The 113,347-nt window shown below is 28.5% G+C and carries 94 protein-coding genes, 2 pseudogenes and 1 other annotated feature; of the genes and pseudogenes, 71 read left to right on the top strand and 25 right to left on the bottom strand.

All coding sequences use genetic code 11. The features are described from left to right. The 8 genes and pseudogenes from NNC19_RS08080 to NNC19_RS08045 all read right to left on the bottom strand — a co-directional run. Nucleotides 1–208, bottom strand: a pseudogene (locus tag NNC19_RS08080) (IS701 family transposase); the annotation flags it as partial. Nucleotides 209–423: 215 nt separating this feature from the next. Further along, a complete protein-coding gene (locus NNC19_RS08075; RefSeq protein ID WP_310938120.1) occupies nt 424–837 on the bottom strand; it encodes a hypothetical protein in 414 nt (137 codons plus the stop codon). Nucleotides 838–859: 22 nt separating this feature from the next. Further along, on the bottom strand, nt 860–2,476 hold the full coding sequence (locus NNC19_RS08070; protein WP_310938119.1) for an Mbeg1-like protein: 1,617 nt from the start codon (nt 2,474–2,476) through the stop codon (nt 860–862). Between the two features lie 7 nt (nt 2,477–2,483). After that, nucleotides 2,484–3,185, bottom strand: a complete 702-nt coding sequence (locus NNC19_RS08065; RefSeq protein ID WP_310938118.1) for a hypothetical protein — start codon at nt 3,183–3,185, stop codon at nt 2,484–2,486. A gap of 31 nt (nt 3,186–3,216) precedes the next feature. After that, nucleotides 3,217–3,558, bottom strand: a complete 342-nt coding sequence (locus NNC19_RS08060) for a hypothetical protein (protein ID WP_310938117.1) — start codon at nt 3,556–3,558, stop codon at nt 3,217–3,219. Nucleotides 3,559–3,573: 15 nt separating this feature from the next. Continuing rightward, entirely contained in the window at nt 3,574–3,873 is a 300-nt protein-coding gene (locus tag NNC19_RS08055; RefSeq protein ID WP_310938116.1) for a hypothetical protein, read from the bottom strand. Between the two features lie 113 nt (nt 3,874–3,986). Further along, complete coding sequence (locus NNC19_RS08050) at nt 3,987–4,286, bottom strand: WXG100 family type VII secretion target (RefSeq protein ID WP_310938115.1); 300 nt, start codon at nt 4,284–4,286, stop codon at nt 3,987–3,989. Between the two features lie 292 nt (nt 4,287–4,578). Then, on the bottom strand, nt 4,579–7,062 hold the full coding sequence (locus NNC19_RS08045; protein ID WP_310938114.1) for a cohesin domain-containing protein: 2,484 nt from the start codon (nt 7,060–7,062) through the stop codon (nt 4,579–4,581). A 142-nt stretch (nt 7,063–7,204) separates the two neighbouring features. On the opposite strand from NNC19_RS08045, the gene NNC19_RS08040 reads away from it, so the two are divergent. The 15 genes from NNC19_RS08040 (at nt 7,205) to NNC19_RS07970 (ending at nt 30,610) form a co-directional block, all read left to right on the top strand. Continuing rightward, entirely contained in the window at nt 7,205–8,683 is a 1,479-nt protein-coding gene (locus NNC19_RS08040; RefSeq protein ID WP_310938113.1) for a transglutaminase domain-containing protein, read from the top strand. Nucleotides 8,684–8,781: 98 nt separating this feature from the next. Next, nucleotides 8,782–10,065: a transglutaminase domain-containing protein gene (locus NNC19_RS08035; protein WP_310938112.1), complete on the top strand. Its 1,284-nt coding sequence runs from the start codon at nt 8,782–8,784 to the stop codon at nt 10,063–10,065. Nucleotides 10,066–10,094: 29 nt separating this feature from the next. After that, on the top strand, nt 10,095–12,026 hold the full coding sequence (locus NNC19_RS08030; RefSeq protein ID WP_310938111.1) for a glucosaminidase domain-containing protein: 1,932 nt from the start codon (nt 10,095–10,097) through the stop codon (nt 12,024–12,026). 116 nt (nt 12,027–12,142) lie between these two features. After that, nucleotides 12,143–14,074, top strand: a complete 1,932-nt coding sequence (locus NNC19_RS08025) for a glucosaminidase domain-containing protein (RefSeq protein ID WP_310938110.1) — start codon at nt 12,143–12,145, stop codon at nt 14,072–14,074. A 101-nt stretch (nt 14,075–14,175) separates the two neighbouring features. Then, nucleotides 14,176–15,150, top strand: coding sequence for a hypothetical protein (locus NNC19_RS08020; RefSeq protein ID WP_310938109.1), 975 nt, complete (start codon nt 14,176–14,178; stop codon nt 15,148–15,150). Between the two features lie 1,012 nt (nt 15,151–16,162). After that, nucleotides 16,163–17,074 carry a hypothetical protein gene (locus NNC19_RS08015; RefSeq protein WP_310938108.1) on the top strand — a complete coding sequence of 304 codons (912 nt, stop codon included), beginning with the start codon at nt 16,163–16,165 and terminating at the stop codon, nt 17,072–17,074. A gap of 128 nt (nt 17,075–17,202) precedes the next feature. Beyond that, on the top strand, nt 17,203–17,652 hold the full coding sequence (locus tag NNC19_RS08010; protein ID WP_310938107.1) for a DUF5085 family protein: 450 nt from the start codon (nt 17,203–17,205) through the stop codon (nt 17,650–17,652). A 2-nt stretch (nt 17,653–17,654) separates the two neighbouring features. After that, complete coding sequence (locus tag NNC19_RS08005) at nt 17,655–18,122, top strand: DUF5085 family protein (protein WP_310938106.1); 468 nt, start codon at nt 17,655–17,657, stop codon at nt 18,120–18,122. A gap of 184 nt (nt 18,123–18,306) precedes the next feature. Continuing rightward, nucleotides 18,307–20,283: a hypothetical protein gene (locus NNC19_RS08000; protein WP_310938105.1), complete on the top strand. Its 1,977-nt coding sequence runs from the start codon at nt 18,307–18,309 to the stop codon at nt 20,281–20,283. 563 nt (nt 20,284–20,846) lie between these two features. Next, complete coding sequence (locus tag NNC19_RS07995; protein WP_310938104.1) at nt 20,847–21,911, top strand: FHA domain-containing protein; 1,065 nt, start codon at nt 20,847–20,849, stop codon at nt 21,909–21,911. 17 nt (nt 21,912–21,928) lie between these two features. Continuing rightward, the gene (locus tag NNC19_RS07990) at nt 21,929–22,696 is read left to right on the top strand and encodes a serine/threonine-protein phosphatase (RefSeq protein ID WP_310938103.1); all 768 of its coding nucleotides are present in this window, start codon (nt 21,929–21,931) and stop codon (nt 22,694–22,696) included. 20 nt (nt 22,697–22,716) lie between these two features. Further along, nucleotides 22,717–24,648: a protein kinase domain-containing protein gene (locus NNC19_RS07985; protein ID WP_310938102.1), complete on the top strand. Its 1,932-nt coding sequence runs from the start codon at nt 22,717–22,719 to the stop codon at nt 24,646–24,648. Between the two features lie 15 nt (nt 24,649–24,663). Next, nucleotides 24,664–25,530: a hypothetical protein gene (locus tag NNC19_RS07980; RefSeq protein WP_310938101.1), complete on the top strand. Its 867-nt coding sequence runs from the start codon at nt 24,664–24,666 to the stop codon at nt 25,528–25,530. Between the two features lie 24 nt (nt 25,531–25,554). Continuing rightward, nucleotides 25,555–29,532 (top strand): hypothetical protein, encoded by a 3,978-nt coding sequence (locus NNC19_RS07975; RefSeq protein WP_310938100.1) that lies wholly within the window; start codon nt 25,555–25,557, stop codon nt 29,530–29,532. Nucleotides 29,533–29,701: 169 nt separating this feature from the next. Beyond that, nucleotides 29,702–30,610: an LCP family protein gene (locus NNC19_RS07970; RefSeq protein WP_310938099.1), complete on the top strand. Its 909-nt coding sequence runs from the start codon at nt 29,702–29,704 to the stop codon at nt 30,608–30,610. 71 nt (nt 30,611–30,681) lie between these two features. On the opposite strand, the gene NNC19_RS07965 is transcribed toward NNC19_RS07970, so the two are convergent. Both NNC19_RS07965 and NNC19_RS07960 read right to left on the bottom strand, forming a co-directional pair. Continuing rightward, nucleotides 30,682–32,457 carry a methyl-accepting chemotaxis protein gene (locus NNC19_RS07965; RefSeq protein ID WP_310938098.1) on the bottom strand — a complete coding sequence of 592 codons (1,776 nt, stop codon included), beginning with the start codon at nt 32,455–32,457 and terminating at the stop codon, nt 30,682–30,684. A 235-nt stretch (nt 32,458–32,692) separates the two neighbouring features. Next, entirely contained in the window at nt 32,693–33,520 is an 828-nt protein-coding gene (locus NNC19_RS07960) for a Cof-type HAD-IIB family hydrolase (RefSeq protein ID WP_310938097.1), read from the bottom strand. 238 nt (nt 33,521–33,758) lie between these two features. Here NNC19_RS07960 and NNC19_RS07955 point away from each other — a divergent pair, with 238 nt between their 5' ends. The 19 genes from NNC19_RS07955 to galU all read left to right on the top strand — a co-directional run bounded on the left by NNC19_RS07955 (nt 33,759) and on the right by galU (nt 58,405). Continuing rightward, the gene (locus tag NNC19_RS07955; RefSeq protein ID WP_310938096.1) at nt 33,759–34,277 is read left to right on the top strand and encodes a VanZ family protein; all 519 of its coding nucleotides are present in this window, start codon (nt 33,759–33,761) and stop codon (nt 34,275–34,277) included. 190 nt (nt 34,278–34,467) lie between these two features. Then, a complete protein-coding gene (gene rfbC / locus NNC19_RS07950; RefSeq protein WP_310938095.1) occupies nt 34,468–35,040 on the top strand; it encodes a dTDP-4-dehydrorhamnose 3,5-epimerase in 573 nt (190 codons plus the stop codon). A 4-nt stretch (nt 35,041–35,044) separates the two neighbouring features. Beyond that, nucleotides 35,045–36,097 (top strand): dTDP-glucose 4,6-dehydratase, encoded by a 1,053-nt coding sequence (rfbB, locus tag NNC19_RS07945; RefSeq protein WP_310938094.1) that lies wholly within the window; start codon nt 35,045–35,047, stop codon nt 36,095–36,097. Between the two features lie 89 nt (nt 36,098–36,186). After that, nucleotides 36,187–37,143 (top strand): glycosyltransferase family 2 protein, encoded by a 957-nt coding sequence (locus NNC19_RS07940; protein ID WP_310938093.1) that lies wholly within the window; start codon nt 36,187–36,189, stop codon nt 37,141–37,143. 3 nt (nt 37,144–37,146) lie between these two features. Continuing rightward, the gene (locus NNC19_RS07935) at nt 37,147–38,544 is read left to right on the top strand and encodes an undecaprenyl-phosphate glucose phosphotransferase (protein ID WP_310938092.1); all 1,398 of its coding nucleotides are present in this window, start codon (nt 37,147–37,149) and stop codon (nt 38,542–38,544) included. 18 nt (nt 38,545–38,562) lie between these two features. Next, nucleotides 38,563–39,954, top strand: a complete 1,392-nt coding sequence (locus NNC19_RS07930; RefSeq protein ID WP_310938091.1) for an ABC transporter permease — start codon at nt 38,563–38,565, stop codon at nt 39,952–39,954. 13 nt (nt 39,955–39,967) lie between these two features. After that, nucleotides 39,968–41,221 carry an ABC transporter ATP-binding protein gene (locus NNC19_RS07925; RefSeq protein WP_310938090.1) on the top strand — a complete coding sequence of 418 codons (1,254 nt, stop codon included), beginning with the start codon at nt 39,968–39,970 and terminating at the stop codon, nt 41,219–41,221. Next, nucleotides 41,218–42,549 (top strand): class I SAM-dependent methyltransferase, encoded by a 1,332-nt coding sequence (locus tag NNC19_RS07920; protein WP_310938089.1) that lies wholly within the window; start codon nt 41,218–41,220, stop codon nt 42,547–42,549. Before NNC19_RS07925 ends, NNC19_RS07920 begins: the two co-directional genes overlap by 4 nt. 27 nt (nt 42,550–42,576) lie before the next feature. Beyond that, nucleotides 42,577–44,703, top strand: a complete 2,127-nt coding sequence (locus NNC19_RS07915; RefSeq protein ID WP_310938088.1) for a glycosyltransferase family 2 protein — start codon at nt 42,577–42,579, stop codon at nt 44,701–44,703. A 6-nt stretch (nt 44,704–44,709) separates the two neighbouring features. Further along, nucleotides 44,710–45,624, top strand: coding sequence for a glycosyltransferase (locus NNC19_RS07910; protein WP_310938087.1), 915 nt, complete (start codon nt 44,710–44,712; stop codon nt 45,622–45,624). 39 nt (nt 45,625–45,663) lie between these two features. Next, nucleotides 45,664–47,745, top strand: a complete 2,082-nt coding sequence (locus tag NNC19_RS07905; protein ID WP_310938086.1) for a hypothetical protein — start codon at nt 45,664–45,666, stop codon at nt 47,743–47,745. A 119-nt stretch (nt 47,746–47,864) separates the two neighbouring features. Then, entirely contained in the window at nt 47,865–48,749 is an 885-nt protein-coding gene (gene rfbA, locus NNC19_RS07900; RefSeq protein ID WP_310938085.1) for a glucose-1-phosphate thymidylyltransferase RfbA, read from the top strand. Between the two features lie 20 nt (nt 48,750–48,769). After that, complete coding sequence (gene rfbD, locus NNC19_RS07895; protein WP_310938084.1) at nt 48,770–49,663, top strand: dTDP-4-dehydrorhamnose reductase; 894 nt, start codon at nt 48,770–48,772, stop codon at nt 49,661–49,663. Nucleotides 49,664–49,931: 268 nt separating this feature from the next. Further along, nucleotides 49,932–51,815 carry a DUF2142 domain-containing protein gene (locus tag NNC19_RS07890; RefSeq protein ID WP_310938083.1) on the top strand — a complete coding sequence of 628 codons (1,884 nt, stop codon included), beginning with the start codon at nt 49,932–49,934 and terminating at the stop codon, nt 51,813–51,815. A gap of 634 nt (nt 51,816–52,449) precedes the next feature. Further along, the gene (locus NNC19_RS07880; RefSeq protein WP_396136402.1) at nt 52,450–55,650 is read left to right on the top strand and encodes an N-acetylmuramoyl-L-alanine amidase; all 3,201 of its coding nucleotides are present in this window, start codon (nt 52,450–52,452) and stop codon (nt 55,648–55,650) included. 178 nt (nt 55,651–55,828) lie between these two features. Then, the gene (locus tag NNC19_RS07875; protein ID WP_310938082.1) at nt 55,829–56,536 is read left to right on the top strand and encodes a glycosyltransferase family 2 protein; all 708 of its coding nucleotides are present in this window, start codon (nt 55,829–55,831) and stop codon (nt 56,534–56,536) included. Nucleotides 56,537–56,629: 93 nt separating this feature from the next. Then, nucleotides 56,630–57,001: a DUF2304 domain-containing protein gene (locus tag NNC19_RS07870; RefSeq protein WP_310938081.1), complete on the top strand. Its 372-nt coding sequence runs from the start codon at nt 56,630–56,632 to the stop codon at nt 56,999–57,001. A gap of 16 nt (nt 57,002–57,017) precedes the next feature. After that, on the top strand, nt 57,018–57,374 hold the full coding sequence (locus NNC19_RS07865; RefSeq protein WP_310938080.1) for an EamA family transporter: 357 nt from the start codon (nt 57,018–57,020) through the stop codon (nt 57,372–57,374). Nucleotides 57,375–57,535: 161 nt separating this feature from the next. After that, nucleotides 57,536–58,405 (top strand): UTP--glucose-1-phosphate uridylyltransferase GalU, encoded by an 870-nt coding sequence (galU, locus tag NNC19_RS07860; RefSeq protein WP_310938079.1) that lies wholly within the window; start codon nt 57,536–57,538, stop codon nt 58,403–58,405. Nucleotides 58,406–58,436: 31 nt separating this feature from the next. Here the strand turns inward: galU and NNC19_RS07855 are convergent, their stop codons facing one another. The 3 genes from NNC19_RS07855 to NNC19_RS07845 form a co-directional block, all read right to left on the bottom strand. Further along, on the bottom strand, nt 58,437–59,669 hold the full coding sequence (locus NNC19_RS07855) for an O-antigen ligase family protein (protein WP_310938078.1): 1,233 nt from the start codon (nt 59,667–59,669) through the stop codon (nt 58,437–58,439). A gap of 175 nt (nt 59,670–59,844) precedes the next feature. Further along, a complete protein-coding gene (trpS, locus tag NNC19_RS07850) occupies nt 59,845–60,858 on the bottom strand; it encodes a tryptophan--tRNA ligase (RefSeq protein ID WP_310938077.1) in 1,014 nt (337 codons plus the stop codon). 106 nt (nt 60,859–60,964) lie between these two features. Next, nucleotides 60,965–61,120, bottom strand: coding sequence for a hypothetical protein (locus NNC19_RS07845; protein WP_310938076.1), 156 nt, complete (start codon nt 61,118–61,120; stop codon nt 60,965–60,967). 147 nt (nt 61,121–61,267) lie between these two features. Here NNC19_RS07845 and NNC19_RS07840 point away from each other — a divergent pair, with 147 nt between their 5' ends. Further along, nucleotides 61,268–61,831, top strand: coding sequence for an ECF transporter S component (locus NNC19_RS07840; RefSeq protein WP_396136403.1), 564 nt, complete (start codon nt 61,268–61,270; stop codon nt 61,829–61,831). Nucleotides 61,832–61,907: 76 nt separating this feature from the next. On the opposite strand, the gene NNC19_RS07835 is transcribed toward NNC19_RS07840, so the two are convergent. Next, the gene (locus NNC19_RS07835) at nt 61,908–62,069 is read right to left on the bottom strand and encodes a zinc-ribbon domain-containing protein (RefSeq protein WP_310938074.1); all 162 of its coding nucleotides are present in this window, start codon (nt 62,067–62,069) and stop codon (nt 61,908–61,910) included. A gap of 147 nt (nt 62,070–62,216) precedes the next feature. Further along, nucleotides 62,217–63,302, bottom strand: a complete 1,086-nt coding sequence (locus NNC19_RS07830) for an endospore germination permease (RefSeq protein WP_310938073.1) — start codon at nt 63,300–63,302, stop codon at nt 62,217–62,219. Between the two features lie 116 nt (nt 63,303–63,418). Here NNC19_RS07830 and NNC19_RS07825 point away from each other — a divergent pair, with 116 nt between their 5' ends. From NNC19_RS07825 to NNC19_RS07790, 8 genes are all read left to right on the top strand, one after another. Then, nucleotides 63,419–64,840 (top strand): spore germination protein, encoded by a 1,422-nt coding sequence (locus NNC19_RS07825; protein WP_310938072.1) that lies wholly within the window; start codon nt 63,419–63,421, stop codon nt 64,838–64,840. Beyond that, nucleotides 64,821–65,939 carry a Ger(x)C family spore germination protein gene (locus NNC19_RS07820; RefSeq protein ID WP_310938071.1) on the top strand — a complete coding sequence of 373 codons (1,119 nt, stop codon included), beginning with the start codon at nt 64,821–64,823 and terminating at the stop codon, nt 65,937–65,939. The genes NNC19_RS07825 and NNC19_RS07820 overlap by 20 nt, the downstream gene beginning before the upstream one ends. 132 nt (nt 65,940–66,071) lie before the next feature. Next, complete coding sequence (locus NNC19_RS07815) at nt 66,072–67,145, top strand: sensor domain-containing diguanylate cyclase (protein WP_310938070.1); 1,074 nt, start codon at nt 66,072–66,074, stop codon at nt 67,143–67,145. Nucleotides 67,146–67,366: 221 nt separating this feature from the next. Further along, on the top strand, nt 67,367–67,777 hold the full coding sequence (locus tag NNC19_RS07810) for a hypothetical protein (RefSeq protein WP_310938069.1): 411 nt from the start codon (nt 67,367–67,369) through the stop codon (nt 67,775–67,777). Between the two features lie 171 nt (nt 67,778–67,948). Further along, nucleotides 67,949–69,169 carry a tyrosine--tRNA ligase gene (gene tyrS / locus NNC19_RS07805; protein ID WP_310938068.1) on the top strand — a complete coding sequence of 407 codons (1,221 nt, stop codon included), beginning with the start codon at nt 67,949–67,951 and terminating at the stop codon, nt 69,167–69,169. A 137-nt stretch (nt 69,170–69,306) separates the two neighbouring features. Continuing rightward, a complete protein-coding gene (locus tag NNC19_RS07800; RefSeq protein ID WP_310938067.1) occupies nt 69,307–71,274 on the top strand; it encodes a hypothetical protein in 1,968 nt (655 codons plus the stop codon). A 67-nt stretch (nt 71,275–71,341) separates the two neighbouring features. Then, nucleotides 71,342–71,605 carry an EscU/YscU/HrcU family type III secretion system export apparatus switch protein gene (locus NNC19_RS07795; protein ID WP_310938066.1) on the top strand — a complete coding sequence of 88 codons (264 nt, stop codon included), beginning with the start codon at nt 71,342–71,344 and terminating at the stop codon, nt 71,603–71,605. A gap of 8 nt (nt 71,606–71,613) precedes the next feature. Further along, the gene (locus NNC19_RS07790) at nt 71,614–72,306 is read left to right on the top strand and encodes a metallophosphoesterase (RefSeq protein ID WP_310938065.1); all 693 of its coding nucleotides are present in this window, start codon (nt 71,614–71,616) and stop codon (nt 72,304–72,306) included. Between the two features lie 85 nt (nt 72,307–72,391). On the opposite strand, the gene NNC19_RS07785 is transcribed toward NNC19_RS07790, so the two are convergent. Continuing rightward, nucleotides 72,392–73,360, bottom strand: coding sequence for a methyl-accepting chemotaxis protein (locus tag NNC19_RS07785; protein ID WP_310938064.1), 969 nt, complete (start codon nt 73,358–73,360; stop codon nt 72,392–72,394). Nucleotides 73,361–73,442: 82 nt separating this feature from the next. Beyond that, entirely contained in the window at nt 73,443–74,117 is a 675-nt protein-coding gene (locus NNC19_RS07780; protein ID WP_310938063.1) for a DUF2225 domain-containing protein, read from the bottom strand. A 121-nt stretch (nt 74,118–74,238) separates the two neighbouring features. Here NNC19_RS07780 and NNC19_RS07775 point away from each other — a divergent pair, with 121 nt between their 5' ends. From NNC19_RS07775 to NNC19_RS07730, 10 genes are all read left to right on the top strand, one after another. Then, on the top strand, nt 74,239–75,033 hold the full coding sequence (locus tag NNC19_RS07775; RefSeq protein ID WP_310938062.1) for a GTP pyrophosphokinase family protein: 795 nt from the start codon (nt 74,239–74,241) through the stop codon (nt 75,031–75,033). 117 nt (nt 75,034–75,150) lie between these two features. Then, entirely contained in the window at nt 75,151–75,930 is a 780-nt protein-coding gene (locus tag NNC19_RS07770) for a hypothetical protein (RefSeq protein ID WP_310938061.1), read from the top strand. Nucleotides 75,931–75,944: 14 nt separating this feature from the next. Next, nucleotides 75,945–77,024 carry an ATP-binding protein gene (locus tag NNC19_RS07765; protein WP_310938060.1) on the top strand — a complete coding sequence of 360 codons (1,080 nt, stop codon included), beginning with the start codon at nt 75,945–75,947 and terminating at the stop codon, nt 77,022–77,024. An 8-nt stretch (nt 77,025–77,032) separates the two neighbouring features. Beyond that, on the top strand, nt 77,033–78,367 hold the full coding sequence (locus tag NNC19_RS07760; protein ID WP_310938059.1) for a VWA-like domain-containing protein: 1,335 nt from the start codon (nt 77,033–77,035) through the stop codon (nt 78,365–78,367). Between the two features lie 155 nt (nt 78,368–78,522). Further along, nucleotides 78,523–79,590, top strand: coding sequence for a leucine-rich repeat protein (locus NNC19_RS07755; RefSeq protein ID WP_310938058.1), 1,068 nt, complete (start codon nt 78,523–78,525; stop codon nt 79,588–79,590). Nucleotides 79,591–79,712: 122 nt separating this feature from the next. Next, the gene (locus NNC19_RS07750) at nt 79,713–80,540 is read left to right on the top strand and encodes a MerR family transcriptional regulator (protein WP_310938057.1); all 828 of its coding nucleotides are present in this window, start codon (nt 79,713–79,715) and stop codon (nt 80,538–80,540) included. A gap of 111 nt (nt 80,541–80,651) precedes the next feature. After that, a complete protein-coding gene (locus tag NNC19_RS07745) occupies nt 80,652–82,145 on the top strand; it encodes a UbiD family decarboxylase (protein ID WP_310938056.1) in 1,494 nt (497 codons plus the stop codon). A 33-nt stretch (nt 82,146–82,178) separates the two neighbouring features. Next, nucleotides 82,179–82,910: a DUF554 domain-containing protein gene (locus tag NNC19_RS07740; RefSeq protein ID WP_310938122.1), complete on the top strand. Its 732-nt coding sequence runs from the start codon at nt 82,179–82,181 to the stop codon at nt 82,908–82,910. 113 nt (nt 82,911–83,023) lie between these two features. Then, on the top strand, nt 83,024–83,614 hold the full coding sequence (locus NNC19_RS07735; RefSeq protein WP_310938055.1) for a UbiX family flavin prenyltransferase: 591 nt from the start codon (nt 83,024–83,026) through the stop codon (nt 83,612–83,614). A gap of 17 nt (nt 83,615–83,631) precedes the next feature. Further along, entirely contained in the window at nt 83,632–84,003 is a 372-nt protein-coding gene (locus tag NNC19_RS07730) for a proteasome assembly chaperone 4 family protein (RefSeq protein WP_310938054.1), read from the top strand. Between the two features lie 43 nt (nt 84,004–84,046). Here the strand turns inward: NNC19_RS07730 and NNC19_RS07725 are convergent, their stop codons facing one another. Further along, nucleotides 84,047–84,922, bottom strand: coding sequence for a LysR family transcriptional regulator (locus tag NNC19_RS07725; protein ID WP_310938053.1), 876 nt, complete (start codon nt 84,920–84,922; stop codon nt 84,047–84,049). A 189-nt stretch (nt 84,923–85,111) separates the two neighbouring features. On the opposite strand from NNC19_RS07725, the gene NNC19_RS07720 reads away from it, so the two are divergent. Then, nucleotides 85,112–86,647 carry a subtype B tannase gene (locus NNC19_RS07720; protein ID WP_310938052.1) on the top strand — a complete coding sequence of 512 codons (1,536 nt, stop codon included), beginning with the start codon at nt 85,112–85,114 and terminating at the stop codon, nt 86,645–86,647. Nucleotides 86,648–86,770: 123 nt separating this feature from the next. Here NNC19_RS07720 and NNC19_RS07715 read toward each other — a convergent pair whose 3' ends face one another. Continuing rightward, a complete protein-coding gene (locus tag NNC19_RS07715) occupies nt 86,771–87,100 on the bottom strand; it encodes a HesB-like protein (protein ID WP_310938051.1) in 330 nt (109 codons plus the stop codon). Between the two features lie 190 nt (nt 87,101–87,290). On the opposite strand from NNC19_RS07715, the gene NNC19_RS07710 reads away from it, so the two are divergent. Then, nucleotides 87,291–88,043 (top strand): rRNA adenine N-6-methyltransferase family protein, encoded by a 753-nt coding sequence (locus NNC19_RS07710; RefSeq protein WP_310938050.1) that lies wholly within the window; start codon nt 87,291–87,293, stop codon nt 88,041–88,043. 70 nt (nt 88,044–88,113) lie between these two features. On the opposite strand, the gene leuS is transcribed toward NNC19_RS07710, so the two are convergent. From leuS to NNC19_RS07695, 3 genes are all read right to left on the bottom strand, one after another. Next, on the bottom strand, nt 88,114–90,561 hold the full coding sequence (gene leuS / locus NNC19_RS07705; RefSeq protein WP_310938049.1) for a leucine--tRNA ligase: 2,448 nt from the start codon (nt 90,559–90,561) through the stop codon (nt 88,114–88,116). Between the two features lie 52 nt (nt 90,562–90,613). Then, nucleotides 90,614–90,819: a binding site (T-box leader), on the bottom strand. Nucleotides 90,820–90,867: 48 nt separating this feature from the next. After that, nucleotides 90,868–91,410 (bottom strand): sigma-70 family RNA polymerase sigma factor, encoded by a 543-nt coding sequence (locus NNC19_RS07700; RefSeq protein WP_310938048.1) that lies wholly within the window; start codon nt 91,408–91,410, stop codon nt 90,868–90,870. Between the two features lie 12 nt (nt 91,411–91,422). Continuing rightward, nucleotides 91,423–92,178, bottom strand: coding sequence for a hypothetical protein (locus NNC19_RS07695; protein ID WP_310938047.1), 756 nt, complete (start codon nt 92,176–92,178; stop codon nt 91,423–91,425). Nucleotides 92,179–92,456: 278 nt separating this feature from the next. Here NNC19_RS07695 and NNC19_RS07690 point away from each other — a divergent pair, with 278 nt between their 5' ends. Next, nucleotides 92,457–93,395 carry a polysaccharide deacetylase family protein gene (locus NNC19_RS07690; RefSeq protein WP_310938046.1) on the top strand — a complete coding sequence of 313 codons (939 nt, stop codon included), beginning with the start codon at nt 92,457–92,459 and terminating at the stop codon, nt 93,393–93,395. Nucleotides 93,396–93,447: 52 nt separating this feature from the next. Here the strand turns inward: NNC19_RS07690 and NNC19_RS07685 are convergent, their stop codons facing one another. Then, nucleotides 93,448–94,782: an amino acid permease gene (locus tag NNC19_RS07685; protein ID WP_310938045.1), complete on the bottom strand. Its 1,335-nt coding sequence runs from the start codon at nt 94,780–94,782 to the stop codon at nt 93,448–93,450. 308 nt (nt 94,783–95,090) lie between these two features. Here NNC19_RS07685 and NNC19_RS07680 point away from each other — a divergent pair, with 308 nt between their 5' ends. Together NNC19_RS07680 and NNC19_RS07675 are read left to right on the top strand one after the other, a co-directional pair. Further along, nucleotides 95,091–95,633: an NADH peroxidase gene (locus NNC19_RS07680; RefSeq protein WP_310938044.1), complete on the top strand. Its 543-nt coding sequence runs from the start codon at nt 95,091–95,093 to the stop codon at nt 95,631–95,633. A gap of 424 nt (nt 95,634–96,057) precedes the next feature. After that, entirely contained in the window at nt 96,058–97,320 is a 1,263-nt protein-coding gene (locus tag NNC19_RS07675) for an NlpC/P60 family protein (RefSeq protein ID WP_310938043.1), read from the top strand. A gap of 88 nt (nt 97,321–97,408) precedes the next feature. Here NNC19_RS07675 and NNC19_RS07670 read toward each other — a convergent pair whose 3' ends face one another. Beyond that, nucleotides 97,409–98,353 carry an alpha/beta hydrolase gene (locus tag NNC19_RS07670; protein WP_310938042.1) on the bottom strand — a complete coding sequence of 315 codons (945 nt, stop codon included), beginning with the start codon at nt 98,351–98,353 and terminating at the stop codon, nt 97,409–97,411. Nucleotides 98,354–98,507: 154 nt separating this feature from the next. Between NNC19_RS07670 and cls the strand changes: the two genes are divergently transcribed. From cls to NNC19_RS07615, 11 genes and pseudogenes are all read left to right on the top strand, one after another. After that, a complete protein-coding gene (cls, locus tag NNC19_RS07665) occupies nt 98,508–99,941 on the top strand; it encodes a cardiolipin synthase (protein ID WP_310938121.1) in 1,434 nt (477 codons plus the stop codon). 334 nt (nt 99,942–100,275) lie between these two features. Next, nucleotides 100,276–101,289, top strand: a complete 1,014-nt coding sequence (aroF, locus tag NNC19_RS07660) for a 3-deoxy-7-phosphoheptulonate synthase (RefSeq protein WP_310938041.1) — start codon at nt 100,276–100,278, stop codon at nt 101,287–101,289. 18 nt (nt 101,290–101,307) lie between these two features. Next, complete coding sequence (gene aroB / locus NNC19_RS07655; RefSeq protein ID WP_310938040.1) at nt 101,308–102,372, top strand: 3-dehydroquinate synthase; 1,065 nt, start codon at nt 101,308–101,310, stop codon at nt 102,370–102,372. After that, nucleotides 102,372–103,673 carry a 3-phosphoshikimate 1-carboxyvinyltransferase gene (gene aroA, locus NNC19_RS07650; protein WP_310938039.1) on the top strand — a complete coding sequence of 434 codons (1,302 nt, stop codon included), beginning with the start codon at nt 102,372–102,374 and terminating at the stop codon, nt 103,671–103,673. Before aroB ends, aroA begins: the two co-directional genes overlap by 1 nt. Continuing rightward, nucleotides 103,651–104,745 carry a chorismate synthase gene (aroC, locus tag NNC19_RS07645; protein ID WP_310938038.1) on the top strand — a complete coding sequence of 365 codons (1,095 nt, stop codon included), beginning with the start codon at nt 103,651–103,653 and terminating at the stop codon, nt 104,743–104,745. Before aroA ends, aroC begins: the two co-directional genes overlap by 23 nt. Then, entirely contained in the window at nt 104,733–105,872 is a 1,140-nt protein-coding gene (gene pheA / locus NNC19_RS07640; RefSeq protein ID WP_310938037.1) for a prephenate dehydratase, read from the top strand. The genes aroC and pheA overlap by 13 nt, the downstream gene beginning before the upstream one ends. An 11-nt stretch (nt 105,873–105,883) precedes the next feature. Continuing rightward, the gene (gene aroE, locus NNC19_RS07635; protein WP_310938036.1) at nt 105,884–106,693 is read left to right on the top strand and encodes a shikimate dehydrogenase; all 810 of its coding nucleotides are present in this window, start codon (nt 105,884–105,886) and stop codon (nt 106,691–106,693) included. 14 nt (nt 106,694–106,707) lie between these two features. Then, nucleotides 106,708–107,229: a shikimate kinase gene (locus NNC19_RS07630; protein ID WP_310938035.1), complete on the top strand. Its 522-nt coding sequence runs from the start codon at nt 106,708–106,710 to the stop codon at nt 107,227–107,229. 74 nt (nt 107,230–107,303) lie between these two features. Further along, nucleotides 107,304–108,317 (top strand): 3-deoxy-7-phosphoheptulonate synthase, encoded by a 1,014-nt coding sequence (aroF, locus tag NNC19_RS07625; RefSeq protein WP_310938034.1) that lies wholly within the window; start codon nt 107,304–107,306, stop codon nt 108,315–108,317. Between the two features lie 9 nt (nt 108,318–108,326). Continuing rightward, complete coding sequence (locus NNC19_RS07620; RefSeq protein WP_310938033.1) at nt 108,327–109,160, top strand: prephenate dehydrogenase; 834 nt, start codon at nt 108,327–108,329, stop codon at nt 109,158–109,160. A gap of 426 nt (nt 109,161–109,586) precedes the next feature. Continuing rightward, nucleotides 109,587–109,943: pseudogene (locus tag NNC19_RS07615) on the top strand (C40 family peptidase); the annotation flags it as partial. A 1,103-nt stretch (nt 109,944–111,046) separates the two neighbouring features. On the opposite strand, the gene NNC19_RS07610 reads toward NNC19_RS07615, so the two are convergent. After that, a complete protein-coding gene (locus tag NNC19_RS07610; protein ID WP_310938032.1) occupies nt 111,047–111,580 on the bottom strand; it encodes a CYTH domain-containing protein in 534 nt (177 codons plus the stop codon). Nucleotides 111,581–111,771: 191 nt separating this feature from the next. Between NNC19_RS07610 and deoD the strand changes: the two genes are divergently transcribed. Continuing rightward, on the top strand, nt 111,772–112,476 hold the full coding sequence (gene deoD, locus NNC19_RS07605; protein ID WP_310938031.1) for a purine-nucleoside phosphorylase: 705 nt from the start codon (nt 111,772–111,774) through the stop codon (nt 112,474–112,476). Between the two features lie 12 nt (nt 112,477–112,488). Next, complete coding sequence (srtB, locus tag NNC19_RS07600) at nt 112,489–113,250, top strand: class B sortase (RefSeq protein WP_310938030.1); 762 nt, start codon at nt 112,489–112,491, stop codon at nt 113,248–113,250. Nucleotides 113,251–113,347 lie beyond the last annotated feature (97 nt).

Genomic DNA, 113,347 nt, shown 5'->3' with positions numbered 1-113,347 from the left:
AAAATTTACCAAAGGTAGTTCTATGACAATCGGCAAAGCTTAACAGGACGATATCAGTTACGGTTCCTTTATAGCCCTTTTGTATAGCCCCTTTTATAAATTGCTCAATATGCCTTAATACAGGTTTTGAAAAGTATAAGAAAAATCCAAATTCAAATAAAAATTGCTTTATTGGTGATTTTTCTGTTAAAATACTTTTGTGAGACATATAATTCACTCCTGTTGTTAAGATTTTTCAGCAAATTAATTTATACAACAAAATGTGAAGTTTGTCTCTATTTTTTTATAAAATTTTTTAACTGTAAATATATGTTATGATATTTTCTCAACTATAGTTTCATAAAAATGGTACACTAAATAAATCTACTGATTAAAGTGAATTTTTATACAAATCTATATACACTCCCGTATAAAAAAATATTGTTATATGTTACTTAACTCATAATGTAGGTTATTAATTTGGGTTTCATAAGATTGCATTTCTTGCTTTAATTTGCTTATTTCTAACTCTATATTAGATGTTTTTTTTGCTAAAATAATTTCTATGTCCTCAACTTTATTTATAACACTGTTGAATTGGTTTCCATTTAGCATATCATTCATTTTAAGATAATGCGACTGTGCTATATTTACCTTTGATCCAAAACCTTGTATTTTAGCTAGATTTTGTTTTCTATAGTGCATACTATAGTTGAAATTTTCTTTGCAACTTCTATATTTATGTCTAAATTCATGTATATAATCTAGCTGTTTTTCTAATTTTTCTATTTTTTCTTCTAAATCAACTTTATGGTTTTTATATAAATTTAAATTTTTTAATATGTCTTCACTAATCATCATTGTCTCCTATTCTTTTTCTTTATCTAACTTCTATTTTTCTAGTATCAATGCCTTCAGACAATCTATCTAAGTTTCTTTTTATATCTTTTAATTTTTCACAGTGTTGATTTATTTGACTAGCAGATTCACAATCAATATTCTTTACTTGTTGAAAAATATTATCTATTTCAGTTAAACTAGTACCATTAATATCTATTAATTTTTTATAGTATGTATTTATATCATCATGATACTCCTCTATATTTAATTTACCTTGAGAATCTTCAATTCTATACCATACATCCCATTTTGTGAAATTAAAAAAACTCTCATCTTCGACTTCTTTTACTAGACTCTTTAATTCGTCTTGTACTTCTTTTGAAAAATCTCTTATTTTCCCTTCAAGGGCTTTAGTTGATGGTTCTATATTATCTCTTATTAGAGTTGAACTTAAACAAGGAAGTGTTGCTGACTTCATTTTACTTGCCATATCAGCAAAAATTAATTTCAACATTGTTGAATCTGTTGGTGACATTTCTTTACTTGCATAATAGTTAAATAATATCTTACATAACTTTTCTGTTTCTGCACTTCCTATTAACGGCTTAGCGAATGGTTTAAGATATTTGGTAAATACCTCATAAGCTTCTATTGCATAATATCCTGTTGAAACCTTGCTATCTATCCAATCTATCCAACCATCTCCTCGCTCCTTTTCTCTAGTAATAGAAGCTCCCATAAAGTTAAATAGTGCTTGTTTATCTTCGTATGAAGCATTTTTCTCAATATATAATGTAAATTCATGAAGAAAAGCCATAATAGGTTCCTGCTCCACCTGATTTCTAAGGGAAACTGTACCATCTTTATTAAATTGCAACATTCTATCTGGGCAATGTTCCCTTAATATTTCGTCTATATCTTCATCTTTTAACTTGTCCCACATAGATTTTTCAGGCTGTGTATATATAGTCTTTCCTGCTATTCTGAATAATAATATGTTTACATAATCATCACTAGGTGCAATTAATGTTATCTTATTTTTGTTATTTGCAATTTCATTTTGGTACTTTTCACAAAATTCCTTTGAAAATCCTTGTCCATCAAATGCAACACATTTAGATACTTTATCGGATTTTATAGTAACATATTGTGCCTTATTTCCACCTTTGGAATGTCCAGTTACAGTTACATTGTTATAAGGTAAACTATTAAACCAATCTAATGCATTTGATTGTAAGTCAGTATCTGTTTGATATGCTCCTTTAAAATTATCTGGCCACTCCTTAGAGCCTGTACCTCTAAATACCGCTGTAGCTTGCCCTGAATTATTAACAAGGCAAATTTGTTGTCCTCCGAATTCATCTTCATGGGGATATTTTATAGTTAAGTTTGCTAGTTTTTCATCTTTTTCAACTGTTGAAAGTATTTTATCCCATTCTTTTGCTGTGAAATCAAAGTTATCATTAGGATCATCAAGTTTGTCAAGACCTTTCTTTCGTATACGATTTATAAAATCACCTAAAGGTTTTCCCTCATAATCACTACTTGTAATGGACTTGATATACATCAAATTATTTAATAGTGCTAATTCTGTTTCATTCAACTCCCCATTTTTTAAGTAGTCAGTAGTTGTTTGATTCATTTCATAATTTGCCATATAATTCTCAACTCCTCTTATATTCCTCAATAGTTAAATCTTTATTAATTGTCATAAATCTGACTTTCTGATATTTAAATTCTCCATAAAAATCAGAATCAAGATTGTGGTCACTCAAATAAAAAACGCTTACTGATGTTGGCAACTTGTTTTCTGACATCTTTTTTACAAATAAATCTACTTTTTTATCAAAATCATCTATACCACTTAAAGTTGGTGCCACAAATATCCTCATAAGAGAATCTATATCTTCACCTTTATCTATAACATCCTGTAATGTTGATTTGCTATTAAATTCATAAGGAAAACACTTACCTTCAAAAGAAGCACTCACCTTACACTCAGGAAAAAATTCCTTTGCTATTTCATGAACCTTTTCTTGGTATTCATCCTTTATTAAAAGTTCAAAATAGTTATCTTCAAAAATATATCCTTCATCACCATTTTTTCTAGTTGCAGTAAATCTATCTTTTTCTCTATCTCCATCTTCTGGATAAACAAAAAGGTCTACATTATTATTATCTAAAAACTCTTTTCCCTTTACATTTATAACTGTAAATTTTTTATCATATTTTTTCTCTAGATATGATACTATCTGCTTTTGTGCTCTTTCTGTATGGTCTATAAATACATTTTCCTTCATCCACCAACATCCTCCTATTAATAGAATAAATCCTAATACACACATTCCTTTTTTTACTTTACTCAAAATTTCACCTCTTTCTAAATTAAACATCTTGCTATTCAGGTTGCTTATTGTAATTAAATTTTGGAATGTTTACCTTATTTGGTATACTTAAATTGTTAGTTATTGATTTAGCTAAATTATTATCTGTTTCTTGAAAAGCAATTCCTGTATTTTCAAGTACTATTTTTGTTTTTTCAATTAATACAGCAATAGATGACTCAATATATTTTAACTCTCTATATGCTTCATTTACAGATGTAAATGTGACCCCTGAACTCTCTTCTATTAAATTCATATTACCAAACATAAAATTTGCTTTATTCAACCTACTACCAAGATTGTCTAAAACTCTTCCTGCCTCTTCCAAACTAGTTATGTTTATCTTAATTTCCATACTGATCTCCTTTGTCTAATATAAAAATTTATCTGCAGAATCAATTTTAGATAAATATTCATTTATAATTTCACTAATTTCTTGAGATACACTTTGTATAGCATCTGGATACCTTTTTACTTCATTTAGCAATCCATTTAAGCTTTCAGTAATCTTTTCATCATTAATTCCATATGAAATCACATATTCTAGTACTCTTATATATTCATTAATTGCCTCATTTAAATAATCAGCATAATTAGTAAATTTTTTTGAAGCATAACTATATTCATTATCTAGAACTATCAACTCATTACTTTTACTTGCCGTACTCATGCTTTATTCATCTCTCCTTTACGATTATATATTAATTTATTTATTAAAGTTTTTAAGTTTTGTTGTACTTATTAAAAGAGGAACCCCTTTATGGAATTCCTCTTTAAAAATTATTAGAATGATCTAATTTGGCCTGCCATACCTGAGTCTAAGTCTTGATGTGCACTAGATATTGTATCTAATTGTTTTGCAATTGTTTCAACTAGGCGTTGTCCTTCTCTAAAGCTTGGCTTTAATCTTTCAAATTGGTTAGCAAATTCAACACTCGAACTTCCTTCCCATTCTTGTTGTAATTGATTAAGAAGGCTTTCCATTCTTTGAATTACATTACCAATATTATCTGCTTCAACTCTGTATTCTCTTGCTCTAGTTGCCATAGCTTCTGGACTTAATCTTATTTGTCTGTTATCCATATTATTTCTCCTTTGTACTTTAATTCACCTAGGTTTTCTCAAAAAATATTTAAGTCTTTAATATTTTTGTAGGGAATATAGTTAGAAAGTGGTAAATACAATCGTAATAACCACTTGTTAGCATGATTTTTTTATTATAATCTATTTTTCTGCCTAATTCAACAATTTGAAATAAAATATACCAACATAACTTTTAATTTCTTAGAATGTAATAAGAATATATATATTTGAAATTTATAAATGTTAAAAAGAAGCTGTTCATATGCAACAGCTTCTTTTTATATAAGTTCCTTTAAATAACCTCAATAGCATCAATAGAGATATAATAATTTGATGAAGCAGCATTTTTAGTATTAGTAACCATAATTTGAACATCATGCTTTCCAGCAGTTAATCCTGTTTTAGTGAAAGTAAGTTGATTGGTCTTTATGGTTGAAGAATATGTATCAGCTGAATATTCAACTCCATCAATAAAGATTTTAGCAATACCTCTGTTATCAGCAAGAATAGAATAAAGCTTTAAACCAGTTCCATTAAAGGAGAATGATAGTGTAGAATTTTCAACATTTGAAAAATGTTGAGAAGAATCAGCTGACTTTATCCAATTGGCTGAATAATCTAAATTTGCATTGGTATTTTCATATCTACCAGCATTAAATACAGTTTGATTATCTAAAATTTCAATTGCATCAATAGAAGTAAAGTAACCAGTTGAAGCAGCATTTTTAGTATTAGTAGCTACAATTTGAACATCATGCTTTCCAGCTGTTAAATCATCTTTAGTAAATATAACTTTATTAGAAGCTACAGTTGCAGAATAACCATCAGCTGTATAATTAACTCCATCAATAATAACCTTTGTAATACCTCTGTTATTAGCAATAATTGAGTAAAGTTTTAAACCAGTACCAGTGAAAGAGAATGAAACTGATGAATTATTAACATTTGAAAAATGTTGAGAAGAATCAGTTGTCTTTGTCCACCCTGTAGAATAAGTAAATGCATCATCTGTATTCTCGTATCTACCAACACTTATAGTAGGCTTAGTTTGTAAAATTTCAATAGCATCTACAGAAACATAAGTGCCAGAAGATGATGGATTTTTTGCAGCAGTAACTACAATTTGAACCTCATGATTTCCAGCAGGCATATCATCTTTTGAGAAGATAACTTTGTTTGCCACTACACTTGCAGAATAGCCATCAGCATCATATGGAATACCATCAATATATACCTTAGCAATACCCCTATTATTAGCAACAATAGAATAAAGTTTTATACCAGTTCCCTCAAAAGAAAAAGTAATTTTTGCATTATTAATATTTGAAAAATTCTGTGAGGAATCTGCTGCCTTTACCCAACCTGCGGAATAATTTAAATTTTCACTAGTATTTTGGTATGAACCAGGATTTAAAATATATTTGGAACTTAAAATTTCAATAGCATCAATAGAAACAAAGTAACCAGAAGATGCTGTGTTTTTTGAACTAGTAACCACAATTTCAACTTCATGTCTTCCAGGAGCTAGGCCATCTTTTGAAAAAATAACCTTCTTTGAAATAACCGTTGCAGAATAACCATCAGCAGTATAGGCAACTCCATCAATAATAATTTTAGCAATACCTCTATTATTAGCAGCAATAGTATAAAGTTTTATTCCAGTACCTTCAAATGAAAATGATACTTTTGAATTACTAGTGCTTGAAAAATGCTGAGAGGAATCAGTTGTCTTTATCCAATTAGCAGAGTATGTTAAATTTTCACTAATATTTTCATGCCTACCAACAGTAAGTGGAGGTTTAGAGTTTAAAACTTCCACAGCATCAATTGAGGTGAAGTACCCCGTAGAAGCTGCATTTTTAGTGTTAGTTACTATTAGTTGAACATCATGTTTACCAAAGGTTAGGCCATCTTTTGAAAAAATAACTTTGTCAGATGCAACAGAAGCAGAGTATCCATCAGCAGTATAATTAACCCCATCAATAATAACTTTTGTAATACCTCTATTATTAGCAACAATAGAGTAAAGCTTTATACCAGTGCCTTCAAAAGAGAATGAAAGATTACTGTTAGCAGTGGATGAATAATGTTGAGATCCATCTGTAGTTTTTATCCAAGTGCCTGAAAAAGTTAATTTTGTATCTATATTTTGATATTTTCCTTGCTTAAGAATAACTGCAAGATTTTCTGTAGTAATACTATTATCAATAGATGTATAGGCAATTTTACTGCTAAGGTTATCAGCAAGTTTAACACAGGTAGCAAATCCACTTAAGGATAAAAGACTAGAATTATCAGTGGTTTTTAAATTGATAGTTCCAGCTTTTAGAACTTTAGCTTTTATTGTAGCAATTGTTCCACTTCCACTTATAGGATCAGAAGAACTACTTAAAGTCATAGCAAGATTAGCTTGCCCACCTTCTATTTTTTGAACTGTTGGAGAGGATATTTTATCTGCAAATAAGTTTCCTACAGTTATGCTTTGAACTTCAATTAAGCTAGTGTCATATAGAAAGTCTACAGAAGCACCATAGAGGTTACTAATAGATGATATATTAATAGCAATATCTATAGTATTTCCTACTGTTGGAGCACCTGCTACACTATAAGAAATCTGATTTGAAGTTGCAGCATATGTTTTATTAAGTTCTTCTGAACTATTTGTACCAGTGCTTATAATAGCAAGGGGATGTAAACTAGAAAATGCAAATTGGGCAAAAAAGATTAATACACAAAATGCAACGTAAATCTTTTTAAAAAGAATATTTTTCGTCATAATTTTTAATTTCCTCCTTAGTTGTAATAGAAATAATATGCATCATATATTTTTTTCGAACAAAATATATATAAACTTTAAGGATTGCTGAAAAAATTACGATATTATAAAATATAAGTAAAAATACTAGGGGGAAACTATTATGAAAAAGGTGGGAAAATTACTATTAGTTGTTTTGTTTTTTAATTTAATGACATTTGCAGTAGCAAAGGCAGAAAGTACAAGTAGCCAAAATGTTGTGTATTCTGTTAAGGAGTCCATGTCTTTAGATCAATATAGAACTTCTAAGGAATATCCAACTACTCTAACAAAATCATTTAATGCTTATACTGGACTAGCTAATGCATCAACAGGAGAACAATTAATAATTGGAGAAATTAAAAAAGGTCTAGAAAACTTACAGACTACAATAAATTTAAATCAATATATACAGTATTTTAAATATAGAACTGATGCTAAGATTCCTTTGGAGTATTACTTTGATACTTTATATGAGTATCCAGAATTATTTTATCCAAATTTAAGTGTGCAGTGCAGTTATTATTATAATTCATCAACTAATGAAATAACATCATATAACCTCGTTGTAACTTATTCTAATGATAATACTACTATAAACACTATGAAAACAAAGTTTAATAGTAAGGTTCAGGAGATAAAAAATAATTATGTATCAAAGGCAACTACAGCTTTAGAAAAAGAATATGTAATACATGATTACATAATCCAAAATACTAAATATGACTATGATAATTACTACAATAACACTGTTCCTAATATAAGTCATACTGCTTATGGCTCCTTAGTTAATGGAATAGCTGTTTGTGATGGATATTCAAAAGCAGCTCGATTATTTCTTAGAGATAGTGGGATTGAGGCAGGAATTGTAGAAAGTCAAGAAATGAACCATGCATGGAATTATGTAAAGATGGATGGATATTATTATTTTCTAGATTTAACTTGGGATGATCCAGATTATAAAGGTGATTATGTAGATTATACTTATTTTAATGCTACAACTGCAGAAATGAAAAGTGGGACAAACCCTCATGTCTGGGATGAAGCAGGCTATCCAGCATCTACTAATACTAAATTTAGTTTTTTAAGAAATGGAAATGAATATAAAACACTTGGGAATAAACTATATTATTCAGACTATGTGAATAAAAATTATTATATATATTCAATGGATTTGCAAGGTCAAAATAAAACTTTAATTAGTAATAAGGCTACTTCAAAGTTTGAAGTATATAAAAATAATTTATATCGCATTTCATATAATTCCTCAGAAAACCTTTATAATGTAAATCGATTAAATTTAACAGATAAATCTGAAAAAGCTATTTTTACTATAAATGGTTCAATTCAAAATATGTACAAGACTGGGGCAAATCTTACTATTGATTACACTGAAGGAGGAGTGAGTAAAACTAAGGTTTTATCCATAGATTTTAAAGAAGATGTAAATGCTGATGGATTAATTTCTATAGTAGACTTAGCTACTATAGCAGAGGTATACAATGCAAAAAGTGGGACAGCTGAATATAAGGCAATCTATGATTTTAATTCAGATTCTATTATAGATATATATGATCTTGTTAAAATTGCATTACAACTATAATTATTTATATTTGTAATGAGAGAAAAATATAATTTTGTTATAAGGATACTGCTACGATAAAAATAAACTATGTACATGAAAATGATAGGGGGAAAATCATGGGGAAAATACCAAGAATTTTATTAATCACATTTTGCTTAAGCTTTTTGGGAGTTAATATCAAAGCAGTATCTAAAAATTCAGATATATATAATGAAAATATGGGATATAAAAATTTTCAGAGTAAGAATTTTAAATCTTATAGTTGCAAAACAGATGAATCAATAGGAAAACAGTTAATAATGAGAGCGATAAAGGATGGTTTAGAGAATAAGCAGGCTATAATTAATTTAGATAACTATATAAAATATTTCAAAAATAAAAGTGATTATAAGATTCCTATGGAATATTATTATGATACTTTAGATAAATATCCAGAAATTTTTTACTCAGAAGTTACTGTTGATTGTGATGCTTCTTATGATAAGTCAACTGGAGAGATAGTATCCTATAACCTTTTAGTAAATTATATTTATGACAATAAAACCATAGATACTATGAAAACTAAGTTTAATAATAGAGTTCAAGAGATAAAGAAGAATTACTTATCAAAAGCAACTACAGAATTAGAAAAAGAATATATAATACATGATTATATAATTGAAAATTGTACTTATGATAAGGAAAATTATTATAAAAATACTGTACCATCAATTGAACATACAGCCTATGGAGCATTAGTTAATGGGATTTCAGTTTGTGATGGATATGCAAAAGCAGCACAGCTTCTTTTAAGAGATAGCAATATAGAATCTGGTGTTGTTGTTAGTGAAGAAATGAATCATGCTTGGAATTATGTTCTTATTGATGGATACTATTATTTTCTTGATTTAACTTGGGATGATTGGCAAGGTAATGAAGAAGAGGCGATTTATAAGTATTTCAATGTAACAAGTAGTGAATTAAAAAGTGGGACAAATCCTCATAAGTGGAACGAGGTAGAATATCCAATTTGTTTTAATGATAGATTTAATTTCTTAAAAAATGGTTATAAATTTAAAAGATTTGAAGATAAGATGTATTATTCTGATTTAAAGAATAAGAAATACTTTATTTATGCAATAGACTTACAAGGAAAAAATGAGAATTTAGTTAATAATAATGATTACACTCTTGATATTGAAGTAGATAAAAATAATTTATACTGTCTTAACTTTAATTATGATGCATCTGATAAGAGAGTATATTATTTATATAAATTTAATCCAATAAACAAAAAGAAGGAGCGTATCTTTGTATTTTCAGGGGCCTTTGATGACATGTACAAAAGAGGATCGAATCTTATTATAAAATATAATGAAAATGGAATTAAAAAGACAAAAACTCTAGGCTTAACTAACTAAAGATTAATCAATAAAAGGGTGGGGAACAAATGAATATGAGAAAAAATTTAATTTTTTTGTTGATATCAGTTATATCTTTATCAAATATTTCAGTGAAAGCAGCAGATATAACATCAAGACAAAAATATGAAAAAAGAGTAGTTGAGACAGTGACAAAAAAATCCTTATCTTCAGATGGAAATCTAATGGCAACAAGTGAAGATAAGGTTCAATTAGATGAGGCTGCAAAAGAAAAATTAAGTTATGAGGTATTAGTGCCAAAAACTAATTCCAATTATGAAGTTACTTTAGCGTATAGTGATGGAAGTTATTCTTATGTAGGAAAATCAGATAGTTATGATGAAGCAGTAAAGATGGCTCAAGGAGCTAAAGAGAGTTTAACAGTTAATCTTGCTTCAATAACTCCAACAGTAATTGATTCTAGTGGGCAAGTTGTATATGCAACAGAAGCTATTGGTAGGGTGTGGAAAGCTTATAGTGATTCTATTACTTATGGACGAGATGTATTGTCTTATGTTTATTCTAGTTCAACATTAAGTTTAGCTAGCACATATACATATATTCATGATGGATACATAAGTGAAGTTCCTCTAATTGAAAATAGAGAAAATGAAGCTAAGGTTTTAGTTGCTGGATATGAAGGTTGGATGAATAAAAATATAAATAGAGATGTAAGAGGAAGTGGATATCCTAACAGAGATCTTTTAATACAGCCAATAAGTCAAGTGACTAATCCAAGCTATTATACAGTATCAAATGGATTGTTAAAACATTTTATATCTATAAGTATGACAACTGTAGGTAAAGGAAATATGAGAACTATAGGTGTAGCTCCTAGTTATTTAAAAGAAGGACAAACATATTACAGTTATGATGGCAATTACTTTTATGATGGTTCACAGGGAATGGCGAAAGGGTTGATTACATTAACTACTGATTTACAAAATGGAAATCACAATAATTCTGTAAATCTTTATAATCCTTATTACAATTATTATAATAATTTGCCTTTTAGAACAAGGACTAATTATACTGCAGCAGAATTAGATTCATATATTAATAACAAAACAGTACAAACAAGTAAGCTTAGAGGACTGGGACAGGCTTTTAAAGATGCAGAATCAACTTATGGTGTTAATGCACTTTTAGCATTATCAGTAGCTATGAATGAATCAGCTAGAGGAACTTCAGATTATGCCATGAATAGAAATAACTTATTTGGCTTAAATGCAACAGATAATAACACAGATCAAAATACTAGTTATTATAGCACGCCAACAGCTAGTGTAATGGAATTTGCAAGAGCTTATATATCAAAGGGATATACAGATACTTCAGATTGGAGATATTTTGGAGGCTTTTTAGGAAATAAGAAGCTTGGGGCAAATGTAAAGTATGCGTCTGATCCATTTTGGTCTGAAAAGGCTGTTTCTTTTGCAATGGAAGCAGAAGTGTATTTATCAGGTGGAAACATATCTAACATGAAGGATTATGATTATTATCAGTTAATTAGATATACAGGCTCTAACTCTGTTAAAACATTATCAGGTACACTTTTATATAGTATACAAACATGGATTAATCCGGGATATGGCAGCTTTGTAGGAGGGGTGTCAGCAATTTCAGCAGCTAAAACCACAAGTTTAAGTGGTGTGAGTAACTTTCAAGTTAATCCTGAAAGGACTACTCCCAATACCTTGGGGGATTTTGGGGGAACATATGATTGGAATATTAAAGGATATGTTAGTATATCTAATGTAGAATTTATTAATAAAGGAAAAAGTGGATTTAAAGATGAAGATATCAATTTTGATGGGAATATAGATATAATTGATTTAAGTCAAGTTGGACAATTCTATAATTCAAAAAGAGGAGAAATACTGTGGAATAGTAGGTTTGATATTAATGGAGATGGAATAGTGGATATATACGATGTTGTTAAAGTATCTACTAAATTATAGTATTATTTTGTTGAAATATTAATATACATAACAGAATAAGCTTTTTCCTGCAAGCAATTGTAAAAAGAAGCCGAGTATAGTAAACTATGGTTATTACGAGAAAAGGTGGGAAAAAGATGAGGGGAAGAAAAATATCAGCCTTTTTGTTGCTTGGTGTTATATGTTTGCCGCAAAGTTTAGTGAAAGCGGTAGATATAAAATCAGGACAAAAATATGAAAAAAGAGTAATTGAAACTATGTCTAGGGGAGTTTTATCTTGTGATGGAGAAAGGGTTCTGACAAATGAAGAAAGAACACAATTGGAAGAAAATGAAAAAGAAAATTCAAGTTATGAAGTAATAGTACCAAAGACAGATGCTAATTATGAAGTTACTTTGGCATATAGTGATGGAAGTTATTCTTATGTAGGAAAGGCAGATACTTATGATTCTGCCGTTAATATAGCTAAAAATGAAGAGAAAAGTTTAACTGCAAGTTATTCTTCAGGCTCAATAATTCCAACAGTTATAGATTCTAATGGAGAAGTTATTTATGCTACAGAATCTATAGGAAGGGTGTGGAAATTATATAGTGACCATATTACTTCAGGAAGAGATGTTCTTTCGTATGTATATTCTGATTCAAATTTTAGCAATGCATATACATATATTCATGATGGATACATAAGTGAAGTTCCTCTTATTGAAAATAGAGAAAATGAAGCTAAGGTTTTAGTTTCAGGTTATGAGGGATGGATGAATAAAAACATAAATAGAAATGTTACTAATCAAAAATATTCTAATAGAGATCTTTTAATACAACCCATAAATCAAGTGACTAATCCTTGCTATTATACAGTATCAAATGGATTATTAAGACATTATATATCAGTAAGTATGTCAACTCCAGGAAAAGGAAATATTCTAACTATAGGGGTAGCACCTAATTATTTAAAAGAAGGACAAAGGTATTATAGTTATGATGGAATCTATTTTTATGATGGTTCACAAGGTATAAAAAATGGGCTTATTACATTGACAACTGATTTACAGAATAGAAATCATAATAATGCAGTAAATTCTAATAATCCATATTACAATTATTATAACTATTTACCTTTTAGAACAAAGACCAATTATACTGCAACAGAATTAAATTCATATATCCAAAGTGTAACATCAGAAAGCAGCAAACTTAGAGGACTTGGACAAGCATTTAAAGATGCGGAATCAACTTATGGAGTTAATGCACTTTTAGCATTATCAGTGGCTATGAATGAATCAGCTAGAGGAACTTCAAATTATGCAATGAATAGAAATAATCTGTTTGGTTTAAATGCAACTGATAATAATACAGATAAAAATACTAGTTATTATAGTAGTCCAACTGCTAGTGTTATGGAGTTTGCTAAAAATTATATTTCAAGAGGATATTCAGATACAAAGGACTGGAGAAATTATGGAGGCTTTCTAGGAAATAAGAATCTTGGCGTAAATGTAAAATATGCATCTGACCCATTTTGGTCTGAAAAGGCTATTTCCTTTGCAATGGAAGCAGAAAAATATTTATCTGGTGGAAATATATCTAATATGAAAGATTATAATTATTATCAACTAATTAGATATACTGGAGCAAATGCTGTAAAAAATTCTGCTGGTACACTTTTGTATAATATACAAACATCAGTTAATCCTGGAAATGGAAGTTTTGTTGGTGCAGTAGCTGCAATTTCAGCAGCTAGAACAGCAAGCGTAAGTGGGACAAACAGTTTTGAAATTAATCCAGAAAGGACTACTCCAAATTCTTTAGGAGATTTTGAAGGAGTATATGATTGGAATGTTAAAGGATATGTTAGTACAGAAAATATAGAATTTATCAATAAAGGTAAAAATGGATTTAATGACCAGGACATTAATTTCGATGGAAAGGTAGATGTAGTTGATTTAGCTTTAATTGGAGAATCATATAATTCAAAGAGTGGACAAGATAATTGGAATATTAGATATGATTTTAATGGAGATGGAATAATTGATATCTATGATTTAGTTAAAATAGCAACGAAACTTTAGAATAGTGGCAGGTGTTTACTAATGCTTCTTATATATGTTTCTTGTATAATAGAACTATATATTTGAAATTGTACATTCATAAAAATAAGGTGGGAAGCAATATGAAAAAAACTAAATGTACATTTGGATTTGGTATTTTTACTATAATCTTAACTATAATCCTATTTTTAATATTACCTTATAACAAAGTTGTATTAGCAGCTGATAATAGAGAAATAAAATTTAGTATTAATGGGGGCACTGGTGGGGAAGTTAAAGCAGGTTCAGCTGTTGAAATCAATGTTGACCTAAACAATTTACCTAACTTTTTTGGAGGGTCCGTTGATTATACATATGATAATACTTTATTAGAGGTTAATTCTATAGAAATTAATCCCAAAATCAAAGAAAATAATAATATATATATAGCTTATAATGAAACAGCTAAGGATGGGAATTTAGCTAGATATGGATTTGCTATTTTGGGAGAGTCCTCTGGAATTAATGGGACAACTAGGTTTCTTACAATTAAAGGAAAAGCTAAAAAGGATGGAAATCTTTCTATAAAAGAGCAGGATGTTGCATATGAAATTGTGGGAAAGTCAAATAAAGTAATGGTAAATATGGATGGTGTGAAGTTTTCTAATGGAAAAGAAGTAAGCAATGAAATAAGTGAACAAACAAAAGACCTTAATAATCCAGAAAATAAGAATCAATCAATAACTTCAGGTGAATCTAATGGGGAAAATGGCAATAAATCTGATGATGTAAGTGCTAGTAGTAATAATACTGGAGAAAATAGTGGTAATAAAATATCAGATAATAGTGGCGATAAAACATCGGATAGTAGTAATGATTCAGAAAATAAGGAGGAAATAGCTCAAGGAACTGATAGTTTAGAGAAGAGTTTTGGTGAAAATTCTCCAGAAAATAAGAGTAGTAATGATTCAAAAAATTTAAGTGATGTTGAGAAAAAAAGTAGTAGTAAAACTTATATATATATAAGTTTAGTTTTAGGTATAATAGCTATAGGAGTTTGCATAGCATTTATTTATAAAAAGAGAAAAAACAATTTTAATAATTTGATAAATAAGTAGTAAAGAGAGCTATCTATAAATGGAGTTTTATTCATTATAGATAGCTCAAAAAATTGGAGCTTTTTAGTAAAAAGTTATAGAGGATATATATAATTTTATTTAAGGAATTGTTGTGCTAGTTAATTAGTGAACAGTTCCTTTTTTATGCATAAAAATGTATAGAAAATTTAACCTTTCAAACTTAGTCATTTCAAGGGTTTGGAGAGTGTGAAATGGGTAAAGTATTATCACCATTTTATAGGGAAAATAAAGGAACTAGTATACAAATGTATATGGTTATTTTTTAACTTAAAAAGGACTATAGTCCTATGAAATTACGTAAAATAGTCCTATTTACACCACTTTTCAGCTAATGTAAAATGAAATTGTATAATTGGTTTAAATATAAAATAGTACAAGTTTGGTATTTAACCTATCTAATTAAGTTAAATAAAAGGTATATTTGTTTGACTTTAGTTATACCTAAATTGAAATTTTAGATTCTTAATGTTTATTTATTACAGACCTTTTAAAGCCATAAAGAAGGCAAATATAATTCTGGAAAATGTTTAAAGAAAGAACAGGATATTTTTCATACTGATAAGACTTAGGGGTAAGTATTATATAAATTTCTGAAGGCTCTATAGGGGGAGCTCTGAGAAGTACAATTCTTTTAACATTCATAATTATTAGTAAATTTGTACAATTAAATACAAGTTAATCCGGATTATGGCTTGTCTGTAGGTGCAATTAGGAAAGAGAAAAAAGTTTCAAGAGTGATTAGTACTTGCAACACAAGAATCTTCAAGGATATTTTATAATGAATTAAGGAAATTGATTTCATTAATGCAGTATCTGGGGGGAGAATACTTTAAGATGAATATATGCTTGAAGTTAAGGTTATAAAATTAATTAAGATTTGCGTTAGTTAATTTTATAAAGGAATATATTAGGTATTAAAGTATGCTTGGAGAAGTTGCAAGTATTAAAATTTTTAATAAAAGTATGTTATAGAAAGTTGGTGAAATCTGTTGTGGTTAAAATAAACGTTAAAGAAATTCAAGGGACAATTTATGAAAGTAAATCAATAAGAAGGCAAGCTCATTTTTTAAATTTTGAAAGCTTACTTAAAAATATTTTAAGATTCTTTGAAAAGTATTCTGAAAAGTATGGAAATATTGAATTTAAAGTTAGAAACATTAACAAGATGATGCTTGATGAAATTAATATTAATTTAAAGAACCGTAAAATTAGTGTAGAAAATTCCACAAACTTTGATGTGAAATCTAATTTTAGAGCTTTTTTGAAAATTAATGATCCAAATTCATTTTATTATACTTTAAAAGCAGTGGATAGAAGAATGGTAGTTAAAGTAAATAGGTTTGAACCTAAGAAAAAGGCGAAATTATTTATTTTATCACAAGAAGATAGTACCACTTCAGAAAAACATTATTTTGATGACTTTTCTAATTTTATTAGTAGGGAATGTAATAATTTAAAAACAATAACATATAAAGATGATGGATTTAAAGGAAATTTAAAGGTGTGGAATGAGTTTAAACCAAATGAATGGACTAATGCATTTGAGAAGGTAAATATAGGAAAAAAGAATGGGATGATAAGTACATCACTTTCTTTTGTTACACGATTAGAAAGTTTAAAAGCTAAAAAGAAATTTGATATGGATAACATAAAAGAGTTTGTTATAGATTCAGGGATAACTGATAGTGAGATACCTAAAAAAGATGTAAATTCACTTGTTTTATTGCCAGTTGGAACTATTGTGGGCACTACAATAAAAGCTGGACTTACGATGTTATCACATGAAGATAAATTAAATGAGAAAAATAAAACTTTTAAATATAAAGAAAATAATTTTCAGGTTAGAGATAGTAAAAATATTTTTAATAGTATAGGAATTACAATAAATAGAGTGTTTTGGTAAGAGGTGCTGAAAGTTATTCTATTTAAATAAATTTATATTCTTAACTATTTAAATAGAATAGCCTTTAGAGAAGATAAGATAAATTAGAGGTTTGAAAAAATGGAAAGAAATAAGGGGGGGAGACTTCCATGGAAATAAGACGTTCATCATTAAAGTTTAATAATGTTTTGTGTGCTAAAACAAGAAGTGATGTTCATAATTGGTACAAGGATGCACAAGAATTAAGAAATGCAGTAATTAGAAATGGATTGTATGCAACAGGCCCTATATTTTATAAGATAGAAAATTATGATGAAGAAAAGCAAGAGGGAGATTACAGTATTTACATACCAGTAAATAATAGATTGAAGATAAAAGATAATAGTAAATATACTTTTTATAATCATTTTTTAATAGAAGATGGACTTGCTTTAAGACATATAGATCTTGAAGAAAATTTAGAGGATTCATATGATATTATCAGAGCTTGTGCTAAGTCACAAAATTTTCAAATTACAGAGCCATTTTATAACATTTATTTAGAGGTATATGGGTCAGGGATAATAGATATTTTTGCACCTATTAAAGAGGAGAATTAAAAATGTATATAAATTCAGAAGATAACCTTAGGTTTAGTAATGTAGTATCTAAAAAAGTGAATTTTCATTATAAGAATATGGAAGAAGAAATTAATAATTTTTTAATGAGTATTAGCGATAAAAATCTAAAAGCTAAAGGTCCTTTTTATTATTCTATAAACAGTTTACCTATGTCAGAAAACGTAGAAGGTGAATTTTTCATGCCTATATATGAAGACCATATCTATGATCTTTATGATTTAGAATTTCACAGTTATTACAGTATCGAAAATATGATATCCACTTGTATATATGAAGATATAGAAGAGAATACTGAATTAGCTTATTATAATCTTTTAACTTACATTAATGAAAATAACTTGTTTCAAATAACTCCAATATTTCATATAGTTTCAGGAGACAGTTCTATGCAATATGTTTTTATTAAAATAGGAGTTGTTGAAAGAGAAAGCGAAAAAGGCGCTTTTTAATGTAAAATTTAAAATAATTAACTTTATGTTTATAAAAAAGCAAAAAGAGGACTAAGGTCCTACAAAATTACTGAAAAAGGTCCTATTTACACTGTTTATCGTCAAAGGTAAAATAGTTTATGAAAGGCTAGAAAAGAAAAAAATTCTAGTTATTTAATAGCATATTATTGCAAGGGGGATAAGCATGAGTAAACTAGCAAGAAACTTAATGCAAAAAACACTAACTGGTGCTGTAATTTTATTTATGGCATCACAATCATTGCCAGCAAGTGCTACAGTAGTAGCAAAAAATCAAACGGTTTCAGAATCACAACAGTATGGTAAGATAAGTGAGACCAAAGACAGGAGTGGCATAAGTTGTATATCATATGGACAATTGAAAAATGTTGAGCAAATGAAACAATGGTTTATAGGCGAAAGGTCAGAATGTAACAGAAATGGTAATACGAATGTAAACACAAACACAAATGTAAACACAAATACCAATGTAAACACTAACGTTAATATCAATACAGATATTAGTAAGTGTAAAGATGGTATATACACAGGAACTGGAAAGAGTTCTGACGGACTTGAAATAAAAGTTTCAGTTGAGATTAGTAAAGGTAAAATAATAAACATAAAAACAGTATCTGAAGAATATAAATCAAAAATTAAAGAAACTGAAGTAACAACTATAATAAAAAAGATAGTAAGCAAGCAATCATTATCTATAGATATTGAAGCAAATGCAACATATAGCTTCAATATAATATGTGGAGCAGTGCAAGATGCTGTAAAACAAGCTTCAACAACAAATGTAACTGTTAATACTGATGCAAAAGTAGATATAAGCTCTGATTTGAAAAAATGCAAAGATGGTATATACACAGGAACTGGAAAGAGTTCTGATGGACTTGCAATAAAGATTTCAGTTGAAATTAATAAAGGTAAGATAGTAAATATAAAAACAGTATCTGAAGATTATAAAGTAAAAATTAAAGAAACTGAAATAACAAATATAATAAACAAAATAGTAAATAAGCAATCATTATCTATAGATATAGATGCAAATGCAACATATGGTTTCAATATAGTATGTGGAGCAATACAAGATGCATTAAAGCAAGGTGTAACAGCAAGTACAACAACAAGTACAACAACAAGTACGACTGTTAATACTGAAGTGAAAGCAGATATCAATGCTGATTTACAAAAATGCAAAGATGGTATATATACAGTAACTGGAAAAGGTTCTGATGGACTTACAATAAAAATTTCAGTTGAAATTAGTAAGGGTAAAATTGTAAATATAAAGACAATATCTGATGAATATAAGTCAAAAATTAAAGAAACTGAAATAACAACTATAATAAACAAAATAGTAAATAAGCAATCATTATCTATAGATATAGATGTAAATACAAAATATAGTTTTAATATAGTATGTGGAGCAGTTCAAGAAGCAGTAAAACAAGCTTCAGAAACAACTAAGACTAATACTTCAACTAACGTTGAAACAAATTGTTGGGGTAAAATAATAAAATCAAGACAATGTGAAAAAGTAGAAAAAGGTACAAAAACTGATAAGTCAAAAGACAAAAATTGTACAAAAGATAAAGAATGTTCAAATGATAAAGACAAAACAAAGAACAAAGATTGTACAAAAGATAAGGATTGCACAACAACTCCAGGCAAGGACTGTACAACAACTCCAGGTAAGGACTGCACAACAACTCCAGGAAAAGATTGTACAACAACTCCAGGTAAGGATGCAACAACAACTCCAGGTAAGGATACAACAACAACTCCAGGTAAGGATACAACAACAACTCCTGGTAAGGACACAACAACAACTCCTGGTAAGGATACAACAACAACTCCTGGTAAGGATACAACAACAACTCCTGGTAAGGATACAACAACAACTCCAGGCAAGGATACAACAACAACTCCAGCTAAGGATACAACAACTAATCAAACAACAACAACAGCTAGTAAAACAACAACTGAACCAGCAAAAACTAGTGAAGCAACAGCAAATAATACTAGCAAAGAAGAGTATAGTGAAGTTGCAAAAACAGGTGATTCAGGAATGTTAGGTGTTTTAGGAGTGGGAGCTGTATCATTAATTGGTGCAGGTGTAGCTCTTATGATGAAAAAAAAGAGTAAGAATTCATAATAAATAATAAATATAATAGAAGGAACAGAGAAGTCTGTTCCTTTTTACTTCAAATTTAAAGATATAAAAAATGGTACTAGAAAAGTGAAAAACACTGTTCTAGTACCATTACCAATGGTAACAACAACAAATACCAATGGTAAAACAACAACATTAACCAAACACCAAAGTGATAAAATATCAATTACATATTAATGTAGAAATATTAGGTGTCTTAGGAATAGGAGCCATATCTTTACTTAAGTATAAAAGTAATTGTATGAAGAAAAAATAAGCATTAAAAAGATTAGGAGACTATTAAGTCTTTGCCTTTTTCTTTTCAATGAGTTTGAAGGATATACATAAGAAAGAATGAAACTCCAATTCCATTATAGGTTATAAAAATATTATCGTATAAAATTAAATAATCTTAATAGTAATTTGAGGAATTATAAATTAAAATTTATTCCAATAAGTGGAATAAAGGACTTTAGTCCTATAAAAAAACTGTAAAAGGTCCTATTTACTTATATTTTCATGTGTTGTAGAATTTCTAGAGATAGTGGAGAAAAAGGAGTAAAAGTATGGATGTAGAATTGAAAAAGGTAGATTTAGGAAAAATAAAATATTTCATTTACTCCGGTGAAAATAGAGATAGTTTAGTCAAGGAGTTTGACAAGGAGATAATTGATAGTAATATAATTCCTGGTACTTTGCCAGCCTTTCTAGTAGTAGAAGGAGAGAAAGTTAAGGTTACATATCATGTTACAGATGAGAAAACTTTAGAAGAATTTTTGCAAGAATATATAGGTAAAACCAAGTTAAGCGATATTATTAGAAGTTTAATAAAGTTATTTAAAACAGCAAATAAAAAAGGTATAAATATAAACAATTATATTTTAGATAAAGATTATGTTTTTATTGATACAAATAGTAAAGAAATATATTTAATATATTTACCTTTAGAAGAAGAAAAAAAAGAAATATCTATAAGAAGGTTTATAAAAGATATAATATCTATAGTTAATTATGATCCAAATGATGATTTAAGTTTTTTTGTTAATGTTCACAATTATTTAAATGATAAAGAATTCACTTTAGAAGGTTTAGAGATATTATTAGATATTGTAAATAATGAACATGAAGACAAAAATGAAGTAGATTATAAGGTAGTAAGTGAACCTGATTTATCAAAAGAAAAAGAAATTGTTTTTGAAAATGAAGATAAAACAAATCATATAGAATTAAATTTTGATAATGATGATAAGTTCACTATTAATGATGAAGAAAGTGATACAACAATTTTAGATGTTGATGATGGAACTACAATAATAGGAGTAGATGAAGATTATAATTTAGTGGCAAGCATTAAGAGAATATCTTCTTCTGAAACTATGGAGATTGTTAAAGATAAATTTAAGATCGGTAGGGACAAGACATCTTGCGATTTTGTTATTGATAATAGATTAGTAGGAAGATTACATGCAATAATTATTAAAAAATATGAACAATATTATATTTTAGATAGTTCATCAAGAAATGGAACTTTCATAAATGGAGAAAGAATAAATCCTATGACAGAATATAGTATAAAAAATGATGATGAAATTAAGCTATCAAATGAAACTTTTGTGTTTAAACTTTATTAATTAAGGAGAGTTAATAAATGAAATTTACAGTAGGATATCATACAGATGCAGGGCTTAGAAAAAAAATAAATCAAGATGCACTACTAATTAAAACAGCAAAAAGTCCATATGGGAGACTTGGACTTTTTGTTGTTTGTGATGGAATGGGAGGATTATCCTCTGGAGAACTTGCAAGTGGAACTGTTATAAGTGGGATGGGTTTGTGGTTTGATGAAATTTTGGCCCATGTTAAATTTGATACTGTGGATGAAGTGGATCTTTATAAGTTTATATGTGGACAAATTTTGAGTTTGAATAATAAGATTTTTGAATATGGATTTATAGAAAATCAAAGACTAGGTACAACACTTACTTTATGTCTTTTTGTACATAATAAATATTATATTTTTCAAGTTGGAGATAGTAGAGCATATAAAATAACAGATAGTGTAGAGCAACTAACAGAAGATCAAACATTTGTACAAAGAGAAGTTGATAGAGGTATTATAACTAAAGAAGAAGCTGAAAGTCATCCAAGGAGAAATGTATTATTGCAATGTATTGGAGCTAAAAGAGAAGTCGATCCTGTTATGATTACAGGAGAAGTAAAAGGAAATGAAGTGTTTTTAATATGTTCCGATGGATTCTATAGAAAGATTTCTAACAATGAAATTTTAAATGAACTTAGATGGAGTGAATTAAGTGATTCAGAAGAAATTAATAACAAAGCTAAGAATTTTATAGAATTAGTTAAAAGTAGACAAGAAGTTGATAATATAACAGGTTTAATTATTAAAGTTCATTAGAAACGATGAGGTGATATACTTTGATTAATATTGGAACAGTTATTGATAATAGATATGAAATACTCAAAGAGATTGATAGAGGTGGAATGAGTATTGTATATCTTGCTGCAGATGATAGATTGAAAAAATCGGTAGTTCTTAAGGATATTAGAAAAGGAAATAAAATTAATAGTGATATTTTGTTGGAGTGTTTAAAGGCAGAAGCTGATCTATTAACATTTTTAGATCATCCTAATTTACCTAAGATTTATGACATCATAGAAGGAGATAATCATATATATGTTGTTATGGATTATGTTGAAGGTGAATCCTTAAAGAAAAAAATTGACAGAGAAAAGAAGTGTGATTCTTATGATGTCATTGAATGGGGCAAACAGTTAAGTGATGTATTAAATTATCTACATAGTAGACAACCTACACCAATTATATATAGAGATATGAAACCTCATAATATAATGTTAACTCCTGAAGGGAAGATTAAACTAATTGATTTTGGAATCTCAATAAAAATGGATAAGCAGAATGGGAAACTGAATTTTGGGACAAGTACATATGCTGCTCCAGAACAATTAGAAGGGAAAATTACAGATGGTAGAACAGATATTTATAGTCTAGGTGTTACTTTATATCAATTAGTAACAGGTCTAACTTTTAAAAGCAATTTGAATCTAAAACCTATAAGACAAATTAATCCAGCATATCCAGAAGGACTAGAACAAATAATTAATAAATGTATAAAAGAAAATCCACAAGATAGATATCAAAAAGCAGAAGAGCTTTTATATGATTTTGAAAATATAGATAAACTATCTAAGAGTTATAAAAAGAAACAGATAAAGAAAATGGCATTATTTTTAATAAGTTTTACTTTATTGATAGCATCATCAACTATGACTATTGTTGGATATAAAGGATTGAAAAATAATAAATATAACGATTATCAAACACTAATAAATGAAGCTGGTGTAAGTTATTTAGATAAAGAATATACAAAGAGTATTGAAATTTTGAATAAAGCAATTACAGATGTTGATGGAAGTTTACCAGATGCATATGTAAATTTATTAGATATTTATATTGATATGGGCGACACAAATACTGGACTTTCAAAGGTTGAAAGCTATATTAATGGGAAATATGAAGGTATAAATGAGAATAACACAGTATTATTTAAAGTAGCTATGACTTATCTAAATAATAAAAATTATCCTATAGCACTTAAGTATTTTAAGCAAGTTAACGCAAAAAAGGTACCAGATGCAAAATATTATGTAACCATAGCTAGTAGTATGAGTAATATGAATGTTGATTATAATGATCTTCAAGGTGAAATTGATGAATTTGAAAAGTATGTTGACTCTCTTCCAAATGATGATAAAAAGCTTGCAAATTATAAAGCGTTAACAATTATCTATGGATCTTATAAAGGTCAAATTCAAGGAGCTAATGATAAAATAATAGAAATAATAGAAAAGGCAAATTCAATTCTTGAAAATATAGGTAATATTCAGTTGAATCTTAGATATGAAGTTGACTATACTCAAAAAATGGCAGAAGCGTATCAAAGTAAAGGAATTAAGGCTGAAGATAAAGAAACAGCTAAAAACTATTATGATAATGCTCTTAAACTATATAACAGCCTTCTAGATTTAGAAGTTAAGAATAAAGAAGAAGTTTTAATAAAAATTGCAGATATTTATACTGAAACTAAAGATTATCAAACTGCTGTAGAAAAATTTACTGGTGTTATAAAAAGTTATCCTCAAAGCATACAAGCTTATAGTAAGCTAATAAATGCTTTAGTAGATTTAGAACAAACAAAAGGCAATGGGGTAAGAAATTATACTACAGCTAAAGATTATTATTCTAGAGCTTCTAAGATTAGTGGAGCTGATGATAGTGCAGAATTCAAGAAGCTAACAAGAAGACTAAGAAATCTAGAAATTATTTAGTACTGGGGGAGCATTATGAACTATGAAGTTATGTTTTATTTAGGTATGGGTTTGACAATAATATTATTAATTATTACTATAATAGCTTTCTTTAAGTGCAATGTAGTTGAAATAATTTATGATTTATTAGGGATAAAGCGAAATAAGAAAATGAAGAAAACTAAAAAAGACAAATCAGATAGCGAGAAGGTAAAAGTTAAAAGAATAAAAGAAGTAGAAATTAAGAGTAAGGCAGCTTTGGATGCAAAAGAAAATACTAGAGAGTATGAAATTGAAAATTCTATAGATGATAATTGGGAAGATGATACAGGATTCTTTGAGGAGTATGAAGAAAAGTTTGAAGAAGATATAGATCTAGTTAATTATAAAGAAACAAAGATATTGAATGAAGAAAATGCAAATTTAGTAAATGGACAAACAGAAAACTCTTTTGAGCAAGAGCAAACAGGAAACCTTAATGAAGAAGAATCAGGGATTTTTAATGAAAAGGAAACGGGAATTTCTTATGCAGAAGAGGAAACAGGAAACCTTAATGAAGAAGAAACAGGGATTTTTAATGAAAAGGAAACGGGAATTTCTTATGCAGAAGAGGAAACAGGAATTCTTAATGAAGAAGAAACAGGGATTCTTAATGAAAAGGAAACAGGAATTTCTTATGCAGAAGAGGAAACAGGAATCCTTAATGAAGAGCAAACGGGAATTCTTAATGAAGAAGAAACTGGGATTTTTAATGAAGAGGAAACAGGAATTTTTACAGAAGAAGAAACAGGAATTCTTGATGAGAGTGGGGGCTCTTTATTTAGTAAATCTGAAGAGGGATTTTCAGATATTTTTACAAAAGAAATAGATATAACTATTATACATACAGATAAAGTTATCTAAATAAAGAACTTAGGGGGATAAGAAGTGAGCATAAAGAAAAGAGAAAAGTTAATAGGATTCTTAACAATTTTTCTATTAGTGTTTATTGGTGGAATATCAACAATTGTTTATTCTGCTAATGGGACAAAAGTTGCAATTAAATTTGGTAATACTGAAGCAATAAGAGGAGAATCAAGAAATCAGTGGGCAACAGAAATTAGTGATTCAAATGCAGATAAAAATAATGAAGTTGTAGATAAAGAATGGTTTGTTAATTCTAAAAATACTGTTCAGTTTGTTGTTGATTTAGGAAAGGTGCCAAGTGGTGTTGATTCTTCTAGCAAACCTTTTACAGTTACATCTAAATTAAATGATGCTGAAATAACTGGTGCTACAACTGATATAAAGCCTGATAAGGGAGGAACTTTTATTGTAACAACAACTCTTCCAACATCAGTGAGTAGTGGTAAGTTGAAGTTTTCTGTTAATTTTGATGATGGAAATACATGGGGCATAGTTAAGGCTACAAAATCATTTACAGTGAATATAGATAATAATGCTCCAAAGGTTGAATATACTGGTGCAAATAGTAGTGTTGTAAAAAATAATGCAATTTATGAACCTTTTGAAATGAATATTAAGTTAAATGAGGAAAATAAGAAATACTCTAATGTTGTAACAACAATCTATAAAAAAGTTGATAAGATAAATGATAAAGACTCTAAAGTATATGAATATAATTGGAATAATAAAGATGAAGATAGTTTTACATATAAGTTTGATGAGGATGGAGAATATACTATAAAAACTACTGGAAGTGATAGAGCTTACAATACAGTTGAAGGTAGTACAGCAGATGGAACAAGCATAAAATTTGCAATTAGTAAAAGTCTTTCTCAGATTAAAATAATAGGTGTTGAAAATGGAGAAGAGATTAAATCTAACGAGTCTAAATATTGTAAATCTAGCAGTTATAAGATAAGTGTTGAAAACTTTTTTGGAGTAAATATAATAAGTTCAAATTACACTATTACAGATAAGAATAAATCTGTGGTAGATAATGGGAATTTTATATTTAGTGGTATAAGTAAAGGGAGATTAGAGAAAAAGACTAAAGCTTTAGGAGAGGGAGAATATACTGTTAATGTAAATTTAGTAAAGTGGGATGGAAGTCAAACTAATAGTAGTTTTTCACTGAATGTTGATGGAAAGGCTCCAAGTGTTTTATTTAATTATGGAGGCAAAAATTACAATGCTTCTGAAATAGTATATTCTAATCAAAAAAATACATCAGCAAGCATACAAATAAATGATAAAAATTTAAGCAAGTATATAGTTACTGTTAAAAAAGGAGATGCTACAATAGCAACAGCTAAGTTAGATGGAAGCAATGAAGATATTCAAGATGAAAGCGGAAATAATGGAGCTGTAAAATTAGAGTTTGAATCAAAAGATGCAACTGCTAAGAAAATAAAATTTTCATCTTTAAAAGATGGAAAATACACAGTAAAAGTAGAAGCAGAAGATAAATCAGGAAATAAATATTCACCTAATTCTGGTAGTAGTGAAGATAAGCAAGTAGTTACATTTGTAATGGATGCTGCAAAGCCTTCAATTAAACTTGAAAAAGATATGAAAGCTTATTATAACTTAAAGAATGAAGATGAAACACCAAAACCAGTTATTGATATTACTGATGATAATTTTGATACAAGTACAATAACAGTTATAAGAGATGAAAAGGTAATAGCATCTGTAAATGAAAAAGGGGAGTTTTCTAAAGGAAATGGAGAAACTATAACTGTAAAAAAAGATTCCAATTCAAATAAATTTAACTTTAGTGAAATAAAGCAAGATGGAGTTTATAAAATAGATATAGTTTCCAAGGATAGAGCAGGGAATGAATTAAATACAACTAAGGATGATAAAAATAAACAAATTAAATTTACTATAGATCAATCAGCTCCAATTATTGATATAAAGGCAGTTGAAGCTAATGGAAATCTTAGTAATTTAGAAAATAATAAAACATATTACTATAATCAAAATAAGCTTGTTAATATTTCTATTAGTGATGTAAATCATAATAAAGATTTAGTTGAAATTACAGATGAGAATGGAAAAAATTTAACAGTAAGTCCACTTCAAGGAACTGGTATAGAAAGAAAGACTTCATATAACTTTACTGAAGAAGGAACTTATAAGATAAAAGTAGAATCAACAGATTCTGCTGGAAATACTACTACTCGTAATGTTGTTGTTATAGTTGATAAAACAGCTCCAATAATAGAAATAGAGGATTTTGATAAATTAAATAATTCATTTAGTAATCCAGAAAAAACTGTGACAGTTAAAGTTACAGAAAATCATTATGAGAATGATATTATTACTGTAAAATATGAAAAGATAACTCCAGATGGAAAGGTAGAAACTTTCAATCCTAAGTTTGGAACTGAAGGAAGAGGAGTTGTAACAAGACAAACTTATGCAGACTTTGAGGATGATGCAGAATATAGAATGACTGTTACAGCAAAAGATGGTTCAGGAAATATAGCTGTTACAAAGTCAGTGGTATTTACTACAGATAAAACAAAACCAGCTGTTTCTATAACAGGTGTAGATGCAGATAATTATTATAATGTAGATAAAACTGTAAATCTTACAAGTGTAGATGTTAATCAGCTTGAAAATAATGCTACAGTAACAAGAAATGGACAAAATTATAATGTAGGAAATTTTGTGATTTCTGGAAGAACAGCTAGTTTATCACATACATTTACACAAGAAGGAAATTATGAAATTAATTTCTCATCAAAAGATAAGGCTGGAAATACTAATAGTACTTCAATTAAATTTACAATAGATAAAACTGCACCTAAAATAACTCCAATGATGAGTAATGATGGAACTGTTATTAAAGATGGAGCTTATATAAATAGAATATTTACTCCTATATTTAAATTAGATAATTCAGAAGATACAATAAATACAGTTACATTGAATAATGGAGGAAATATTGTTGGTAATATTCCTATGGTTTCAGTAGATGGAAAGTTTAGTTATGTAGTAGTAGCAAGTGACAAAGCTAAAAATCAGACTACTTTGAATTTGACATTTACATTAGATACCACAACACCACAAATAAAAATTTCTGGTATAATGGCTGGTTTCTTTAATAAGGATATAACACCAAAGTTTGAAATGACTGATACTAACTTAGATGCTGCTAGAACTTCTTCAACGTTAAATGGTGCACCATTTGCATCAGGAACTAAATTAGAGAAACAACAAGATTATAACTTTAAGTTAGTAGCAACAGATTTAGCAAATAACAAAAAAGATGATGCTATAAGTTTTACTATAGATAAAGATAAACCGATAATAAGATTTGAAACACCTATGTCAGGTAAGTATTTTACAGATACTGTTATTCCTAAATTTATTATTGATGATTTAACAGATTATACTATAATATCTATGACTTTAGATGGGGAAGATTATGAAATGGGTGATCCTATTGAAGCGGAAGGAAAACATGTTTTATTTATAGAGGTTAAAGATAAAGCTGGAAATATTGAAAATATAAGTGTTGAATTTATAATCGATAAGACACCACCAAAGTTTATAGTAGAAGGAATTGAAGAAAATAAGACATATTTAGAGGCAGCAGCAGCTACAATTAAACTAGATAATCCAGATGATAAGATAGAGAGCATAACTGTTAATGGAGAATTAATAGAAAAACATGATAAAGATGAAATAGGACAAGACGTATATAAACTTAACTTTACAGATGTTAAAAGTTATGAAGTTTTATTAAAAGCAACTGATATAGCAGGGAATAAAACAGAGCAAAAGATCAATTTAAATGTTGCAAATAAAACTGTACTTACAACTATATATACAAATAAATTTATACTTTACCCACTGATTGCAGGGGTAGTAATTGCAGTGGCAGGTTTAGGATTTGCCATATTTAGAAAAGGACCAAAAAAAGCATTTAAAACTGAATACACTGACTAGATATCACAAAAAAGGTTAGTACTTATTGTACTGACCTTTTTGTGCTTAAAGAGAAGTATAGGTTAGATTTTGGTTATTGATAATAATATATGAATTTAATGAACATAATTTGGTTAATTTAAAACTGTGATATAATAGCAATAGATTAATATAGGTGGGAGGAAAAATAGTGAGAAAGAGAAGTAAGGTACTGATAGTAATAATTTCAATTTTGTTAATATTAATTGGATCAGGGGTATATGCCTATAACAAAATTAATAGAATAAACAAAGTTGAGTTGACAGAAACTAAAGAAGAGTTAAATGTATCACAGGAAACTGAACAGAAAAGTGCAGAAAAACACATAACAAATATATTGTTAATGGGTGTTGATCAAATTGAAAATGCGTCTGATTCTATAATGATATTATCATTAGATAAAGATGATAAAATAGCTAAACTAACTTCTATAATGAGGGATACATATGTTTACTTTGGGGAAGGAAAAGCCAATAAAATAAATTATGCTTATCATTATGGTGGAGTTCCTCTTACAATATCTAAATTAAATGAATTATTTAATCTAGATATAAGCAAATATGCAAAGGTTGATTTTGATGGTTTTATGAAAATAGTTGATACTTTTGGTGGATATGATGTGGATTTAACAGAATCTCAAAGGATAGAGATGAATAAAAAAGTAGGATATGAAATGGTTAAAAAATCAGGTCATGTTACATTAACTGGGGAACAAACTGCAATATATGCAAGAATAAGATTAGTAGATTCTGATTTTCAAAGAACAGGTAGACAAAGAAATATAATGCTTGAGATATTACAAAAAGCTAAGAATTTACCTGTGACTAGTTATCCAAGTGTGGCATCACAGCTTACATCATATATTGAAACTAATTTATCTACAACAGAGTCTTTGGAACTTGGCAAAATTTTATTAAGTATTGGTAATGGTGGGGTTAAAGAGTTTAGAATTCCAATAGATGGAACAACAAAAGATTTTACTGCAGGAGTATACCATTTAGAATGGGAGAAAGAGCCTAATGTGGAAGCTCTTCATAACTTCATTTATGGAAGCAATTAAGAAGTGAATGAAAAATTTATAATTATGAGTGGAGATGTTGTAATTGGTTTAACAACATCTCTACTTTTGGTTTATAGTTTAATTTTGCTTATTACTTCCTGTAAGCTGTTAGAAATTCCTTTTAGGCTACTACTTTTATATGTAATATTCTCCATAATTCTATGCTGCTCATCCATTGATGCTGAAATTTCTTCAGTAGCAGCAGCAGATTCTTGTGAAATAGCTGAAATAGCTTCAACTGAATGTACTATTTCATTTTTATTTAAACCAACTTTTTCAATATTTTCAGTTAGTTCAGAAATTTTTAAAATTGCATTTTCTATAGATTCTCCAATGGAATCAAAAGCTACATCTGTTTCTTTCATAGCAGTATTAACATCTTTTAATATGCCTTCACCAATGTTCATACTATTTTTAGCTACATCTATTTCTTTTTGAATTTCATTAATAACAGTTGCAATTTCTTGAGTTGCCTGGGTTGTCATTTCAGAAAGAGTTTTTACTTCATCTGCAACTACAGCAAACCCTTTTCCTAATTCTCCTGCTCTAGCTGCCTCGATTGCTGCATTTAATGCTAAAAGATTAGTTTGAGATGCAATTCCTTCAATAGATCCTACTATTTCTCCAATTGAAGCTGATTTGTTTGCAAGTGTACCAATATTTTTTGAAACTTCTCTGCTAGATTCATTGTTTTCTTTAAGTCTGTCTTTAAGTTTTTTCAAAGTTTCTTTACCATCTAAGTTAACATCCTTAATTTTCTTTGAGAAATTTTCAACTTCTTTAGTTCTATCAACAGATATATCAATTTCATTAGCTAAAACAGATAAATTTTCAGCTCCTTCTTGTGCATCTTTGGCTTGGGATGTTGCCCCTTTTGCTAGCTCTTCTATTGTTAAAGTGACTTCTTTAATTGAAGATACTGTTCTTTCTGTTTCAGAATTTAATTCTTCAGCAAAAGTGAAAATCTCTTTAGAATCTTGTTTAATAAGATTTACTATGTTTCTAAGTTCTTTTCTTAAATTAATAACAGAATTAGATATAATGCCAATTTCATCTTTGTATTTACCTAATTTTTCAAAACTTGGATCATATTCTAAATCTAAAGCTGAAGTTTTATTAACCAGTTTTGTTAAAAATAAAATTGGATTTGTTATTATTCTACTAAAGTAAATAGCACTAATTGAAGCAAAAACTATCATTACAGCTATGATACCTACTAATGATAATAAATTTCTTTTTAAAGTGTCATTTAAAACTTGATTTTTAGCAGATATTAAAGTGTCAATATCATCAACATAATTTCCAGTACCAACTATCCAGCCAAAAGGTTTGAATTCTAAACTATAACCTCTTTTTGGTAGAGGAGTTGTTTCGCCTTTTTTAGGAAAATAATAATCTGTATATCCTCCCCCATCTTTCATGCCAGTAGCTATGATATTTTTAATCATAGGGTATCCGTTAGAATCTAAGAGGTTCATACGATTAGTTCCTTCAGTTGGTGTGCCATTTAAAACTACATTAGTTCCATCTTCTGTATCGGCCCAAAAGTACCCTCCATTACCGTATTTTAACCCTCTTAATAAATTTGCTCCAAGTTCTTTTGCTTGAGATAATGTTATTTCTCCTTTTTCATATCTTTTATTTACTCCATCCAACATTGAAATAGCATTTTCTACTTGTTCCTTAATTTTTGCATCAAAATTATCATTCATTGTACTACGAAGGGTCTCTAACATTTCTTTATTACTATAATAATTTTGAGTAGTGACAACTGCACCAATTATAAATGCTGTTGAAAATACTATAGTAATAGCCATCAGTACAATTTTAGTACCTATTTTTTTCATAAAAACACTCCTTGTATCATACTTTTTAGATTTTTATTAAAAATACTTAAAGGATTTTCTAAATATTTTATCGTGTTTTTTGTATGTTACTTTATGATTTTTAAAGAATGATATTTAATTGAATTATAAATAAAAATAAAACATTTGATAGAACTAAGAAATTTGGAGAAAATGAAAACATAAAGAAAAGAGCAGATTTTGTGTTATATTGAACAAAATCTACTCTTTTTTTCAATTAAATAAACTTTCTTATAGCTTTAGCAACTCCAGATTTCAAATTAGTATCTGTTATATAATCTGCCTCATTCTTAAGAATATCAGCAGCATTTCCCATAGCTATTCCAAGTCCTGCATATTTTATCATAGAAAGATCATTTTCATTATCTCCTATACAGATAATCTCTTCTCTTTTAATATTTAAAATTTCAGATAATCTTTTAACAGCAGCCCCTTTAGAAGAACCTTTTTTCATTATTTCAAAGTTATTGCTACCAGAACTAACTACTTCAAATGTATCTAAAGTTTTAAGTTCTTCTTTGACCTTAAATAAGATTTCTTTTTTATTATTGTCATTTTCTATGGCGATTCCTTTAAGTATTTCACCATCAAATCTTTCTAATATAGGCATTAAATCTTTGTTTGTAACGAATTTGATTTTATCTTCTTCTGCAAGATTTTTATTATTTTGAATATAAGGATGATCTTTGTTGATTTCAACAGATGATAGAGCAGTATCTGCTGTATAAAAAATGCAAGATAGGTTATTTCTTTTGGTTATTTCATATATATTTTTAACTTCTTCTGTTGAAAAAGCACACTTATATATGAAATCTTTTTTATTTTTTTCTCTAATATAAGTTCCATTAGATGCAATTATTGGACCAGTGATTCCGAGAAGATCATAGTAGCATTTTGCTGAAGCGAATAATCTGCCTGTAGTAACTGCTATGGTAATGCCTCTTTGGTGAGCTTCTATAATAGCAGATTTATTTTCCTCACTAAGTATATGATTATTATCAAGTAATGTTCCATCCATATCTATACATATAAGTTTATATTTCATTGTTCCCCTCCATAATTCTACATTGTTATTATATATGTATTGATTTTAGCATTAGGAATTACATATGTAAATTGCATTAAAAGTTATGAAAATATGAATTTATTATGATATAAATGAAAAAAAATGCAGATATTGTTATAATGATTATTATATATGTTGCAATTTAGACTACACATTAGCAATTGTAAAATCTAAAATGCAAATATATATTAAATTTGGTTTATATGGGGAGAATGAGATGTATAAAAAGATAAGTGTACTTCTATGTATATTGTGGATGGGTTTTATATTTTATAATTCCAGTCAAAATGGAAATGAATCTAATGGATTAAGTTACAAAATAATTGATAAGATAATATCAATTAAGCAGGAGGTAACTGAAAGGGGAAATAAGTTTTTAGTATATGCAGGGCCGAATGAAGCCAAGGAATCAAATAGTAATGTGAGGGTTGCATTAAACCTTAATATAAGAAAGGTAGCTCATGGATTTGAATTTTTTATACTAGCTGTACTAATTGCTAATGCTTATTTTGCACATAATAAAAAAGGAAAGAATGTTATTATAAATATTTTGTTTATAGTTCTTTTTTATGCTGTTACAGATGAATATCATCAAATATATGTTAAAGGAAGACATTCTTGTGTAGAGGATGTAATTATTGATTTTATTGGAGGAATAATAGGTATGACTTTATTTTATTGTTGGTATTATTTTGGAAGAAAAAGAGGTGTATCGACAGCAAAAAAAAAGAAATAATAAATAATTAATCAAATATAATTAAACACATTTAATTATTAGTAATAATAATTACAATTCTATTAAGATGTTTGACAAGAAATAATATTAATAATAGTATTAAATAGTATTATAAACTGGTATAATTGTATGTATATAAAAAACAATATACAACAAATAAATAGTAAAGAAAAAGTTAGGAGATCGAGAAATGGGAAACTTTAATTTCGTTAAGACAAAGATTAAAGATTTATACATTATAGAACCTAAAATATTCGGAGACAGTAGAGGATATTTTATGGAAAGCTATAATAAAGAACACTTTGATGAAGCTGGGTTAACAATGACTTTCGTACAAGATAATGAGTCAAAGTCAAGTAAGGGAGTTCTTAGAGGACTTCATTTCCAAACACAACATACACAAGGTAAACTTGTAAGAGTTACTAAAGGAAGTGTATTTGATGTTGCAGTAGATTTAAGAAAGGGTTCTCCAACTTACGGACAGTGGGAAGGTGTTGTTTTAACTGATGAAAACAAGAAACAATTCTATGTTCCAGAAGGTTTTGCACATGGATTTTTAGTTTTATCTGATGAAGCGATTTTTAATTATAAATGTACAGATTTTTATGCACCTGAATATGATTCAGGATTGTTATGGAATGATTCTGATGTTGGTATAGAATGGCCATTAGAAGGAATCGATAACATACTTTTATCAGAAAAGGATAAAGTACAAAAGAAATTAAAGGAATTAGATGTTCCATTTGAGTATAAAGGAGAGTAATTTTATGAAGACTTATTTAGTAACAGGCGGAGCTGGTTTCATAGGCTCAAATTTTGTATTATATATGTTAAATAAATATAATGATGTTAAGATAATAAATCTAGATGCATTAACTTATGCAGGAAATTTAGAAAACCTTAAAGAGGTTGAAAATAGTCCTAATCATGTATTTGTACAAGGAGATATTTGTGATCAAGAGTTAGTTACTAAGTTATTTAATGATTACAAATTTGATTATGTAGTAAACTTTGCTGCAGAATCACATGTTGATAGAAGTATAAGAGAACCAGAAGTGTTTGCAAAGACAAATGTAATGGGAACTGTAAATTTATTAAATTGTGCTAAGAATGCTTGGTATACTGAAGAAAATGGATGGATAGAAGGCGTTAAATACCTTCAAGTATCAACTGATGAAGTTTATGGTTCACTTGGAGAAACTGGATACTTTATGGAAACTACTCCATTAGATCCACATAGTCCATATTCAGCAAGTAAGGCTGGATCAGATTTTATGGTTAAGGCTTATGGAGATACTTTCAAAATGCCAATAAACATAACAAGATGTTCAAATAACTATGGTCCATATCAATTCCCAGAAAAGTTAATTCCATTATTAATAAACAACTGCTTACAACATAAGGATTTACCTATATATGGTGATGGGTTAAATGTAAGAGACTGGTTATATGTTGAAGACCACTGCAAAGCTATAGATATGGTTGTAAGACAAGGAGTTCTTGGAGAAGTATACAATGTAGGTGGACATAATGAAAGAACTAATCTACAAATAGTTAAGAAAGTTATTTCATACATTGGTGAAAATGTAGATAAAGAAGTAACAGAAAACTTAATGAAATTTGTAGAAGATAGAAAAGGGCACGATAGAAGATACGGTATAGCTCCAGATAAGATAAAGGCTGATTTAGGATGGTATCCAGAAACTACATTTGAAGTTGGAATAGAAAAGACTATCAAATGGTATTTAGATAATAAGGAATGGATGAATAATGTAACATCAGGAGATTATCAAAAGTATTATTCTAAAATGTACAAATAATATTAAGGAATTTTAAAATGTTATGACTGTGGGGTAAATTATTGCAACACAGCCATAACATTTTATAAAGATATAGGAGAAGTTAATTCATGGGTGTTTCAGTAGTCATTCCAAATTATAATGGAGAAAAGTACTTAGAAGCTTGTTTAGAAAGCTTAATGGAACAGTCTTTAAAACCAGAAGAAATAATAATTGTTGATAATGACTCCAAGGATGGTAGCATTCAATATATTAGAGATAATTTTGGTGATAAGGTAACTTTAATATGTTTAGATGAAAACTATGGTTTTAGTAAAGCGGTTAATGAAGGAATAAAAAAGAATAAAAGTGAGTTTGTAGCTTTATTAAATAATGATACAGAACTAGATAGAGATTGGTTAAAAGAATTATATAATTGTATAAAAAGTGATGAACAAATTTTTTCTTGTTGTAGCAAGATGCTTAGATTCACTGAAAGGGAAATAATAGATGATGCTGGAGATGAATATACTTTATTTGGTTGGGGCTCCAAAATAGGAGATGGAAAATTAAGTAGTGAATATGAAAAGTCTAAAGAAGTCTTTTCATCATGTGCAGGAGCTGCTATATATAGAAGTAGTATTTTAGAAAGAATAGGACTATTTGATGAGAATTTTTTTGCCTATCTTGAGGATATGGACATCTCTTATAGAGCTAGAGTTTATGGATATAAGAATTTTTTTGCAGCAAAATCTAAAATTTATCATATAGGAAGTGCTACTAGTGGGAGTAGACATAATTCATTTAAAGTAAAGCTTGCAGCTAGAAACAATGTATATTTGATATACAAGAATATGCCCAACTGGCAAATAATTTTAAATTTTCTATTTATATTTGTTGGAGTGATTGTAAAGTGGGTATATTTTATAATGAAGGGGTTAGGCAAAGCTTACATAAGTGGAGTTTTAGAAGGATTAAAAACGAAATCGAAAGTACATAGGGTAAACGTAAAAAATAACCTATATAATTATAAACAAATACAAAAGATGATATTTAAAAATACAATAAACCTTTTGAAGAGAGGGTAAGATATGATAAAGCAAAATCAAAAGTTAGTAAATAATATAATAGTACTTATTGACTCCTTGGTTATACTCATTTCATTTCTATTTACGTATTATTTAAGATTTTATAGTGGAATTTTAGAAGTTGAAGGGGGAATTCTTAGTTTTAGAGAATATTTAATTCCTGTGCTGCTAATGATTCCAATATATTTATTAATATATAATGTTAGAAGACTTTATAATACTGAGCGAGTAGTGTTTTTGAGCAAAGAAATAGTAAATATCATTATCTCAAACATTTTAGCTATATTGGCATATACAGGAGTATTATTTCTAACTAAACAAATTGATTATTCAAGATCAGTTCCAATTATATTTTTTATAGTGTGTACGGTTCTTACAACTTTAGAAAGAGTTATTGTAAGAGTTTTTATGAGAAAAATAAGAAAAAGTGGTTACAATACTAAATATACAGTCTTTGTTGGATTTAGTGATGGAACAAAGAAGTTTAATAAACTCATAAGAGAAAACAAGCACTGGGGATATAATGTTTTAGGTATATTTGAAGATTCAGACATTGATTATAAAGATATGGCTTACTTAGGAAAATTATCAGAACTTGATGACTACTTAAGTAATAATAGGGATGTAGATGAAATCATAATTACATTAGAAATGAAGGATTATGATAAGTTAAAAGGAATAATAGCTATTTGTGAGAAGTTAGGTGTTAGGGCTCAAATAATTCCAAGCTATTATAAATATCTACCTGCTAAACCTTATGTAGAAGAAATTGGAGGGGTTCCTCTGATTAACATGAGATATATACCTTTGGATAATATATTAAATAAAGCTATGAAAAGAACTATAGATATAGTTGGATCATCTATTGCCATTCTTCTTTTTTCGCCAATAATGATAGTAGTGGCTATACTTGTAAAATCAACGTCAAAAGGACCTCTTATTTTTAGACAAGAGAGAATAGGACTTAATAGAAAACCTTTTGTGATGTATAAGTTTAGAAGTATGAGAGAACAAGACCCAGAAGAAGAAAAGCAAGATTGGACTGTTAAAAATGATCCTAGAAAAACAAAAATAGGTACTTTTATTAGAAAGACTAGTATAGATGAATTACCACAATTTTTTAATGTTTTAAAGGGTGATATGAGTTTGATAGGACCAAGACCTGAAAGACCATTTTATGTTGAAAAATTTAAAGATGAAATACCAAAATATATGGTAAAACATCAAGTAAGACCTGGAATAACAGGTTGGGCTCAAGTTAATGGGTGGAGAGGGGACACCTCTATTGAAAAGAGAATTGAATGTGATATTTATTATATAGAAAACTGGAGTTTGACATTAGATATTAAAATTGTATTTTTAACAGTGTTTAAAGGTTTTGTAAATAATAATGCTTATTAGAATGAAGGAGATAAGGTTATGAAAAACAGCAAAAAGAGAGTTGCAGTGTTATTCGCAATATGCGCGGTTACTGCTTTGCTATTTTTAGTGTTTAATAGATTTTATAATGATCAACCTAAGATGATCAATTTAAGTATAGAAGTTATGTCTGAAGAAACAGATCAGTATGTAGTATATTATGATCTGACTGGTGATAAAAATTGGTCTGAAGAACACTCGGATAAAGAATCATATAAAAAAGTAAATGAATATGAGAAATTAAGTTTTAGAATTCCTGTAAGTGCTAAGAATATTCGTATAGATTTTGGCAATAAGAAAACAGAGATTAAAGTGAAAAATCTTTTGATAAGTAATAGTAAAAGCATACAAATTAATAAGAATGAGTTAGATAAGTATACTTATTCAGAAAATAATTTAAAGATGATATATGAAGAGAATGGTAATGATTCTATTGTAAACACAACTGGAGATGATCCATATATAGTTATAGATAATGTGTCTGAATCTTTTAATAGTATTGTTGGTAGACCTAGTTATATGACAGGCATTTTGATAGCTATCTCTTTAATTTTAGGTATAATTACTGGAAATTCATTAAAGGAATTTAAAAATGCTATTAGATTCTTAAAAGCTTCAGTAAGTAATAAAAAATTAATTGCAAGTCTTGCTAAAAATGATTTCAAGCAAAAGTACGCAACTTCATATTTAGGGATAATATGGGGGTTTATAAATCCCTTAATATCAATCTTAGTATATTGGTTTGTATTCCAATTTGCATTTCAGCAGGGGGATGTACATGGTAAGCCTTATATACTTTGGTTTGTAGCAGGTATTATACCTTGGTTTTTCTTCTCAGAAGCTTTATCAGGTTGTACTAATGTATTTTTAGAATATACTTATTTAGTTAAGAAGGTTGTATTTAAAATAGAAGCATTGCCAGTAATTAAAATTATATCTATATTAATTGTTCATGTATTTTTTATAGTATGTATATTTGTAATTAATACAGCAAGTGGCTTCTATCCAACTTTAAGTAACTTACAGTGTATATATTACTCAGTAAGTATGGTAGCTTTAGTATTTTGTGTAACAGTATTTACATCTGCGGTAGTTTTATTCTTTAGGGATTTAGGACAATTAATTGCTATTGTTATAAATGTTGGATTTTGGGCAACACCTATAGGTTGGAATATAAGCATGGCAGCATCCTATCCAGTATTAGAAAAGTTAATTAAATTAAATCCTATGTTTTATATAGTAAATGGATATAGAGATTCTTTTATAGAAAATATATTCTTTTGGCAAAGACCATACAATACATTATACTTTTGGAGTTTCTGTTTAATAGCATTATTAATTGGAGTAAAAGTATTTAATAAGTTAAGACCACATTTTTCAGATGTGATTTAGAGAGGGATATACTATGAGCGTAATGATAAGTGTAAAGAACTTAGTTAAAAAATATAATATATATGAAAAGCCAATGGATAGACTGAAGGAAAGTTTATCACCAAGCAAAAAGGTTTATCATAAAGAGTTTAGCGCCTTAAATGGTATAAGCTTTGAAGTATTAAAAGGTGATGCAATTGGAATACTAGGTAAAAATGGTTCTGGAAAATCTACACTTTTAAAGATGATTACAGGAGTATTAACACCAACCTCTGGAGAGATACAAGTTAATGGTAAAATTGCTGCTATTTTAGAGTTAGGTACTGGATTTAACCCAGAATATACTGGTATTGAAAATATATATCTTAATGGAACTATGATGGGATATACAAGGGAAGAGATGGCAACTAGAGTTCAAAATGTAATAGATTTTGCTGATATAGGTGAATTTATTAATCAGCCAGTTAGAATATATTCTAGCGGTATGTTTGCAAGACTAGCATTTGCTGTAGCTATAAATGTTAATCCAGATATTTTGATAGTTGATGAAGCTTTAGCAGTTGGAGATACTAGATTCCAAATAAAGTGTATAAATAAAATGAAAGAATTAAAGGATAATGGAACTACAATTCTTTTCGTTTCCCATGCAACTGAACAAGTAAAAAGATTCTGTAATAAAGCCATTTGGATAAAAGACGGAAAGATAATGGAGATTGGTGGTTCTAGTGAAGTTGGAGATGTATATGAAGACTTCATGAAATATGGTGAAGCAGATAATAAACAAGATGTTAGATTAAGTGGTGCTGAAGAGGAAGTAGCTTTAGAAGAGCCTAAAGTTGAAGATGAAATAACAGTGGAAGCTGAATTTAGAATACCTAACAATCCAGATGTATTAGCATCTATAATGAAAGTAAAACTTAATGCTACAAAATTAAAAACCTTTGATGAGTTAGCAGTAGAGGTAACCTATGATATTTATAGAGAGAAAATTGAAGGGCTTTTATTAGGTGTAGCACTTAGAACTCCTGATGGAGAGTATATATTTGGACCAAATACTTATCTTGAAAAAGTAGATATACCTAGTGATTTAGGTAGGCACAAAGTTGTATATAGAATTCCTAGTATGACATTACTTGCAGGACATTATCTTGTAGATGTAGGGATATTTACAAATGAAGGAATAGTAGGATTAGACTACAAACAACAGGTATGTGAATTCATGGTTGCTAATAAATATATATCAGAAGGAAAATTCTATATTAATCATCAATGGGAGGTTGTTAAATGATAGATATAATTTTTGACCAATATCAGCGATATAAAAATGCTAAAATTATAATTGATTCTATAAGAGAAAACAATGAAACTTTTAAAATATTAGAAGTAGGTGCAAATGCACATAAAAACTTAGAAAAGTTTTTACCAAATGATGATGTGACATATTTAGATATAAGTTTACCAGAGGAACTTTTACATGATCCTAAATATATTTTAGGTGATGCAACAAACATGAATTTTAAAAATGGAGAATATGATGTAGTCATAGCTTTAGATGTGTTTGAACATATACCAGTGGATAGAAGAGAAGCATTTATTAGTGAGATTCATAGAGTTTCAAGTAAAGTAGCCATAATATCAGCTCCATTTAATAAAGCAAAAGTTACATTTGCAGAAGAGAGGGCTAATGCTTATTATAAATCAATAATTGGATTGGATCATCATTGGTTGTATGAGCATATTAATAATGGATTGCCAGATTTAATAGAAGTAGAGAATTATTTAAAAAGCAACAATATACAATATAATAAGTTTGCACATGGAAATTTAAGCATGTGGGAAAAGTTAACAAATATCCAGGCATTACTCCAACTAGATAAAGAATTGGAAAAGTACGTAATTGAAATTAATAAGTACTATAATAGTTTTGTTTTTGATAAAGACTATGATGAAGATGGATATAGAGAATTTATAATACTTGAAAAAGGGAAAAAATTTAAGTGTGAATTAGAATATAAGAGTGATACTAAAGATCTTGAAGTATTAATAGATAATCTATATCAACTGTTTAATATAAGGATGTCAATGGGATTAGTGAATCCAATACTTCCAGGGCGTGGAGATAATATTATAAAGTTATATATTGACTATGGTATGGGATTTAGTGAATCAGAAACTTTATATAAAAATATAGAGTTATCTAATTTAAATAATGTAAAATTTGACAACTTTAAAGATAATAAGATAAAATCTATAAGAATTGATCCTACAGAAAGTCAAGGTAAATTTATATTTAGAGATTTAGTTGTAAAAAATAAGAATAATGAAGTTATTGAAAATGTAGATGTAACTACAAATGCATTTTTAAAAGACGATGATATGTATATATTCCTAAACAAAGATCCTCAAATAGTAATAAACTTTGAAGAAGAATTAATAAATAGTATAGGATTCACAATTCAAAAGATTAAGGATTATAGTAGCGAAGATCAAATCTTATATGGAGCTATAATGAAGAAATTTGAAGAAGTAAAGCAAATGGAAATTTCAAATGCAGAACTTATTAAAATTTCAACAGAAGGATTTGTTAAAAAAGTAAAGAAGAAGATGAGTAAGTAACTAAAAAATATTGGGAAGGTGACTTTTGTGGCTAATTTAGACTATTGTATTGATAGAGTAAAAGTAAGAGATGGCGAAGTATATGTTGACGGATGGGCATATTGTGAAGAAATTAAATCTGTAGCAGAGATTGATATTCCAGGAGTTGAATTTGAAAGGGATCTTGTTAGAAGAGATGATTTGTATCGTAAATATGATGAACAAGAAGAAGCTATAGAGGCAGGATTTCAACTTAAATTTAATTATCAAAATAAAATAACATTAATATTAAAGGCTGGAAATAATGTTGAAAAAATGGAATTAAACATTAAAGAAATGTCCTCAGAACCAAATCAAAATCCATCAAGATTGGTTAAAGCTATAAAAATGATTAATTTAGGTAATGTAAAAAAGGGGCTAAGGGAAGTAAAAAATAATGGCGTAACAAGCATGTATCATAAATTCAAATCAAAGTTAAGGTCAAGTGTAATATTAGAAATAAATTATGACAAATGGTTTAGGGAATCTTGTCCAACAGAAGAAGAACTTGAGCGTCAAAGAAATGAGAAGTTTGAATATACTCCATTAATCAGTATAGTAGTACCAACTTATAATACTAAACCAGTATTTTTAAAAGCAATGGTAGAATCAGTGCAAAAACAAACATATTCAAATTGGGAGCTTTGTATAGCTGATGGAGCAAGCACTAATGAAGAGACTTTAGAAATGCTTAAAAATTATGAGCAAGAAGATAAAAGAATTAAAGTGAAATATTTAAAAGAAAACTATATGATATCAGGAAATACGAACGAAGGGTTATCATTAGTTTCGGGAGAATATGTAGCTTTATTAGATCATGATGATTTATTAACTTATGATGCTTTATATGAATATATAAAAATATTAAATGATGATAGAACAGTTGATTTTATGTATTCTGATGAAGATAAAATTGATGAAAAAGAATTGGAGTTTTTTGGTCCACATTTTAAGCAAGATTGGGCTCCAGATACATTAAGAAGTTACAATTATATAACTCATTTCTCTGTTTTTTCTAAAGAACTTTTAGATAAGGCTGGAAATTTCCGTAGTGAGTTTGATGGAAGTCAAGATTTCGATATGATTTTAAGATTAACTGAAAAGGCTAATAAGGTAGTTCATATATCTAAAGTATTATACCATTGGAGAGTACATAATGGATCAACGGCAGCTGGTATTGATGTAAAACCTTATGCAATTGAAGCTGGTAGAAGATCTATTGAAGAACATTTAAAGAGAATGGGAATAAATGGCACTGTAAAAAGAGGAAACTTTAGTGGTTGTTACAAGGTAGAATATGATATAGATAATAATCCAAAAGTATCAATTATAATACCAAATAAGGATGAAGTTAGTACATTGAAAAAGTGTATTTCTTCTATAATTAAAAAATCTACTTATAGTAATTATGAAATTATTATTGTAGAAAATAATAGTAAGGAAAATTCTACATTTAAGTATTATGATGAACTTTCTAAAATGGACAAAGTTAAAGTTGTTAAATGGGAAAGAGAATTCAATTATTCAGCAATTAATAACTTTGGAGTAGCTAATTGTGATGGTGAATACATATTATTGTTAAATAATGATACTGAAGTCATTAAGGAAAGATGGTTAGAAGAATTAGTAATGCATGCTCAAAGACCAGAGGTTGGAATAGTTGGTGGTAAATTATATTATCCAGATGACACCATACAACATGCTGGTATTGTAGTTGGAGTAAATGGTGTTGCTGATCATATTGGTAAAGGTTTTGGAAGATATGAAAATGGACATATGGGAAGATTACTTATTAAGCAAAATGTTAGTGCAGTAACAGGTGCATGTCTTATGATAAAAAGGAATGTGTTTGAGGAAGTTCAAGGATTAACTGAAGATTTTGCAGTAGCATTTAATGATATTGATTTATGTTTAAAAGTAAGAGAAAAAGGATATAAAATAATTTTTAATCCATACGTTGAATTATATCATTATGAATCAAAATCAAGGGGAGCAGAAGATACTCCAGAAAAAATTCAAAGATTTAATAGAGAAATATCTATGTTCTATGAAAAGTGGGGAGAAAATATAGTAGATCCTTATTATAATATTAATTTCTCACGTAAGCTTGCAAACTATAGTTTGAATGAAGAGTAATTTATTATGAAGATATCAATTATTTGTCCAATTTATAACGGGGAAGATTACATAGAAGCATTAAACGAAAGTTTAATGCTTCAACAAAATGTAGAGTTATTTGAAGTTAGATATATCTTAACAAAATCAAAAGATAATAGTGAAGAAATCCTAAAAAGAATATCAGCTAAATACAAAAGAATAGAGCCTGATAATTTTTCTCATAGTTTAACAAGGGAAAAGGAGGCTTATGAAGCTGAAGGAGACATAATAGTTTTTATAACACAAGATATTAAAATTAAGGATACCATGTGGTTATATAATTTAACTAAGGATATAGAATTAGGTTTATGTGATGCATCTTATTCAAGACAAATTTGTGAAAATAAAACAATAGAGAGATATACAAGAATGAAAAATTATTCGGAAAAAAGTAGAATAGTTTCTAAAGCGGATTTGGATACCTTAGGGATAATGACTTATTTTTATTCGGATGCAGCTTCTGCTATAAGGAAGAGTGTATTTACTAAATTGAAAGGTTATGATGGAAAAATTCTGTTAACCAATGAAGATATGTATATTGCTTATAAAATTATAAATAATGGGTATAAAATAAAGTATTGTTCAGATTCGGTAGTTATTCACTCGCATGAGTATACATATAAAGCTTTATTTAAGAGATATTTTGATCAAGGTGTATTTCTAAAACAACATGAATATATAACTAATTCAGGTGCTAATGAAGGGGCTATAAGCTTATTAAAGTTTGTAGTTATTAATTCACTTAAGGAAAAAAATTTTAGAGCGTTTTTTGACATTGTTCCTAATTTCGGGGTTAGATTTATTGCAAACAAATTTGGAAGCAATTATAAAAAAATTAGTAGAGAAAAGATATTAAAGTATACATCTAGCCCCAATTATTGGTCGAAGGAAGAAGTATAGTATTTCTTCCTTTTATCATTAAAAATTAAGAGGTGAAAAATGAAAAAAATATTTGAGAAATATATAAAGTTATTAGTTCCATTAATAATTTTGCTTATTGTGAATTTTTATATAATTAAAGGGAAAAAATCAATTGTTACTGCTTTTGCAATAATAGTAGTGTATATTTTAATTTCAATAATTATTAGCACTAAGAATAAATTTATAAATATTGAAAGTTTTCATAAAAAAAGATACTATATTGCAATTACTTTGTTTGTATTGTTGGTATCATTTAAGTTTCATGGATCTTCCATAGGTTGTTGGGACAATTATTATCATGATTATGGTGAAAATTATACAAAATCTACAATCTTAGGTGAACCAAGAGGAATACGATCTGATGAATGGTTAGTTCAAACTCCAATGTATATGGCTCAGGCAACATTAGAAGATGGGCTTCAAAGAAAAAATACTAATATTAATCCAGATGGACAGGATATGATCGTTTCATATTATACTCCTGTTTTAGATCCTACAATTATAGGAAGTCCTATGAATTGGGGATTCTTATTTTTAGATGTAGAAAGAGCATTTTCATGGTATTGGAATTTTAAGGTTATAGCACTTTTTATGTTATCATATGAAATGGCCCTAATGTTATCTAATAGGAATAGAAAGATAGCTTTATTTGGAGCAACATTAATAGCATATTCATCTGCATCACAATGGTGGTTTAGTACAGTAGTAGTTAATTTAACTATTTTTTCACAAGGATGCATAGTTGCAGCTTATTATTATTTGAGAAATAATAGTAGGAGTAATAGTATTAAAAAGAAGATACTACTTGCAGCTATGTTTATTGTTTCTGGAGTAGGATTTATATTAACTTTATATCCAGCAATGCAAGTCCCGCTAGGATATTTGAGTGCAATTTTATTTTTGTACCTAGTGATTAAAAATAAAGATTATATTAATAAAAAGGATATAATTATATTTGCTATTTCTCTTGGAGTAATAATTGGAGTAGTAGGGTACTTTTTGCTTACTGCTAAGGATGCTATAAGTGCAGTATCAAATACTGTTTATCCAGGAAAAAGATTTGAAGTTGGAGGAAATTATGATTTCAAACTTTTAAGTAATTATATCTTTGATTGGCTACTTCCATATAGGGAAGTTAATTTTCTAAATTCATCAGAAGTTAGCGGTTTTGTAAGTTTAATACCATTAATATTTATATTATTTTTCTTTAAAAAGAAGGATGCTGAAGATAAAAAATTGATAAATATTATATTTGTATATATGTTAATAATGCTTTCTTTCATAGTTATAGGGTTTCCAAGTATATTAGCTAAGATAACATTATTTTCATATAGCACAGCAAATAGAATGATGCTTGTGTTAGGTCTTACATGTAACTATTTATTATTTATGTTGCTTCCTAGAATGAAAGAAGAAATGACTAAATTAAGTGTAGTTATACCAGTAACAGTAGTGACTATTTTAATTATTTTCATTCCACATTATCATACTATATCACATAATTATTTAAATAGGTCTGGAGCTATTATTGCAATAGGAATCTTTAGTATGTTGATATATTTAATAGCTAAGAATGATATTAAAAGGTTAGTTCCTTATGGAGTTATTTTAATGATAATTACAGGATTTACTGTTAATCCAATCGCTAGAACGTTAGCTCCAATAATGAATAAATCAGTTAGTAAGGAGATAGTTAAGATTAACAAAGAAGAACCAGGAAAATGGGCTGCAGTAGGAGGAAATTCTTTATTTGGAGGGAATTTATTATATGCTAATGGAGTTGAAACATATGATGGAGTAAAGTATTATCCTAATCTTGATATGTGGCATGCTCTGGATGAAGATGATAAATATAAAGATGTTTATAATAGATATCATCATATAATTTTAAATTTAACAGAAGAAGATACTAAATTTACATTGCTTCAACCAGACCAAATTGAAGTAAAAGTAAATATAGATGATTTGAATAAAGCAGGAATAAAATATTTATTAAGTAGTGAAAATTTAGAAAGGTTTAATACTAATGAAAATAGGTATTTTAAAGAATTATATTATAATAGTGTGGATAACGCATATATATATGAATATGTTAAATAGAGCATGAATATTGTGGTAATGATATAAAAGTTATTACAAGTATGATATAATTTTTGTATGTTTTATCTTAGTAAAACAATTACATTTATATATAACATAAAGAAATGAGGTTGAAGTATTTGAAAGGTATTATATTAGCAGGAGGATCTGGAACAAGATTATATCCTGTCACAAAAGCTATGTCAAAACAAATGGTTCCAATTTATGATAAACCTATGATTTATTATCCGATGTCAGTACTAATGTTGGCAGGGATAAGAGATATATTAATTATATCTACACCAAGAGATATAGTTAATTTTAAAGAATTATTTAAAGATGGTAGTGATTTAGGTTTAAATATTGAATATGCTATACAAGAAAATCCAAATGGATTAGCTGAAGCATTTATTATAGGAGAAGAGTTTATAGGAAAAGATTCTGTAGCAATGATATTAGGTGATAATATATTCTATGGGCAAAGTTTCTCTGCAACTTTAAAAAAGGCTTCAAGTCTAGAAAAAGGTGCATATGTATTTGGTTATTATGTTCAAAATCCAAAAGCATTTGGTGTTGTTGAATTTGATGAAGATGGTAAAGTTATATCATTAGAAGAAAAGCCAGAAAAACCAAAATCTAAATATGCAGTTCCAGGATTATATTTCTATGATAATTCAGTTGTAGAAAAGGCAAAGAAATTAGAACCTTCTGCTAGAGGCGAATTGGAGATAACAGATTTAAACAAAGTCTATATGGAAGAAAAAACATTAAAGGTCCAACTTCTTGGAAGAGGTATGGCATGGCTTGATACTGGGACACATGCTTCAATGCTTCAAGCTTCAAATTTTGTTGAAGCAGTACAAAATACTCAAGGTACTTATGTAGCATGTTTAGAAGAAATTGCATACAGACAAGGTTGGATTAATGCTGATAAGGTTAGAGAATTGGCTAAACCTTTATTAAAAACTGGATATGGTACATATTTAGTAGATGTAGTTGAAGAATTAGAAAGAAAAAATAAATAAGATTGTAAGGTGATTATACAATGAAGATAGTAATTACAGGTGGAAAAGGACAGTTAGCAAACGAATTTAAAACAATTCTAACAACTGGAGAAGCTGAAATTGCTAAATGTCCAATTGATATTACAAAGTGTGAAACTTTATATGTAGATGTAGATGAATTAGACATTACAGATTTAAATAAGGTAAACGAATTTATATTAAATGAAAAGCCAGATGTTATTATTAATTGTGCTGCTTTTACAAATGTTGATGGTTGTGAAAGTAATAAAGATGCCGCTTTTAAAGTAAATGCATTGGGTGCTAGAAATTTAGCAATAGCAGCAGAAAAAGTAGAGGCAAAATTTGTTCATGTATCTACAGATTATGTGTTTTCAGGAATTGGAAGTGTTCCTTTATCTGAATGTGAACAAACTAAGCCATATAGTGCCTATGGAACTACAAAACTTATGGGAGAGAACTATGTAAGAGAATTTTGCTCTAAGTATTATATAGTAAGAACTGCATGGTTATATGGGTATGTAGGTAAAAATTTTGTTTACACAATGATGAACTTAGGAAAAACTAAGGATGCTATAAAAGTTGTAAATGATCAAAGAGGAAATCCAACAAACGCTAATGATTTAGCTTATCATATTCTTAAGCTAATAAAGACAGAAGAATATGGGGTATATCACTGTACAGGTGAAGGTGAATGTAGTTGGTATGATTTTGCAAGTAAGATTATAGAACTTTCAGGAGGAAAATGTAAAGTAAATCCAACTACTTCAGAAGAATATGCAAAGGAATATCCAGCTTCAGCGAAGAGGCCAGAATATTCATCACTTGATAATATGATGTTAAGATGTACAGTTGGAAATGAAATGAGACATTGGGAAGATGCTATTAAAGCTTTTATGGAAAATGTTAATAAATAATTAAATAGTTAAAAGATAAAGGTTATATAATATAAGAAATGTATTATAAGAATTATATTATATAACCTTTATTTTATTGTATTAATATAACTATTTATAGATTAATAATTTTTACATAGTTTTATAACAATGGGATATTTGAATTAGGAATAAATGTATAGTAATATATAGAGAGTAAAAATTGCAATGGGGGAGGATAAATGCATATATAGTGTTAATTTTTTATAATTAAGAATAGTATAACAAAGAAATTGAAAAGGGGATATAAATGAATAAGAAATATTATAGTTATACTAAGAGTGTAGGTATATTAATTTTAGTAGCTGTTATTTTAGCAACAATAATTGAAACGTTAATATTCAATTTTTCATATTTTACAGTAGATAAAAATGAAAAAGGATTAATTGAATTAAATTACGAAGATTTAAAATTAAATAATATTGATATAAAAGGAAACGAATTTATAATAAATGGAGATAATCCTAGTTTTGAAATTAATAGCACTAATAAAGTGTTAAGATTAAAGATAGGATTAGTAGCTGGAACAGGAAATTTTAACCTTCAGCAAGAAGAGGGGAAATTTGAATATAAGAGTGATACAGAATTTAAGGATTACATGATATTAAAGATTGAGAATGAAAAAAGTATAAAAATAAAGGTTGCACCTCAAAATGGAGCAAAATCCATATTTATTAATAGCATACAAATTGATAATGAATTTTGCTTTAATTATGTAAGATTTATAATCATTGCATCATTTTTAATTGTTTTAGGATATTTTATTTTCTTTAATAAAATTGTTAAGGAAAAATTACATGTAACTTTTTTTGTGATAGTTATTTTATTTGGAAGTTGTCTTTCATTGTTAACACCTACATATTTTCCGTATGATGAAAAGGATCATTTTGTAAAAGCATATCAAACCTCAAGAGGAATATTTGGCTTTACTAATGAAGAGATTCCAATAAAGTGGATAGATAATAGTGATGATTTCTTGAAAATTGATACTACTAGATCTAGATTTAATAATTATCAAGAAAGACTTGAGTATGAAAAGAAATTTGCTAGCAAAGAGTATAGTAAAGAGGCAAATTATTATACAAGTGCTGTAACATATCTATCTGTACCATATCTTCCATCAGCATTGGGAATATTTATAGGAAGGTTGATTGGATTATCATTTATCCATACCTTTTATTTAGGAAGAATTTTTTCGGTAATAGCTTTTGCTATTGTGGGTGCTATTACAATTAAAAAAGTTAAGGTAGCTAAAAGATTAATTTTTGCCATTGGTTTATTTCCAGCTATTTTATATTTAGCAGCTTCATATTCGGCAGATCCTATGACTTTAATTTTTTCTTTGGCAGGAGTTGGTGTTTTCCTAAATATGCTTGCTAGCAAGAAAAATGAGGTGGATTATAGACATGTTGCAGTTTTTGGAATATGTATAGCTATTGCAGCAATGTCGAAAGTTCCTTATGCACTTTTGGGTATATTAGTATTAGTAGTGCCTAAGGAAAAATTTAAAACTTTGAATAAAAATAAAGTTATTTATTTAAAGTTTATAGCATTAGCTATAATTGGGGGGGCGACAATTGCAGCACTTTTATTTGCAAAATCAAAAGGTATTAGTCAATGGAAGGTATCAGGGGCAAATGACAAACAGCAATTGCTATTTATATTACATAATCCTTTGCAATATGCTAAAGTTTGTATACAGTATATTTCAAAATCAGCCTTATCATACTTTGAAGGAGCAACTATCTTGTTATGTTATGTGAAACCATTGGACACAATATGGTTAGTATATGATATGGCTATTTTATTTGTTTTATCAGTAATAGATAATGAGTCACATGTTTTAAAATTTAGGTGGATAGACAAAGGTGCAATTTTTGTATCTATTGCTGCAGCCTGGGGATTGGTAATTACAGCTTTGTATTTAACTTTTTCACCTGTCGGGGCAGTAGATGTTTCTGGAGTTCAAGGAAGGTATTTTGCGCCTTTAATGCTACCATTTCTATTATTATTTAGAAATAATAATATAACTCACAATTTTAAACCAAAAAATATGAATTTTATTTTATCTATAGTAACTTTATTGCCGTTATTAGTAGTAATCTTGAAGATATTTGTGAATTTTAATGCATAATAAAATGATTTTTTAATTTTTAAATCATAAAAAATTAAAAATATATATTATTTATACAAAAATAGAATAAAGTAAAAAATAAAATGAAATATGTTTAAATAAAAAAATGAATTATTATTAAATGTATGGATAAATAAAGAAAGTTTAATGAAAAAAAGAGCACTAATTAGTTGCTCTTTTTTTATTTGGGAAAATTTAAATTTTTTATTACTTCTATAGAACATATAAACAGTAATGTTAAATTTTTTTCATTGTAATTATATGCTTTTTAATATCAAAATTGAAAGCGGTTTTACAAAAAAAAACAGTAATTTACATATTACATTGTGAGTTTTTAAATTAAAATGAAATGAATTATATGTATGTGTGTAAAATTGGGAAGATATACATGATAAATTTATTGGAAACATAACACATTAAAAGAAAAAAATGAAAAGTGTATTGGGGTGAATATAGAGTATAAGCAATTTTTATAAAATTGAAAAAACTATGTAAACTATTGTAATATTGAGGGCTCGATGAAAAATTCGACAAAAAACGCAAGTATAACATAAAAGAAATATAGACAAATTGTTTACCTAAATTATTTGATATGCTAAAATTATTAAGTAAATATTAAGAAAGGGGGGAGACTATGAATACTAAAAATAGGATTATATCTGCAATATTAGTCTTTATTTTGGCATTCAATTTATTACCTACACTAACAACTAAAGGAATGGAAAATAATATTAATATTGTTTCTGAAACTTTAGTTACAGTAGATGAGGCAAAAGAATGGGCAGAATCAAAAGGTGCAACACAAACTTTTATAAATTTAGCTCAATATTATTGGCAATATGCTAAAGAACGTGGAGGTGTTAATCCTGCAGTAGCATATGTACAAGCTGCAAAAGAGACAGGCTATGGGAAATTTGGAGGTGTGATTGATGAATCCTATCATAATCCATGTGGCTTAAAAACAAGAGCTGGAGGTAGTGATACAGATCCAAATGCACATCAAAAATTTGAAAGTTGGCAACAAGGTGTACAAGCTCATTTAGACCATTTAGCAGTATATGCTGGAGCGGCAGGTTATCCAAGAAGTGATACTCCAGATCCAAGATGGCAATGGGTTAAGGTTGGATCTGCAAAAACTGTAGTGGACCTTGGTGGTGCTTGGGCTCCGAGTAGTACATATGGTGTTGAAATAATGGGAATGTATAATGATTTATATAGTACATCTAAAAATCCTAAGTTAGCAGGAGAAATAACTTCACCAGTACAATTTGCTAAGGTATCAGCAAAAACAATGACTGTAACAGGTTGGGCAATAGCTGATTCAGGAGTAAAAGAAGTACAAATATTTGTTGATGGACAGATAAAAGGTAAGGTAGTTCCTAATATAGCTACTCCAGATATTAATGAAAAATATCCGGGACATGTAAATGGTAGTAACAGTGGTTATAAAATTGATGTTGATGTTTCAAATATATCTTCAGGATACAAGGTTGTAATAGCAAGAACTGTGGCAAATGATGGAAGTATAAAAGATGCAGGAAGAACTGTTTATTTTAATAAATTGGAATCAAAAGGTGAAATAATTACACCAGAACAATTTGCTAATGTATCAGCAAAATCAATGACTGTAACAGGTTGGGCAATAGCTGATTCAGGAGTAAAAGAAGTACAAATATTTGTTGATGGAAAGTTAAAAAGTACAGTAGTACCTAATAAAGCAACAGCAGATATTGGAAAAACTTATTCAAATTATCCAAATGCAAGTACAAGTGGATATGAAGCAACTGTAGACACATCAGATGTATCTCAAGGATATAAAGTAATAATAGCAAGAGCTGTAGCAAATGATGGTAGTATAAGAGATGCAGGAAGAACAGTACTTGTAAATAAGTTAGAATCAAAAGGTGAAATAATTACACCAGAACAATTTGCTAATGTATCAGCAAAATCAATGACTGTAACAGGTTGGGCAATAGCTGATTCAGGAGTAAAAGAAGTACAAATATTTGTTGATGGAAAGTTAAAAAGTACAGTAGTACCTAATAAAGCAACAGCAGATATTGGAAAAACTTATTCAAATTATCCAAATGCAAGTACAAGTGGATATGAAGCAACTGTAGACACATCAGATGTATCTCAAGGATATAAAGTAATAATAGCAAGAACTGTAGCAAATGATGGTAGTATAAGAGATGCAGGAAGAACAGTGCTTGTGAATAAGTTAGAATCCAAAGGTGAAATAATTACACCAGAACAATTTGCTAATGTATCAGCGAAATCAATGACTGTAACAGGTTGGGCAATAGCTGATTCAGGAGTAAAAGAAGTACAAATATTTGTTGATGGAAAGTTAAAAAGTACAGTAGTACCTAATAAAGCAACAGCAGATATTGGAAAAACTTATTCAAATTATCCAAATGCAAGTACAAGTGGATATGAAGCAACTGTAGACACATCAGATGTATCTCAAGGATATAAAGTAATAATAGCAAGAACTGTAGCAAATGATGGTAGTATAAGAGATGCAGGAAGAACAGTGCTTATAAGTAAGTTGGAGACAAAAGGAGAAATACAATCTCCAGCACAATTTGATAAAGTTAGTGGAAATACAATGAAAGTTACAGGATGGACAGTAGCAGGTTCAGGAGTAAAAGAAGTTAGTATAATTGTAGATGGAAAAGTAAAAGGTACAGTAGTGCCAAATAAAACTACAACTGATATTGGGAAAACTTATTCAAACTATCCAAATGCAAATACAAGCGGATATGAAGTTACTGTAGATATTTCTGACATAACAGAAGGAAATAAAGTAATAATAGCACGAACTGTTGGAAATGATGGGACTATTAAAGATGCAGGTCGAACTGTTTTTATTGATAAACTTCAAACAAAAGGAGAAATAAATACTCCAGAACAGTTTGAAGTAGTTCATAATAATCAATTGACCATATCAGGATGGACAATAGCAAAGTCAGGTGTTAAAGAAGTTGATATATTTGTTGATGGAAAGTATAAGGGAAAAGTAGTTCCAAATAAATCAACATTAGATATACAATCTGAATTTTCATACTATCCAAATGCAGCTACAAGTGGTTATGAAATTACTGTAGATATTTCTGATGTAACAGAAGGAAATAAGGTAATAATAGCTAGGACAGTTGGAAATGATGGTAGTATAAGAGATGCTGGAAGAACATTTGAGAAAAAGACAAAGAATTTAGTTGTTATTGATCCAGGTCATAACTATGGTGGAGATTATGGTGCTACTTCAACTTTCAATGGAGTTTTTTATAGTGAAACAGATTTAAATATGCAGGTTTCATTAAAACTTGAAAGTGCTCTTAAAGCTCAAGGGTATTCGGTAATTTTAACAAGATCTTCTTTAGAAAGAAGTACTCTTGATCAAACAACAAGTTTGCGTACTAGAGCAATATTAGCCAATAGTTATAATGCTGATTTGTTTATTAGTATTCATCATAATTCGGTATATCCTAATACTACTGCTAGAGGTTCAGAAGTATATTATACTGAGAGAACTGCTGGTGATAATGGAATGCCAGCACATAATCCAGATAAATTTGAGAAATCTCGCGATTTAGCAATAGCTACAGCAAGTAGTATAAGTAATAATACTGGATTTATAAATAGAGGTGGAAAAGGTGATGTTAGTAGTTTAGGAATTGGATTATCTGTTCTTAGAAATACTAAAATGCCAGCAATACTTGTTGAATGTGGGTATATTTCAAATCCAACAGAAGCTAGTTTATTAGCGACTGATTCAAATCAACAAGCAACTGCTAATGGGATTACTCAGGCAGTAAAAGCAAGATACTAAATAAAATATTTAGAGTGTCTTATAATGATTTTTTAATTATTATAAGACACTCTTTTTTAGTAATAAAATACAATATAATTTTAGTGTTGATAAATAGTATATTTCTTTACAGTAATATTAAACTGTGGTATAATTTGATTGGTTATTTTGTCTATTAAGGTAGTAATGAGGTGGAATTGTGAAAGTATTAGTTATTATTCCAGCATATAATGAAGAAAAAAATATTGTTGATGTAGTGATGAATTTAAAAAAATCGTCACCAAATGTTGATTATATAATCATAAATGATTGTTCAAAAGATTTAACAAAAGATGTAATTGAATCAAGTGGATTTAATTATGTATCCTTACCAGTAAACTTAGGAATTGGTGGAGGAGTACAAACTGGATATAAATATGCAATGGAACATGATTATGATATAGCAATTCAAATAGATGGTGATGGACAACATGATCCTAGTTGTATAAATAAATTAATTGAGCCAATTATTAATGGGGAAGCAGATATGGTAATAGGTTCAAGATTTATTGAAAAAGAAGGATTTCAAACTTCGTTCATGAGAAGGTTTGGAATTAACTTTTTAAAGGGATTAATAAAATTATGTTGTGGTAAAGAAATTACAGATACGACTAGTGGATTTAGGGCTACTTCGAAAAGGCTAACTAAAAGGTTTGCAGAAGTTTATGCTCAAGATTACCCAGAACCAGAGGCTATTATAGATAGCGTGTTAAATGGATATAAGGTTTTAGAAATTCCAGTTATAATGCATGAAAGAAAAGAAGGTGAATCTTCTATTAATTTGACTAAGTCAATTTATTATATGATAAAAGTTTCACTTGCTATAATATTATGTAGATTAACTCACAAGAAAAAGGTATTGAATTAATATTAAGTTTGGAAAGATAATGCTTAGGTATTATCTTTCGTTAATATTTGATAAGTGATAGGTGAATATAAGTGTTTTAGGAGGTATTCTAGAATGAATTCAAGGATACAGATTTTATTTATTGTAGTAGTCTTTCTTTTTTTAATAGGAATAATACATTTGTTAAAAAAGAAGAAATTGGATCTCAAGTATACATTGTTGTGGATAATTGCTACTGTAGTATTGCTTATAGTTACAATATTTCCAAACATAATGTACGTAATATCAAACCTAATAGGGATAGAAACTCCTATTAATAGTGCGTTGGTTTTAGCTGGAGTTTTTGTGATTATAATACTTATTACAATTACATCAATAGTATCTCAGTTAAATAGGACTGTTCGAGTTTTAGTTCAAGAGGTAGCATTGCTTGAAAAAAGAATTAGAGATTTATCAAATGAAAATAAAGATGGAATAGAGGATTAGCATGAGGGAGGCAAAAATGGGTAGTTACATATTATTTGCAATATATTTAATACTTTCAGTATCAGGTCTATTTTTATTTAAATTAGGTTGTGAGAAAGATTTCTTAGTATCTGTAACTACAGGAATTTTTAGTTTAAAAATAAGTTTTTTGTCAATAATTGGATTGATGTGCTATGCATGTAGCTTTTTGCTCTATATGTTTTTAGTATCAAAATCTGATATGACATACTTAGTTCCTATGTCAACAGCTTTTACACAGGTACTAACGATTATATTTGGTGCTATGATATTGAAAGAAACTATAACAGTGTCTAAAGTTTTAGGAACAGTGATGATATTAATTGGTGTAGTTATAATGAACATAAAGAAGTAGAAAATAAAAACTATCTCTAAGAATATGAGATGGTTTTTATTTTTTTTATATCTATTTGTAGAAATAAGGTATTAGTTCCATTAAAATATATAGTTAACATGGAGAATCCATTATGATAAAATATATATTAGTGAATTAAAAAAATAGAAGGAGAAACTAAAATGAAAGTTAAAAAAGCTATTATTCCTGCAGCAGGACTAGGAACAAGGTTTTTACCTGCAACTAAAGCACAACCAAAAGAAATGTTGCCTATAGTTGATAAGCCAACAATACAATTTATTATAGAGGAAGCAATTGCTTCTGGAATAGAAGAAATATTAATAATAACAGGAAGAAATAAAAAGTGTATAGAAGATCACTTTGATAAATCTGTTGAATTAGAAATGGAATTAGAGAAATCAGGAAAATCGGAATTGTTAGAGGTAGTAAGAGATATATCTGATATGGTTGATATTCATTACATAAGACAAAAGGAACCAAAAGGATTAGGGCATGCTATTCATTGTGCTAAGACATTTGTTGGGAATGAGCCTTTTGCAGTACTATTAGGTGATGATGTAGTTGACAGTAAAGTTCCATGTCTAAAACAACTTATAGATTGTTATAGTGAATATAAAACGTCAATACTTGGAGTTCAAACAGTACCTAATGAAGACGTTTCTAAGTATGGAATTGTAGATGGAATTCATATTGAAGATAGAGTTTATAAGGTTAAGGATTTAGTTGAAAAACCAGCAGCAGAAGATGCACCAAGCAATGTTGCTATTTTAGGAAGATATATAATAACTCCTCAAATATTTGATATATTAGAAAATACTATTCCAGGTAAGGGTGGGGAGATTCAATTAACAGATGCATTGAAAACATTAATTGGTCAAGAAGCTATGTATGCATATAATTTTGATGGAAGAAGATATGATGTTGGAGATAAACTTGGATTTTTACAAGCTACTATAGAGTATGCATTGAAAAAGCCTGAATTAAGAGAAGGGTTTATAGATTACTTAAATACGAAACCATGGGAAAATTAAAAAATAGGTTGTAATATATGATTTTCATATATTACAACCTATTTTTCTTTGATTTTATGGAAATAAAGCATCCAAGATAGCTCCAAAATATTATAGGCATAAAGCTTGGAATGTAAATCAAATTACGTTCAAATAGATTAACAAAAATTAATCCCACTAGCAATGAAAAAATAACAAAGTCCATTTTTTTCATATTTCCATAAGAACGATCTAGAATCTTTACTAAAAATGAGAATGAAATTAATATTATGGCTAAGAATAATATTAATGCGATTGGACCATTAGCAGTCAATATTTCAAGATATACATTATGAAGACCGCCTGCTTCTATTCCGTCCATAACTATCTCAGGCCGAGCTGCAGAAACATTTTCAACTAAACTTGAATTGCCTACTCCAAAAATAGGATTATTTTTTATTACCAACCAAGCTGAGTACCAGAGTTCATTTCTTGCAGACAAAGCAGTATAAAGTTTATCATGAAAGATAGAAAAAAATGTTATACCAAATATAGTTGGAACAATAACCATACCACGTCTGATATATTTGTTTTTAAAGTGCATAAATATTAAAACAAAAGGAATTGCAATGATTAATAAATAAGCACTTTTTCCTTTTGAATATATCACAGGAAGTAATTGAGATATTATATTAATTACATAAAATAATTTTATTTTATAATTACTATTTTTATTTTTTAATAATAAATAATATGTTATGAGTAATCCAATAGCTGAAGCAAGTGCAAGGGAATTTTTATATATGTATAGACCTTGAAATCCCTTACCATCACCAGGGCCATATATCACTTGATTAATTGTAAATGATATTTTAGTAAAAAATAAAAAGTTTGATGCAATTGAAAATATAAAAGTAAATATAGATATGAAGTTTGAAAATATATCTAATTCTTTATGTAATAACTTTTCATCTTTATCAAGATTTATGAAAAATACTCCAAGTAGCATAATACAATTAATTACCCATGTTATTAAATTTGACGATGATCTATAGAAAATTAAGTTAATAGCTAATGTAAATATAAGAAATGCAGCTATGGCTAATTCTATTAGATTTGGAGCTCTTTTAAGTATTTTAACAGTATGTATAATAACTAAAATAACACCCCATATAACAGCAAGTTTTTGCAATAAATTTATATATGGTATTTCTTTAAAAATAGTTATAGAACATAAATTTATAAACAAATAAAGTAAACAAAAATAAAAATTATTGCCTATAATTTTAATAGTTTTATTAAACATAGTAACTCTCTCTTTCTAAAAATTAATAAATTAAAAATATATATAATAATTAAATCATACTTCTAAATTTAGAAGTGATTTGAATATAATTATGAATTATTTATAGAAACACATATATAATTATACTTTACGAACAAATAAATAACAATTGAAAAAACCCGCATAGCGGGTTTTTTTATCTTGGAATCATACCTATTTTCTTTTGCATCTTTCTAAGAGTTTTATTAGCTACATAAGAAGCTTTTTGAGCGCCTTCCTTATAAATGGACTCTAAATAAGCTTTGTTCTTTACAAGCTCTTTAACTTTTTCTTGAATAGGTTGAAGCTCATTAACTATTGCATCAGCTACATCTGATTTTAGATCCGCATAACCTTTATCTTTATAATATTCTACTAATTCTTCTGGTGAAGATTCTTTAATAGCTGAGAGAATATTTAGCAAATTTTTAACTCCTGGTTGATCATCTGTGTAATTTATAATACCTAAGCTATCAGTAACAGCTCTACTGATCTTTTTCTTAATAACATCTGGAGGATCCATAATAAGTATGAAGGAGTTAGGATTATCTGAGGATTTTGACATCTTTTTAAGAGGTTCTTGTAAATCCATGATCTTTGCACCTTCTTTAGGGATATATCCTTCAGGTATTTTAAATGTATCACTATAGGTACTGTTAAATCTTGTAGCTATATCTCTTGTAAGTTCTAAGTGTTGAGTTTGATCTTTTCCAACTGGTACTAAATCAGTATTGTATAAAAGAATATCAGCTGCCATAAGGGATGGATAGTTAAATAAACCAACACCTATAGAATTGCCCATCTTTTGTGATTTATCTTTATATTGAGTCATTCTGCTGAGTTCACCCATATAAGTATTGCAAGTTAATAACCAAGAACATTCTGCATGAGCTGGTACATGTGATTGTATAAATAGGGTATTCTTTTCAGGAGAAATACCAGCAGCTATGTATATTGATAATAATTCTAAAGATCTTCTTCTTAAATCAGCAGGTTTTTGACGAACAGTTATTGCATGTAAGTCAACGATACAAAAATAACAGTCATAATCATCTTGAAGTTTAACCCAATTTTTTAAAGCTCCTAAATAATTACCAAGAGTTAAATCTCCAGATGGTTGTATTCCACTGAAAATAATTTTTTTATTTTCATTATTAAGGTTCTCTGACATTAAAAACACCTCTTCCTAAAGCTTCAGTAATACTTATATTATAGGATTTACCAATTTAACTGTCAATGAAATGAGGCTATATAAAAAAAGCTGATATAAATCAGCTTTAGTAATGTCTCTTTTTTTCATAGATAGTAGAAGTAATAAAAGCTATAGTTGAGATAATAAGAATCGTAATTATAGCATATTCACCATAACTTAGAATAAGCATTGATAACAGTAGGAAGATTATAAGACCTAACACCCATTTAGCTATATTCATTAAAATCACTCCTCTTAAGTTTTAAGGCTTACATGAAATAGTATTGCCATAGTCAAAATTAATAATACATTTTGATTGTTCCGGTACATTTGCTATTATTAATTTCTGTGAATATAATGTTTCATATAGATTAATAAGGGGGCATTTATTTTGGTTGAAGGAAAAGTTTTGGGCACAAGAGATTTGGTATTAATGGCATTAATGATAGCATTAGTTTTTGTTGCAGGAAGTATTATTAAAGTACCAACAATAGGTGGTTTTGTTCAGATTGGTGATTGTATGGTTTTTTTATCAGTAGTTGTACTTGGTAAAAATAAAGGAGCTATTACTAGTGCTTTAGGAATGTTTTTGGTTGATATTTTTGCTGGATATTATATGTGGGCACCATTTACATTTATAATAAAGGGTATTATGGCATATATAGCTGGGGTTATAATTGAAGGAATATTAAAACATAAAAATAGTAATGTTGGATTTAGGATAGAATATATTTTGGCTTTTATGGTTAGCGGAATTTTTATGGTTATTGCTTATTTTTTTGCTGGAGCAATAATTGCAGGTTTTTTAACAGATAAGATGGGATTAGTTCAAGGGTTAGCAATTTCAGCTAAAGATATAATTGGAAATGTTGTTCAAGTTACTACAGGAATAGTTATTTCAGTACCACTTAGTGCTATTATTGTATCAGCTAAGAAAAAAGTTTTTAATTAATATAAACAAAATTGAAAGCAAGTAAAAGTTATATATAAAATAAAAACTCTAGCGATGACTCACTAGAGTTTTTTTGTTATCTTCTACTACTGAATTTTTCAGTTTTTCTTGCTTTTCTGCATTCAGGACATCTTACAGGATCATTTTCAAATCCTTTTTCTTTAAAGAATTCTTGTTCACCTACAGTGAAAATAAATTCTTTGCCACAGTCTTTACAAGTTATTTTTCTGTCTTCCAAATTAACTTAACCTCCTTAAAATTCATAGGTAAATTGACTTTAATAATTCTAACACCTTGCCTGAACTTTAAGGAAAGGATTAGGATCATAGAGAATTACCGTAATTTATATTTATAAATCCTTATAGATAATAAAAATAAGTAGTATTTACTTAACTTTTCCAATATCTTTCTTATGCTTAAAGCAAAAAATCAAGAAACTAATTATAGGAATAAATATAAAAATAAATATATTAATTATCTGCAATAGTTTCAAAGAAGAAAATAAGAAATATTGGTTTTCAGTAAAAATAAATGATACTGTAAACATTATTAAACTATAAAAGAATATAAATAGCTTTTTATCTTTAATTTTATCCTTATACAATATTATTATTCCATATGAAGATAAAATATACTTAATGAACCACATGCAAACACTTCTAAAGATATAAAATAATTCCCCAAATTCCAAAAATGAAGCGATTTGTACTCTTTGAGCTGCTACAAATTCAGGATAAAAGAAATTTAGTGCCATCTCAGGACCAAAAAAGGCAATGGCAGATAAGAAAGAAAAAGTAATAATTATAGTACAAAAAACTATAGCTATTTTACTATGCTTTAATAAAGATGCCTTCTTATCTAAATACCTTAAATATGGTAGTGTAATTGATATTGAGGATAAGGATCCTATAATTAACAATAGGCAAATCCATTTACTGTATGAAAATCCTGAATTAAATAGTGGTAGTAAGTAATTGAAGTTTAAATATTTACTTACTAAAAGCATTAAAATTAAATCGCCAACTAAAACCAAGGTAATAGTAATAATAGTTAATATAATTATTGGATTTAAACTTTTACTAATTACATATCCTGCTGGAATTATAATAAATAACAAACAATACCAAGTTGGGGTATCAAGAAAGTAGTTAGTATGTATAGAGCTTGATACCACAGAACATGATTCGAGAGCTGATAAAAATAATCCTAGGGAAAACATTAATTTTAAACAACTTCCTATAAAGGTCGAAGTTGAATTACAAGTTATGGTATCAAAATCATATGTATTAGTAGTATTACAAGTTTTTATTAAAAACGAGAAATAAAAAAATATAATGGTGGAAGCAATAACTGAAATTATCCAAGTGTCTCTTCCCCCGTAGTTTATAAAAACAGAAGAATAAGTTCTTAGTGCAATAGTCGATGTGGCTATGATAAAAAACATAAAATGTTTTGTTGATATCTTGTTCATAAAAAAAGCCTCCTTGTATTTTATCATAATTAATTATTAGCATTGTTTAATTTTAGTATTCGCTAAAAAGGGAATATTAAACCTTTTTAGAGGGATAATATCTTTAGGTGATGTGTATGATTAATGATGTAAAATATGTAAAAAGCAAATTTGAAGACGCTTTTGATGTGAAGTATCGAGAAATAACTACAGGTTTGGGACAATGTACTTTGGTATTTATTGATGATTTATGTAGTACTCAATTTATTAGTGAGTATATAGTTACTCCTTTAAAAAATAAAAAAAATGAATGTACTATGGTAGAACATATACTAACAAAAGTTCTAGATATAAATATTGCAAATTATGCTGAAAGTATTGACGATGCTGTGCTTCATATATTATCAGGAGACATAGTTTTACTATTTCATGACTATGAGGAAATAATATATTGTGAAGTAAAGGGATTTGTTAGAAGAGGGGTAGGAATACCACTTACTGAATCTGTGCTTAAAGGGCCTAGAGAGGGATTTACAGAATTATTTGTTGATAATGTTTCTTTAATTAGAAGAAAAATTAAAAATGCAAACTTAAAATTTGAACCAGTATATGTAGGAGAAGATAGTCAAACTGTAGTATGTATTTCTTATTTAAAGGGAATAGCTCCAGAATATTTAGTTGAATATGTTAAAACAAAAGTTAAGAGCTTAAATTTTAAATTTATACTAGATTCAAATTATATTGAAGATGAACTTCGTGAAAAAAAGTCAGCATTTGATACTGTTGGATATACAGAAAAGCCTGATGAAGTAGCATCTAAAATATTAGAAGGAAGAGTGGCTGTGTTTGTAGATGGTACACCATTTGTAGTAACAGTACCATTTTTCTTTTTAGAAAATTTCCAAGCACCAGATGATTATTACACCAATAAATATTTTGCTAATTTTACAAGGGTAATTCGATGGATTTCCTTTTTTGTAGCAACGTTTTTACCAGGATTGTATGTGGCCATAATAACTCATCATTTTGCCTTAATACCATCTTTGTTTGTATTTAGGTTAGCAGTTGCTAGAGCGGGAGTTCCACTTCCTACAATAGTTGAAGTTATGATTATGATGATTGCTTTCCAATTAATAAAAGAAGCAGGACTTAGATTACCACAGCCAATAGGTGGAGCTATGAGTATAGTTGCAGCTTTAATTCTTGGGGATGCTGTAGTAGGCGCTGGAATAGCTTCTAGGACAACTGTAATAGTAGTTGCAGCAAGTACGCTTAGTTATTTCTTAACCCCTAAATTATATGGGGCCATGTCTTTATGGTCTATTGCTATAACTGTTGTTAGTTCATTATTTGGATTGCCAGGATTCATTATAATTTCATTAATTTTATTAGTAAAACTTGGAGAGCTGGAAACAGGAGGATTTTCTTATTTGTTCCCAATTGGAAGTACAGAAAATTACAAATTTAAAGACATTATTTTTAGAGGGGATTTAAGTGAAATTTCCAATAGAGTTATACAGAGAGGTGGAGAAGATGGAAATGAAGCGAAGGGTAGTTAGTCTTTTATTTGTATTAATTCTTTCATTAAATCTAGGTGGATGTTTCAATTATACAGAAATTAACAAAATTACTTTTGCTACATCTATGGTTTTTGATGTTGATGAACTTAATAATGTGGTTATATATTTAGATTGTGTGAGGCCTTATAGAAATGCAAATGAAAGTTCAGATAAGGGAAAGAAAATTTTATTTCAAGGAAAAGGAAAAACAATTCTTGAAGCTATTAGAGATATGGATGTATCTTCAAGCAATAAAATAAATTTAAGCCAAGTAAGAGCATATATATTTACAGAGAAATTAGCTAGAAAGGGAATAAAAAATTATATTGATTTAATAAATAATAATCAACAATTAAGTTTTAAACCTCACATGTTTGTCTTTTATGGAGATATAGATAGCTTATTAAAAGTAAGTGATACTGATGAAGAATATTTAGGATTGTATCTAGATGATCTTGTAAACAAAAATGAAGGTAATGGAAGAGTTATTAAATCAAATTTTAAAGATTATTTAGTAAATGGATTAATGGGTGATAATATTAGTTTTATGAGTGCATTACAAATAAAAAAGAATGAGGTTGATAGTAAGATTGAATTAAATGGTGGTGTGGTTATGAAAGATAATCACATGATAGATAAATTAGAGCAAAAAGATGCATTAACATATAATCTTTTAATGAGGAATGTTAATAAAGGAACATTGGAAGTACCTAATCCTGAAGAAAGAGATAAATTAATTACTCTTGATATTCTTGAAGAAACAAATAATACTGGAATGATATTTGATGGAAAAGATATAATTCTTGAGAAATCATTGAATATAAAAGTTTCATTAGGAGAAATTCAAGGAAAACTTATAGTAAATAAAGAGATGATTGATAAAATTAAGATAAATGAGGAATGGAAAATAAAAAATTATCAAGAAACATTATTTAAAAATTATCAAGAAAAAAATATAGATATATTTGGAGTATCAAGGTTATTGGAAGAAAAATATCCTAACATGAAAATGGATGATATTTTATCTAGAACTAAACTAGAAACAAAAGTAAACATAGTAATTGATGGAAGTAGTTTGGTTAAAAATAGTTTTAAATAATATTTAATTTTAATTAATTAGTACAAGAAAAAGCTTGTTGATATATATAATGAAAAGGGGTATTATATAATAGATTGCAAATTACGATTTTTTTAGACTGTAATCGCACATGAACATGAGGTTGGGTGGAGAATGGAAGATAGTACCTTGAATTATGAAGAACTTAAACTAAAATTCCAGAGTTATCAAGCTGATACTGAATTGAAACTTAAAGATTTATCCTTGAGAAATATGAAGCTAGAAAAAGATATAGATGTTTTAGCAAACATTGTAGAAATAAGCAAGTATATTAATTCGTTTTTAAATGATGAAAATTTAATTATTATGATAAATGATATGATATTAGGATTGTTGGGAGTAGCATATTCAACAATATTGTATAAAGATAATAATGAATTAATAGTTAAGGCTACAAATATAAAAGAAAAAAAGCTTAAATTAACAATGGATGAAGAAAATTATATAAGTTCTGGTGAAAGTTATCTTATAAATGATAAAGTTGGCATTAGAAAATATGACGATAATGGAACTGAAATTTGCTCAACGATGGGAATGCCAATAATTTTAAGAGATAAATTTTTTGGCTTTATATTAGTAGAGCATCATTTGTATAATTTTTTCACTAAAGAACATACTAAATTTTTAAAAGCAATAGCAAATCAAATATCAATAGCTTTAGAAAATTCTATGTTATATAGAGAATTGCAAGAAACTGCAAAAAGAGATCCCCTGCTTGGAATATATAATAGAAGATACTTTTTTGAATTGGTAGAAAGAAAAGTATATAAAAATGAAAAGATGGAATATGCTATAATTATGATAGACTTAGATAATTTTAAAAATATTAATGATGCATATGGACATCAATTTGGAGATAAAGTTTTAATAGAGACTACTAAAATAATAATAAGTCATTTAGATGATGGAGATGTATTTGCAAGGTATGGTGGAGAAGAATTAATATTATATACAGATAAATTTAAAGATATACAGGATGTGTATCAAAAGGTAGAAGTTATAAGAAATAGTATTGAACATAATATTATAGAAGAAAGAAATTTAATACAAAATGTAACTGTAAGTATAGGAATAGGATATTTTCCTAAGGATGGAAGAAATGTTGATGAATTAATAAATAGAGCAGATGTATTGTTATATAAAAGTAAGAGATCAGGTAAAAATAGGGTAATATATGATGATATTTAAGAATAGATTATAAGACTATCTCAAAAGCGAGTTAGTCTTTTTTCTTTTAAAGGTAAAATATTAGTAAATATTGACCTGAACTGGGAATATATTATATAGAGTAGTACAATTGAAAAAATGAAAGTGTTAAATATAACACTCTAATACTTAATAGATTATATATAACAAGATTAAAACAATAGTAATCTATTGTTAAAAATAAATTAAAAGGAGTGGTCCTGATGATACAAGTATTCTGCAACAAGAGAGGGTCAGGAAAGACCAAAGAGTTAATTAATTTAGCAAATGAGCAGTTAACTAGGGCAAAGGGGGATTCCGTATACATTGATGATGACAATAGTTATATAAGTCAAATAGATAGGAGGATTAGATTTATAGCTACAAATGAATTTCAGATAAATAAATATAATGAATTTTATGGTATGCTTTGTGGGATCATCTCGGAAAATTACGACATAGAAAATATTTATATTGATGGAATATTTAATATAAATTCAGAATCTTTAAGTGAGTCATCATTTTGGTTTAAAAAAATATATGAACTTTCTAAAAAGTATAATATAAACGTTTATATGAATGTAAATTATGAAAAACAAGAGATACCTGATTTTATTAAAGAATTTGTAGCTTAGTTTTGAAAACAATTTTAATTTAGATAGATAAGATAGGAGTTTAAGACTTCTATCTTTTTTTATAAAAAACAATATAGTTCAACAAATGTGTAAGTTGATAAAACTAGTCTTAACGGTTATACTATATATTATGTATAAATATGAATAATTTTAACAATAGGAGGTATAATAATGGCGAATGTATTAGATGAGTTATTAGAACGTGGATACATAAAGCAATTTACTCATGAAGCAGAGACGAAAGAATTGCTAGAAAAGGAGAAAATAACTTTCTATATAGGCTTTGATCCAACAGCAGATAGTTTGCACGTTGGACATTTTATAGCTATGATGTTTATGGCTCATATGCAAAGAGCTGGACATAGACCTATCGCCTTACTAGGAGGGGGAACAGCTATGGTTGGAGACCCAAGTGGTAAGACAGATATGAGAAAGATGCTTACAAAGGAACAAATACAACATAATGTTGATTCAATAAAGAAACAAATGGAAAGGTTTATAGACTTTTCAGATGATAAAGCATTAATAGTAAACAATGCAGATTGGTTATTAAATCTTAATTATGTAGATTTCTTGAGAGATGTTGGTACACATTTTTCAGTAAATAGAATGTTAAGTGCAGAATGTTTTAAGCAAAGATTAGAAAAAGGATTGTCTTTTTTAGAATTTAACTATATGTTAATGCAAGGTTATGATTTCTATGTTTTAAATCAAAAATATGGATGTAAGATGCAACTTGGTGGTGATGATCAGTGGTCTAATATGATAGCTGGTGTTGAACTTGTTAGAAGGAAAGCTCAAGGTGAGGCTTTTGCTATGACATGTACACTGTTAACAAATAGCCAAGGACAAAAGATGGGAAAGACAGTTGGTGGAGCTTTATGGTTAAATCCAGAAAAGACGTCTCCATTTGATTTCTATCAATACTGGAGAAATGTTGATGATGCTGATGTTGAAAAATGCTTAGCTTTATTAACATTTGTGCCTATGGACGAAGTTAGAAGATTAGGGGCATTAAAAGATGCTGAAATCAATAATGCAAAAATGGTTTTAGCTTATGAAGTAACAAAACTTGTACATGGGGAAGAAGAAGCCAAGAAGGCAGAAGAAGCTTCAAAAGCTTTATTTTCAGGTGGAGCAGATATGAGTAATGTTCCAACAGTTACAATTTCCAAAGAAAAATTAGGAAGTGAGTTACTTGAAATTCTTGCAGATAATAAGATTGTTCCATCAAAAGCTGAAGGAAAAAGACTAATACAACAAGGCGGACTTTCTGTGAATGGTGAGAAAGTTACAGATTTTAAGAGAGTTATAAATAATGAAGATTTCAATGAAGGATTTGCACTAATTAAAAGAGGAAAGAAAAATTATAATAAGATAGAATTGAATTAGATTATATTGAAAAAGTTGCTTAGATTAATTTCTAAGCTTTTTTCATATATAAAGTGAAATAAATGCATAGAATAGCTTAATATTTAAGGGGATACATACGATAAATATAGTAATAATGTATTAAGGGGTAGGTATATATGCCATCAATTTGGAATGTAGGTAGTATCAATCAATCAAATCAAAAAAAGGTATCAAGTAAATTAACTTTTGAAGCAGGGGAATCTTTCAAAGGAAGAATAGTTGCTAAAGGGGATGGAAACCAAGTTACAGTAAAACTGCCAGATGGATGGGAGTTTCCAGCAGAATTAACTGGAGATGATTTGGTTAAAGATGGAAGTATGGTACAACTTGAAGTTGAAGGGTTTGAGGATGGAAAGCTTAAATTAAAGTTAGTAGAAGGAAATCAAGGAAAAGAAAATACGTCTTCTAAAGATATTATTGGAGATTTCTTAAATAAAGAGGGTATGTCTAAAGCTGATACAGACATATTAAAAGCTATGATTAAGCATACTATTCCTCTTACAAAAGAGAATATTTCTTTTGTAAAAAGTTTAGTGTCGTTTAATGGAAAAATAAATAGTAATCCTCAAGAAATAGAAGAGTTTATTAATAAATTTATAGCTGGAAAAGAAATTGATCCAGAGGGTATGGAAGCACAAAATATTAAAGGAAAACTAAATGACTTTTTTAATAGTTTTAAGACTATGGGAGAAAAAGACATAATGCTTTTTTTAGAAAACGATATTGAATTTACAAAAGAAAATATAGATAGCTACAATAAAATTTTTAAAGAAAATAATAATTTGAAAGAGTATTTTGATAATGTTTCAAAAGAATTCAAGAAATTAGATCTTCCTAAGGTAAATAATTTAGAAATCAAAGAAAATATAGATTCTAAATCAATAGTAACTGAAAATGAAAAGAATGCTTTAAACAAAAATGCAGCTTTAAAGATATATGACTCAAATGTTCCAACAAAAGAAAAGTTAAGTATGCTTTCTTTAATTAAATCATTAAATGGAAATGATATGGAACTAGTTAAAGATTCTTTGAAAGATATAATAAAAGAGAATAGAGATAATTTTAAAAGCAATGAAGTAAAAAGTATGTTCGTCAAAGTAGAATCCATGACTGATGATGATATAATAAAAAATATAAAAAAAATTGTAAATAATGAAGAATTGAATAAGAACACAGTTGATAAAGCTATATCTAATTTGTTAGGGAAAGAGGTTCGTTTATCAGAAAATAGTTCAAAGAAGATTATAGATATTATAAATCTTAAACTGAATGATGAACCTGCAGTTATAAAAGAAGAGAAATCAATTAATGCGAATAGCAACAATATAGGAAATGCAACTGAAGAAGAAATTCCTACAAAACAAGGAATGGTTAATAATGAGTTTGATGATGGTGTAAAATTAGATAATAAGCTTAATAAAGAAAGCATAGTTATAAACAAACAATCTGAAAATTTAAATGGAGTAGATAAAAAGGTTATAGCTAATGATAATGTTAAAAATAATATAGAAACGATTTTAAAAGCTCCATCTACATCTGCAGAGATAATTAAAGATGATATAAACAGAAAAATAGAAAATATAAAGGATATAATAAAGGATGTTATTTCACGTACTGGAATAAAAGGTGAAGGTATGGAGAAGATAATGGATTTCATTAAGAGCAATATCAATGATTTTAAAATGTTAAATTCAATAAGTAATGAATATTATTATTTAGATATACCTGTAAATAAACAAGGGGAAGAATATCCTTGTAAACTTATAATAAAAGATAATAGAAAAGATAGTAAAAAGATAGATAAAACTAATGTTAAGGTAGTTGTAGCTGTTAAAACAGTTAATATAGGCACAGTGGATGGATATTTAACTATTAATAATAGTAACTTTACAATAAATCTAAAGTGTGAAGAACGATTTGTTAAGCCATTAGATTTAGGAAAAGATAAACTTGTAAAAGCAATACAAGATATGGGGTTTTTAGCTAATATCTCAGTAAGCAAGAAAGTTGAAGAGGTAAGTTTAACAAGCTGTAGAGATTTCTTTGACAATTCAAATCAAAGTGCAATTGATATAAAGGTTTAAATAATATATTGACCTTGCAAGATTTAAGATATAAGATAAATAGAGAAATAAAAAGAGAGGTGATAATGTGAATCAAAGAAGAAAAGCAGCAGCATTGAGATATGAACAAAATTTTGATGCACCAGTAGTTACAGCTGCAGGTGTTGGAGTAATAGCTGAAAAAATAATAGAAAAAGCTGAAGAAAGTGATGTTCCAGTTGTGTATAATAAAGAACTAGCAAATTTATTATGTAATGTGGATATCGGAGATTCTATACCATCAGAATTATATGAAGCAGTTGCTCACGTTATCGCCTATGTTACAGATTTAGATAAAATATTAGAAAGGTGAATGGTTTAATGGCACTTTATGCTATATCAGATTTGCATCTGGCATTTAATGATAACAAGCCTATGGATATTTTTGGGGAGAAGTGGAATAACCATGACCAAAAGATAAAAGAGAATTGGATTAAGAAAGTAAGAGAGGAAGATACAGTTTTAATAGCTGGTGATATTTCATGGGCTATGAAAGAAGAAGATAGTAAAGCAGATTTGCAATGGATAGATAGTTTACCAGGAAAGAAAATTATTTCTAAAGGAAATCATGATTATTGGTGGGGAAGTATAAGTAAATTAAATTCTATGTTCGAAAAAACTAAGTTTTTGCAGAATAATTATTTTGTATATAATGATTATGCAATATGTGGAACTAGGGGATGGATTTGCCCTGGAACAGAGAGGTTTACAGAAAAAGATAATAAGATATATTTAAGAGAGTTGATTAGATTGAGGCTTTCATTAGATGAAGCAAAAAAAGCAGGTTATGATAAGTTTATAGTAATGTTACATTATCCACCTACTAATGAAAAGTTTGAAGAATCTGGATTTACTAGTATTATTAAAGAATATGATGTTGAAAAAGTAATATATGGACATTTGCATGGAAATGGATTAAATAGGGTATTAAATGGACTTGTTGATAAAGTTGAATATATAATGACATCAGTAGATTTTATAGATTTTGATCCTAAAAAGATTATAGAGGATTAAAATTCAAGAAAAAATAGCTATTTTAGTAGAAGATTAATTCTATTAAAATAGCTATTTTGTTTCTTAAAGTTATCTAAGAATTCAATTAGTTTTTATCTACAAATTTATTAGCCAAAGAAGACAAAGTTTTATTAAATTGCTCAACATTATTTGCTTGTAAATCCATAGTTGAAGAAATTTCTTCTGCTAAAGCTGTATGTTCTTGAGATATAGAATTAGCAGCTTCTACAGAATTTAAAACTTCATCTTTTTGAGCTGATGCCATAGCTAAGTTTTCAATACAATCATTTATTTCAGTGGTAGCTTCATCTATAGAAGTTTTAATACTCATAAAACTATCTTTAGTTTCAACTAGAGTAGATTGTTGGACATTTATAGCTTCATTACCAGCATTCATAGCAGAAGATGCATTCATAATATCTGTTTTAATTTCATCTAATATTTTTGTAATGCTTTGAACAGCAAGTTTTGAGTTTTCGGCAAGTTTTCTAACCTCACCAGCAACTACTGAAAAACCTTTACCAGCTTCTCCTGCCCTTGCAGCTTCAATGGCGGCATTTAAAGACAATAGATTTGTTTGAGAAGCTATTTGACTTATTGAATCTGTAATCATATTTACAGATTCTAACTTAGAAACTAATTCGTTTACAGTTGAACTAGATGTTGTAAATGCACTTTGAAGTTCATTCAAAGAAGAATCTAATTTTTCAATTTTACTAATACCTTGGTTAGATAAAGTATCAGTATCTAAAACAACAATTTGAACATTAGTTACATTATAGGCTAATTTTTCCATGCTATCGCTAAAATCTCTAAGAAGTTTAGCAGCACTATCCATATCATGACTTTGTTTAATAGTAGCTTGACTTAATGTTCTTGCAGAATCAGAAACATCATTAATTGACCTAGTAATATTATCGCTAGTATTTTTTAAGGAGTTAACTTCATTAATAATATTCTCAGAAATTTTTGGACTTTGTGCTTGTACACTTATTTTGTTATCAGTTTTTAAATTATCCAAATTATTGACCATATTTCTAGTAAAAAGACCCATACAATTTCCCCCTCTTTGTCAGTATGTACATATTATATCATAATATATTATTCGAATAAAAAAAAAAAATCTGAATATTCTATTAAGTATTTTTTATAGCATCTTTACCAATTCTAGCTAAGTCTTTTAATTTTTGAGAAGCTCCAACGGTAGAGAATAGTTTAGAATACCATAACAATGCTTCTTCATTTTTTCCAGTTCTTCTATATAATTCACCTATTAAATAAGAAATAGAATCTCTTTGCATGCCATATATGGGGAAATTTTCTAAGTTATATGCTTCTAAAAAGACAGAGATTGCACGTTCTAAAAAAATAAGTTCATTTTCTTTATCTTCATTAAGTCTATACATCCATGCTATTTTTAATAAAATCATTGCTTTAGTGCTATTGGATTTTTGTATAATCATAGATGTTACAAGAGATAATTTATATCTTTCTATGGCATTGTCTAAAGTTAAAATATCAGGATAATTTTTGGGAATCCATTTTGTAGTTATACCTTTAAGTAAAAGATCTTTTTGGAAAGTTTTTGTATTTGAAAAGTCTGCTTTCATAGCAGAATATCCACAATGGTTGCAAATCCATACATCATAAAAATATGGATTTATTACAGAATATCTTATAAAGAAGTCTGAATCCTTAGAAGTAATTCTTGGAGAATTTACTTTTACAACTTTTACATTAAAACTATTTTCACAAATTGGACAAATAATTTCTTTATCATAAGTGTGTCTTAGAGTCTCGTTTGCAGTCATTATTTAAATACCTTTCATCTTTTAATGTAATATAAAATAATTATAACATAATTTTTTATTTATAAATAATGAGTTTTTGATATAATATATAGTTGGAAGGACGATTTAAGGGTGGTTTTTTATGGCAAACATTAATTGGAAAAGTTTTCTTATGCCTTATGAGCAAGCGGTTGAAGAACTTAAAGTAAAACTGAAGAGTATAAGGAAGGAATATAGGCGAAACAATGAATATTCACCTGTTGAGTTTGTAACAGGGAGAGTTAAAGAAGTTTCTAGCATATTAGAAAAAGCTAACAAATTTGAGATACCAATAAGTAGAGTTGGATATGAGCTTGAGGATATTGCAGGAATAAGAATCATGTGTCAATTTGTTGATGACATAGATATTATGGTTGGAATACTAAGAGGCAGAAAAGATATGCAAATTCTCTATGAAAAAGATTATGTTAGAAATGTTAAACCAAGTGGATATAGAAGTTATCATATGATTATAAAATATCCAGTAAATATGGCAAGTGGACCTATAGAGATTTTAGCGGAGTTTCAAATAAGAACCCTTGCTATGAATTTTTGGGCTACAATTGAACATTCGTTAAATTACAAATATAAGCAACAAATACCTTTGGAACTTAAAGGAAAGCTAAAAAGTGCAGCAGACGCAGCTTTTAAACTTGATGAAGAAATGCTTGAGATAAAAGATGAAATAAAAGATGCACAAAAGCTATTTGAAGTGAAATCAGATGTAATTTCTACTATAATGAATAAAATATTAACTCTTAAGTCATTAGGAAGAATAGGGGAAGCTAATAGGCATGAACGTTCTTTAAACAAGTTAATTGAAGAAGGGGAAGTTTGGCAGCTTAATAATTTATTGTTTGCTATTAATAAAGATATTGATAAATTTAGAGAAGTATAATTTATATATAAATAAAACTCGGAGGAGATGTTTCTTCACGAGTTTTTTTAAAGTTGTTAAGTAATAATAATTATTATATAATATAAACATAATAAATATTTGCAGGAGAATAATAAAATGAATGATAGAATTTTATTAAAACAAGTAAAAGAAAATCCTATGGTAATCGAAAATATAGATAGTCCTAGTTTGGATATTATAATGACAGCTATTAAGAAAAATGGAGTAGCTATTAAATTTATAGAGAATCCAACATTTGATATGAAAAGAGAAGCCATAAAAAGTAATCCTTTATCAATTGAATATATTGAGGATTTAGAAGAAGAGTTAGGGAAACTGGCAGTTAATTTGCTTTGGAATTCATTAAAATTTATGAAAAATCCATCATATGAAGTTCAAAAAGAAGCTATAAAAGCAAGAGGGTGGGCTATACAATATGTTAAATATCCAACTGAAGAATTATGTTTATTAGCTGTAACAAGGGATTATGATGCTATTAAATATATTGAAAATCCTTCAGAAAAGGTTCAACTAACAGCTGTAGAAAATTCGTGGAATGCGATTAAGTATATTAAAGAACCTACAATGGAAGTAAAAAGAAAAGCAATTGTACAAGATGAAGAATCAATACATTTTATTCGTAGTTATGATATAGATGAACTTAAAGTTTTTATTGGAGATAACATAAAAGTTGTAAAGTATGTTTATGAATCAATTGAACCAGAATTAGTTGTGGATGTATTAGTAGAGAAACTTAAAGATGATAAATTTACAAATGAGTATATGAAAGATTTTTTGAATTTAGAAATATTAGAGATGGATAAGATAAGCTTGGTTTTAGAGTATGGCACTAAGAGAGAAAAAAAATTATTAGTTGATTATAAACTTTCAAAATAAGAGAGGAGATAAAAATGAAGTACTCAGAAGTTTTAGATACTATAAATTTAATAATTGAAACTGGAGAGGTTTCTCTCATAATTGGAGAAAGTGGTATAGGAAAAACTGCGTTAGTCCATGAACTTGCTAAAGAAAATAACTATAGTTTAGTTACAATAGATGCAAATCTATTGAAAGAAGGAGAAATTGGAGGACTACCAACAGTAAATAAAGGAGAAACAATATATGCAACTCACTATAAGTTAGTTGATATAAGAAAAGCTATAAATGAAGAAAAAGAAGTCTTATTGTTTGTAGATGAATTGAATAGGTGTGAACATGCAGTTCAGCAAGAGCTTATGAATCTTATATTGAATAGAGAAATAAATGGTTATACATTAGGTAAAAATGTAAATATAATTGCTGCAATGAACCCATCTAATAAGTATGATAATTTTAGAGATAGTGAATATCAAGTAGTGGATATGGATCCTGCACAAGAAGACAGATTTGTTTGGGTTGAGATGGATTCTGACATAAAAGAATGGATAAGATGGGGGATGGGAAAAGGAAAAATAAATAATGATATTATTGAATTTTTATCAGCTTTTCCACAGTATTTACATACACCAGAGTCAAGAGATAATCTAAAGGCAACACCAAGAAGCTGGGAAAGAGTATCTAAGGCATATAAGCTTTATAAATCTAATGAAAAGTATTCACTAAGCACACTACTAAATGTAGTTAGAGGTAATGTTGGAGATAGTATCTGCACAGATTTTGCAAATTATATAACAAATATAAAAAAGCAATTAATATTACCTGAAAAATTATTTAGCTATGAAGTATTGCCAATAGAAATAAAAGAAGAAATCTCTAATGAATCTCATTCTAGATTATATATTTTAATGAAAAACTCTTTAAACTATGTAGGAAATAATTTGAATGAAAATAGTATTATAAGACTTTCAGAACTATTAGGATTATATCCAAGAGATTTAAGGCTTGGAATTATGAAAGAAATTCGAAGAGATTATAGAAAAAATTTATACGAAAAATTATTAGACTGTGATGAGTTCCTTGAAAGTTTTTTTGAAGTCTATACTAGAGTGTAGGTGAAACTATGTTTGAAGAAAAAAGGCAAAAGCTATTAAAAAAGGTTTTGGATATAAAGTTCACAGAAGATCTTAAAAGTGATTTTTCTAAGGAATTTTTTGATTTAGTTGGTAGTGTAGTAATTGAAATGTTAGATGGAGAAGATGATTTTTTTGGAACATTTATGTTAAAGATAGAAAGAAATATAAGATTGGATATTACCTGGCCGCTTTCAACATTACCAAGGATGAGTGGATTTTTAATGTATTTTAATCCTGTTTTATTTTTACAACTAAGTAAAAAAGAAATGATGGCACTTTTTAAACATGAAATATATCATATTATGTATTCTCATTATGAAAGAGTAAATATCTTAAAAAATAGTTATAGTAGAGAAGCTATTTCTTTAGCAATAGATATATCAATTAATCAATTTATAAAGAATTTACCTGTGGATGCAAAGAAAATTGATATGGTAAATAGAGAATTTAATATAGATTTAAAAGGTGATAGAAGCATAGAAGAATATGCAAAGGTAATTCAAGAATCCATAAATAAGAGAGTAAAGAATAACCATAAGGATATAAATAGTGATTCTGTAATTCGAGAAATTGATATAGAAAAAGCTCATGAGCTTTGGGAAGATAGTGAATTAAGTGAAGAAACTATAGAGGGTAATGTAAAAAAAATAGCATTGAGTATTGTAGATAAAAATACTCCAGAAGCTTTAATTAAAGTTATAAAAGGATTTACTGAAAAAGAGGAATTATCTTGGCAACAAATTTTAAAGAAGTTAATTCCATCAGTAAAAAGTGGTTATAGGAAAACAATAACAAGAAGAGATAGAAGGCAACCATATAGAATGGATTTAAGAGGCAAGCTTCCTAATAGTATTCCAGAAATAATTGTAGCTATAGATATAAGTGCAAGTATGACAGATGAAGATATAAGAAAGATAATGATAGAGATACTAGCTATAACTGCCAATAGAAGAGGAAAAATAATTGTAATTGAATGTGATAATGAAATTAGGAGTATATATCCTTTAAGGTCTGTAAATGACATAAGAAAAAGAACTGCCAATAATGGGTCTACTGAATTTTCACCAGTATTTGAGTATATTAAGGAAGAAAGAAAAAGAAATAGTATATTAATATATTTTACAGATGGAGTAGGAGAAAAAGAACTATCTATAAAACCTACAATTAAGGATATAATTTGGGTAATTATAGGTGAAGAAGATTTATCGTTAAAGAACTCTTATGGTAAAGTAAAAAGAATAAAAAGTACAAAAAAGATAGGAGAAGGAAAAAGCACTGCACTAGATATGGTTAGGGAAGTTATACATGATTGGGCAAGATAAAAATATTAGGATTAATATTATATTAGTCCTAATTTTTTTTGTAATTTTAATATATTCCTTTTTATGAATTAAATGCTGATGAGCTATATGGATAAAATATGTTGTTAATATAAAATATAACAATTATAATAGTATTAGTAAAAAGGAGGGGAATTATGAAAAGTAGAAAATTGAGTTTTGTATTGATAATTTTGTTTCTTGCAGCATACATATTTGGAGGAAATGCAGAAAAAGTAAATGCTTCAGTAATTACTTTTGGGGATTATGAATTTGATGAATCAACTAAAACCATAACAAAATATAATGGAACATCTAGTAATTTAGTTATTCCAGAGAAGATTAATAATATAGAAGTAGAGAATATTGGTGATTTCTCTTTTGATGGATGTACAAGCATTAAGGAATTAGTGATACCTAGTAATATTAAGAAAATAGGAATTTATAGCTTTCGTGATTGTATTAATATTTCAAAACTTACACTAGAAGAAGGCGTTCAAGAAATAGATAGAGGAGCTTTCTTTAATAGTTGTAAAGAAGCAGAGGAAATTATAATTCCAGGAAGTGTTAATTCTATTGGAGAAGATACTTTTGGTCAGTGTGAGGGATTAAAAAAAGTTGAAATATATAATGGGGTTAAGAAAATTGGTGCAAATGCATTTGAAAGTTGTGCAAACCTTTCAGAGATAACAATTCCATCATCGGTAGAAAGTATAGGAGATAAAGCTTTTCAACATTGTTATTATTTGAAATCATTGAATATAGGAGAAGGAATAAAGAATATTGGAAAGTATGCCTTTAATGAATGCAGTATAGGAGAAATAAATATACCTAGTAGTGTTCAATCAGTAGGAGAATATGCATTTTGGAATTCAGGAGCTGCAAAAATATGGGTAAATAAAAGTACACAAACTGAAGAAAATGCATTTGGACTTTGGGATGAACCTAGCACTATATACATTACAGGAAATCCAACAGAAAATGAGATGGATATAACAAAAGCAAATTTTATGAAATATAAGACTTTTGATAGTGTAAAGTTTGTTGGAATTCTATGTAAAGAAGATATAAATAATGATAAAGTTGTAGGAATAGATGATTTAGCCAATGTAGCAGCTAGTTATAATGTTAAAAGAGGTAATAGTAATTATAAAAGTGAAATAGACATAAATGGGGATGGAATAATTGATATCTATGACTTAATAAGAGTGGCAAGGAAAATGTAATATAAGTAAAGAGCTAACAAAGAAGTTAGCTCTTTTTTTATAAATACTGATAGTTGCAAAAATATATATTCTAGAATATATTTGTAAAATATAGTTTTGAATATATATTAGGAGGAATAAAAGTGGAGAAATATTTATCAATAAGCCAAATGGCGGAATTACATAATATATCTAGGCAAACACTTATTTATTATGACAAAATAGAATTATTTAAGCCAACAGATATTTATGATAATGGGTATAGATTTTATAGTGCATATCAAATTCCAGTATTAAGAGAAATATGTTTTCTTAAGTCAGTAGGCATAAAGCTTGAAAAAATAAAAGAGCATATTAACAATAGAAATATTACTACAGCTACAGATTTATTGGAATCTCATGAAGAATTCATAGAAAAAGAAATTAATAAGTTGATTTTAACCAAGAACTTTATTAAAGAAAGGTTAGATGTTTATTCAAGTGCACATCAATTTAAAGATGAATTATGTAAACCTACAATAGAAATATTACCTGAAAGAAAAGTAGTATTTCTACCATTTCAAAATGAAATATCTAGAGAAGAGTTACACTTTACTCAGATGAAAATAAGAAAAATTATTAGCAGATATGGGTTACTTCCTTCTAAGGGGTTTGGTGCTATTATTGAGAAAAATCAATTATATAAAAATGATTTGTTTAATGGAGCTGGGGGATATGTAAATTTATCAGATGATGAATATGAAATTGAAAATACTATAACTTTACCTTGTGGAAAATATGTTTGTATGTATAAGTATGGAATGCCTTATGATGTTGTATTTTTATATAAATTAGTAAATTGGATTAATGAAAATAATTATAGAATTGTGGGGAATATAGTTGATGCTTGTCTTCTAGACACTACATTTTATGATGGAAATAATAATGTGGATTTTTGTCAGTTGCAAATTCCTGTTGAAAAAATTCAATAAATTTCTTAAATTGTTCTTGAGTGTATAGTTATTATACATCTTAAAATATCTTTATGCAGATTATTTTATTAAAAATCGCAAGATAATTTAAGTTTTAGGGAGGATTTTTTTATGGATACAAGAAATGGGGAAATTGAGGTAACAGACTTACGTTCAGCTTTAGAATTACTAAAATTGATACCTAATCAATTAATTGAAACTGATCAACTAGTAGATTCAATTGCTGAGATATCAGGAGTTTATCGTCATGTGGGAGCTGGTGGAACAGTAATGAGGCCAACACAAGAAGGACCTACTATGATATTTAATAATGTAAAAGGACACGAAGAAGCAAAAGTAGTAATTGGATTGCTTGCAAGCAGGAAAAGAGTAGGATATTTACTTGATTGTGATCCTAAGAAACTAGGATGTTTGTTAAAGGATTCTGTAGAAAATCCAATTCCACCATTAGTAATTCCAAATGAAAAGGCAAAATGTCAAGAAGTTGTACATCTTGTAACAGAAGCAGATTTTGATGTTAGAAAATTAGTTCCTGCACCAACAAATACATTAGAAGATGCGGGTCCATATATAACCCTTGGAATGTGTTATGCATCTAATCCAGAGACAGGGGAATCAGATGTTACGATTCATCGTATGTGCTTACAATCAAAAGATGAAATATCTATATTTTTACAACCTGGAGCTCGCCATATAGGTTATTTTAGAGAATTAGCAGAAGCAAAAGGTGAAACACTTCCAATTACAATTAGCATTGGAGTAGATCCAGCCATTGAAATTGCATCTTGTTTTGAACCACCAACAACACCATTAGGTTATGATGAATTGCAAGTAGCAGGAGCAATACGTAATAAACCAGTTGAATTGGTAAAAGCATTAACAGTTAATGAAAAGGCAATTGCAAATGCAGAGTATGTAATTGAAGGAGAAATACTCCCAAATGTTAGAGTTAAGGAAGATCAGAATTCAGATACAGGAAAAGCAATGCCTGAATTTCCAGGGTATTGTGGACCTGCAAATCCAGAATTGCCAATAATTAAAGTAAAAGCTGTAACAACACGTAAAAATCCAATTATGCAAACTTGTATTGGAGCAAGTGAAGAGCATGTTTCCATGGCTGGTATTCCTACAGAAGCAAGTATTCTTGCGTTAGTAGAAAAAGCAATACCAGGAAAGTTGGTAAATGTATATTGTGCTTCTTCAGGGGGTGGAAAGTATGTTGCTATAATGCAGTTTGAGAAATCTGTTCCATCAGATGAAGGTCGCCAAAGACAAGCAGCATTGTTAGCCTTTAGTGCATTTGCAGAACTTAAACATGTATTTGTGGTAGATGAAGATGTAGACTGTTTTGATATGAATGATGTTATGTGGGCTATGACAACAAGATTTCAAGCAAATTTGGATATAATTCCTATACCAGGAGTTCAGTGTCATCCATTGGATCCATCAAATAATCCTAAATATTCTGAAATTATAAGAGCAAGAGGTGTAGCATGTAAGGCAATTTTTGATTGTACAGTACCATTTGACCAAAAAGCACGTTTTGAAAGAGCTAAATTTATGGATGTAGATGTATCTCGTTTTGTTCCAGAACTATTTAAATAGGTAATTCAAATTATATGAATGGAGGAGAAAGTGATGCCAACTGGAGTAGTTATTAATACATTATCTGTAGTTTTAGGTGGGATTATAGGAACAATTGCAGGGAAAAAATTAACAACAGAATTTAAAGCAAGTCTGACACTTGTTTTTGGAGTTTGTTCTATGGGAATGGGGATTTCTTCTATTGGATTAATGAAGTATATGCCAGCTGTTATTTTTGCAATTGTGGTAGGAACGGGTATAGGACTAGCACTAAACCTTGGAAAGTGGATCAACAAAGGTGCAGTTCAGATGCAAAAACCAATTACAAAATTATTTAGTAATCAAAAAGCTGATTTGTCTAATGAAGAATTTTTATCAACATTAGTGACCATAATTGTGTTATTTTGTGCAAGTGGAACTGGTATTTATGGTTCATTAGATGCAGGTATGACAGGAGATAGTTCAATATTGATTTCTAAGTCTATATTGGATTTTTTTACTGCTGCTATTTTTGCATGTAATTTAGGCTATGTAGTATCTGTTGTTGCAATTCCACAGTTTATTATCTTCTTTCTATTGTTTTTAGGAGCAAAATTTATTTATCCACTAACAACACCAGAAATGATTTCTGATTTTAAAGCATGTGGAGGATTTTTAATGCTTGCTACAGGATTTAGAATGATTAAGTTGAAGGAATTTCCAATTGCAGATATGATACCAGCGATGATTTTAGTAATGCCTTTTAGTTGGATATGGGTAAATTGGATTTTAAACTTATTAGGATAAGCTGTATCCGTTGTACCAATATTATAATCTTAGGACAACTTTTATAGAATAGAAATTTAAGTGTATACATATGCGTAAGTCTAAATATATAAAGCAGAAGGATGTTGTATTTTATGGAGCAAATGAAAAAAGACAATAAGAAAAGATTAGTGGTAGGGATGAGTGGCGCAAGTGGTGCGTTGCTTGCAATACAAATGTTAGAAGTATTAAGAGAAAACCTAGAATGGGAAACTCACTTGGTAATTTCTAAGGGAGCAGAAGAAACAATAATTCAAGAAACAGAATATAAGCCAAAGGATGTAATGAAGTTAGCAGATAAAGTCTATTCTATAAAAGATATAGGAGCAAGTATAGCTAGTGGTACTTTTAAAAATGAAGGAATGATAATTGTACCTTGTAGTATGAAAACAGTGGCAGGTATAGCATCTGGATATTCTGATAATCTGCTTCTTAGAGCAGCGGATGTAACAATAAAGGAAAGACGAAAATTAGTTGTAGTAGCCAGAGAGTGCCCTTTGAGTACACTTCACCTAAGAAATATGATTTCTTTATCTGAGTTAGGTATAATTATTATGCCACCAATGATTACTTATTATAATAAGCCATCTAATATTAAAGATTTAAATACTCATATTATTGGCAAAATTCTTGATAGATTTGGAATTGAAGTGAATGGATTTAATAGATGGTGTAATGGAGTTTAAAAAGTGGAGATGATGATATGCATGATTTAACTTTAGAAAGAGATAGAATAAAAATTAACTTAAAGGCTTTTGTGATAGGAGAAGATTTATGTGTGATACTATCAGGAGGAGATAGTCCACATATAGGTACTGTAACTTTAAGTGTTCCTAGGCCAAGTTTGACTCATTCTGAGTTTAATAGTTCTACAACATCAGTTTTAAATTTAATAGGACATAAAGATGATGAAGTTGCAAAATATGTATCACATATACTTTCTTCAAAATTAAATAAAAATGTAGTGGTGACTTGTGGTATTCATGTTGATAATATAACTATTGAAGAAATTAATATTACAAAGTATCTTTTGAAAGAATTAACAGATGTATTGATAGAAAGAATACTTATATAAATTTAAAGCAGTAGCATAATGAGGCTACTGCTTTTTTATAGTATCATAATAATTTAATGTAACTTAAAAAGAGGTTTGTTATTACTGATAATTTTGTATTTTTTTTATAACAAAGACTTATGTGACTATATATGCTTGGAGATATGTCTACAATTGAAATATTTGGATTAAATAAATAAATTGCTAGTTTTTTAGAAAGCAGAGAAATTCCCATTCCCTTAACAACTAAATCAATAATATTTTCTACTCTGTGGTCAGTAAAAATTATATTTGGGTCAAAACCCTTATGCTTACATGAGGTTTTACAAATATTATGAAGTATTGTATCTTGTGGGAGTAATAGGAAGTTTTCTGATTTTAATTGTTCTAAAGATATTGTTTTGTATTTTGCAAAGGGATGGTTAATAGGAAAAATGGCAACAAGTGTATCACTAGTATAAGGCAGCTTAGTAAATAAATTATTTACATCATTTACTTCACGAATAAATGCAATATCGCATATATTTTCATATAACATATCTTCCAATTTATCTGATTCAGCTTGGATCACATTTAATGTTATGTTATTATTGTTTCTTTTAAATTCGGCTAAAACATCAGTGATATTATACTGTGCCATAGATGGAATGGAGCCTATTGTAATTGATTTTTTTGTGTTTTCAAGTTTATTAAAAAAGGCTTCTGTATATTCATTTTGAATATTTGTAATTTGTCTAGCATATGGAAGAAAAACTTGTCCAAATTCATTGAGTTTAACTTTTCTAGTGGATCTATTAAATAAAGGTACACCAAGTTCTCTTTCAATACTTTTAATATGTTTAGAGAGGGATGACTGTGATATAAAAAGATGTTCTGCAGCTTCAGAAAAATTGCCAACTTCTGCAAGAACCACAAATTCTTTAATATAATTCATTTCCATAAAATCCTCCATATAGGTATTTATTCTATATTGGAATAGATTATAGTTTAATTAGAATTGTTTGTCAACAATTTATGGGCTACAATTTGTCTATCTACTGATGATTATAATTAGCTAATTTTATTAATGTGGATAATATTAAAGATACCTGAAGAATAGTTTGAAATTAGGAGTGAAGGGGATAGAAAAATGAGATTTAAGAAGTGCCTTACTATTATTATTGCATCAATGTCTTTAATTGCATTATGTGAGAATTTAAGTGTAACTTCAGTAATGGCTTCTGAGGTTAAGGATAATAATTCAACTGGAGAGTATAGTATAGATTTTGATCAAAACAATTATACGACTAAAACACTAACAGTAAACAATAAAACTATCACATATCGTGCATATGAAAAGATTGTTTATGTAAAGAATCCTGTGGATACTAATTATGAAATTATGAATTTTTATGTTCCAGAAGAGTACTATGAAGGTAAAGCTATTGAAAACTTCAATGCACAAAATGCTCCAATATTCTTCCCAAACTCAGTTGGTGGTTATATGCCAGGTGCTCCAGGAAGTCCAGGGGCAGATCCAATGAGTGGGGATGGTAGTGTAAATGCTGCAGCAATTGCATTATCAAAAGGTTATGTAGTAGCTGAACCAGGGGCACGTGGTCGTACTACACAGAATGAGAGTGGCACATATACAGGAAAGGCCCCTGCATGTATTGTTGACTTAAAAGCAGCTGTTCGTTACCTTCGTTATAATGATAAAATCATGCCTGGTGATGCTGAGAAGATTATATCTAATGGTACTAGTGCAGGAGGAGCTCTTTCTGCATTACTTGGTGCAACTGGAAATAATAAAGATTATGAACCATATTTGAAGGAAATTGGTGCAGCTGATGAACATGATGATATATTTGCTGTATCAAGTTATTGTCCAATTACTAACTTAGATAATGCAGATATGGCTTATGAGTGGTTATTTAATGGAGTAAATGATTATAAAAGATTAGAACTTACTAAGGATACTGATTATAAAATGAAAAGAACTTATGTTGAAGGGACAATGACAGAAGATCAAATCGAGTTATCCAATAAGTTGGCAGCAGAATTCTCAGAGTATATAAAGGGACTAAAACTTAAGGATGTTAATGGGGATAAGCTTGGGTTAGATGAAAATGGTAATGGTTCATTTAAAGATTATGTTAAATCTTTTGTGATTGACTCAGCACAAAAAGCTTTAGAAAGTGGTAAGGATTTATTATCATTTACTTGGGTGACAATAGAAAATGGAAAAGTAAAGGATATTGACTTTGATGAATATGTTAAATATGTTGGAAGAATGAAAGTTGCTCCTGCTTTTGATGGAATAGATTTAAGTAATGATATAAATTCCTTATTTGGAACTTCAACAGCGAACTTACAACATTTCACCAAGTTTGGGATGAAAAATAATACTACAAGTGGTGCTACTATGGCCGATCCTAAAATTGTGAAGATGATGAATCCAATGAACTATATTGGTAAAGGTGGAGTTACAACTACAAAAAATTGGAGAATTCGTGCAGGATCCAAAGACGCAGATACATCTCTTGCAATATCAGTAATTTTAGCTACAAGACTAGAGAATAGGGGGTGCAATGTTGATTATGCAGTACCTTGGGAACAAGGGCATGGTGGAGATTATGATTTAGATCAACTATTTACTTGGATGGATAAAGTTTCTAATCAATAAAGAGATAAAAAATAAAATCTATTTAACTAAGGTCTGGCTTAAGTAGTTGCTTTTAAGTCAGACCTTATAGTTTTGAGATAAAAAATGGATGTTTTAATAAAATTTTAAAACATCCGTAAGAAATTAGTGACATCCACCACCGCAAGAACCACAGCCGCCTTCTGAAGCTATAACAGGTCTTAATGAAAGTCCTCTGCCATCATTTTCATCAGTTGAAAGGATTATAAAACCACCAAATTCATCTATTAAAGTTTTTTCAGCAATAAAAGTAATATCATTAACTTTTTCACTTATATCTGAATCTGTTATTTGGCTTACTGATATATTGAAAGCTGGACCACTACATGCATAACCAGCTAAATTTATCCTTACATTGTAATCTTCAACTTTATTTTCATCTAAGAATTCCTTAAATTCGTTGTATGCTTCATCACTTATAGTAATGTTTTTCATAAAATTCACCCTCTCTAATTGATAATTTTTATTATTTAATATAGTATAACACACTGATATTTTATTTCAAGAAGTTTTTATAAAGACTATTCAGATAGTTAGAAAATAGGTATAATATTATATAAATGGGATGAAATCTTCGAAAATATACTAAAGATACATTATAAGACTAAATAAGGAGATTAAGTTAATGGGACCATATGAAGAGAATTTTATTGAAGAAAAATTAAAAGAATACAATTTACTAATTAATGAAAATCAGTGTGGAGAATTTAGAATTTCTAAAAGCACAGGAATTACTGAAGGATATCTTTATGAAAAAGAAAAAGAAATGAATATTGAAATTCCAGAACTTTGGGAAGATAGTAGGTTAATATCAAGAATAGGACCTAAGGAAATTGAGGGGTATTATGAAATTATAAAATGGGCAAAAGGAAAAGTAGCTGTAGTTGGACTTGGGCTAGGATATTTAGCACAAGAACTATCTAAAAAGAAAGATATTAAAGAAGTTGTAGTATATGAAAGTAATCCTGATATTGTCAGTTTATATAAGAAAAACTATCCAGAAAAAAAGAAGATTAGAATTATGGAGGTTGATACACTAAAAGCAAGAAGAAGGAAATTTGATTTTTTCTTTGTAGATACTTATGGATATAAATTAGGAGTAAATATAGTTGAAGATTATATAAAATATAATAAAAAACATAACATACAAGAATATTCATTTTGTGGAATGGAACATTTTTTGCTTAGTTGTTCATATGAAGAAATTGTGTGGGTATATGTTCCAGAAATATGGATGGAAATGAGTAAAGATATCTCAAGAGAATTGGAAAAGTCAGGTTATATGCAGTGTTATAAGCAATTAGATGAAAAATTAGTTAGTGAAGTATTAGCCGAATTTAAAATTGTATTAAATGAAGGTGAAGATGAAGAAGAATAAAAGAGCCCTAGTGAAGTGAACTAAAAATGTTAGATATAACATTTGGAAGTATACTTCATTGGGCTCCTTTTTATTTTATAACTATATTAACAAGTCTTCCTTTGATAACTATAACTTTAACTATAGTTTTTCCTTCAGTAGTACTCTTGATAGTTTCATCATTTAATGCAGCTGTTTTTATTCCCTCTTCGTCTAAATCAGAAGCAACATTTATTCTATTCTTTATCTTACCATTAACTTGAATAGCTATTTCAATTTCATCTTTAACTAAAGCTTTAGAATCAAATATTGGCCATTTTTCATTAAATATAGATGTAGTATAGCCTAAGGTATTCCATTGCTCTTCAGAGAAGTGAGGTGCAAATGGTGCAAGTAACTTAACAAAATCAGTGCAAACTTCTTTTAAGCAATCTAAATTTTTAGTTTCTTCTTGCATGTACTTAGATAGAGCGTTAACAAATTCCATCATCCTTGCAATAGCAGTATTAAATTGCATTTTATCTCCATCTTCAGTAACACCTTTAATAGCGTTATGTCTCCAGAAGTTTAATTCTTTTTCGGCTTTATCTATTGAAATCTTACCATTTCCAGAATTTATAGCATTAATAGCTGATTCTAAAGTCCTTTCAATTCTATCTACAAATCTAGCAACAGATTTAATTCCATCATCACTCCAAGCTCCACCTTCAGTGTAAGCAAAACCAAACATTAAATACATTCTAAATACATCAGCACCATATTGGCTAATATAAGTATCAGGTGATATAGTATTTCCTTTTGATTTACTCATCTTAAGTCCATCAGGGCCTAATATAAGTCCTTGATGAGTTAAAGATTTAAATGGTTCATCAAACTTTAAGTATCCCATATCTCTTAAAGCTTTAGTAATAAATCTTGCATAAAGAAGATGCATACAAGCATGTTCAGGGCCTCCAACATATTTATCAACTGGAAGCATTTTGTTTATTAATTCTGAATCAAATGGGTTATTTGAGTTTTTATTATCAGGGTATCTTAAGTAATACCATGATGAACATACAAATGTATCTAAAGTATCACATTCTTTTGTAGCTTTACCACCACAATGCGGACAAGTTGTATTTAAGAATTCTGCACTTTTAGCAAGTGGGGACTTACCGTCTGGAGCAAATTCAACATCATAAGGTAATTTAACTGGAAGATCCTTTTCAGGGACAGGAACAATTCCACACTTATCACAGTATATTACTGGAATTGGAGCTCCCCAATATCTTTGTCTTGAAACTAGCCAGTCTCTTAATCTGAAGTTAACCTTCTGTGAACCTAAGTTTTCTTTAGCTAGTTTTTCAACAATTTTAACTTTCCCTTCTTCAGTAGTTAAACCATCAAATTCATCAGAGTTTGTAATAACTCCATATTCGCAGTAAGGAAGGGTTACTTCTTCAACTTTCTTGTTAGTTATAACTCTTTCTATTGGTAAATTAAATTTAGTAGCAAAAGCATAATCTCTTTCATCATGAGCAGGAACTGCCATAACAGCACCAGTACCATATGTTGCAAGAACATAATCAGAAATCCATATTGGAACTTCTTTTCCATTTATAGGATTTATAGCATATGAGCCAGTGAATACTCCTGTCTTTTCTTTTGAAATAGATTGTCTTTCTATCTCTGATTGTTTAGCTGAAACTTCTTTATATTCTTCAACTGCATCTTTATATTCAGGAAGAGTTAATTTATCAACTAATTTATTTTCAGGGGCTAAAACAACATAAGTAACTCCATTTAAAGTGTCAACTCTTGTAGTGAATACATTAAAGCTTAAATCTGAATCTTTAACTTTAAATGTAACTTCAGCTCCAGTAGATCTTCCTATCCAGTGTTTTTGCATAGCAACTGTCTTTTCAGGCCAATCTAAATCGTCTAATTTATCAAGTAATTCATCAGCATAATCAGTTATTTTGAAGAACCATTGAGTTAATTCCTTTTTAGTAACTTCACTTGAGCATCTTTCACATTGCCCATCAATAACTTGTTCATTAGCAAGGACAGTATTACATGATGGACACCAGTTTACAGGAGCTTTCTTTCTATAAGCTAAACCTTTTTCATAAAGCTTTAAGAATAACCATTGAGTCCATTTGTAGTAATCTGGATCACAAGTTACAACTTCATTTTCCCAGTTAAACATTGCACCCATAGCTTTTAATTGTTGTTCCATAGTTTCTATATTCTTATAAGTAGAATCTTGTGGGTGAATTCCTGTTTTTATTGCAAAGTTTTCAGCAGGTAATCCAAAAGCATCAAATCCCATAGGTTGGAATACATTAAATCCTTCCATTCTCTTCATTCTAGCCCAAGAATCAACTGGACCATAATTAAACCAGTGACCAGCATGTAGTTGACTTCCTGATGGGTAAGAGAACATTTCAAGAGTATAAAGTTTTTTATCTAAATTTTCAGGATTGAATTTATATAAATCATTCTTTTCCCAAATTTCTTGCCATTTCTTATCAATACTAGTTCCGTATTTTCCCATGTTTATTTCCTCCTTAAAATAAATAAAAATAAAAAACCTTTCGCCTCTAAAATTAAGAGACGAAAGGTGTATTTCCGTGGTACCACTCTAATTAGGATAATTTTAATATCCTCACTCAAAACTATAACGGGTTATCCGTACTTGCTTTTAACAAGTATAGCTCCTAGACAAGTTCCTATAGTTTTAGCATTATCTTTCACCAACCGATAACTCTCTAAAGATAAAATATATAGTACTACTTCTACTCAACGCAAAATATAAAATTATTAACAATATAAGTAATTATATATTTTCAAAGGGGCAAAGTCAACTAGAGGAGGATATATTTAGATTTTTTAGTTTTTTTCTAGCTCTCATAATTCTTAAATCAACAGCATTAGGTGTCATATTATAAGTTTCTCCAATTTCTTTAAGGCTTTTATTATAGAAGAATCGTTCAATGCATATATTCTTATCTATATCTTTAAGATTATTAATATGATTTTTTATATTTTCAAGTTCCTCTTTTTGAATTAAGTTTTCTTCTATATCTTCATTAGATTTAATTGTTAAATTATCATCAGTAATATCATTAAAATATTTCTTTTCTTTACGTAACATATCAATAGAAGTATATTTAGTTATTGCAGCAATCCAATTTTTAAATTTATCATCAGAGTAATCAAAATTGTTTATTGAAGTCCAAATTTTAAAAAGAACCTCATTTACACATTCTTCACTTAGCTCAAATGAGTGTAAATTTGAATAAGCTATCTTATATACTAGATTGCCGAAGTTATCTAAAACATATAATAGAGCATCTGGATTTTGAAGTTTTAATTGAGTTATGAAATTTAAATTATTAACCATAGAAGATTCTCCTTACAAAAACTTATGAAGTATGAGGTTTATAAAAAAATAAACTATAGCCAAAGCAAAGATTGAATAGTATATAATTCCAGAAATTCTGCCAATAGAAAATCTTTTATGATTAAAGGGTTTAGCACCAAGCGTTATAAGTAAATCTTTTACTTCAACCATATCATCCATTTTACCCACTAAATAATAAGTAGATAAATTTTCATTAGACCGATAGTCTATATCTATTATTAAGTTGTCACTAGATAATTTTAACCTATCTTTATCCATTCTTGATATTCCTGCTGCTTTTATATATTTCATTGGAATAATCCTTCTATGCTGAAGTCTATAAAAGTTGTCAAAAGAGTAGGATATAAAATAATCTTTTGATATATATATTTGACAATAGAATACTGAATAAAATATAGAAAGAGTAGCATCTTTATTTTCCATACCAGCACCGATTTGGAAAAACTTATCACAAATGATTTTTTTATCTTTAATGGTACAATCCTTACGGGTTGCTTGTAAAGCTAATTCTTTTAAAACTCTAGCATGCTTAACTCCATGAATAATATCATCTTTTCTATCTCCTAAGTTAGCTTCAATTCTTTTTATATTTTCTAAAGAGATATCTGTTTTTAATTCATAATTATTTTCGGTAAATCGTTTTATGTTTTTATAAAGACTTTTCTTTATTCTATTTATTTGTTCTTCTGAAAGAGAAATATTGGGAAGTTTATTTTCATCAATATCTATTAAATCTTTTTTATTCATAATATTTTCCTCCATAAAATTAATTTATATTAATATAATCGATTAAAACAAATAAACATTTCAGTATTTTGGCTGAAAATTCAAAATATGTATTTTAAATGTTAATAAGTTTTTGATATAATTATTAAGAAAATATCAAATCATAAAAAATTATAACTATAAATAAAGATAAATATAGAAGCAATTGCAATAATACTACTCTTTCTTAACAAAATTAATGGACAAGCTATTTAGTTAATAAAGAGTAAATTCATATTATCGCATAGGGGGAATTACCAATGAAATTTTATAACAAACATAACAAAAAGTATGATTGGAAAAACAGAAAGTTAAAAATTACAATATTAGTGAGTTCAATTGTAGTTGGAATAGTTGTAGGGGGGACTTTATTAACTCAAAAATTTTCTAAAAACAAGGAAGTTTTAAAAGCAGTAGCAAGTGATTCTTCACCAACACAAAATCAAGATAATAAAACTGAAAAAAATTATGGGCCTATAGATAAATCTAGTGATAATGAAGTGGAAAATGTTGAATATTTAGAAAAATATATAGCAGAACAGGAAAAAGGGCAGAAGCCTGAAGGAGCTGATGGGAAAAAAGTTGCTTATTTAACTTTTGATGATGGGCCATCAGAAACTGTTACCCCACAAATTTTAGATATTCTTAAATCAGAAAATGTACATGCAACTTTCTTTCTAGTAGGAAAAAATATGGACAAAAATGAAGCAAGCAAGAATTTAGTAAAAAGAGAAGTTGAAGAGGGAAATGCAATAGGAATACATTCTTATTCTCATGATTATAACTATTTGTTTCCAAAAGAAAAAATAAATATAGAAAATTGTATGACTGATTTTAATAAGACAGATGATTCTTTGAAAAAAATATTAGGAGAGAAATTTTCAACAAGAGCATTAAGATTTCCTGGAGGGCAAGAAACTTGGAGTAAAAAGGATCCACAAGGTGCTGATAGTGTGGACAAAGCTTTGCATGAAAAAGATTGGCATCAAATTGATTGGAATTGTTTATCAGGAGATGCAGAGGGAAAAGTTAAAAATGCAGGAGAATTAACAGAATATGCAATAAAGACTATAGGAAAGAGAGAAAAAGCTTTAGTATTGATGCATGATACTTATGGAAAAGAGGAAACAGCAAAAGCGCTACCAGGAATAATACAATATTTAAAACAACAAGGATATGAATTTAAAATAATAAAATAAATTGAAAAAAGCTAATTTTAGAATTTGAAAGTTCTAAAATTAGCTTTTTTATTTATTGATTTTTATGTTGTAGTTTTTTATATGTATAGAATGGTACACCTAGTAACATTAAAATAAACATCCACATAGCAGAATTAGAACCAGATCCATATATAATATATAGAGAATAGCTAAATGCTAATAAAGGAAAGAAACCATGTTTCATAAACCTTAAAAAAGTTAGTTTTGTACCTGATTTATATGTAAGTATTATTTCTGCACATGTACTTAAAGCATATGCAGGTATAAATGATAAAGTTGCTAAATTTATCATAAAGTTAAATGCTTCTGATAAACTAGAAGAGTAATTAAGTATTAACAATAAATTTGTGCATATACTTGATATTACGAGAGAAGCTACAGGCGTTTTGAATTTTGGATGAACATTAGCAAAAATTTTAGGGAATAATCCATCTTCACCAGCAGCATATGCAGCTCGTCCAGTAGTTAATATCCAACCACTTGCAGTCCCCGCAGCAGAAATAGCTATTCCTATAGAAATAAATGAACCACCCCAAGATTGACCAGTAATATGGTTTATTATAGCTGATAATGGAGCATCAGAACTAGCAAGGTCTGTCTGAGATAGTCCCCCCATAGCTAAGAATGATAATAATAAGTATATTATAGTAGCTAAAATAGTTCCTATAATTGTACTTCTTTTTATATTAACTTCTGGATTTTTAATTTCACCACCAGATAATGAAGCACTTTCTAATCCTATAAAAGACCAAAGTGTAACAGCTATAGCACCAGGCAAAGTATTAATTCCCTGAACATCAGGAGAAGAATAAGTACTTAGATAATCTGGATTAAATCCATATATAGCAATAACAACAAAAACTAATATAGCGCCAAGTTTTAGTGTGGTTGTAATTATACCTACTATACTAGCTTCTTTAACACCTTTACAATTAATAAAGGTTAGTATCCATAAAAAAGCAGAAGATACTATAAATGAAACAGCTCCACTTGTAGATAAAATAGGAAAAAATGGAGTTAAGTATTTAATAATTGCAGTTATAATTGCAGCATTTCCTACCCAAGAACCAATCCAAAAGGTCCATGCAACAAGAAAGGCCATAAATTCTCCAAAAGCTTTATTTGTATATACAATTGGACCACCAGTAGAAGGATATCTAGTTCCTAATTTAGCAAATGTTAAAGCTAAAAGAAGAGAACCCACCCCCGTTATAACCCAAGCTAATATTGTTGTAAACGGATTGGACACACTTGCTAAAGTTTGAGGTGCAGTGAAAATTCCAGATCCGACCATATTACCAACAACGATAGCAGTCGCAGCTAACAGTCCAAGTTCTCGTTTTAAATTATTTTTATTATTATTCATTAACGTTCTCCTCAAGAAAAAATAAATCAAAATTAATTATAATGTAGATATTTCTTTTAGACAAGCTATTTTATAGGAATTGTAAAATTGTTTAAGTATGAATAAAAATAGATATTAGTTTAATAAATATGCTAGGGTTTTGGATAAATATTCGATAAAAGAACAGAATAAAAATTTTTTTAAAAAAATACTTTACAACTAATAATAATTATTATATAATAACATATGTAAGGAAAACGCGATACAAAAGATGAATAAAAATGATAAGAAATTAAATTAAATTTGAAAATAAAGGGAGGATATTAATTATGAAAAAATTTGTATGTACAGTATGTGGTTATATTCATGAAGGAGATGTTGCACCAGAAAAGTGCCCAGTATGTGGAGTTGGCCCTGATAAATTTGCAGAACAATCAGGACAAAGAACATGGGCAGCTGAGCATGTTGTAGGAGTTGCACAAGGAGCTAGAGAAGATATAATAGCTGACTTAAGAGCTAACTTTGAAGGAGAATGTACTGAGGTTGGTATGTACTTAGCTATGGCTAGAGTTGCTCATAGAGAAGGTTATCCAGAAATAGGATTATATTGGGAAAAAGCAGCTTGGGAAGAAGCAGAACATGCTTCAAAGTTTGCTGAATTATTAGGTGAAGTTGTAACAGATTCAACTAAGAAGAACTTAGAAATGAGAGTAGATGCTGAAAATGGAGCTACTGCTGGTAAGTTTGACTTAGCTAAGAGAGCTAAAGAGCTGAACTTAGATGCTATACATGACACTGTTCATGAAATGGCTAGAGATGAGGCTAGACATGGAAAGGCATTCCAAGGATTATTAAATAGATACTTTAAATAGATACTTTAAATAGATTCTTTAAATAGATTCTTTAAATAGAAATAAATAAAGTTGTCTCATTAATTTGAGGCAACTTTATTTATTTCTATTTATTGTGGATAATGAAATTTCTTGTTTTTAAATTTATATGTATACTAAGTTTAATTTGAAAAAATAATATTATTATGGTGGATAAAAATTAAATATATAGAAAAATAAATAGTATGCGATATATAGGGCAATTTGACTTTAAATATATGTATTGGTATAATTTATAAAATAAAAAATGGATAAATTAATCATAATTTTATAAAAGATGTAATAATGAAGTGAGTTAACAATATAGGGATTTAAATACTAGTAGAAAATTTAATGCTCATTAGTACGTTTTCAGTAATTAGGTTATACAATTTAAAAGACGATAAAAAATAAGTAGGGGGAAACAATGAAATTTAAAAATATAATATTGACAGTAGTATTAGGAATTTTTCAAATGTTGCTGTTTAATGTCAATACTAAGGCAGCAACAAATAATGAGATGATATGGGAAATACATACAGCTACTGCTTTAGAGAGTACAAGCTCAAATTGGCAGTTTAGAATTGGAGATTATAATAATGATGGAGTGGAGGATTTATATAGTATAAAAAAGGATGGAGGAGCACATACAAATCTTCACATTTTAAGTGGAGAAAGCACCTATCAAAAATTTTTATTACAAACAGCACTTCCTATAGAAGCGACAGGGGATACATGGACGTTTGAATTAGGAGATTATAATGGAGATGGGATTCAAGATTTATATTGTATAAGGAAGGATAGTGGAGCACATACCAATTTGCATATATTGGATGGAAGTACAAATTTTCAAACATTTTTAAATCATATAATACTGCCAATAGAAAATACGGATAATAATTGGGAGTTTAAAACAGGAGATTATGATGGTGATGGAATATCTGATTTATATTGTATAAAGAAAAATGCTGGAAATCATACCAATTTACATGTTCTAAGTGGTAAAGAAAATTATGAAAATTTTTTATGTCAGGTACAATTACCTATTGAGAATACAGGAATAAATTGGGAGTTTGGGGTTAATGACTTTAATCAAGATAAAATATCTGATTTATATTGTATAAAAAAAGATGGAGGAACATCTACCAATATACATATATTAAATGGAAGTAATAGATATCAAACTTTTTTATTACAAACAACAACTATAGAAAGACCAACAAATGAAAGCACTCAATTTATTGTTGGAAAAGGAAACTTAAATATTTATTGTATCGATAAGTATGGAACTAATAGCCAAAAGACAGAATTACATAAGTTTGGTTGGCAGGATTTGGAACCAGAGAAATCAAAAGTAGATAAAGTTATTGATGAAGCAATGAAACATTTAGGAAAACAATATGTTTATGGTGCAGAAGGACCCAATGTTTTTGATTGTTCAGGATACACATCTTATGTATATAGACAAGCTTTAAACATTGAAATAGGGAGAACTACATATGATCAAATCAACTCAGGAAGAGAGATATCACAAAGTGAATTAAAACCTGGGGATTTGGTATTTCCTCATTCTGGACATGTAGGAATATATGTTGGTAATGGGCAAATGGTTCATGCACCTCAGACTGGAGATGTTGTTAAAGTATCATCAGTATATAATTTTTGGAGAGCTAGAAGAATAATAGAGTAAAGATAGTTTTTATTAGAGGCTCGCACTAAGATAACTTAATGATAAATAAAAAGTGAACCATACTACAAAAGTTGGTTCACTTTTTATTTTAAGCTTTAATTATTTCTTTAACAGCATTTATTAATATTTCTTCATCATAATAATGAATAAAATGATCAGCATTTTTTACAACTACTTGAGAGGATTTCTTTGACCAAGAAAGCATCTCTTCCTGAGATTGAAACCATGCTTTATTAAAATCTTTTGAAAAAGCTTTTCTATTCCCAGCAGTAATAATATATAAAGGTATGTTTTTTAAGTTTATTCCATTTCTTAATATTAATGAACAATTTGCTGAAAATTGTTTGAGTTCTTTTATCATATATTCATTATAATAATTTCTCACATGAAGCCGACTTTTTAAATGTCTCAAATCTTTTGAAGGTATATTTCCTATAGTTTTCTTTTTAATATACGGAAATTTTGTGACTAATCTATAAAATCCTGTGTATTTGAAAAAAGTAGCTATTCTTATGTGAGCTATAGATGGAAGTTTTAGTTTATCTTTAAACTCAGGGTTAAAAGCATCATCCATAATTATGCCCTTGACTTCAGATGGAAAAAGTTCAGCATAACGTAAAATTTCTACACTTGCCATTGAGTGACATAAGAAAATGTAAGGAGGTGTATGACCACATTCTTTTAATGAAAATCTAATATCATGTACAAGATTATCAAGGCTTACATTTGTATATATATCAGGACTAAAACCATAACCATATTTTTCATATAAAGCTGTTTTAGAAAAATTTGAAATTTTATCTTGGAGACTAAAAAAATCACAATAAGGACTAGTTATACCTAAGCTTGAGGCAAATACAATAGTTGTATCACCATCTCCTTTAGAAACGACATGAATATTACCATTTGAAGTTTTTATTAGGTGTCCTGGATAAGTTAATCTTTTTTTCTGTAAATATAGAATTATTTCTTCTAATATTAAACCAATTGTGAGAATACAAGCTGTTATGAGAGTTAATTTTAAGAAAATCATAGTCCAACCTCTTTCCATAATTTACTATAATATAAATATAGGATATTTTAATAAATAGGTCAACTAAAGCGTTGATGATTTAGTTGCTAATTTTTAATTTAAAATATATAATTTTATGTAATTGGAACTAAGGTGGGAGGAATAAATAGAAATGATGCACTTATTGTTTTGGATTGTGGCTGCATTATTAGCATTAAATATATCATTTTGTTTATCATTAATATTTATAGAAAGAAAAGATCCAACTACTACTTGGGCATGGTTATTGATAATGCTTATATTACCAGGATTAGGATATGCTATATATATATTATTTGGCCAAAATTTAAGTAGGGAAAAATTGTTTAAAGAGAAGACTTTTAAAGATGAAGCCAGAAGAAGAGAAATGTCTAATTATTTTCTTCAAGATAAAACAGGAGAACATGTTCCAAGCGAATATTTTGATTTAATAAGAATGAACTATAATCATTGTGGAGCAAAATATAAACAGAGAAATTCTATAGATATATACTATGATGGAGAGGATAAATTTCAAGCACTTATCAAGGATTTAAATAATGCAAAGAAATTTATTCATATTCAATATTATATATTTAGAAGAGATTCTATTGGAAAGAAGATAATAGAGATATTGGAAAAAAAGGCAGCAGAGGGAGTAGAAATTAGATTTTTAGTTGATAGTATGGGGTCATATACTTTGACAAAGAAACTTATGAAAAAGTTTTTAAGTAATGGAGGAAAATTTGAAATATTTTTTCCAGGAATTTTACCTCATATAAATACTCGTATTAATTATAGAAACCATAGAAAGATTGTGGTTATTGATGGGGAATCTGGATATATTGGTGGGTTTAATGTAGGTAAGGAATATATAAATCAAGATTCAAAAATAGGTTTTTGGAGAGATACTCATATAAGAATTAAAGGAGAAGCTGTTAATGAATTAACTGATAGGTTTTTACTTGATTGGTGTTATGCTTCAGGAGAAGATATTGACGATTTTAGTATTTTCTACTCTAAAGAAATTTCTAAAGATGGAGATATAGGAATACAGATTGTAACAAGTGGACCTGATCATAAAGAAGAGTACATAAAACATGGATATTTAAAGATGATTAATAATGCTAAAAAGAGTATTTATCTACAAACTCCATACTTTGTACCAGATGAACCTGTACTTGAAGCATTAAAACTTTCTGCTTTGTCTGGTGTAGATGTAAGAATAATAATACCAGAAAATCCTGATCATATTTTTATGAAGTGGGCATCAAATTCATATATTGGAGAATTGTTAGATTTAGGGGTCAAAATATATGCATATGAAAATGGATTTATTCATGCTAAGACTATAGTTGTGGATGGTCAGGTATCTTCTATTGGAACAGCAAATATGGATATTAGAAGTTTTAAACTTAATTTTGAAGTAAATGCTTTTATTTTTGATGATAGAGTGGCTGAAAATTTAGAAAAGCAATTTTTTGTAGATATTAAGAACTCAAAAGTAATAACTAAGGAAAGCCATGATAATAGGAGTATAGGGATGAGGATGAAAGAGTCATTAATAAGATTACTTTCGCCGATTTTATAAAAAAGACATTGAAATATATTGACAATATTAGTTAAAGTGATATATTATTATAAAAAGGAAAATATAATAAAGAATTTTATATTAAATTGATAATGGAGGAAATTATGGAGCAAATAGTAAAAAAAATAGAAGCAAAATTTTATAACTTTTTTTACTTTATATTCTGGGGCTTTTATTTTAGCGCTGGCTATTTGTTTTGTAAAAAAAGAATAATACCTTCATAATGAGTATATAATTTTTTATAGGTTAAATTAATTTTTTGTAGATTATTATTCGAGAGAACTCATTATTGGGTTCTCTTTTTTAATATAAAAAATACTAGGGGGCAAGAAAAATGATAGTAATATTAAAACCAGGAACGAACCAAAAAGAGATTGATACTCTTACAGAAGCAATTCAAAAAAAGGGAGTTGAAGTTAATCCAGTTATAGGTAAAGATCTTATAATTTTAGGATTAGTAGGAGATACAAGTAAAATTGATCACACTCAAATTGAAGCTAATAGAAATGTTGAAAAGGTAATGTATGTAGCAGAACCTTTTAAAAAAGCTAATAGAATGTTTCATCCAGAATCATCTATAATAGATGTAAATGGTAATAAAATTGGTGGCAATAAGCTTGCTATGATTGCAGGACCTTGTTCTGTTGAAAGCGAGGAACAAATAATTTCAATTGCAGAAGATGTTAAGAAGAGTGGGGCAAACTTCTTAAGAGGTGGTGCATTTAAACCAAGAACATCACCATATGCATTCCAAGGATTGAAGTATGAGGGATTAGAGCTATTAAAGGCTGCTAGAGAAAAAACAGGGCTTCCAATAGTAACTGAACTTATGTCACCATATGACATTGAAAAATTCGTAGAAGATGTAGATGTAATACAAATTGGAGCAAGAAATATGCAAAACTTTGATTTACTTCGCGAACTTGGAAAAACAAATAAAACCATTCTTTTAAAGAGAGGATTATCAGCAACTATAGAAGAATGGTTAATGTCAGCTGAATATATTATGGCTGGTGGAAATGAAAATGTAGTTCTTTGTGAAAGAGGAATAAGAACTTTTGAAACCTATACAAGAAACACTTTAGATTTAAGTGCAGTTCCAGCTGTTAAAAAACTTAGCCATTTACCAATAATAATTGATCCAAGTCATGCTACAGGAAAATGGTGGATGGTTGATCCTCTTGCAAAGGCAGCTGTTGCAATAGGTGCAGATGGATTAATTATAGAAGTTCATAATGACCCAGCAAATGCATTGTGTGATGGGCAACAATCAATTAAACCTTGCGTATACAATGATTTAGTTCAAGAATTAAAATTAATAGCTAAGGCTGTTGGAAGAGAAATTTAATATAAGGAATGATTAAAATTGGGAAGAAAATTATATGTTGATTTGAAAGAGAATAGTTATAACATCTTTATAGAAAAAGGTATTTTAAATAAAATTGGAAAAAAAATAAAGGAAATCTATAAAGGTGATAGAGTATTTATTTTAACTGATGAAAATGTAAATAAGTATTGGGGAGATAAGGTAAAATTGTCCCTTGAAGAAGAAGGATTCACAACTAAGGTTATGGTATTAAAGCCAGGAGAAGAAACAAAATCTTTTAATACTCTTCCAGAAATATATAATGAGCTGCTTGATTTTAAACTTAATAGGAAGGAACTTATAATAACTTTAGGTGGTGGAGTTATTGGAGATTTAGGAGGCTTTGTAGCTTCCTCCTTCTTAAGAGGGGTGGACTTTATACAAGTGCCAACATCTTTGTTAGCTCAAGTAGATAGTTCAGTAGGAGGAAAGGTAGCAGTTGATCTTGAAAGAGGAAAGAATCTTATAGGAAGTTTTTATCAACCCAAAGCAGTATTGATTGATCCAGAAGTACTTGATACATTGCCTGAAAAATTTTATAAAGATGGTATGGGAGAAGTTATTAAGTATGGATGTATTAAAGATAAAGTGTTCTTTGATAAGCTAATGAACTTAAAAAGTAAAGAAGAGGTAATGAGTAATATTGAAGATATTATTTATACATGCTGTTCAATTAAGAAAGATGTAGTTGAAAAGGATGAAAAAGATTTAGGAGAAAGAATGTTATTAAACTTTGGGCATACATTAGGTCATGCTATAGAAACTTTTTATAATTTTTCAGGATTTAGTCATGGAGAAGCTGTGGCTATAGGAATGTATAGTATTTCTCTTGAAGGTGAAAAACAAGGAATAACTAGAAAAGGTGTGGCAGAAAAAATAAAAGATATATTAATAAATTATGATTTGCCATATGAAACAAATATAGAGGATAATGAGGCCATAGTAGAAACAATTTCTCTAGATAAGAAGAATTTAGGAAATAAGTTAAAAGTAATATTACTTCAAGATATAGGAGAAAGTATTATATACGATACAACACCAAATTTCTTTAAGGTGGTGAAATAATGGGAAATATAAAAATTTACCAAAAGGAACTAAAGGGAGAGGTAAGGATACCTCCTTCAAAAAGTATGGCTCATAGAGCAATAATATGTGCAGCTTTAGGAGATGGTATAAGTAAAGTTTCAAATATAGATCTTTCAGACGATATTATAGCAACTATTGATTCAATGAAATCACTTGGAGCAGTAATAAATGATTTAGGTAAAGGAACTTTAGAAATTAAGGGATTAAATTCAAAAGAAGTTTTAGCAACAAGAGAGTATGAAAGAGTGATTGATTGTAATGAATCAGGATCTACATTAAGATTTTTAGTACCTATTGCATTAGCCTTTGAAGGAACTACTAGATTTGTTGGAAGAGGCAATCTTGGAAAGAGACCATTAGACACATATTATGAAATATTTGATTTGCAAGGTATTAAATATAGTTATAAAGAAGGAATACTTGATTTAGTGGTTTCAGGATTATTAAAAGCAGGGGAATTTAAGATTAAAGGCAATATAAGTTCACAATTTATAACAGGTCTTATGTTTACATTACCTTTGTTAAAAGGAGATTCTAAAATAATTATAACAACGGAATTGGAGTCTAAAGGATATTTAGATTTAACACTATCTGCTATGAAGGATTTTGGAATAGACATTATTAATAATGATTACAAGGAATTTATTATAAAGGGCAATCAAATTTATAAAAGTAAAGATCATAGAGTTGAAGGAGATTATTCGCAAGGAGCATTTTTCTTATCAGCTGATGCATTAGGAGCAGAAGTTAATATACTAGATCTTAAAGAAGATTCTCTTCAAGGGGACAAGGAAGTTATAGATATATTAACTAGAATGGGAACAGTAATAATAAAGGAAGGAAATGGTGTGGTGGCTAAGTGTAACAACTTACACAGCACTAAAATAGATGCATCCCAATGTCCAGATATCATACCAGTTATATCTTTAGTTGCAGCATTAAGTACAGGAAAAACTGAAATAATTAATGCAGGAAGACTTAGAATAAAAGAATGTGACAGGTTAAATGCAGTTACAGTTGAGTTAAATAAATTAGGGGCTAAAATTGAACAAAGAAAAGATAGCCTTCTTATAGAAGGTGTAACTGAATTAAATGGTGGGGTAGAAGTTTGGAGTCATAAAGATCATAGAATTGCAATGACATTAGCTGTTGCATCAACTAGATGTAAAGAGCCAATAATTTTAAAAGATTATGAGTGTGTGTCTAAATCCTATCCACAGTTTTTTGAAGATTTTAAGATGTTAGGAGGTAATTTTCATGAGTGGAATGTGGGGGAATAATTTGAAGATATCCATATTTGGAGAATCTCATGGAGTTGGTATTGGAGTAACTATAGATGGTCTTCCAGCAGGCATAGAGTTAGATTTAGAAAAAATAGATAAAGAAATGAAAAGAAGAGCTCCAGGTAGAAATAATTTATCAACACCTAGAAAAGAAGGTGATCTTCCAGAGATATTAAGTGGCTTTTTTGAAGGAAAAACAACAGGGGTACCATTAACAGCTGTTATTAGAAATAGTGATACTCGTTCAAAAGATTATGGAAAATTAAAAGATTTAATGAGACCAGGTCATGCAGATTATACAGGAAATATAAGATATGGTGGATTTAATGATTATAGAGGTGGAGGACATTTTTCAGGAAGAATAACTGCACCATTAGTATTTGCAGGGGCTATCTGCAAACAAGTTTTGGCTTTAAAAGGAATAGAGATAGGAACTCATATAAATAGTATAAAAAATTTAAAGGACAAAAGTTTTGACTATGTGAATATTACTAAAGAGGAGCTTCATAAATTAAGCTTAAAAGAATTGCCATTAATAGATGAATCAAAAGAAGATAATATAAGAAAAGTTATATTAGATGCAAGAAAAGAAGGAGATTCTGTTGGAGGAACAATAGAATGTGCTATATTAGGGGTAGAACCAGGATTAGGAAATCCATTTTTTGATTCTGTAGAATCAACTTTATCACATCTGTTATTTTCAGTTCCAGCAGTAAAGGGAGTTGAATTTGGTTTAGGATTTGGAATAACTGAAATATATGGCTCAAAAAGTAATGATTCCTTCTATTATTATGAAGATAAAGTAAGAACACATAGTAATAACAATGGTGGTATCTTAGGTGGTATAACAAATGGAATGCCTATAATTTTTAAGGTAGCTATAAAGCCAACATCATCTATATCTAAAGAACAAAATACAATAAATATAAGGGAAAAGAAGGATGAAACACTAGTAGTTCAAGGAAGACATGATCCATGTATAGTCCAAAGAGCAATTCCGGTTATAGAAGCTGTGGCTGCTATTGGAGTACTTGATTTATTAAAGGGGAGATATGGATGGCAGATTTAGAGGAGTACAGAAAAGAAATAGATGGTATAGACAAAGAATTGGCTGTATTATTTGAAAAAAGAATGAATATGGTTTTAAAGATTGCTGAATATAAGAAAGAAAATAAAGTTGAAATATTTCATAAAAATAGAGAAGATACTGTATTAAAGAAGGCTATAGACAATCTGCAAAATGAAGATTATTCAGATGAAATAGTTAAGTTTTTTAATGCAACAATGGAAATTGGAAAAGGGCTGCAAAGAAGAAAAATAGAAGAGAGTAAAAAATTAGTAGAAATAGAAATTAAAAGATCAGAAATAGATAAAGGAAAGAAGGTTGGATTTCCAGGGGTCATGGGTTCTTTCACAGAAGAAGCAGCTATAAAGTTTTTTGGAGATAATAGTGATAGGATTTCATATGAAGGATTCAGTGATATATTTAAAGCAATAGAATCAGGTGAAGTTGATTATGGAATACTTCCAATTGAAAATTCATCTACAGGAGCTATTTCAGAGAATCTAGATCTTTTAAGAAGCTATGGATTTTATATTGTTGGAGAAGAATGTATAAGAATAGATCAAAATCTTGTTGGAATAAGAGGAGCAAGAGTAGAAGATATAACTGAAGTATATTCCCATCCACAAGGAATTGAGCAAAGTAGTGACTTCTTAAGAAGATATCAGAATTGGAAGATGATTCCTTTTCATAATACTGCAACTAGTGCAAAACTTATAAAGGACCTTTCAGATAAAACAAAAGCTGCAATTGCAAGTAAGCGTGCTGCTAAAATTTATGGACTTGAAATAATTAAGGAATGTATAAATAACCAAAAAGACAACTATACAAGGTTTATTATCATATCTAAAGAACTAAATGTAGTTAAAGATGCTAATAAGGTAAGTGTTGTGTTTTCACTTGAAAATGAAGCAGGAACATTATATAGGTTACTTAGACATTTTGCAGAAAATAATATAAATATGATAAAAATAGAATCAAGGCCTATGAAAGATAGCTCATGGAAGTATTTCTTATATGTAGATTTTGAAGGACATATTGAGAGTGAAGAGGTTATTAATGCCTTAAAACTTATTGAAACAAATTCTGCATATTTCAAGCTATTGGGGGCTTATGAGAAAAAAGTTAGTTAAGGAGGAGAATAATGGAGTTTTATGGTTTAGTTGGTGAAAAGTTATCCCATAGTCTTTCTCCAGAAATAAACAGTAAAATATTTGAAGCTTTAGGCATTAAGGCAGGTTATAAGCTTTTTGAAATTCCAAAGGAAGATATAAAAAATCTTGGAGAATCTCTTAAATTATTGAAAATAAAAGGGGTTAATGTAACTATTCCATATAAGGAAGTAGTTATAAATCAACTTGATGCAATATCTGAAGAGGCTAAAGCTATAGGTGCTATAAATACTATTGCTCTTAAGGATGGCAAGTTATATGGATATAACACTGATTATTTCGGATTTGCTAGTATGCTTTCAATAAATAATATAGATGTCAAAGAGAAAACTTGTGTAGTTTTAGGTGCTGGAGGAGCTTCTAAAGCAGTAGTTACTTATCTTTTAGATAAAGATGCAAGAAAAGTTTATCTTGTAAGTAGAGATAAAAATAAAGTTATTAATACAAATTCTAAGATTAAAATAGTAAATTATAAAGAATTAGAAAAGATTAATGGAGATATAATTATAAATACTACTCCAGTAGGAATGTATCCTAAAGTAGGTATATCACCAGTAAGTAAGGATATAATTGAAAAATATGATATTTTAGTTGATATTATTTATAATCCTAAAATAACAGAGTTTTTAAGGATTGGACAGGAACTTAACAAAAAGATTTGTGGTGGCCTATATATGCTAGTTGGGCAAGCAATTAAATCAGAAGAGATATGGCAAGAAAGAAGTATTGACCTAAAAGTATTAAGTGAAATCTATGATGAATTAGAAACTAAGTTTAATTAGGAGGAAGAATTTAAATGGTATCAAAAAAAAATAATATAGTTTTAATTGGGATGCCAGGATGTGGTAAAAGTACTTTGGGTAAAAGTCTTGCAGAAGAATTTAAATTTAAATTTTATGATATGGATGAATATATACAAAAAATTTCAAAGAAGACTATACCAGAATTATTTGAAGAAAGTGAAAGTATATTTAGAAAATGGGAGTGGAAGGCATGTGAAGAGTTATCTAAAAAAGATAAGGCTGTCATTTCTTCTGGTGGTGGAGTTGTAAAAATAAAGAGAAATATAGATATTTTAAAAAAAGATTGTATAATTCTATTTATTGATAGGGCTGTAGAAGATATAATTAAAGATGTAGATATAAATAAAAGACCATTATTGAAAGATGGTGCAAATAAATTATATGAATTACATAATGAAAGATATACACTTTATAATGAAGCTGCTGATATAATGGTTGAAAATGTTGGAAACTTAGATGAGGTTCTTAATAAGTGTAAAGAAAAAATTGCTAAAAGTTTAGGGATAAAGCTCTAATAGAGCATTACCATATATTAATTTAGGATAGTAGTACAGAAAAAGAATATTTATTTAGTACAGGAGGATATGAAATGATTATTATTATGAACGCAAAATGCGGAGAAGAACAAATTAATAAGGTGGTTGGTATCGTTGAGTCTAAGGGGCTTGGCATAAACCTTTCAAGGGGGACAACTAACTGTATAATTGGATGTGTTGGAGATACATCTGTCTTAGAGGCTAATAAGCTTTTAAGAATAGAGGGAGTAGATAAAGTGTTAAAGGTACAAGAACCTTTCAAAAAGGCAAATAAGTTATTTAAACCAGAACCAACAGTAGTTGATGTTAATGGTGTTAAGATAGGTGGAAAAAATTTAGGAATCATGGCTGGACCTTGTTCAGTTGAGTCAGAGGAACAAATAATTGAAGTGGCCAAGAGCGTTAAAGAATCAGGTGGTAATTTCTTAAGAGGTGGAGCATTTAAACCTAGAACATCACCGTACAGTTTTCAAGGATTAGAACTTGAAGGATTAAAATTGTTAAAAGCAGCTAAACAGGAAACAGGACTTCAAATTGTTACAGAACTTATGTCAACGGATTACATAGATGATTTTGTTGAAAATGTTGATGTAATTCAAATAGGTGCAAGAAATATGCAAAACTTTGATTTGTTAAAACAAATAGGAAAGACGAATAAACCAGTTCTTTTAAAGAGAGGTTTATCTGCAACTATTGAAGAATGGTTAATGTCGGCTGAATACATAATGGCAGGTGGAAATGAAAATGTAATTCTTTGTGAAAGAGGAATAAGAACATTTGAAACTTACACAAGAAATACATTAGATTTAAGTGCAATTCCAGTTGTTAAGAGATTATCTCATTTACCAATTATAATTGATCCAAGCCATGCTGGTGGATTCTGGTACTTAGTAGAACCCATGGCTAAGGCTGCAATAGTAGCTGGTGCAGATGGACTTATGATAGAAGTACACAATGATCCTGAGAATGCATTAAGTGATGGACAACAATCAATAAAACCAGAAAACTTTAGAAGTTTAATGGAAAAAATTAAGGTTCTAGCTGAGCTTGAAGGAAAAGAGATTTAGGTGGGTAAAATGAATATTGTTATTGTGGGGCTTGGAGTAATAGGTGGTTCTTTTGCAATGGCACTAAATAGAATAGGGTACAAAAATGTTTATGGTGTTGATGTAAATGAAGAAACATTAAAAAAAGCAAAAGTACTTGGTATAATTAAAGAAGGGTGTACTTCAGGTGAAAACTTTTTTAAAGAAGCTGATTTGATAATTATGTCTATATATCCAAAATTAGTGATTGATTTTGTGAATAGAAATAAAGATAATTTTAAAAGTGGTGCTATAATAACTGATGCAACTGGTATAAAAGGAATGTTTATTAAAGAAATAATAGATATTCTACCAGAGGATGTTGACTTTGTTTTTGGTCACCCTATGGCAGGGAGAGAGAAAAAAGGAATTGATTTTGCAACTGATAAAGTATTTATGAATGCAAATTATTTAATAACTCCTATTAAAAGAAATAAGGAAGAAAACATAAAAGTTGTAGAAAATTTAGCTAAGGAAATAGGTTTTAAAAGAATACGTAGAATAACACCAGAATTTCATGACGAAATGATAGGGTTTACTTCACAATTACCTCATGCTATGGCTGTAGCTCTTATAAATAGTGATGAAGAAGATAGAGATACAGGAAGCTTTATTGGGGATAGTTATAGAGATTTAACTCGTATAGCTAATATAAATGAAGAACTTTGGAGTGAACTTTTCCTGGGAAATAAGAATAATTTGTTGAAAGCAATAAATAATTTTGAATTAGAGTTAGATTTGATAAAGAAAGCTATATATGAAGATGACAAAGAAATGCTTATGGAGTTCTTTAGAAAGTCTACTAAAAGAAGAGAAAAGCTGTAAGGTACAATTTAAAGGTTAGTGTTGAAAATGAATATCTATAATTTTTATAAATCAACAATACAAATTAAAAAAGTGGCATTGCCACTTTTTTTTCTTTAACAAAAGTATTTAATAGAATATTTTTTATAGTATTCTTGATTTTTTATCATGCTTGGATTAGATATTATTTGATAAAATATACATTTCGTAACCAAAAAATGTAATTAGAATAAAACAAAGAGTCATATATAATTCTTCACTATTATACAAAATATACTATAAAAACAATATTAAACCTATATTGACTAATTTATCATTATAATATATAATATGGAACATATGTTAGATAGGAGGATAAATATGTCAAAAAATAATAAGAGTATAAAAGTATTTTTTAGTTTTGTACTATCAATTTTAATGATGGTAACGATTACGCTAGGGAGTTTTAGTGTGGCTAATGCAGCTTCAGTTAGTGGACAAGCTATTGTGAATGAAGCTAAGAATTATTTAGGAAAACCATATGTATGGGGAGCAAAAGGACCTGATAGTTTTGACTGCTCAGGGTTTACATCATATGTGTATAAAAAAGTAGCTAATATTGATATTGGCCCAGATACATATACACAAATTAACGCAGGTAGGGAGGTATCGCAAAGTGAATTACAGCCTGGAGATTTAGTGTTTCCACACTCTGGTCATGTAGGTATCTATGTTGGTAATGGACAAATAATACATGCACCTCAAACAGGAGATGTAGTAAAAATATCATCAATTTGGAAATTCTGGAGAGCTAGAAGAATAATAGAAGGACCTAGTAGATCTAGTCTTGAAAATCTATTATTTAATGCAAATTTATATCATGATAAGTATGAAGATTTAAGAAATACTTTTGGAAATGATGTTGATCAACTTAATAATCATTTTTATACTAGTGGAATAAAGGAAGGACGTTCTGCATCAGAAGTTTTTGATGTAAGTTATTACTTAAGTCATAATCAAGATCTTATTAATGCATTTGGTGGAAATAATTATGAAGCTGCATATAACCATTTCATAACTTCTGGTTATAAGGAATCAAGAGATCTTTCACCAGTATTTAATATGGAAACATATATAAAAAATAATCCAGATGTAGCTAATACATATGGAACAGATCATGAAGGAATTATGAGACATTTCTTAACTAATGGAATGAAAGAAGGAAGAAATGCAAGTGTAAACTTCAATTTAGATGTGTATAAATTCAATTATGAAGATTTAAGAAATGCATTTGGAGATAATAATCAATCATATTATGATCATTATTTAACAAGTGGAATAAATGAGGGACGTATTGCAAATCGTATAGTATTTAAGACAGCTACAGGAGATTTAATATTTAATGCAAAATTCTATGCAGATAAATATACAGATTTGAAACAAGCTTTTGGATGTGATGAAATACAATTAGCTAAGCATTTTATAACTAATGGAATAAAAGAAGGACGTACTGCATCAGAAGCATTTGATATAAGCTATTATTTAAATAACAATCCTGATCTTATAGCTGCTTTTGGAAAAGATAACTACCAAGCTGCATATGATCATTTCTTAAGTAATGGATATAAAGAAAATAGAAAACTTTCACCTGTATTTGATATGGGATATTACATTAAAAACAATCCAGATGTAGTACAAGCATATGGAAATGATTATAACGGAATAATCAATCACTTCTTAACATGTGGAATGAAAGAAGGAAGAAGAGGCAGTGAAGAATTTGATTTAAATACTTATAAAAATAAGTATTCAGATTTAAAAAATGCATTTGGAGAAGATAATAAAGCATATTATGATCATTATCTTCAATGTGGAATAGCTGAAGGAAGAACAGCAAAATAAGTAAAAAAGTGGCTTAAGCCACTTTTTTACTTATTTTCTTCAATTAATTCATAGATAGTTTTGGAAGTTGTATCTTCCATAGTATAGCCAAGCAATTTAACAATTCTTTCAAGTTTTTTTTCAGAATCTGTTTCTATTTCTATATATGGAAATGGGCAAAAAGTAGCATCATTAATATCAATCTCTACTAGACCGTCTTCTAATTCATAACTTTCTCGAAACTTCTTTATGGATTGTTTAAGAATTAATCCAAGTGAATTAAAAATACCTTCAGCAGCAGTTTTATCTTCTACTAATATCTCATTTTCTTCCATCTCTTTAAAGCGGCCTTGTGATATAAGTTTTTTTGTTGTCATAAAATATATTTCTTTTTTATTTAATAAATCATCAATAGTTCTTATTCGAGCATAACCTCTATTTTTTAAAAGTCGGTCATCTTCAAAATCATATATATTATTAATTTGATTTTCTTCTTTTACTTTATTTGCACCATTCTCAACAAGGATGTGTCTAATATTAGCAACATCAATCTTAATTATTCTTGTTTCTAATTCATTCATATTATCTCTCCTAAAATGTAAAATGCATATTATAATTGTTAAAAATTGACTAAGGAATATATAATCAATTAATTATATCATAAAATAAATATATAAGTTATTTTATCCTTTTATTTGAGAAATACAATTAGTATAATAGAAATATAGAAAAATTTATTATATTTTGAAGGATACATTAGGAGGAGTTAATAATGGCAAAACATTTACACATAATGGCAGAAGAAGGATCTATTTCAGAAACAGTTCTTTTACCAGGAGATCCACTAAGAGCAAAATTTATAGCTGATAATTATTTAGAAAATGCTAAGTGCTATAATACTGTAAGAGGTATGTATGGATACACTGGCACATATAAAGGAAAAAGAATATCAGTACAAGGGACAGGTATGGGGCTACCATCTCATTCTATCTATGTAAACGAACTAATTAGATTTTATGGAGCAAAGAGATTAATAAGGATAGGTTCAGCTGGATCTATGAATGATAATGTTAATGTTAGAGATATTGTATTAGCTCAAAGTGCATCAACAAATTCAGGTATTAATAAAAGAAGATTTAATGGTATGGATTATGCTCCAACTGCAAATTTTGAACTATTATTAAAAGCTTATAATAAAGCTTCAGAGAAGGGTGTTAATGTTAAAGTAGGTAATGTATTATCTTCAGATTTATTTTATGATGATACAAATGGATCAATTAAATTATGGGCAGATTATGGTTGTTTAGCTGTAGAAATGGAGACAGCAGAACTATATACTGTGGCTGCTAAGTATGGAGTTGAAGCTCTATCAATACTTACAATATCTGATCATATGTTTAAAGGGGAAGAGACAACTCCAGAGGAGAGAGAGACTACCTTTACACAAATGATGGAAATTGCTTTAGAGTTAGGTTAGGTATATAGCATTATGGGGAAGAAGGTAAATGTCAAAGAAATTATAAGAAAAATTATATTTTTTATTTCACTAGCAGTTTTTCTTGTATGTGCATATAAATTGTATAGTATTTTAAGTGAATATAATAATAACTCTAAGTCTTATGATGAAGTAAGAGAATATTCTCCAGAGGTAGTAGAAGACAATGGAAAAAATAAATTTACTTTTATGCCAGAAAACTATGATAAATTATATCAAATGAATAACGACTTTAGAGGTTGGATTTATATTCCTAATACTAAAATAAGTTATCCTTTAGCTCAAACGGATAACAATGACTATTATTTAAATCATAATTTTAAGAAAGAGAAGAATAGTGGAGGGTCTATATTTGTTTCAGCAGATAATAAAGAGCCGTTTGTTGATAAGAATACTATAGTGCATGGTCATCATATGAAGGATGGAAGTATGTTTGCGGATTTAATGAAATTTAAGGATCAAACCTTTGCTAAAGATACTCCTATTTATATAAACACAAAAAACAAAGTTTTTCAATATGAAGTTTTTTCTGTATTTTTTGAAAAGGCAAATAGTGATTCATATGTAAATAAATTTTCATCTTCTCAATCATACTTAAAATATATAAATAACCTAAAAGGAAAATCGATGTTTGGGTTAGAGAGAAAACCATTTGGGCAAGATGATAAAATGATAATTTTATCCACTTGTGATTATGATGTTAATGATGGAAGACTTCTTGTATGTGCAAAATTAGTTTCTAGTACAGATTATTAAAATCAGCCATATGGCTGATTTCAGAGTGTCGACAAAGTCGACACTCTTTCGTTTTTATAATAAAATATTCTTGGGTGATAAAAATGTTAACAAAGAA

Origin of the sequence: Clostridium sp. SHJSY1 (assembly GCF_031626875.1) — a bacterium.
Lineage (GTDB): Bacteria > Bacillota > Clostridia > Clostridiales > Clostridiaceae > Clostridium.
The sequence above is the reverse complement of the archived record's forward strand: the minus strand, read 5'-3'. Positions and strand labels throughout refer to the sequence as shown.

Coding starts and splice junctions, on each gene's coding strand:
- NNC19_RS08075 (WP_310938120.1), bottom strand. CDS start 837: ATGATTAGTGAAGACATATTAAAAAATTTAAATTTATATAAAAACCAT.
- NNC19_RS08070 (WP_310938119.1), bottom strand. CDS start 2,476: ATGGCAAATTATGAAATGAATCAAACAACTACTGACTACTTAAAAAAT.
- NNC19_RS08060 (WP_310938117.1), bottom strand. CDS start 3,558: ATGGAAATTAAGATAAACATAACTAGTTTGGAAGAGGCAGGAAGAGTT.
- NNC19_RS08055 (WP_310938116.1), bottom strand. CDS start 3,873: ATGAGTACGGCAAGTAAAAGTAATGAGTTGATAGTTCTAGATAATGAA.
- NNC19_RS08050 (WP_310938115.1), bottom strand. CDS start 4,286: ATGGATAACAGACAAATAAGATTAAGTCCAGAAGCTATGGCAACTAGA.
- NNC19_RS08045 (WP_310938114.1), bottom strand. CDS start 7,062: ATGACGAAAAATATTCTTTTTAAAAAGATTTACGTTGCATTTTGTGTA.
- NNC19_RS08040 (WP_310938113.1), top strand. CDS start 7,205: ATGAAAAAGGTGGGAAAATTACTATTAGTTGTTTTGTTTTTTAATTTA.
- NNC19_RS08035 (WP_310938112.1), top strand. CDS start 8,782: ATGGGGAAAATACCAAGAATTTTATTAATCACATTTTGCTTAAGCTTT.
- NNC19_RS08030 (WP_310938111.1), top strand. CDS start 10,095: ATGAATATGAGAAAAAATTTAATTTTTTTGTTGATATCAGTTATATCT.
- NNC19_RS08025 (WP_310938110.1), top strand. CDS start 12,143: ATGAGGGGAAGAAAAATATCAGCCTTTTTGTTGCTTGGTGTTATATGT.
- NNC19_RS08020 (WP_310938109.1), top strand. CDS start 14,176: ATGAAAAAAACTAAATGTACATTTGGATTTGGTATTTTTACTATAATC.
- NNC19_RS08010 (WP_310938107.1), top strand. CDS start 17,203: ATGGAAATAAGACGTTCATCATTAAAGTTTAATAATGTTTTGTGTGCT.
- NNC19_RS08005 (WP_310938106.1), top strand. CDS start 17,655: ATGTATATAAATTCAGAAGATAACCTTAGGTTTAGTAATGTAGTATCT.
- NNC19_RS08000 (WP_310938105.1), top strand. CDS start 18,307: ATGAGTAAACTAGCAAGAAACTTAATGCAAAAAACACTAACTGGTGCT.
- NNC19_RS07995 (WP_310938104.1), top strand. CDS start 20,847: ATGGATGTAGAATTGAAAAAGGTAGATTTAGGAAAAATAAAATATTTC.
- NNC19_RS07990 (WP_310938103.1), top strand. CDS start 21,929: ATGAAATTTACAGTAGGATATCATACAGATGCAGGGCTTAGAAAAAAA.
- NNC19_RS07980 (WP_310938101.1), top strand. CDS start 24,664: ATGAACTATGAAGTTATGTTTTATTTAGGTATGGGTTTGACAATAATA.
- NNC19_RS07965 (WP_310938098.1), bottom strand. CDS start 32,457: ATGAAAAAAATAGGTACTAAAATTGTACTGATGGCTATTACTATAGTA.
- NNC19_RS07960 (WP_310938097.1), bottom strand. CDS start 33,520: ATGAAATATAAACTTATATGTATAGATATGGATGGAACATTACTTGAT.
- NNC19_RS07955 (WP_310938096.1), top strand. CDS start 33,759: ATGTATAAAAAGATAAGTGTACTTCTATGTATATTGTGGATGGGTTTT.
- rfbC (WP_310938095.1), top strand. CDS start 34,468: ATGGGAAACTTTAATTTCGTTAAGACAAAGATTAAAGATTTATACATT.
- rfbB (WP_310938094.1), top strand. CDS start 35,045: ATGAAGACTTATTTAGTAACAGGCGGAGCTGGTTTCATAGGCTCAAAT.
- NNC19_RS07940 (WP_310938093.1), top strand. CDS start 36,187: ATGGGTGTTTCAGTAGTCATTCCAAATTATAATGGAGAAAAGTACTTA.
- NNC19_RS07935 (WP_310938092.1), top strand. CDS start 37,147: ATGATAAAGCAAAATCAAAAGTTAGTAAATAATATAATAGTACTTATT.
- NNC19_RS07930 (WP_310938091.1), top strand. CDS start 38,563: ATGAAAAACAGCAAAAAGAGAGTTGCAGTGTTATTCGCAATATGCGCG.
- NNC19_RS07925 (WP_310938090.1), top strand. CDS start 39,968: ATGAGCGTAATGATAAGTGTAAAGAACTTAGTTAAAAAATATAATATA.
- NNC19_RS07920 (WP_310938089.1), top strand. CDS start 41,218: ATGATAGATATAATTTTTGACCAATATCAGCGATATAAAAATGCTAAA.
- NNC19_RS07910 (WP_310938087.1), top strand. CDS start 44,710: ATGAAGATATCAATTATTTGTCCAATTTATAACGGGGAAGATTACATA.
- NNC19_RS07905 (WP_310938086.1), top strand. CDS start 45,664: ATGAAAAAAATATTTGAGAAATATATAAAGTTATTAGTTCCATTAATA.
- rfbD (WP_310938084.1), top strand. CDS start 48,770: ATGAAGATAGTAATTACAGGTGGAAAAGGACAGTTAGCAAACGAATTT.
- NNC19_RS07890 (WP_310938083.1), top strand. CDS start 49,932: ATGAATAAGAAATATTATAGTTATACTAAGAGTGTAGGTATATTAATT.
- NNC19_RS07880 (WP_396136402.1), top strand. CDS start 52,450: ATGAATACTAAAAATAGGATTATATCTGCAATATTAGTCTTTATTTTG.
- NNC19_RS07870 (WP_310938081.1), top strand. CDS start 56,630: ATGAATTCAAGGATACAGATTTTATTTATTGTAGTAGTCTTTCTTTTT.
- NNC19_RS07865 (WP_310938080.1), top strand. CDS start 57,018: ATGGGTAGTTACATATTATTTGCAATATATTTAATACTTTCAGTATCA.
- galU (WP_310938079.1), top strand. CDS start 57,536: ATGAAAGTTAAAAAAGCTATTATTCCTGCAGCAGGACTAGGAACAAGG.
- NNC19_RS07855 (WP_310938078.1), bottom strand. CDS start 59,669: ATGTTTAATAAAACTATTAAAATTATAGGCAATAATTTTTATTTTTGT.
- trpS (WP_310938077.1), bottom strand. CDS start 60,858: ATGTCAGAGAACCTTAATAATGAAAATAAAAAAATTATTTTCAGTGGA.
- NNC19_RS07845 (WP_310938076.1), bottom strand. CDS start 61,120: ATGAATATAGCTAAATGGGTGTTAGGTCTTATAATCTTCCTACTGTTA.
- NNC19_RS07830 (WP_310938073.1), bottom strand. CDS start 63,302: ATGAACAAGATATCAACAAAACATTTTATGTTTTTTATCATAGCCACA.
- NNC19_RS07825 (WP_310938072.1), top strand. CDS start 63,419: ATGATTAATGATGTAAAATATGTAAAAAGCAAATTTGAAGACGCTTTT.
- NNC19_RS07820 (WP_310938071.1), top strand. CDS start 64,821: ATGAAGCGAAGGGTAGTTAGTCTTTTATTTGTATTAATTCTTTCATTA.
- NNC19_RS07815 (WP_310938070.1), top strand. CDS start 66,072: ATGGAAGATAGTACCTTGAATTATGAAGAACTTAAACTAAAATTCCAG.
- NNC19_RS07810 (WP_310938069.1), top strand. CDS start 67,367: ATGATACAAGTATTCTGCAACAAGAGAGGGTCAGGAAAGACCAAAGAG.
- tyrS (WP_310938068.1), top strand. CDS start 67,949: ATGGCGAATGTATTAGATGAGTTATTAGAACGTGGATACATAAAGCAA.
- NNC19_RS07800 (WP_310938067.1), top strand. CDS start 69,307: ATGCCATCAATTTGGAATGTAGGTAGTATCAATCAATCAAATCAAAAA.
- NNC19_RS07790 (WP_310938065.1), top strand. CDS start 71,614: ATGGCACTTTATGCTATATCAGATTTGCATCTGGCATTTAATGATAAC.
- NNC19_RS07785 (WP_310938064.1), bottom strand. CDS start 73,360: ATGGGTCTTTTTACTAGAAATATGGTCAATAATTTGGATAATTTAAAA.
- NNC19_RS07780 (WP_310938063.1), bottom strand. CDS start 74,117: ATGACTGCAAACGAGACTCTAAGACACACTTATGATAAAGAAATTATT.
- NNC19_RS07775 (WP_310938062.1), top strand. CDS start 74,239: ATGGCAAACATTAATTGGAAAAGTTTTCTTATGCCTTATGAGCAAGCG.
- NNC19_RS07770 (WP_310938061.1), top strand. CDS start 75,151: ATGAATGATAGAATTTTATTAAAACAAGTAAAAGAAAATCCTATGGTA.
- NNC19_RS07765 (WP_310938060.1), top strand. CDS start 75,945: ATGAAGTACTCAGAAGTTTTAGATACTATAAATTTAATAATTGAAACT.
- NNC19_RS07760 (WP_310938059.1), top strand. CDS start 77,033: ATGTTTGAAGAAAAAAGGCAAAAGCTATTAAAAAAGGTTTTGGATATA.
- NNC19_RS07755 (WP_310938058.1), top strand. CDS start 78,523: ATGAAAAGTAGAAAATTGAGTTTTGTATTGATAATTTTGTTTCTTGCA.
- NNC19_RS07745 (WP_310938056.1), top strand. CDS start 80,652: ATGGATACAAGAAATGGGGAAATTGAGGTAACAGACTTACGTTCAGCT.
- NNC19_RS07740 (WP_310938122.1), top strand. CDS start 82,179: ATGCCAACTGGAGTAGTTATTAATACATTATCTGTAGTTTTAGGTGGG.
- NNC19_RS07735 (WP_310938055.1), top strand. CDS start 83,024: ATGGAGCAAATGAAAAAAGACAATAAGAAAAGATTAGTGGTAGGGATG.
- NNC19_RS07730 (WP_310938054.1), top strand. CDS start 83,632: ATGCATGATTTAACTTTAGAAAGAGATAGAATAAAAATTAACTTAAAG.
- NNC19_RS07725 (WP_310938053.1), bottom strand. CDS start 84,922: ATGGAAATGAATTATATTAAAGAATTTGTGGTTCTTGCAGAAGTTGGC.
- NNC19_RS07720 (WP_310938052.1), top strand. CDS start 85,112: ATGAGATTTAAGAAGTGCCTTACTATTATTATTGCATCAATGTCTTTA.
- NNC19_RS07715 (WP_310938051.1), bottom strand. CDS start 87,100: ATGAAAAACATTACTATAAGTGATGAAGCATACAACGAATTTAAGGAA.
- NNC19_RS07710 (WP_310938050.1), top strand. CDS start 87,291: ATGGGACCATATGAAGAGAATTTTATTGAAGAAAAATTAAAAGAATAC.
- leuS (WP_310938049.1), bottom strand. CDS start 90,561: ATGGGAAAATACGGAACTAGTATTGATAAGAAATGGCAAGAAATTTGG.
- NNC19_RS07700 (WP_310938048.1), bottom strand. CDS start 91,410: ATGGTTAATAATTTAAATTTCATAACTCAATTAAAACTTCAAAATCCA.
- NNC19_RS07695 (WP_310938047.1), bottom strand. CDS start 92,178: ATGAATAAAAAAGATTTAATAGATATTGATGAAAATAAACTTCCCAAT.
- NNC19_RS07690 (WP_310938046.1), top strand. CDS start 92,457: ATGAAATTTTATAACAAACATAACAAAAAGTATGATTGGAAAAACAGA.
- NNC19_RS07685 (WP_310938045.1), bottom strand. CDS start 94,782: ATGAATAATAATAAAAATAATTTAAAACGAGAACTTGGACTGTTAGCT.
- NNC19_RS07680 (WP_310938044.1), top strand. CDS start 95,091: ATGAAAAAATTTGTATGTACAGTATGTGGTTATATTCATGAAGGAGAT.
- NNC19_RS07675 (WP_310938043.1), top strand. CDS start 96,058: ATGAAATTTAAAAATATAATATTGACAGTAGTATTAGGAATTTTTCAA.
- NNC19_RS07670 (WP_310938042.1), bottom strand. CDS start 98,353: ATGATTTTCTTAAAATTAACTCTCATAACAGCTTGTATTCTCACAATT.
- cls (WP_310938121.1), top strand. CDS start 98,508: ATGCACTTATTGTTTTGGATTGTGGCTGCATTATTAGCATTAAATATA.
- aroF (WP_310938041.1), top strand. CDS start 100,276: ATGATAGTAATATTAAAACCAGGAACGAACCAAAAAGAGATTGATACT.
- aroA (WP_310938039.1), top strand. CDS start 102,372: ATGGGAAATATAAAAATTTACCAAAAGGAACTAAAGGGAGAGGTAAGG.
- aroC (WP_310938038.1), top strand. CDS start 103,651: ATGAGTGGAATGTGGGGGAATAATTTGAAGATATCCATATTTGGAGAA.
- pheA (WP_310938037.1), top strand. CDS start 104,733: ATGGCAGATTTAGAGGAGTACAGAAAAGAAATAGATGGTATAGACAAA.
- aroE (WP_310938036.1), top strand. CDS start 105,884: ATGGAGTTTTATGGTTTAGTTGGTGAAAAGTTATCCCATAGTCTTTCT.
- NNC19_RS07630 (WP_310938035.1), top strand. CDS start 106,708: ATGGTATCAAAAAAAAATAATATAGTTTTAATTGGGATGCCAGGATGT.
- aroF (WP_310938034.1), top strand. CDS start 107,304: ATGATTATTATTATGAACGCAAAATGCGGAGAAGAACAAATTAATAAG.
- NNC19_RS07620 (WP_310938033.1), top strand. CDS start 108,327: ATGAATATTGTTATTGTGGGGCTTGGAGTAATAGGTGGTTCTTTTGCA.
- NNC19_RS07610 (WP_310938032.1), bottom strand. CDS start 111,580: ATGAATGAATTAGAAACAAGAATAATTAAGATTGATGTTGCTAATATT.
- deoD (WP_310938031.1), top strand. CDS start 111,772: ATGGCAAAACATTTACACATAATGGCAGAAGAAGGATCTATTTCAGAA.
- srtB (WP_310938030.1), top strand. CDS start 112,489: ATGGGGAAGAAGGTAAATGTCAAAGAAATTATAAGAAAAATTATATTT.